The organism is Tsuneonella dongtanensis (genome assembly GCF_001698205.1).
Classification (GTDB): Bacteria; Pseudomonadota; Alphaproteobacteria; order Sphingomonadales; family Sphingomonadaceae; genus Tsuneonella; species Tsuneonella dongtanensis.
The window spans coordinates 1291246-1402152 of record NZ_CP016591.1 but is presented as its reverse complement, the minus strand read 5'-3'; the positions used below and the strand labels follow the sequence as shown (position 1 = coordinate 1402152).

Genomic DNA, 110907 nt, shown 5'->3' with positions numbered 1-110907 from the left:
CGCCCGTCATCGGCTTCATCCTCATCGGCATCCTTGTCGGGCCCTTCGGCCTCGGCCGGCTCGTGCCGCAGGCGCCGTGGCTCTACCATGTGACGATCACAGAGCCCGAAGCGCTCGTGCCCTTCGCCGAATTCGGAATCATCCTGCTGCTGTTCACCATCGGCCTCGAACTGTCGTTCAATCGCCTGTGGACCATGCGCAAACTGGTGTTCGGCCTTGGCGCGCTTGAACTGCTCATCATAGGTGCGCTGCTCGCAGGTGTTTTCACCGTGAGCGGACAGGGGACCACGGCCGCGCTGGCGCTCGGCTTTGCGCTCGCGCTCTCATCCACCGCGATCGTTCTGCCGATCTCCGGCACATCGAGTCCGGTCGGCCGTGCCGCGCTGTCGATGCTCTTGTTCGAAGACATCGCCATCGTGCCGATGATCTTCGTGCTCGGCGCACTCGCCCCCTATGCGCAGGCCGACGGCTGGGAAGGCCTTGTCGATACGCTGTGGCAGGGGCTGGTGGTCGTCATCGCGCTGCTCGTCATCGGGCGGCTGGCGCTCCCTCGCCTGTTCGCGCAGGCGGCGCGGACCAAGAGCCCCGAGCTGTTCCTCGCCGCCAGCCTGCTCGTCGTGATCGGCGCAAGTCTGGCGACCGCAGCGGTCGGCCTGTCGCCCATCGTCGGCGCGCTGATCGCCGGACTGCTGATCGCGGAGACCGAGTATCACGGCGAGGTCGAGGGGATCATCGAGCCGTTCAAGGGCATGGCGCTGGGCATCTTCCTGATCACCGTCGGGATGAGCATCGACGTGATGAAGGTCTGGGACGACATCGGCGCGATTGCGGTCGCGGTCGTCGGGGTGCTCGTGCTGAAGGCGCTGGTCACCAGCATCCTGCTGCGACTGATGGGCGCCCGCCGCAGCACCGCGGCCGAGACGGGCCTGCTCATGGCATCGCCCAGCGAGACCACCCTGATCGTGCTGTCGGCGGCAACCGCCGCGCTGCTGATCGACCGCGAGACCGCCCAGTTCTGGCAGATCGTCACCGCTATCGGGCTGACCGTCACGCCGCTGCTCGCTCGTCTCGGCCGCGCCGTCGCACGGCGGGTCGAGCCTGCGCCCGAGGTCTCTGAGCGCCAGGGTGGCGAAAGCCCCGCGATCATAGTGGGAGCGGGACGCGTGGGACGGTTGGTGGCCGACATGCTCCTCGTCCACGGCAAGCCCTACGTCGCCATCGACACGGACGCCGACATGGTCGAACGCGCCAGGCGCAAGGGCTACAATGCGACCTTCGGCGATGCTGCGCGAAGCAAGGCGCTGGACCGGCTGGGCATCGAGACAGCGCCGGCGGTGATCCTGACCATGGATGAGCCGGTACTAGCGCAGCGGCTGACCGCGAAGCTGCGCAAGGCGCACCCGCAATTGCCGATCATCGCCCGTGCCCGCGATCTCAACCACGCGACGGTCCTCTACCGGATGGGCGCAAGCCACGCGGTGCCCGAAACCCTCGAAAGCTCGCTTCAGTTGAGCGAGGCGGTGCTGGTCGACCTCGGGGTCGCGATGGGGCCGGTGATCGCCTCGATCCACGAGAAGCGCGACGAGTTCCGCGAGCAGATCAGGCGCGAGGCGAACCTCGGACACACGCCCAAGCTGCGGACCGGCTCTGCCGAGACCGGATAGAACCGCTGGCTCGTTCGTTGGGTAGTTGAAAGGAAATCCACATGAGCGATCTCAAGCAGCGGCCGGATGCCGCCCCCAAGGAACAATCGGGCGAGGAAAAGGGGCCGATCAAGGGCCCCCAGCGCACCGACGACGTCACGCAGGTCAAGGATACCGCTCGAGGCAGCGGCCCTGCCACTCGTGCTGCGAGCGGCCACCGCGGCTAATTGGCCGCAGAAGCGATCAGGTGGTTGCGGCGACGCCGGTAAGCGCGCGCCGGACTGCCTCGATCGCTTCGGCTCCCTTTGAACCGTCAGGGCCACCGCCCTGCGCCATGTCAGCGCGGCCGCCGCCGCCCTTGCCCCCGAGTGCCTCGACGCCTGCGCGGACGAGGTCGACCGCGCTGATGTGGTCGGTCAGGTCGTCGGTGACCGCCGCCGCGATCGCGCCCTTCCCGTCGTTGACCGCGACGATTGCCGCGACCCCAGAACCGAGCCGCGCCTTGGCTTCGTCGAGCAGGCCGCGCAGGGCCTTCGCCTCCAGGCCTTCGATGACCTGGCCGGAGAACTTCACCCCGCCCACGTCCTCGTCTGCCACCGCAGGCTTCCCCGCCCCGCCACCGCCCAGCGCCAGGGCTTTCTTCGCCTCGGCAAGCTCGCGCTCCAGCCGCTTGCGGTCATCGAGCAGTGCTGCAAGCCGTGCAGGCACGTCTTCGGGCGCGGCACGGATCGCGGACGCGGCCTCCTTCAGCGCATCCTCGCGCGCAACGAGCCATTGGCGCGCCGCTTCGCCGGTCAGCGCTTCGATCCGGCGCACTCCGCTGGACACTGCGCTCTCGGAAACGATGCGGAACACGCCGATGTCGCCGGTCGCACGCACGTGCGTGCCGCCGCACAATTCGACCGAGTAATGCCGGCCCTCGTCGCCCGCACGGCCCATGCTGAGGACACGGACCTCGTCGCCGTACTTTTCGCCGAACAGCGCCAATGCACCCGCCTGCACCGCATCGTCGGGAGTCATCAGACGCGTGGTCACCGTCTCGTTGGCGCGGATTTCGGCGTTCACCTCTGCCTCGACCGCGGCGATGTCCTCATCAGTAAGCGGCTTGGGATGCGAGAAGTCGAACCGGAAGCGGTCGTCGGCGACCAGCGATCCCTTCTGCGTCACGTGCTCGCCGAGCCGGTGGCGCAAGGCCGCGTGAACGAGGTGGGTCGCCGAATGGTTGGCGCGAATGCGATCACGCCGGTCGGCATCCACCCACAGGTGGACGACGTCGCCGACCTTGATCGTGCCCGCTTCGACCGTCCCGTGATGCGCATGGAGCCGGCCGAGCGGCTTGCCCGTGTCGGTCACCGCGATCTTCAAACCGTCCGAGGTCGTCATGGTGCCGGCATCACCCGACTGCCCGCCGCTCTCGCCATAGAACGGGGTCTGGTTGGTGAGCACGATCACGCTCTCGCCCGCGCCCGCCGACTGGACCTCCGCACCGTCGCGTACCAAGGCCACGACGCGCCCTTCCCCCTCGGTCGAGGTGTAACCGGTGAATTCGGTGCCGCCTTCGCGCTCGGCGATGTCGAACCACAGCTCGCCGTCGGCGGCTTGCCCGCTCCCCTTCCAAGCCGCGCGCGCAGCGGCCTTTTGCCGGGCCATCGCCGCATCGAAGCCGTCCCGTTCCACCGCGATTCCGCGGCTGCGGAGCGCGTCCTCGGTCAGGTCGTACGGAAAGCCGTACGTGTCGTAGAGCTTGAACGCGGTTTCGCCGTCGAGTTCTCCGCCTTCGCCCATCGAACCGGTCACTTCGTCGAGGAGCTTCAGGCCGTTCGCCAGCGTCCGACGGAACTGGGTTTCCTCACGCTCCAGCGTCTCTTCGATGAGCGGCTGCGCGCGGCCAAGCTCAGGATAGGCCTGCCCCATCTCCGCCACCAGCGCGGGCACCAGCCGGTGCATCAGAGGCTCCTTCGCGCCCAGCAGGTGGGCATGACGCATCGCGCGGCGCATGATGCGCCGCAGGACATAGCCGCGGCCCTCGTTCGACGGCAGCACGCCATCGGCCAGAAGGAAGCTGGTCGACCGCAAGTGATCGGCGATGACCCTGTGGCTCGCCTTCTGGTCGCCCTCGGCCCGGACACCGGTCAGGCCCTCGCTCGCGCCGATGAGCGCCTTGAACGTGTCGGTGTCGTAATTGTCCGGGATACCCTGCATCACGGCCGCGATACGCTCGAGGCCCATGCCGGTATCGATGCTCGGCTTGGGCAGGTCGGCCACGATCTCGTCGGCCGCCTGCTCGTACTGCATGAACACGAGGTTCCAGATCTCGACGAAGCGATCGCCGTCCTCATCCGGGCTTCCGGGCGGGCCGCCGAATATGTGGTCGCCGTGGTCGTAGAAGATTTCCGAGCATGGTCCGCACGGACCATCGCTGCCCATCGCCCAGAAGTTGTCCTTCGTCGGAATGCGGATGATCCGCGCTTCGGGCAGGCCGCTGATCTTGCGCCAGAGGTCGAACGCCTCGTCGTCGGTGTGATAGACGGTGGCGGTCAGGCGGTCGGGCGCGAGGCCCCATTCCCTGGTCAGCAGCGTCCACGCGTGCGTGATCGCCTGCTCCTTGAAGTAATCCCCGAAGCTGAAGTTACCGAGCATCTCGAAGAACGTGTGATGCCGTGCGGTGTAGCCGACATTGTCGAGGTCGTTGTGCTTTCCGCCTGCGCGGACGCATTTCTGGCTCGAGGCTGCAGTGGCGCTCGGCGGGGTCTCGAGCCCGGTGAAGACGTTCTTGAACGGCACCATGCCGGCGTTGACGAACATCAGCGTCGGGTCGTTGTACGGCACGAGCGGGGCGCTCGGCACGACGCGATGCCCCGCGCTCGCGAAGTAGTCGAGGAAACTGCGGCGGATGTCGTTGGTCGAGGTCATGGCCGACCGCAGGTAATTGCTGCGACCGCGAGCGACAAGCGAATTAAGGTCGAATCATGGCAGCTCTAGAGAGGAGCCATGGCGCTCACTATCCATGCGGCCGCTTCAAGAGCGACGATCGAACCATCGCGGCGGTCGGTCAGGAACCGCTCGAGGCGGTCGACGAAATGGCTTCGGGCATCGGGGTCCAGTTCGGCAGCCGCCGCAGCCGCGGGTCCGATGGCGAGGAAATAGGTCAGCGCGTCGGCGACCGGATCGCCCCCGGCACCCGCGACGTAGGCAAAATCGAGCCTTTCGAAGGCGATCTCCCGCCAGCCGGCCTGGGCCAGGATGGCCTCGACGTGAGCGGGATCGGCAAAGGCGAACGGCCCGGGCGCGCCGGGAGGAGGAACCGAGGCCACGCCTGGAGGCAAGAGGTCGGCGATACCGCTCGCCCACGGATTCTCCGCTCGGTCGCGGAAGCACGAGAACAGCAACCTCGCTGAGGGTGCCGCAATCGCGCGCAAGTGAGCGAACGCGGCCGCCGGATCGTCGAAGAACATGACGCCGTGACGGGAAATCAACAGGTCCGGCGCCGCCCCTTCGGGATTCCAGCTTGCGGCGTCGGCCAGCGTGAAGCGGACGTTCGTTAGGGTGTCGGCCCGCTCACGAGCCGCGACGACAAGCGGTTCGCTGACGTCCACCCCGTCGACGCGGGAACGCGGATGCTCGCGCGCGAGCGCGAGCGAGAGCTCGCCCGCTCCGCATCCGACATCGAGGATCTGGCGCAAGGGCGCCTGGCGGGCGCGATCGAGGAGCCGCTGGGTGACGCCCGCGAAGCTGCGGTCGGTGCGCCGCCATTCGTCGGCCCATTTACGGCCTGTACGGCCCTCCCAGTCGCTGCGACCCGTCATCCGTCCTCCTGCTGCCCAAGCGCCCAATCGTCGCGGACGATCTGACACACATGCCATTATTGCAGAAACGGAAAAGCCGGTGCGGGCCGCTAGGACACTCGCACCGGCTTTCCGGTTCGACGGGCGCTGGGAGGGGGGAGTGCGCCCGCGGTTGAGGATCAGGCGTCGTCGTCCGCGTCCGGACCCGTCATCATCTCCTCGGCGACGGCGTCGGTCCGGCCACGGATCGCGGCTTCCAACTTGTCGCAAACTTCGGGGTTCTCTTTGAGGTACGTCTTGGCGTTCTCGCGACCCTGGCCGATGCGGATGCTGTCGTAGCTGAACCACGAGCCCGACTTCTCGACGATGCCAGCCTTGACGCCGAGGTCGAGGATCTCGCCGATCTTCGAGATGCCCTCGCCGTACATGATGTCGAATTCGACCTGCTTGAACGGCGGAGCGACCTTGTTCTTGACGACCTTCACGCGGGTGGTGTTGCCGATGATGTCGTCGCGATCCTTGATCTGGCCGGTGCGGCGGATGTCGAGGCGGACCGAGGCGTAGAATTTGAGCGCGTTGCCGCCGGTCGTGGTCTCGGGATTGCCGTACATCACGCCGATCTTCATGCGCAGCTGGTTGATGAAGATCACCATGCACTTCGACCGGTTGATCGAGCCGGTGAGCTTGCGCAGCGACTGGCTCATCAGGCGAGCCTGGAGGCCGACGTGGCTGTCGCCCATCTCGCCTTCGATCTCGGCCCGGGGGACCAGCGCGGCGACGCTGTCCACCACCAGCACGTCGATCGCGTTCGAACGCACGAGCGTGTCGACAATCTCAAGCGCCTGTTCGCCGGTGTCGGGCTGCGAGACGATCAGTTCGTCGATATTGACGCCAAGCTTCTTGGCATAGACGGGATCGAGCGCGTGCTCGGCGTCCACGAAGGCGACCGTACCACCATTCTTCTGGCACTCGGCCAGAACGTGCAGCGCCAGTGTCGTCTTGCCCGAGCTCTCGGGTCCGTAGACCTCGATCACGCGGCCCTTGGGCAAGCCACCCACGCCAAGCGCGATGTCGAGCCCCAAGCTGCCGGTCGAGATCGTTTCGACCTGCATCGTTTCCTTCTGGCCCAGCTTCATCGCCGAGCCCTTGCCGAATGCGCGGTCGATCTGTGCGAGCGCGGCGTCGAGCGCCTTCTGACGGTCCGTATCCAAGTTCTTGTCTTCCACCAGCTTGAGATTCGAAGCCGCCATGACACACCCTTTCGCGCTTTGCCTAGAGCCGCCGGAGATTTGGCGGCCACCTGTCACCCGAAGGGATATGTATCTGCTTTGTTCCATGAGAACAAGAGTGGAACGAAAAAATTCCTACAGGCGCGTCAGCGGCTTACTCGTCGACGATCGTCCAGCGCAGTTCGCGGGTCCCGTTGGCCGGCACGGTGGTTTCGTAGATCCGCGCGCCATCCTTGATCCGCACGCCGCGAAGACCTCCGATTCGCGCCGCCGAGCCGCCGAGCGTTACCCGCAGTTTCGCGGCCGAGGGATTGGCGTTGGTGACCACCAGCTTCATCGGTACCTTGTCGCCCCGTTTGCGCTTCTCCGCGTCGGCCTCGGCCGAACAGGCAGCAAATACCTGGGCGCTCGTCCCCATTTCGATTTCGACGTCCTGGCCAGCGGCATAGTCGCGCAGACGCTCTTCACCGACCAGCAGTTCGCCGTCGGGCGTCGATTCGAACACGGTGATTCCCCCGGTCGGCAGGGCGAGCCCGAGGCCATGCTTCCGGTCGTTGACCGTCGTCAGCAGGAGGCGGGTCCCTTGCGGCTCGCTCTCAGCCCGCCACGGCGCGCAGTAGGTCGTGTGCCACAGCTTGCCCTCCACACTCTCGCGCTCGAGGAAGGCGACCTGCTTCTGGCTCTGAGCGGACACGGTGACCGGCTCGGGCACGCGGTAGAGCTTGAGATCGGCGAGGTCCTCCTCGCGCGCCACCATCGCCGCTTTCGACATCCGCGAGCCCGTGACCATGATCGCGGCGCTCTCTTCCATCATCGTCACTGCAGCCGGGGGCGGCGGCGGAGGTGGTGGCGGCGGATAGTGCCCGTCGCTGCGGTAGTAGGGCAGCGGCGACCCATCCGCAGTCCGACCCAAGGGATAACAGATCAGTTGCAGCGGCTTCCCGTCAGGCGGATCGGACAGTCCGCGAAAATCGCTCTCGACCTTGAGGCGCCCTGCGACCGCCATCAGTTGGGCGTCGGCGAAAGTCTGGTTGTTGTCGTTGACCAGCGTCAGCCAGCTCGTCAGGCGCATCCGGACATCGTCCGCCGACCCGCCTTCATCGAGCGTCGCGACATAGTGCGCCTGCCAGTCGAAGCCCCACGAAAGGTAGGTGAGCGTCACCGTGTAGGTGCCGCCCTGCGGGCTCGCCGTGTCGATCGAATAGACCGGCCGTGCGGACAGCCCGGCGGGGACGCGGTCGAAAGCGAGCTTCTCGGGCACGCCCGAACAGCCGACCGCCTCGAACCCCGCGCTCGTCTGGAGCACCAGCCCGCCATCGGCGCGGGTGCGCACGATCGCCGATTCGCGGGTTTCCTCTCCGGTGGCGGGATTGGTGCGGGTAACGGTCACGCGGTTGCCCAGCGTGCCGTCGACCAGCGCGCCGGGGCTCAGCAGGTCTGCGTTCCGGTTCTTCTCGATCGTGCCGCCCGGCAGCCCGGTGACGATCGCCGTCACCGCGACCAATCCCTCGGAGACGCCCTCGAACCTGATCGTCGATTCGCCCGGCGGGAGGGTGACCTGACGGGTCTCGCTGATCATGGCGAAGCCCTGCGGCCAGTCACGGCGCATAGCCTCGTCGGGACCGCGGTTGGGATCGCGATAGACCGTGACCGCGAGCTTCGTAGGCTCGGACGCGTCGACCGCCTCGCGCGCCACGAGCGGCGGCGCGGCGATGCCCGCGAGCAGCAGACCGATCAGGAGGCGGCGCACCGCGCGCCTCCTCAGTACCGTGTCTCGTAGGTGACGCGTACCTCGCGCTTGCCGTTCGCGGGAACGGTGACGAGGTACTTGCGCGTGTCGGCATTGATCTGCTCGCCTTTCACGTCCTCGCTGGTCACCCGGAAGTCGCGGCTCCACCAGCCGCGGTCGAGCCCGCCCTGGGTCAGTTCCACTTCGACAGGCGTCGGCTTCGCGTTGGTGAAGGTGTAACGCATCGTCGTGCGCCAGTATTCGACAGCGCGCTCCCTGGTCACCTCGCGGACGACCTCGCCGTCCTTGATCACGCGGTAGCGGTTCGAGGCTTCCCACTCGCCCGAAGTGATCTTCTCGCGGCTCACCACCTCGGCCTGAACGAAGACGTCGAACGCATCGCCGGTGGTCAGTGTCAGTGCGCTTCCCATCGGGGTGTGGCCGATGCTGCTTTCGCCGACGAACTGCGGGGTGCCGTTGCGGTCGCGCTGGTAGAACCGCACCGTACCTGCCGGGAGCGCATCGCCGAGGCCCTGCTCGCGAGAGGTCGAAAACCCGATCGCGCTCGAGACGTTGACCGGCTGGTCGTCGCTCGAGAGCCAGCCGACGCTGCGGGCGTAGACCTTCCTGGCGGGCACCGCCTGGACGTCGAGAAAGCTGACCTGCTTGGTCTGCGCGTTGGCAATCGTGGTACGGCCGGGCAGCGGGTAGAGGTAGTAATCGCCAAGGCGCTCACGGTCTGCGGTCTCGGTGCCGGGCACGAAATTGCCGGGGCGCGGTGGCGGTGGCGGCGGCATGGGACGGCCACGCACCATCCTGTTGCCCCCGCTCGCCTGCGGACTGCCCGCGACGAGGACGGTGTCGGCGTTGTTGAACGTCGTTCCGGTCTGGTTGGTCAGCGTGACCCAGCCCTGCATGTCGGTCGTGCCCTTGGCCTCGTCGTAGAGCGCGACGTAGTCGGCCGACCAGCCGAGGCCGCCGGTCAGGTAGCGGATCGAAGCGGGGCGGGTGCCGCCGCGGTCGCTTTCGACGGTCACCGACAGCGTCGGGCGCGCGCGGAGGTTCGGCGGGACGCGGTCGAAAATGACCCGCACCGGCAGGCCGTCGTCGCGCAGGACCTCGATACGGTCGCCGATGCGCACGACCACCCCGCCCGCGGTCGAAAGCACGGTGGCGCGCTCGCGCGTCTCGGCGCCGGTCGCGGGGTTCGTGCGGATCAGCGTGACGGTCTGGCCGATCGCCTTTTCCATCATCTTGGTGGGGGTCAGGATGTCGAAATCGAAGTTCTGCTCGACGATCCCTGCCCCGGCGGCGTTGAAGCTTAGGGTTTCGGGCCGGATCTGCGCCGATACGTCGGGAAACTCGATCCGGCTGCGCCCGTTCGCGATGTCGAGCTGGCGAACGTCCTGCACCAGGGCGATGCCGTTGTTGTAGATCGTGACGTCGAGATCGCCTTGAGCGGTCGGTCCGATTTCGGCAGGCGTTGCAGAGTTCTGGGCATATGCGGCGGTGGCGCAAACGGCGGCAGCCGCCAGGCTCAGGTGCTTCAAGCGCATCGACAGTTCCCCTCATGCAGCCGCACGGTCAGCGACCGATGTAACATTGTATCCTCAGTCTTGCGGGAAGCTGAACGGCTTTGCACTACCCCCGCGCGGCGCCCAGCACGGCACCGACCTTGTCGGAAATCTGCTGCACGCTGAAGGGTTTGGCAATGAAATGCATGTCGGCGATGTCGATATCGTTGCGCAGCTGCTCTTCGGCGTAGCCCGACATGAAGAGGATCGGCAGTGCCGGTTTGGCCTTGCGGATCGCGCGCGCCATCGCCGGGCCGTCCATCCCGGGCATGACCACATCGGAGACGACGATATCGAATTCGCCGCCATTGGCGACCGCCGCGAGGCCCTCTTCCCCGTCCGCGCACGCGGTCACCGAATAGCCTGCGCGCGTGAGCGCCCGCTCGGCGACCGCGCGGACCATGTCCTCGTCCTCGACCAGCAGGATCTTGCCCCCGCCCGACCACTCGCCGGTCGGCGCGGCTTCCGCTTTGGGCGCGCGAGCGGGCATCTCGCCGCTGTAGACCGGAAGGTAGACGCTGAACCGGGCCCCGGCGCGCGAGCCCGCGGTCGCCGGGATGTTGTCGGCAAAGATGAAGCCACCGGACTGTTTGACGATGCCATAGACGGTCGACAGGCCCAGCCCGGTCCCGCCCATCGTCATCGACTGGGCTCCGCCGCGGCCTTGCTGCTTGGTGGTGAAGAAGGGCTCGAAGATCTTGCCGAGGTGTTCCGGAGGGATGCCGCCGCCCGAATCCTGTACGACGAGCACGGTGTATTCGCCCTCGGGAATGATCTCGCTGCCCATCTTGCGCACGTCGCGGGCCGTCACCCTGCGGGTGGCTAGCGAAAGCTTGCCCGATCCATCTCCCTTCGCCTGCATCGCGTCGCGCGCGTTGACGGCGAGGTTGACGATGACCTGCTCCAGCTGCTGCGGGTCGGCCCGCACCGGGCCGAGCTCGCGGTCGTGGTGGACCTTCAATTCGATCTTCTCGCCGAGCAGGCGCTTGAGCAGCTGGCTGACCTCGCTGACCACATCGGGCACCTGGAGCACTTCGGGCCGCAACGTCTGCTGGCGACTGAAGGCGAGCAGCTGGCGGGTGAGCGCCGCCGCTCGGTTGGAATTGGCGCGGATCTGCTGGATGTCGTCGTAGTCGCTGTCGCCCGGGGTGTGGCGCAGCAGCATGAGGTCGCAGGTGCCGATCACGGCGGTCAGCACGTTGTTGAAATCGTGCGCGACACCCCCGGCGAGCTGCCCAACGGCCTGCATCTTGGTCGCTTGGGCGACCTGCCGCTTGAGCCGCGTCTCCTCGGTCGAATCGACGAGGCTCAGCAGGACTGCCGCGTCGCCCAGCCCGCGAACACCGGCAATGCCGAGCGATACGGGATCGTCGGGAGTCCCGCGCAGGCGTATCGCCATGTCGGTCGCACTCGCCGGTCCCTTGCCGAAACGGCGCACGGCGTCGACCACCGGGCCCTTGTCCTCGCGCACGACCAGATCCGAGGGGAACGGCGGCAGGGGCTTGTCGGCAATACCCGCCGCGCGGCGGAACGGAGTGTTCGCGAAAAGGAACCGCCCGTCGCGGTCGGTCATCGCGAGGCCCAGCGGAAGGGCGCCGAGCAGGGCCTCGAGCTGCGGGGTGGCAGCGGAACCGGCCGATTCACCTGCACCGCCCAGACCGACTCCCGCATCGACCAGCAGCATCAGGCTCGGTCCGGCATCGGCGTCGGGAGCACGCGTCGCTGCGACCTCCCCAAGGGGCACATGGATCAGCGTCTGCGGGCTTCCGCGCCGCCCTTCGCGGGCGAAGAATATCCGGTCGCGCTCATCCGATCGAAGAAGGTTGGCGAAATCCTGGCCCGCCATTGTCGCCGACGCATCGCCCGCGACGCGCACGGCAAAGCCGGGCGCGGTCGCGCGGACCAGCCCGTCCGACCCGACGAGTGCCGCCTCGATCCCGCTGCGCGACAGCAAGTGCCCCAGCGGCCCCGCCAGCGCGCGCCCCAGATCGGCGACGAAATCCTCTTCGGCTTGACCCTCGAACCGCCAGACAAGGTAGTCCTCGCCGCGACCTGCCCGTTCGGCACGCGCCGTCCATCGTCGGGTTCCGTCGGCGCTGTCGATTCCCGCCGCCTCGCCGCTGCCCTCGCGCCAGGCTTCACGCGCGGCGCGCGCCAGTGCCTCGAGCGCAGGCCGGTCGAGCTGAAGGTTCGGCGGCGCATTGCCGGCACCGAACCAGTCGGAGTAGGCGCGGTTGGCGCAGACGAGCCGGTTGGCCCGGTCGACGATGGCCACCGCCTCGCCCGGGCGTTCGATCGCCGCGACCGTTACCGACCAGTCGGGCGGCGCGAGCTCTTCCCCACGATCGGTCGGCTGTGCGCGCGCGATGGCGTTCGCGGCGACGATGAGGACTGCCACGCCGCCGAGGAACGAGGCTGCCGCCACCAGCTCGCCGCTCGCTAGCCAGACCACCGCCGCACTGACCAGCGCGGCAACGCCAAGCACCGCATAAAGCGGCGTAGTGCGCTGCGCCGTGACGGTCATTCGATGCCCGTCGGGGGAAATTCCGCTTCCTCGCTCCCGCGGCGTATGCGCCGTTCCATCAGGCGGCGCCTGCGCTTGGCAGCGACGATGTAGCGCCACGAGAAGCTCGTCGCGACATAGCTCGCCGCGGCGGCGACTGCCGCGACCACGACCAGTCCGAACGCCGTGACCAGCGTCGCGCCGGTCAACCACTGGAGCATGTCGCCGAACTCGGAATGCTCCATCGCCTTGTTGACCGGAGCTATCACCGTCGCGGCGTCCACCCGCAGCATCCACGATCCGACGTTGTACGACAGGATCCAGATCAGCGGGGTGGTGATAGGGTTGGTGACGAAAGTCGTCAGCGCCGCGACCGGAACGTTGGCGCGCACCGGGAGGCACAGCAGGGCCGAGAACAGGATCTGCGCAAAGGGAATAATGATGCCGACCAGCATACCGAGGGCTACCCCGCGCGGGACCGAGCGGCGCGTGAATCGCCACAGCTCGGATCGCATGATGCGGTTCGCGAACGGGCGCGTCCACCGGCTGCGCTGCATCTGCTCGCGCGTCGGCATGTTGCGTTGGATCCAGGCGGAAGTCTTGGCAAGCATCGTCTTGATACGTCTCTTAAAGGCTGCGGGGCGCGGCGGCTAGCCGCGGTCACGCATGAGACGCGCCTTGTCGCGTTTCCAGTCGCGATCCTTGATCGTCGCACGCTTGTCTTGCGCCTGCTTGCCCTTGGCGAGCGCCAGCTCGACTTTCGCGCGGCCTTTGCCGTTGAAATATATAGAGAGTGGCACGAGCGTCATGCCCTTGCGTTCGACCGCGCCGGTCATCTTGGCGATCTCGCGCGCATTGAGGAGCAGCTTGCGGGGGCGCCGGGGCTCGTGATTGTTGCGGTTGCCGTGGCTGAACTCGGGAATGTTGGAATTGACCAGCCAGACTTCGCCGCCGCGCACCTCGGCATAGCTTTCCGCGATCGTCGCCTCGCCCGCACGCAGGGCCTTGACCTCGGTCCCGGTGAGCATCAGCCCAGCCTCGAACTTGTCATCGATGAAATAGTCGAACCGCGCGCGCCGGTTTTCGGCGACGGTCTTCTGCTTGTCGAAGGTTTCGGGCTTGGGACGGGCCATCAGGCGGGGGCATGTAGGCCGCCTCGATGCAAAGCGAAACCCCGCTCAGCGCACGGTCAGGTCGCTCGGCAGCATCGGCATGCTCAGGAGCTGTTCCATCCGCCGCCAGCGCACGTCCTGTCCCGGTCCCGCCGCCTCGACATAGCCGCGCACCATGTCCAGTCCGAGGCCGTAGTTGATGATGTAACTGCGGTAACTCTTGATGAAACGCAGCGACTGCTTCGCCCGCTCCGGCGAAACGAGGTTGTACCGCTGGAGCAGCTCGCTCGCTGCCGCTTCGTCGATCTCGCCCGCGAGAAAGCGCGCCGCGATGGTATATTGCGCGCCGCGCAGCTTGCCCGTCAAATCTCCGAGTTCGAGGAACCGGTCGAGCCCCTCGCCCGATATACCGGCGATCGGCGCCAGGACATCACGGTTGTAGGCGAGCGCCTCCTTGCCGGGGAACGCCAGCTCGATGCCGTAGTTGGCCGACCCTTCGGCGATGAACGACTGCGGGGAATAGAGCGGATAGACGGCGAATTCCGGCCAGCCCCTTTCGTCGACGAGCTCGCGTTCCAGCAGCGCATTGTAGACGTGGTGCCCGGGGTAGCCTTCGTGGCAGCCCAGGTCGATCGCGCGGTCGAGCCGGATGGGCAGATCGGTGTTGATCTCGATCTTGGAGCGCGCCTTGCCCTGGTAGTAGTTGTAACCGCCCCACGGCTTGTCGGTGACGAGCGCGAGTTCGAAATTCTCGTGCGCGGGCATCGCTATGTAGGCACCGCTGCGCCGCTTGCACTCGGCAATCGCGGCAACCATCACCGGTTCGACCTTGTCCGCCGGCACGTTGAAGCGAGAACGGAAGCTCTCGAGCCGCTGCCAGATCGGACCTTCGCCCGGTACGAGCGCCTCTATCCGGTCGACCAGCGGATCGAACGATTCGAGAGGCGGCAACTCGGGTCGTACGCCGAATAGCCCTTCGGCCTCGTCGGCAAACGAAAGCGTCTCGCCCCGCATCATCCTGAGCCGGGTTCGCGCAGCGACGAGCTGCGCGGCGAGAAACCGGGCCCGGCGCTCCTCGAGGGTCAGCGCGGCTTTCCCGTCGTCGGTGAAAGGCGCGACGCGGGTTTCGAGCCAGGCAACACGCGCCGACAGACTATCGAGCGTCGCGGCGGGCGCGTCGGCCTTCGCCTGCGCCATCGCAGTCTCAGGGCCGTAATAGGCGTCGATGTAGCCCTCTTCCTTCTCGCCGATGGTGAGTTGGAGCAGCACGTAGTCGCGGCCGATCGCGTCCAGGCTGTCGCTGGCCGGCGGCACGGTGGCACAAGCGCCAAGAGTCATCGCCAGAAGGCCTCCAATTACCGTACGCATCAAACCAGCCCGGCGTGTTCGAGCGCGGCGTCGACCGCCGCTTTCGCTTCGTCGCTGCATTCGACGAGCGGCAGGCGGACGGCCGGGCTGATTTCCGGAAACAGCCGGCTGAGTGCGTACTTGACGGGTGCCGGGCTCGCATCCTCGAACATGGCGTAGTGCAGTGGATAAAGCCGGTCGTTGAGCTCGCGCGCGCGGGCCAGGTCGTTTGCAGCGCAGGCTGCCTGGAATTCCGCGCAGAGCGCCGGAGCGACGTTGGCGGTGACCGAGATGCACCCGACTGCTCCCGCCGCATTGGCAGGAAGCGCCAGCTCGTCGTCGCCCGAAAGCTGGCAGAAGTGTTTGCCGATTCCCATCCGGTGATCGGTCACGCGGGACAGGTCGCCGCTCGCATCCTTGATAGCCACGATCTGCTTCGGGTACTTCTTTGCGAGTTCGCAGACCGTCTCTGGCAGGATGTCGGTCACGGTGCGGCCGGGCACGTTGTAGAGTACGATCGGCAGGTCGTTATGTTCGGCCAGGTAGCTGAAGTGCGCGATCAGGCCCTTCTGCTTGGGCCGGTTGTAATAGGGCGCGACGCACAGCGCCGCCGCCGCTCCGGCCTTCTTCGAAAAGTTCATGTGCAGCAGCGCGTTCATCGTGTCGTTGCTGCCGCAACCGGCGATGATCGGGACCCGGCCCGCCGCCTGCTCTATGCAGACTTCGATCACCCGGTGGTGCTCGGCATTGGACAGCGTGGACGCCTCGCCGGTCGTGCCGCATGGCACGAGCGCCTTCGATCCCTGCTCGATCTGCCAGTCGACGAGCTTGCGAAAGGCGCGCTCGTCGAACGATCCGTCGCGAAAAGGAGTCACAAGAGCGGGAATCGAGCCCGAGAACATTGCCGCGTCGCCTTCGTTGGTCCCATAACGCGACGCAAGGGGGTGGCCGTGTCGCGCCCGGGGCAGATATATTCATCGCGTGATAAGGAGCCGATAGGCAGAATGTCCAGCATGCTCGGTAAAGGACTGAATTCGTTTCGCTACATCATCGCGGTCGCCCTGGCTTCGGCGCCCGGCCCGCTGATCGCCCAATCCCCGGCCGACGCGGGACGCGCGATGATGGTCGCCTCGCAGCCCACTCAGGCCGCCGCGGCCGTTTCGCGCTGGCAGCAGTTGACGACGAACGACCGGCTCGGTTTCACCGATTATGCGGGTTTCGCGCTCGCCTATCCGACCTATCCGCGGATGGAGCTGATCCGATCCTACGCCGAACGCGCACTCGACCGCGATGCACCCGGGCCCGAACAGATCGCCGCTTTCTTCGACCGTTTCCCGCCGCAGACCAATCCGGCCCGCGCGCGATATGCTTTAGCCCTGTCGACGCTGAACCGGCCGCAGGCGCGTGATGTGGCGCGCGAGGCGTGGCGCGGCGGCAAGATGAGCTCCCCCTCGGAAGCCTACCTCACCGGCCTGTTCGGCAGCGCGTTTACCTCGGCCGATCACGAAGAACGCATGCGTGCGCTACTCTGGCAGGGTGAAGGAGAGGCGGCGGCGCGTCACATGGAGCTCGTTCCGCTGGAAAGGCGCGAACGGTACATGGCGCATCTCTCGCTGCTCCAAGGCAACCTGCCGCAGATGGTCGGCCTTTCGGTTCCAGCCGACCTGATGAGCGATCCCGGCTACGTCTATCGCCTTGCCCGGCATTACCGGAAGACCGGCGAAGGGTATCGCGGGCAGCAGCTGCTCGCCACGCGGGGCAACTTCGCCCACCCGCCGCACGACGCGGAGGACATGGTCACCGAAATGCTCGTCCAGGCCCGCGGTGCCGGCGCGAGCGTAGCGGCCTCGATCGCGGGCAAGGTCGACGACCTGTTCGAGCCTGGCACAGACATCTCGGGCCTCAGCTACAAGCTGCGCGACGACTACACCTCGCTGATGTGGCTCGGTGGCAGCAAGGCGCTGTGGCAGATGGGCGACGGCAACCAGGCCGCTCCGCTGTTTTTCCGTTACGGCAACGCCGCGCGCACGCCGCAGACCCGCTCGAAGGGGTTCTACTGGGCCGGCAACGCCTCTGCGCGTGCGGGCAACCAGGCGGAAGCGAACCGCTATTTCGAGATGGCGGCGCGGTATCCCGAGTACTTCTACGGGCAACTCGCGCTCGAGCGGCTCGGGCGGCCGCTGCCCCAGTTCAAGCAGATCTCGCTGACCCAAGTGAGCCCGCAGCAGGCTGCAGCCTTCAACGCGAGCCCGCTGGCCGCCGCGATCCGCACGATTGCGCGCACCGGGATCGACTGGCGCACCGAACGCTACTTCTTCACCGCGCTCGCCGACGATGCGAAGGACGCGGCCGAATACCAGCTCGCGGCCAACCTGGCGCGCGAGCTCGGGCTCGAGGAACTGGCGGTCGTGATCGGTCGTACGGCGCCCGAAAAGGGTATCGAGGGCTTTACCCACGTCGGCTTTCCGGTGATCGCGACTCCTCCGGGCGCGGACTACACGATGGTTCACGCCATCGCGCGGCAGGAAAGCGAGTTCGACATCAACCGCATCAGCCACGCTGGTGCGCGCGGCGTCATGCAGCTGATGCCCGGCACTGCGCAGGAGCAGGCGGGCAAGATGGGCATGAGCTACATGAGCGCCAGCCTCATGACCGACCCGCAGTACAACATCCGCCTCGGCGACGGGTACTTCGCGCGGATGATGGACTATTACGGCGGAAGCTATCCGCTGGCCGTGGCAGCCTACAACGCCGGTCCCGGGAACGTGAACAAGTGGCTTCGCGCCAACGGTGATCCGCGCACCGGTGCAGTCGACTGGCTCCGCTGGATCGAGGAGATTCCGATCTTCGAGACCAAGAACTACGTCCAGCGCGTGATCGAGAACGCGGTCGTCTACGAAGCGCTGCATCCGGACCGCATTCGCTATGGCGCGGCGCCCAAGGGCGTCACGCAGTTCATCGGCAAGCGCTCCCCCGGCTGACCGGGTCGTGGGGGCGGACAATCCGATTTCTCCCGCAGGCCTTGCCGCGCTGAAGGCGCGCTACGACCACCTGCTCGGCACCGAGCGCCCGGCCATCGTCGAGATCGTGAGCTGGGCCGCGGGCAACGGGGACCGCAGCGAGAACGGCGATTACCTCTACGGCCGCAAGCGCATGCGCGAGATCGACCGCGAGCTTGCGCACCTTTCGCGGCGGATGAAGGCCGCACGCGTCGTCGATCCTGTAAATCAGCCGGACAGATCGCGCGCGTTCTTCGGCGCGACCCTCACGCTCGCCGACGAGGACGACGCGCGCCTGACGGTGACCCTGGTCGGCGATGACGAACAGGACGCGAGCGCCGGCCGGATCGGCTGGTCGAGCCCGCTCGCCCGCGCGCTCCGCGGTGCCGGCGTGGGTGACCTGCGGACCGTTCGCTTGCCCGGCGGACATAAGGAATGGGAGGTCGTGACGATCGACTATTCGCCGCTGAACGAGAAAATTTCACCCGACCTGTAAGACATCGCCCGGCCGCGCGACTACCCTATCGAACGACGGGGGACATTTGGTGCGCGCACAATTGCCATCGCAGGACGACGCCTATCATCAGGCCGCGCAGGAATTTTCCGGCGCGATCGCGCGACTGGCGCGCGGCTTTGAGGCGGACTCCTCGCTGGCTGACGATCTCGTGCAGGAGATCCATGCGGCGCTCTGGCGCAGCTTCGCCTATTTCGAGGGACAGTGTTCGGTGCGCAGCTGGGTTTACCGGATCGCGCACAATGTCGCCGTCAGCCATATCCTGGCGAGACGGAGGATCAGGGGCGGCGGCCTCATCAGCCTGGACGACATCGACATGCTGGCGGAACCAGCGGATGTCGAGACGGCAACCGATGACACGCGAACTCTGGCGCGGCTCATGGCGACCATCCATCGGCTCGCCCCGACCGATCGACAGGTCATGCTGCTCTATCTTGAAGATCTCACCGCCGCCGAAATCGGCGAGGTGACCGGCCTGAGCGCCGGTGCCGTCGCCACTCGTATCCACCGCTTGAAAGCCTTGCTCGCGCAAGCCTTCGAAACGCCGAAGGAGATTTACGCATGACCCCTGAAGAATTCGCTCGTGAGAGCTGGCAATCCGCGGACACGGCTGTTGCCCTGCCCCCCCTCGAAACGCTGCGCGCACGGTCGGACCGCTTCCGTCGCCGGATCGCGCGGCGCAACGTGCTCGAGTATGCGGCGGGCGTGTTCGTGGTTGCCGGGTTCGGCTTCACGCTGATCTCGGTACCGCTGGTGCCGATGCAGATCGCTTCGGCCATGATCATCGCCGCGACGATCTACGTTCTGTGGCAATTGCATCGCAGGGCGGGCAACCTGCCCGACGATTGTGAAGCCGGCGCCGTACCCGTCCTCGTGCACCAGCGGGCTGCGCTGGCTCGGCAGCGAGACGCGCTGAAGGGCGTGTTCGGCTGGTACATCGCGCCCTTCCTTCCCGGCATGGCACTGTTCTTTGCGTCGCCGATCGTGCTCGATCCGCCCGCGGTCGGGAGCGAAGCCTTCTTCCGGCTCCTGCTGTCGGGAGGCGTGCTGCTGGCGATCTCGGTCGGGGTATGGTGGATCAACCAGATGGCCGCGCGCGAACTGCAGCGGCAGATCGAAGAGATCGATGCGCTTATCGCGGGCTAGCGACAGGCCGGGTATCGTTGCTAGGACGGCGGCCATGCGAATGGTCGCCTTCCTCATTTCGATTACCGTGGCCGCAACATCGGCCACGGCCAAGGACGACCTAGGCGTGTTCGACGACTGGGGCGCGTTTCGCGATCCGGGGGCCGGTCGCTGCTATGCTATCGCCGTTCCGCAGTCGAACAGCACGGCGCGCGACTATCGCGCTTTCGCCAGTGTCGGCATCTGGACGAAGCAGAACGTGCGCGGGCAGGTCCACATCCGGCTATCACGCAAGATGGCTGCGTCTCCCGCGATCTCATTGGCGCTCGGCGGACAACGCTTTCGGCTGACGGGTGGCGGTGGAGACGCTTGGGCGGCGGACAAGGCGATGGATGCCGCCGTGGTCGCGGCCATGCGGTCGGCAGGTTCCATGTCGGTCTCCGCGACGGATGCGCGGGGCCGCCGCTTCACCGACAGGTATTCGCTGGCGGGTGCCGCCACGGCGATCGACGCAGCCACCGTCGGATGCGCCCGTCGCCGATAAGAAAAAGGGCGGCGCCGAAGCACCGCCCTTTCGTCTTTCACCGATGACCCTGCTTTAGAAGCGGATGCCGGCGGTGGCGACCACCTGGTGGCGATCGGTATCGAGGTTGAAGCGGCTGCTGTCCGGCGTGTTGCCTTCGAAGTCGATCTCGCCTTCCGAGTACATCGAATAGCGGTACTCGGCGCCGATGTACGCGTTGCGGCCGACAGCGAACTCCGCACCCGCGCCCACGCGCCAGCCGTCGGTGTCGAGCTTCTGGTCGAGAGCAACGGTACCGTCGGTGCCGGTCACCGAGTAGCGCTGGTTGGTGTAACCGCCCTTCACGTAGACCATCGTGCTCGGGCTCGTGACGAAGCCGACGCGGCCGCCGACATAGATGTCGCGATCCGCCTGCACGTTGCCGAGGTTGAAGACCGTCGGGTTGGCATTGTTGAAATCACGCTCGGCGGTGCTGCCGGCATAGCTGGCTTCGGCACCGATGCGCAGGTTTTCGCCCGCAGCGATGTCGTAACCGACCACCGCGCCATAGCTGACGCCGTCGATCGACTGCTTCAGGTCCCGGCTGGTGTCGACGTCTTCGGTGCTGCCCGAGCGGATGTGGTCGTAACCCACTTCACCGCCGACACGCACGCCACTGAAGGGAGCTTCGCTGGCCGACTGGGCCATGGCCGGGGTGGCCAGCGCCGCAAGCGAAGCGGCAACGAGCGATGCGATCCTGGTATTCATTTCAGTACTCCGTTTTCAAATCGGGCCCGGCATTCAGCCAGTGCCTTGGACCCGCTCAACGGAGCGCCGGTGCGGTGGTTTCATGAACCTCACACAACAAGAAACGTGTGGTTTTTCAGCAACATTCCGGTCGACGACAAGATCGCTTCGAACGACGAACGACGGGAACAAGGTCCGATTGCGCGTGTTCGCGCGTTGCGCGCGCACGTAATAATGTTTCGACTGAACCTCGGCAGCGCACGCTTGGCCGATGGTCTTTGCCACCCGGCGCGGCTCGCCCTATATGCGCCACGCCATGGCCCATACCGCCCTCATGCCCATCCCCGGTTCCATCGATCCGGTTCCCGTCGCCCGCGACGTCACTCCGCGCGCCGACGGGAAGATCGACCTGCTGGGCCTCTCCCGCGCGCGCATAACAGCGCTGTTCGAAGACGCCGGCCTCGATGCGAAGGCCGCGAAGCTCCGGGCGAAGCAGGTATTTCACTGGATCTATCACCGCGGCGTCGCCGATTTCGCGGCGATGACCGACATCGCCAAGACCATGCGGCCGTGGCTGGCGGACCGTTTCGTGATCGGCCGCCCCGAGGTGGTGGAGGCCCAGCATTCGACCGACGGCACCCGCAAGTGGCTGCTCCGCACCGCGGACGGGCATGACTTCGAGATGGTTTTCATCCCCGACGCGGACCGCGGCACGCTCTGCGTATCGAGCCAGGTCGGCTGCACGCTCAACTGCCGGTTCTGCCACACCGGCACGATGAAACTCGTACGCAACCTGACGCCCGGTGAGATTGTCGGCCAGGTCATGCTCGCGCGCGACGCTCTCGGCGAATGGCCCAAGGGCAGCATGGCGGGCCTCGACGATGCCGAGGACGAAGGGCACTATTCCTCCGACGGGCGCCTGCTGACCAACATCGTGATGATGGGCATGGGAGAGCCGCTCTACAATTTCGACAACGTCCGCGATGCGCTCAAGCTGGTGATGGATGGCGACGGGCTCGCGCTGAGCAAGCGCCGCATAACCCTCTCGACCAGCGGCGTGGTGCCGATGATGGACAAGTGCGGCGAGGAGATCGGGGTCAACCTCGCAGTCTCGCTGCACGCGGTGACCAAGGAAATCCGCGACGAGATCGTGCCGCTCAACAAGAAGTACGGCATCGACGAACTCCTGTCCGCGTGTGCCGCCTACCCCGGCGCATCGAACGCGAGGCGGATCACGTTCGAATACGTGATGCTGAAAGACAAGAACGACAGCGACGACGACGCGCGCGAACTGGTCCGCCTGATCAAGCAGTACAAGCTGCCCGCCAAGGTCAACCTGATCCCCTTCAACCCGTGGCCGGGCGCGCCCTACGAATGCTCGACGCCCGAGCGGGTGAAGCGGTTTTCGGAAATCGTGTTCGAGCACGGCATCAGCGCCCCGGTGCGCACCCCGCGCGGCCGCGATATCGACGCCGCATGCGGTCAGCTGAAGACCGCCGCCGAGAAAAAGAGCCGCGCCGAACGCGATCACGAAGCTGCGGCAGAGCCCCCTAGCTGAACAGGTCCAGCGAACCGTTGGAAGACACCGTCTCGCAGCGTCCTCCGATCCAGACCGAACCGTCGGCGTCCTGTTCGCATACGACCCGGCCGTCCGCACCTGTCATGCGCCCTTGTGCGGCGACATAGCGGCCGGAAGCGAGGCCGGACGAGAACAGGTGAAGCGCGACACCTGCGTTGAAACTGCCGGTCACCGGGTCCTCTCGCAGCTTGCCGTGCTGATCGGCGAAGAAGGCGCGCAGTTCCCAGTCCACACCCGACCCGGGCTTGCCCGGTGCGGCGAGGCCGACATCGGTTCCGATCGGGGCCTCGGACACCTGGGTGGCGGCCAGGACCTGCTCGGCGCTTTCGAGTCGCAGGAGTATCCATTGCGGTCCGTTGGCGACGTGGACCGCTTCGATGATCGAAGCCGGATCGATGCCTGCCAACCGCGCACACTCGGTGCGCTCCGCGGAATCGAGCGGCCCAGAGCGCGTGAACGGGGGCGCAGCGAGTGCCAATGTCGCGCCGTCTCCGCGTACGTCGACCAGCCCTATGCCGCATTCCTGAACGAAAGTGCCCGGGGTGCGGGGCTTTCCGCCCGCGCGGAGCCAGGCGTGACATGTGCCAAGCGTCGGATGTCCGGCAAACGGCAATTCCCCAGCGGGGTAAAAAATGCGCACCCGGTAGTCTGCGGCCGGAGTCGTCGGCGGCAGGAGGAAGGTCGTTTCCGAGAACCCGAGCCACTGCGTCAGCCGCAGCATGTCCGCATCGCCGAGGTCTTCCGCCCCATGCACGACCGCCAGCGGATTGCCGCTAAGCGGGCCCGAGCCGAAAACGTCCACCAGGTCCAACCGCATCGCCATTCTCCTTGTCGCCTCGACGGATAAATCCGCGAGAGGAGAAGGCCGACAAAGCATTACTACGGTCCGCCAACCGGAACTTGTCGCTGCGAAGGCTCGTGTCGTCGCTATCGAGGAATCGAGGAGCTACGTTCAGCGAGCGTTCGGGCGGACAAGCGAAAGGCGCGAAAACAGTTTTTGCCAACTCGGGTCTAGAAGGACAGGGACATGAAGAAGATCATCCTCGCAATCGCCGCCGTCGGCATGACCGCGACCGCCACTCCCGCGATGGCAGACCCGCCGCCGTGGGCGCCGGCGCATGGCAAGCGCGCGAAGCAGGCGTACCAACCCCGCTACTACACGAGCGGCAACGGCATCCGGTACTGGGAAGGCGAGGACGGCCGCTATTACTGCAAGCGCTCGAACGGAACGACCGGCCTCATCGTCGGCGCCGCGGCCGGCGCGCTCGCGGGCCGTGCGATCGATACCCGCGGCGATCGTGCGACGGGGACCATCCTCGGCGCTGCCGCCGGCGCGCTACTGGGTCGCGAACTGACCCGCGGGGAGGTTCGCTGCCGCTGACCTTCACTCTGGATTTGATTGAGCGCGCCGCCCCCCTCCGGGGCGGCGCGTTTTTTGTGGCCCCCATCGTTGCCGGCGTCTTGCCGACGAATCCGCTCACTTCATCGTAGAAACAGGCATACAACGGGGCGTTCATCTGACGTTGTGGACCCGCATCCGATCTCAAGCGTCGACAACCCGAACCAGTCGAAGAGGGAAAGGAAACCCCGATGAACAAGCTTCTCATGGCCGCCGCCGCCACCAGCCTTGCTATCCCCGCCGCTCCCGCCCTGGCGCACGATACCGGATACAGTCACCGCCACCGGGTCGAGAACGGCGTGCAGTACTGGGAGGGCCGTGACGGCCGCTATTACTGCAAGCGTTCCAACGGCACGGTGGGCCTTCTTGTTGGCGGCGCGGCAGGTGCGCTCGTCGGACGTGCCATCGACACCCGTGGCGAGCGCGCGACGGGAACGATCCTGGGTGCCGCCGCCGGCGCGCTGATCGGTCGCGAAATCCAGAAGCGCCGCAGCGAAGCGCGCTGCCGCTGATCTGATTTCGCTAAATAGCGAAGCTTAGGCGCGTCGTCCCACCGGGCGGCGCGCCTTTCGCTTTCCCATTCGTGCGTTCCTGTGCTTTGATGCACGCGATGCCGGCGCCCAACCTCCCCGCAGTCCTGATAACCGGTGGAGCGAAGCGCATAGGCGCGTCCATCGCACGCGCTTTCGGTGCGGCGGGATGGCACGTAGTGATTCACTACGGACACTCGGCCGGGGCTGCCGAGAAACTCGCCGCCGAACTGCCGAGCGCGATCGCGATCCACTGCAATCTGTCCGACGCCGACGCCGCCAAGGATATGGTGGACAGGCTAGCCGCGTACCTCCCCGACTGGCGGGTGCTGGTGAACAACGCGTCGATTTTCGTCCCCGACGACGATGGCGATATCGACATGGAGAAGTTTCGCCGCACGCTGCGGGTCAACGCGGGCAGTCCGGCGCGCATGGCGCAGGCGTTTCTCACACGCGCGAAATCGCAAGGCGGACGGCGGGTCATTCACCTGACCGACCAGAAGATCGCCAATCCGAACCCGGACTTCTTCACCTACACGATGAGCAAGCACGCCCTCGCGGCGACGGTCCCCATGCTCGCGATGGGCACGGCGGGGCCCGGCGACCGCGTCTACAATCTTGCGCCGGGCGCGATCCTGCCGAGCCACGATCAGTCGCCCGAGGAAACGGAAGTCAGCCACCGGCTCAACCTGCTCGAGCGGAGGACCGAAGTGCAGGAGATCGCCGACGCCTGCCTGTTCCTAGCGGAGGGATGGCTCGCGAACGGTGAAACGCTGTTCGTCGACAGCGGCCAGCACCTGCTCGCCCAGCCGCGCGATGTGATCTATCTGGCTCGCGAAGGGGCGGCATGAAGCGCCATGCGCTCTCGACCCGGCTGTGGCACTGGTTGAACCTGTTGTGCGTCGTCATCCTGTTCATGTCGGGCCTGAATATCTCGAATGCCCACCCCCGGCTCTACTGGGGCGGCTGGGGCTATTCCGCCGCCGACGCCTGGCTGATTCTCCCGCGATTCCCCGGCTGGATGACCATTCCCGGCCACTACAGTCTCGCCGGAGCGCGCGAGTGGCACGTCCTGATGGCCTGGCCCTTTGCACTCGGCCTTCTTTTCATGTGGGCGGCGATGCTGCTCAATCGCCACTTCCGGCGCGACCTTGTGACGACTCGGGACGAATGGCGCTGGTCGGCCGTCCGCGCGGATATCGTCAAGCACTTGAGGCTCGACTTCCATCATGAGGGGTCGAAGTTCAACTTCCTCCAGAAGCTGGCCTACGGCCTCGTCCTGGGCGTGCTGCTTCCGGGCATGGTAATCACCGGGATGGGCATCAGCCCGGGCATGGAGCCGCAGCTTTCCTGGTTGATCGATCTGCTCGGCGGGCGGCAATCGGTCCGCTCGCTCCACTTCCTCTTCGCGTGGGCGATCTTCACGTTCTTCGTGCTGCACGTGGCGCTCGTCTTGCTGTCCAACCCGCTCAAGCAACTGCGCGACATGATCACGGGAGGCCGCGATGCAGCGTAGGGGTTTCGTGGCCGGAGCCGCCGCGCTGTTCCTCGGCGCGTGCTCCAAGGTGGCCGACAGCAGCGCCGGACAGTCCTTGTTCCGCGCATCCGAGAAGTGGCACCGCGGTGCGCAGCGGCTGCTGGGGGGCGGTGGCCTCGTCAAGGAATACGACCGCAGCGAGATTTCACCTTTCTTCCGCGGCAACGGATCGCAGACCGTCGACACGCCGGAGTATGCCGCGGCCCAGGCAGCCGGGTTTGCCGACTGGAGGCTCGAGGTGACGGGGCTCGTCACTCATCCGCTCTCGCTCAGCCTCGACAACCTGAGGCGCCTCCCGCAGCGGACGCAGATCACTCGCCACGACTGCGTCGAAGGCTGGAGCGCGATCGGCGAGTGGACCGGACCGCAGCTCTCGTCGATCCTCGAAGGCGCGCAGCTTCTGCCCGAAGCGCGCTTCATCGTGTTTCGCTGCGCCGACACGCTCGGCGGCGCCCGCTACTACGAGAGCATCGATCTCGACGATGCCTTCCACCCGCAGACCATCATCGCCCATGCGCTCAACGGAGAGCCGCTGCCGGTCAGGAACGGCGCGCCGCTGCGCCTGCGCGTCGAGCGGCAACTGGGCTACAAGCATGCCAAGTACCTGACGGGCATCGAAGCAGTCGCCAGTCTCGAAGGGATCGAGGGCGGCAAGGGTGGCTATTGGGAAGATCGCGCCGGTTATCATTGGTACGCGGGAATCTAGGGGGCGCGAATTTCATGTGGTTGCTCGACAAGTTTCTGAAGCAGGGAATCCGCAACGGCCGGCTGACCGTTACCAGCCACGACGGCAAGCAATTCGAATACGGGACCGGCGATGCCGAGCCGATCCGCATCCGCCTGACCGACAAGCGCGCTGCGCATCACATCGCGCGCTATCCGCAGCTGGGCGCGGGAGAGGCGTTCATGTGGGGATGGCTGGTCGTCGAACCGCCGCACGACATCCGTGACCTCCTGCTGTTCGTGACGGCCAATACGAAGAGCCAAGGCGACGCAGCGATCCAGGCGCAGGGCACGTTGCGCAAGGTCGGTGACCGGCTGCTCGCCATGGCCGACAGCGTGAACCCGCGCGGCAAGGCCGCCAAGAACGCAGCGCACACCTACAACCTCACGCGCCGCCTCTACGAATTGTTCCTCGACGAGGACCGTCAGTACACGATGGCCTATTATCGGAGCGATCCCGAGACAACGAGCCTCGAGCAGGCGCAGCTCGACAAGAAGGCGCACCTCGCCGCCAAGATGCACATCGAGCCGGGCATGAAGGTGCTCGATATCGGCTGCGGTTGGGGCGGCTTCGCGCTTTACCTGCACCGGCATTATGGCTGCGAGGTGCTGGGCGTCGCACTCGCCGAGGACCAGATTGCCTTCTGCCGCGAGCGCGCCAAGGCCGAGGGCGTCGCCGACAAGGTGCGGTTCGAACTGATGGACTACCGCGACGTGACGGGAGAATTCGACCGGATCAGCTCGGTCGGCTTGCTCGAACACGTCGGTACGCCTCACTACCCCCAGTTCTACGCCCACACCGCGCGGCTTCTGAAGCCGGACGGGGTGATGATCAGCCACTGCTGCGGGCGGGCGGGCCCGCCCGGACGCACCGATGCCTTCACCCGCAAGTACATCTTCCCCGGCGGCTACATACCGGCCCTCAGCGAACTCGTGTCGGAAAGCGAAAAGGCAGGCTGGCAGGTGATGGACGTGGAGGCGATGCGCTTCCACTACAGCCACACGCTGGAGGAATGGTACAATCGCACGGTGATGCACCGGGACGAGATCGTCGGCCTGTACGACGAGCAGTTCTACCGCATGTGGCTGTTCTACCTCGCGGGCGCCGAGCAGGCCTTTCGCAACGGCAGCCTCGTCAACTGGCAGCTCATCTACGTGAAGGACCGCACCGCCATCCCCATGACGCGCGAGTGGATCGAGGAAGAGAGCGCTCGGCTCCGCGCCGGCGATGTCGCCCCTCAATGGCACCTCGACCCCGCGCTCCGCGAGGCAGCGGAGTAAAAGCGCGCGATGGCCGTCATCGACCGGGTACTCGGACGGCTGGTCACCCGCGGGGTGCTCGAAGTCGTTCATCCGGACGGACGGGTCGCGGTTCACGGCACAACGGAAACTGGCTTCCCTGAAGTGCGAGTCCGCTTCGCGGACGCAAAGGTCGCACGCAACATCCTGCTCGATCCGCGGCTGGGCGCAGCCGAAGCGTTCATGGATGGCCGCCTGATCATCGAGCGTGGCGAGGTCATGGATCTCGTTGCCCTGCTAAGGCTCAACAATCGCTGGGATCACGGCCGCCGGATCGACCGGCCAACCTTTGCACGGCGGCTACGCAATCGCTTCGCTGCAACGCTCGAAGCGATCAACCGCCAGGCCTCGGCGAAAGCGAACGTCGCGCATCACTACGACATCGGCAACGATCTCTATGAGCGGATGCTGGATTCCGAGCACATGCAGTATTCGTGTGCCTACTGGCCGCGCGACGGCATGTCGCTCGGCGAGGCGCAGGAGGCGAAGCTTGCGCACATAGCCGCAAAGCTTGCGCTGGCTCCCGGTCTCCGCGTGCTCGACATCGGCTGCGGGTGGGGCGGAATGGCCATCTACCTCGCGCGTCACGCGGACGTGAAGGTAACGGGCATAACGCTCAGCGAAGAGCAGGCCGCACTCGCCCGGGAGCGGGTCTCGGCTGCCGGAGTATCCGATCGGGTGACGATCGAATTGATCGACTACCGCGACCTCGCCTCGCGCGGCGACAGCTTCGACCGGATCGTTTCGGTGGGGATGTTCGAACACGTTGGCGTCCCGCAGTACGAGACCTTCTTCCGCGCCTGTGCGAACATGCTCGCGCCCGAAGGGGTCATGCTTCTCCACACGATCGGTCGCTTCGGGCCGCCCGGGAAGACCGACGCCTTTACCCGCAAGTACATTTTCCCCGGCGGCTACATCCCGGCGCTCAGCGAGACCTTGGCGGCGAGCGAGAAAGTCCGCCTGATGCAGACCGACATCGAGATCCTGCGCCTCCATTACGCCAGGACTCTGCGTGAATGGTACGCACGCTGCGCGGCGCATCGCGACTACATCGAGAAGGAATACGGCGCCCGCTTCTACCGGATGTGGACGTTCTACCTCGCCGGCGCGACGGCATCTTTCGAAAGCGGCGGGATGTGCAACTTCCAGATCCAGTACATCAGCCGGCGCGAAGCCCTCCCGATCACCCGGGACTACATTGCCGAAGCGGAAGAGCGCCTGCTCGCGGCCGAATTTCGCGAAAGCTAAAACAACCGCTCAGAGCAGGTGAGGCGGAAGCTCCGCCCATTCGCCCATCCCCGAGGTATTCTCCGGCAAGGCATCCAACCGCTCGCGCAGCTTCAAGGTGCGAAATACTTCCCGCGCATTGCGATAAGTCTTGCCCCACCACATGCGCTGGCGAAGTTCCTCCGGGGCGAGGTCGGCTTCGGTCGCGCCCTTTCCACCCATTTCCACCCGCATACCCAGTTCGTTGCGGTAGGCCCCGCCCTGCGCATAGACGCCGCCGAAAGCGAGGTAGTAGAGGAAGCATACGGTCGACATCATCGCAAACTCGTCGACGAAAGCATCGTAGGTGTAATCCGGGTACCGGCGGGTCCTGGCCATGAAAGTATCGTAGAACGCGCGCAGGATGCGGTGCAGGTTTTCTTGCGCATACACCTCGGGCAAAACCGATCCGCTCGTCATCAGATAGGCAAGGTCGGAGGGTATCGGCCCGCGGAAGAGAAGCTGGAAATCGATACACAGCCAGCCGTGGGGATATTCGGAGCGCCCGTCGCAAAAGAACAGGTTGTCGCCGCGCAGGTCACCGTGCGCCAGGGTGCAGGTTGCACCGTTGGCGGGGTGCGCCCCGGCAAAGAACGCATCCGTCTTTCGCGCGAGCGTTTCCGCAAACCGGGGGCCAAGGCACTTGTCCCATGTCGGGCTTCCGACAAGCACCGAATCCATCGTCAACAGGTGATCCATCAACTTGGCGGAGCCCGGGGTCAGAGCCTTCAGGTTGTCGAGATTGTCCCGTGAGGCCCACAGGCCGACATCGAGCGCCTCGAGTTCTTGTGCACGCTCGTCACTGTCCGCCCCCTCCCATGCGACCGCGACATCGACCAGACCCGGGATCATCCGCATGGTCTCGTCGAACGTCAGCTCGGATTCGTGAAGCTTCTGGTCTGCATAGGCACAGGCATCTTCCATGACGAGCGCCCACCGGTCGCGCTCCGCGTCGAAGGCCGCGAGGTGGGTGATCGGCCGCGGATAAAAGCGATCCGCAGGCATCTGGTAGCCCTTGATATCCTTGATGAACATCGCCCGGATATTTTCCTTCGGCGCGATCTCCAGTTCCGGCCAGGCTTTGACCACGAACGAACGCGGGGCCTCCGTCGGCTCCTTGTAGGTGCAATGGACGCGCTTGATGGCCGAGAAATAGCCGGCGGTCATGCCGACTCCCTCTTCGTCCATTCGGACCACTTCGTTGGTCGCCGCGATCGCTTCGTTGCGGCGGAGCACCTGCGTCATGAACGCAGCATCGATGTCTTCAAGACTTTTGGGCAACTCGATCGTTTGGGCGAAACTGGGCATACGGTCCTCCCCCCCGGAAGATGCGCGCCCTGTCTGCTTCCCGTTAACGCCGGCCTGTTCCCGACCAATCGAGCGGGCACTCTAGCACGGTCCCGATCCGCGACCTAGTTCCATCGCGATCTCGCGCTCGGCAAAGGGCGCGTCCATAGCGCCAAGTAATACCGCACGGTCCGCTTCGGACTTGGGTGCCGGGGAGATCGTTTGCGAAAACAGGCGCATGCTGTCGACGTCTCGCCAAACCGCAACGCCCGATGAACTGGCCCTTCGTTTTCGGTCCGATGGTTACGCCATCGTGCGCGGGCTGTTCTCGCCCGACGAGATCGCGGAATTATCTGCAGCGATCGACGAGGTGCACGCCGAAGGAATGTCGCTCGGCAGGAGCTTCCGGTACGGCAACCTCAATTACCGGGTCGACGGCGACGAGGTGCGGATGGTCCAGTGGCCCTCGTACCACAATGTCGTCCTCGACCGCTTCCGCACCGATTATCGCGTGGCCGGGGTGCTCGCGCCACTGATCGGAAGCGAGATCAAGCAGATCATCAACCAGCTCCATTGGAAGAAGCCCGGCGGAAAGGGGGACTTCGCGTTCCACCAGGATTCACGCTTTCGCCGGCCCGACAGCGCCTATCGCAATCTCGCCACGAGCTATGTCCAGACCGGCATCGCGATCGACCCGCATACCCGTCAAAGCGGTGCGATGCGGATACTGCCGGAAAGCCATCTCGGCGGGCCGCTCGAGCTGCCGACCGAAGGCGAGGTGATGAACAGCGTGGTCGAGACCGCCACGCTCGAAGCTGCCGGTCTCGACCCGTCGCACCTGATCGATCTCGAACTCGAGCCGGGCGATCTAGCGATGTGGAGTCCCTATCTCGTCCACGGATCGGGGACCAACAACGCCGACCATTTCCGACGCTTCTACATCAATGGCTACGTCCGCGCGGAGGACTGCGATCGCGGCGAATGGGCCTTTCGGCGGGGCCAGCCGCAGCCGCTCGGCCCGCGGCCCAATCTCGTCCATTTCGAGGAGCTCTACGAGCGACCGGGGCCGCACTTCACTTGAACGACTAGCGCGCGTAGGCTGCGCCGATGACCGAAGCCTATCGCACCCCCGATGATCGCTTCGCGGGACTACCGGATTTTCCGTTTGCTCCGCACTATCATGGCCTCGCCGACGGACTCCGCGTCCATTACCTCGACGAAGGTCCGCGCGATGGCCAGCCGGTGCTGATGATGCACGGCGAGCCGAGCTGGTGCTATCTCTACCGCAAGATGATCCCGCCGGTCGTCGAGGCCGGCTTCAGGGTGCTGGCTCCCGACCTCATCGGGTTCGGCAAGTCCGACAAGCTGACCGCCAAGAACGACTACAGCTATGCCCGCCACGTGGGCTGGATGCGCGAGTGGCTGGAAGCGCTCGACGTGCGCGACGTGATCCTCGCCTGCCAGGACTGGGGTTCGCTGGTCGGCCTGAGGCTGGTCGCGGCAATGCCCGATCGGTTCGCCGGGGTCGTCCTGTCGAACGGCGGCCTGCCAGAGGGGCAGGAGGCGCCGCCCGCGTTCGCGAAGTGGCGCCGGTTCGCTAAGTGGAGTCCTGTCTTTCCGATCGGCGGCATTCTCCAGCGTGCGACGAAGCGGGAACTCTCACCTGCCGAAGTAGCGGCCTATGATGCGCCCTTCCCGACCCGCGCGAGCAAGGCCGGAGCACGCATCTTCCCTTCGCTCGTGCCCCTGGGTCCAAACGAGGCCGTGCCGGACCAAAAGGCAGCGTGGGCCGTGCTCGAGACCTTCGACAAGCCTTTCACCTGCGCTTTTTCGGACGGCGATCCGATAACCCGCGGCGGCGACGCCAATTTTCGCTCTCGGATTCCGGGAGCGGCAAAGGGTGTCCACCGCACCCTCAAGGGCGGGCACTTCATCCAGGAAGACGATCCGGAAGGGTTCGCGGCCGCGATCCTCGATACCGCACGCGCCGCAGCTTAAGCAGGCCAGCGCGCGTTCATCGCCTGCCAGCTGAGCGTGACCAGTTCTTCCAGAACCCCGGCATCGACCTTCTCAAGGCGCTTGATGTAGAGGCACGACTTCCCCGTGGAGTGCGGGCCGAGCCGGTCGAACAGCGCATCGGCCTTCGCTCCGGCATCAATGTCGTCGAAGCTTCCCATCAGGTATACCGTCAGCGCCGCCTTGCGGGGACTGAACCCGCCCCTGCACCAAGTCCCGCTCTGGCCGCTTTCGTAAGTATAGTCGTACGATCCATAACCCACGATCGATGGCCCCCACATTCTAGGGGCCAGGCCGGTGACCCGCCGGTGCAGCGCTTCGATCTCATAGCCTTCGTCCCGTCGGCGGGGGTCGGGCACGGCATCGAGGAAAGCGGCGACATCCGCGCCGGTCGTCGTGGTCTTGAGATCGGTTCCTGCCATCGTGCACTCCCTTGCCGCAGGTGCGAGCATGCCATAGGGGGCGCGCCATACCAATCCGGAGCCTCAGATGTCCGAAATCAGACGCGTCGTCCTCGCCTATTCGGGCGGTCTCGACACCAGCGTGATCCTCAAGTGGCTGCAGGTCACCTACAACTGCGAGGTGGTCACCTTCACCGCCGACCTCGGCCAGGGCGAGGAACTGGAGCCCGCACGCGCCAAGGCCAAGCTGATGGGCGTGCCCGACAAGCACATCTACATTGATGACTTGCGCGAAGAGTTCGTGCGGGACTTCGTGTTTCCGATGATGCGCGCGAATGCCCGGTACGAGGGCGACTACCTGCTCGGCACAAGCATTGCCCGCCCGCTGATTTCCAAGCGCCTGATCGAGATCGCCCGCGAAACCGGCGCCGACGCGATCGCCCACGGTGCCACTGGCAAAGGCAACGACCAGGTCCGCTTCGAGCTGTCGGCCTATGCCCTCGCTCCGGACATCAAGGTCATCGCCCCGTGGCGCGAGTGGGACTTGACCTCCCGCACCGCGCTGATCGCCTGGGCCGAAGCGCACCAGATCCCGGTGCCGAAGGACAAGCGCGGCGAGAGCCCGTTCTCCACCGACGCGAACCTCCTCCACACCTCTTCCGAAGGCAAGGTGCTCGAGGATCCGTGGGAGGAGACGCCCGACTACGTCTACAGCCGGACCGACGATCCCGAAGACGCGCCGGATGCGCCCGAATACATCACGATCGATTTCGAGAAGGGCGACGGCGTAGCCCTCAACGGCGAGGCGATGAGCCCCGCCACCCTGCTCGCCGCGCTCAACGACCTCGGCCGCAAGCACGGCATCGGCCGGCTCGATCTCGTCGAGAACCGCTTCGTCGGCATGAAGAGCCGCGGGATGTACGAGACGCCCGGCGGCGAGATCTACGCCCGGGCGCATCGCGGGATCGAGCAGATCACGCTCGACCGCGGCGCGGCGCACCTCAAGGACGAGCTGATGCCCAAGTACGCTGAGCTCATCTACAACGGCTTCTGGTTCGCCCCCGAGCGCGAGATGCTGCAGGCGGCCATCGACCTCAGCCAGGAAAAGGTCAGCGGGACCGTGCGGCTCAAGCTCTACAAGGGCAGCGCCAGCGTAGTCGGCCGCAAGTCTCCCAACTCGCTCTACTCGGAACGGCACGTCACGTTCGAGGACGACGCCGGAGCATACGACCAGACGGATGCCCAGGGCTTCATCAAGCTCAACGCTCTGCGACTGCGGCTTCTGGCGCAGCGGGACCGCTAGCCGGGCCCGAGATTGCTTGGGCGGCGCTGTCGGCGAAATAATATTTCGCTGGCAGCCGTTGCGACGAACCGTTGAGTTATCCACTCGCGTCCACAGGCAAAACGCTTGTTCGTGGAAAAGTGGCCCTGGTTCACCCTTGCGCGACTCGGTCTGGAAGCGCAGCTTCAGGTCATCGGAAGGGAGCGGAAGCCACTGGACGGACAAGCCTAACGGCCTGAAAGTCCGAAGTTTTCCAAAGCCAACCGAGATGGCGGCGACAGTCCGCGCGGTCTTCGAGATCGCAGTGCAATGGGCTTCGGCCAGGCGCAAGGCGATCGTTCGAGAAGAACGCCAGACAAAGCCACCATCGGCCGGTCATCCGGTCTTCTTGCCGAGGAGGCATCGCAGAGGCTTCGGCCAAAGGGATGCAACCGTTCGAGGCGAAAGACCAATGGAAGTCCGGTCTCGGAACCGCCGGGTGGAACAGGAAAGGATCTTCGGATCCGGACCGACCGCCCGACGGAACCGGATGCCGGTGCGAGCGCCGGTGACAGAGCCTGCCGGAACCGGTCCTCGACCGGGGAAGAACGGCAACGACACTGGGCGCCAAGCGCTTTCTTCGGAAAGACCACGCGCTGGTGAGAGTGGGGTCGACCTTCGGGTCGGCCCCATTTGCATTGGGGCTTTCTGAACCGCGTTCGCCGAGCCTGGCAAGCGCCTCTTCCCAGCGATTTCAATGAGCCTGCCCCGGCATTCCGACTCGGGTCCAGCGGCCATGCCACCGGACGCACGCTGTAGGACAGGCATTTCGACAGCCCGCCCGCAAACATGGTTAACGTTCCCGCACCATACGATGAACGGTGGGGAGTCCGGGGTGAGGCGAGCCCAAGGGGGTGCCGGAGCGCGGTTTCGCCGCGTAAACGGCTCGCCATGGACGGGACCACGACCACATTCGGCCGCAAGGCGCTGCGCACCCTGGTGCTCGCCGCCGCGTTGGCCTTCCCCGTGTCGGCGAGCGCGCCGGCGCTGGCGGGCGACGAGGTTGATGCCTTCGCCGCCAGCTTTGCCGGGATGGATGCCCCCGCCGCGCACCGCAAGGCTGCCGACGCGGTCGACATCACGACGATCGATCCGGCTAACGAGCTGGGCACGCCGGGTCTCGGCGACCCGATCGGCGCGGGCGTCGCCAGCTACTATGCCGACAAGTTCAACGGTCGCCGGACGGCCAGCGGCGAGGCGTTCAGCAACAGCGCGTTGACCGCGGCGCACCGTTCGCTTCCCTTCGGCAGCAAGGTCCGCGTGACCAACCCGGCCAACGGCAAGTCGGTCGTGGTCCGCATCAACGATCGCGGGCCGTTCCACGGCGGCCGGGTGATCGACCTCAGCAAGTCCGCGGCGAGCCAGCTCGGCATCGTCCAGCGCGGCCACGGCCGGGTCGAGCTCGCCCTCGTCGACTGACGCGTCCGGCCACCGCGCCGGGCACCCCTCCTTCCCAATCCCGACCACCGCGCTAGGATAGCGCCGGGTCGCGCCCACGGTGGGAGCGGGCGATGTCGGGGTTCGAGTTCGCGTTCAGCCTGTTCGGGCTGGTGCTGGGTCTGGCGATGGCCGAGGTGCTGGCGGGGTTCGTGCGGGTCCTCAAGGCGCGGACCGAAAGTGCCAACAAGCGCCGCAAGATCCGCATCGGCTGGATGACCCCCACCCTCGGCGCGATCGTGATCGTCGACCTCGTCACCGCATGGAACCTCGCTTGGCGCACCCTGCAGGAGGTGGAGGTCAGCGTGCCGGTCCTCTTCGCCGGGATGATCGAGACCGGGCTCTACTTCATCGCCGCGAGCCTCGTGTGGCCCGACGACGCGAAGGACTGGGCGGACCTCGACAACTGGTTCGACCGGCACAAGGCGCAGATCGGCGCGTGCCTGTGCGGGGCGAGCCTGGGCTTCTGGCTGCTCTACAACGCCAGCGGCATCTACAGCGGCTTCCCGCCCGCGCTTGCGCCCTACGTCATCGCCTGCGCGGCGCTGGTCTTCACCCGCACCCGCCGCCAGAGCGCAGCGGCGCTCGCGGTGCTGGCCGGATGCCTGACCTGGGTCGTGGGCATCAGCACGCTGGAGCTGATGGACTGGCTGCCTGGGATCACCGGAGGGCTCGTGCCCGCATCGCAATAGCCGCGCAGCGGCCGGTCAGGCCGCGCCGGGATCGTCGTCGGCGCCAAACCTGCGCGCGATTCCCTCGCTCAGCGGCCAGGCGACCGCGAGGGTCGTGACGATGGCGATGGCGACGATGAGGGTTTCGGACACAGGAAGCTCCCGGAAGCGGACGGGAGCACATACGAGGCGTCTCTCTGTCGCGGCGTGGCCAATGGGTCAGGTGCCGCGATGGCCCCGCTATAGGGTCCGCCGATGAACGCAGCGTGACACCCTGCCCCGCGCCCGCCGGTCAGAAGTCATCGCTCCCCTCGTCGTGGTAGTGCCATTCGTCGGGGTCCCCGCCCTCGGGCGTGGGGACGACCAGCCACCAGCGCTCCACCCCGGCCTCGAAGGCGGACATCTGCTCGGCCTCGACGTCGTCGCGGGCGTGGCCGGGGAAGTCCCCCAGGCCCGGCGCGTCGTCCGGCCGCGCGGCCTCGAAGCGCTGGATGCGATTGCCGAGCCACTGGCAATCCTTCGCCGTCAGCACCGCGTCCTCGTCGAGACACGGCCCGCCGCAGTCGGGGCACGGCACGAACGCCGCCTCCTCCGCCCGCCGCGCGGCGCGTGCGGCGGCCGCTTTCGCCGTGGGGCTGTCACACCTGTCACACAGTCCAGGGGAGAAAGTCGGCGCCTCCCCTTCCCCGCCGTTCTCGGGAGCAGCATCGGCCGCGATCGGAAGCGCCTCGCCGCAGTCGGGGCAGACCGGCGCGGGATCGTCGATCCCCGCCTCGAACCGCTCGAGCGCGCCCTCGTAGTCGTCGGCGAAGGCGCGGGTGCGCGCGTCCTCGGTGAGGCGGTCGAGCCGCGCGAGGTGGGCGAGCAGCAGCCGGGAATCGTAGCGCACGCGGCGGCCGACCTCCTCGCCCCGGAACCAGACGACTTCCTCCACCCCGTCGATCGCGCGGGCGGCGAGCACGTCCTCGTGCAGCGCGCGGGCGGAGAGCAACGCGGCATCCCACGCCCGCCGGAACCCCGCATTCGCGCGCCGCTCGCGATAGACGGTGCGATAGGACACGCCGATCGACGCCGCCGACGGCCGCACCGCCCCGCTCGCCGCGAGCGCATGGAGAAAGGCCACCTGCCGCTCGCGGGTGAAGACCGAGCGCGGGTCCTCGGGCGCATCGGCCAACGCGGCGATGGAATGCGAGAGCCTATCCTCCCCGGCACGGGGAGGGGGACCATCCGCAGGATGGTGGAGGGGCACACCCCGCTGGTGAGACCCCTCTCCCCGCTCATCCTGAGCTTGTCGGAAACGTAGCTGATCCGCAGGATCAACGACCGGCTCCCACCCCCGCCCCGCGGGAGAGGAGAGCCCGCGCGCGCGCCAGTCATGGGAGGGGGTGCCGGGTTCGTGCCCACCCCCAGCCCCTCCCGCCTGCGGGAGGGGAGCGAGACTTTCCGAGCCGCAGGCGAGGTTAGTCGCAGCGGGGTGGGCCTCGACGAGATCGGGAAGATGCCCCGCCAAGGTGAACTTGTCTGGCGCAGAGGCCGCGGCGACCGACGGGCGTGACCCGGCGGCGGAGGGTGCGAGAGGATGCATGGGACGGTCCAATCATGGAGAGCTGGACCGCGCTATGTATCCGGGATGGGGGCCTGTAGGAAAATGGAAAAGGTGGTCTTGTGATTTGTGCCTCGTTCCCTCAGAGTCTCCGAGAAGAGACACAACGAGCTCGAGTAACTTTGATGAACCCTTCCCCTACAAGCTCTGCAATTGCATCAGCAAGCTCTGCGATTGGAGATACGATCGGCAAAAAGATCGGGGAAGCTATCATCCGAAGTGGTTCGAAAATTCTCGACAAAGCAAAGGTTTCTTTGGAGGTTGGATTTCGACCATATCTCGAGAAAAACTACGCAAGATGCCGATATTATAAGACTCTCCTAGATCCCTATGAACCCTGCGATCTTGAGGCAACCTATATCAATGTGAAGCTGCACCTCAAAGGTCGAACAGCGGCGGAGATTGTCGAAGATACGAAGCTGATTAATCGGTTTTTAGACGGCGAGAAATTCGTCGTCACCGGCTTGGCCGGGTGTGGAAAGAGCATGCTCATGAAGAGTGCGGTTCTTCGAACCTACGGCTCCTCAAACAGCTTACCACTTTTCTTCGAACTCAGAAAGCTAAATGGCTTAAAGAATGTCGATCTCGTTGAGCAAATTCACGAGGATTGCTCTCAGGACGGGAAGGAAGTTTCTTTCGGCCAGTTTAAGTTGGCTCTCAGGTCGGGTCTCTTTGCACTGATCCTCGACGGATTTGATGAAATCGAGTACGATCAACGCAAAGACATATCCGAGCAGATCATTGAGTTCACGACAAATTATCCCCAATGCCCGATTATCATTTCCAGTCGGCCGGATAATGATGTCTTCGGGAGTTGGTCTGAATTTAAGGTGTTCGAAGTAGAGAAATTTGACAAGCGCCAAACGCTGGCTCTTATTGACAAGGCGAAATATGATGAAGGAGTGCGAAAGCGCTTCAAGGAAGCTTTAGAAGATCGACTATTTAAAACGCATGGTAGTTTTCTTCAAAGCCCTCTTCTTACAATCATAATGATGTTCACATTTGAAGAATTCGCAGAAATTCCGACTAAAATGCACGCCTTCTACGCACGTGCTTTTGACACCCTTTTTCAGAAGCATGATGCCGACAAAGATCAGTTTGTTCGAAAAATACGCACCGGTCTCTCGCGCGAAGACTTTAAACTGACGTTGTCCTGCTTTTGTGCCATAAGCTATCTAGCCGAGAAATTCTCGTTCAACGCCGATGAACTTAATAAGTTTGTTGGAGAAGGAATTAACTACGCGAAAAACGTTTCGCCAAATGTCGAACCTTCCAGCGTCGATTTCATTCAAGACTTAAGAGACGCCGTCTGCCTTATCCAAGAAGATGGCCTTAATTTCGTTTTTGTACATCGGTCTTTTCAAGAGTACTTTACTGCAGTTTTTCTTGATAAAGTGCATGAGTCACGAATCAAAGCTCTCGGCGATAGACTGGCTACGCGATTCAACGATGACGTCCTCCCCATGTCGCTAGATATGAGCCGAGAGAAGATGGAGCAAAACTGGCTAATACCGAATTTGGATTTTTATATCGATTTTCTCGGTTCACGGACTGGCAGAAAAAATACCGCCACCGTTTTCAAAGGTCTTCTTGGACAGCCATATATTTTCCGAGAACGTATATATGAGAAAAAGGAAAGTAAGGATAGAATTCAATTTACGTTTACAGATTTGCCAAGTGAAACATTAGGACCTTTGGAAATAATTTGCGTTACAGAACCGAAGCTAGTTGGCGCGGCGTTCCTTATAAAATCTGTCCGCCAATTGACTGTGGAGAATGCACGAAGAGTCCTGCTTAAAGAACAGTATGCGAGACGAAAGTCCTACGCGACTTGGCGAAATCTGCTTCAGCCAATCGCTGACAACAGACAGCCACCGACGATCCGTTTCCCGATCACTGCTGCAGATGACTGGTGGCTAAACGAACTCGGTTTCGACGAGACTTTTGATGAGCTTGCGTCAATCCTGACCGTGATTAAACGAGATGTCGAACGACGCGTTGAGAACCGTAGAAAATTGCTCGATGACCTAATTGGCTGAGACGGCACTTGTTGGTGTCACTTTCGTTCCACTCACGCCGCTGTTATCAACATCATTCGCTCCGAATGCCCATCCGGAAAGCTCTGTCCATTCACCGCGACAGCCTCACCGCTGCTGCGCGTTGACTTCGCTCAGAAAGGCTTAAGTCCGATCGCCACCCCAACCTACGCCGGGGCAGTCTGCAATTGCCGCTCCAGCATCGGCGCGAGGTAGGAGCCGGTGAACGACCGCTTCACCTTGGCGACCTGCTCGGGTGTCCCTTCGGCGATCACCTCCCCGCCCCGCACGCCGCCCTCGGGGCCAAGGTCCACGATCCAGTCCGCCGTCTTGATCACATCGAGGTTGTGCTCGATCACCACGACTGAGTTGCCCTGGTCGACCAGCCGCTGGAGCACTTCGAGGAGCTTGCGGACGTCCTCGAAGTGGAGGCCGGTGGTCGGCTCGTCGAGGATGTAGAGCGTCTGCCCGGTGCTGCGGCGGCTGAGTTCCTTGGCGAGCTTCACCCGCTGCGCCTCGCCGCCCGACAGCGTGGTCGCCTGCTGTCCGACCTTGACGTAGCCGAGACCGACCTCGTTCAGCATGTGCATCTTGTCGCGGATCGGGGGGACGGCCTTGAAGAACTCCTCCGCGTCCTCGATCGTCATGTCGAGCACGTCGGCGATGGAGTGGCCCTTGAACTTCACCTCCAGCGTCTCGCGGTTGTAGCGCTTGCCGTGGCATTCCTCGCACGTGACGTAGACGTCGGGCAGGAAGTGCATCTCGATCTTGATCAGGCCATCGCCCTGGCACGCCTCGCACCGGCCGCCCTTGACGTTGAAGCTGAAGCGCCCCGCCTTGTACCCGCGCGCCTGGCTTTCGGGGAGGCCCGCGAACCAGTCGCGGATCTGGGTGAAGGCGCCGGTGTAGGTCGCCGGGTTGGAGCGCGGGGTGCGGCCGATCGGCGACTGGTCGATCTCGATCACCTTGTCGCACAGCTCCAGCCCAGTGACCTTGTCGTGCGGGCCGGCGATCACCCGCGCGCCGTTCAGCTGCCGCGCGGCGGCGGCGTAGAGCGTGTCGATGGTGAAGCTCGACTTGCCCGAGCCCGATACGCCGGTGATGCAGCAGAACGTGCCGAGCGGGATGCTGGCGGTGACGTTGTTGAGGTTGTTCGCCCGCGCGCCGTGGACGGTGATCGCGTGCCCGTTGCCCTTGCGGCGGGTCCTCGGCACCGCGATCTCGCGCCGGCCGGTGAGGTAGTCGGCGGTGAGGCTGTTCTTCGCCTTGAGCACCTGCTTCAGCGTGCCCTGCGCCACCACCTCGCCCCCGTGGACGCCCGCGCCCGGGCCAAGGTCGACCACGTGGTCGGCGGCGCGGATCGCGTCCTCGTCGTGCTCGACCACGATCACCGTGTTGCCGAGGTCGCGCAGGCGCTTCAAGGTTTCGAGCAGCCGGTCGTTGTCGCGCTGGTGGAGGCCGATGCTGGGCTCGTCGAGCACATAGAGTACGCCCGACAGGCCGCTGCCGATCTGGCTGGCGAGGCGGATGCGCTGGCTCTCCCCGCCCGACAGGGTGCCGCTGGTGCGATCGAGGTTGAGGTAGTCGAGCCCGACGTTGTCGAGGAAGCCCAGCCGCTCGTTGATCTCCTTCAGGATCGCGCGGGCGATCTGGTTCTGGGTGTCGGTGAGCTGGTCGGGGAGCGCGAGGAACCAGTCCTTCGCGGCCGTCACGCTCATCTGCGTGGGCGTGGCGATGTCGGTGCCGGCGATCTTTACGCTCAATGCCTTGTCGTTGAGGCGCTTGCCGCCGCAGGTCTCGCAGGCCTGCGCGGTCTGGTACTTGCCCAGCTCCTCGCGCATCCACGCGCTCTCGGTCTGCAGCATGCGGCGGTTGAGGTTGCCGATCACCCCCTCGAACGCCTTGCGCACGGTGTATTCCTTGCGCCCGTCCTTGAAGGTGAGCGGCACCGCCTTGCCCTTGGTACCGAACAGAATGACGTCCTGGTTCGCCTCGCCCAGGTCTTCCCACGGGGTGGTGAGATCGAACCCGTATTCCTTGGCGAGGGAACTCAGCACCTGCATGTAATAGGGCGACGGCGGGTTTGACTTCGCCCACGGCACCACTGCGCCCTGCTTGAGGGTCAGGTGCTCGTTCGGCACCACGAGCTGCGGGTCGAACAGCAGCTTCTCGCCGAGCCCGTCGCACGCCGGACACGCGCCCTGCGGGGCATTGAAGCTGAAGAGGCGCGGCTCAACCTCCTCGATGGTGAAGCCGCTGACCGGGCAGGCGAACTTCTCGGAGAAGACGATGCGGTTGGCGGGAAGCCCCGCGCCCTTCATCGCGCCCCCGGCGGCGTCCTCGTCTTCCCGCCCCGGCACGACGCCGTCGGCGAGGTCGAGATAGACCAGCCCTTCGGCGAGCTTCAGCGCCTGTTCGAAGCTGTCGGCGAGGCGGGTCTCGATTCCCTCCTTCACCGCTATGCGATCGACGACGACCTCGATGTCGTGCTTGTACTTCTTGTCGAGCGCGGGGGCTTCCTCAATCGGGTACATCTCGCCGTCGATGCGCACGCGGGTGAAGCCCGCCTTCTGCCACTCCGCGAGCTCCTTGCGGTACTCGCCCTTGCGCCCGCGCACGACGGGGGCGAGCAGGTAGGCGCGCGTGCCCTCGGGCAGAGTCATCACGCGGTCGACCATGTTGGACACGGTCTGCGCCTCGATCGGCAGGCCGGTCGCGGGCGAGTACGGCACCCCCACACGCGCCCACAGCAGGCGCATGTAGTCGTAGATCTCGGTGACGGTCGCCACGGTCGAGCGCGGATTGCGGCTGGTCGTCTTCTGCTCGATGGATATGGCAGGCGAGAGCCCGTCGATATGCTCGACATCGGGCTTCTGCATCATCTCGAGGAACTGCCGCGCATAGGCGCTTAGGCTCTCGACGTACCGTCGCTGCCCCTCCGCATAGATCGTGTCGAACGCCAGGCTCGACTTGCCCGAGCCGCTGAGGCCCGTGATCACGATCAGCGAGTCCCGGGGCAGGTCGATATCGACGCCCTTGAGGTTGTGCTCGCGGGCGCCGCGGACGGATATGGTCGTAAGAGACATGGAGGTGGCGTGTTCCGCTTTCGTTCGCGCGAGTCAAGGGGTGCGCCAACGGCATCCCCCGCGGCCCGACGCGATGTGGGGAGCGAAAATGCGAATGCAACGCAACCGAGCCGTTCAAACCTCGATCAACGGACGCCCGAGCGGGACAGGCGGCCCCTGCAGTTGCCCGGCCAGGTGCATGACCCACGCCGCGACGAGTTCGATTTCCTGGTCGATCATCGCGCCCGACACCGCCGCCTCTTCGCGCGCGGCTATCTCGGCAAAATCGCCGCCCTGCTTGGAGTGTGACTGGAAGATTGGCGCTTGGGCGAGCTCTACCGCGCGCTGATCGTCAATCGGCAGGCCGAAGAACTCGCCCAGCGCCGCGAAGGTGGCGGGGCGATGCGCATTGAATGCATCGCCATCAAGCGAGGCGACGCGGCAGGCGGTGTCGCGGTCGGCCACCCAGGCCAGTTGACGCTGCTGACCGAGCCAGGCGAGGCCCGCCGCCTGCATGTCGGTCAACTCGTACCGGGCCGTCCCATCCAGCGCGAGGCCGATGGGAGCGTAGCCATCCACCCGGGCGAACAGCCGTCGCGCCCAAAGCCGTCCACGAAGCCCTTTCTTTGCGACCGAGCGAAGGAATTCGGCCAAGCCCGACGTCATCAAAACCGCTTTTGCGTCGGGGCGATCGGCGAGCAGGTTCGGGAGCAGCGCATTGGCGGCATTCGACGGCTTGACGATGACCACCTCTCCGGCCCGCATGGGTCGGGCGAGCAGGTCGATGACAGGCCGCAGCATCGCCCGGCCGAAATCGCTGTCGCGCAAGTCTGCAAGGTCCTGAACCACCGCAGGCTCACTCAACCCTGTCGCGATTCCTTCGACGTCGAGCGACTGGACTAGCAAGGTCGATCGGCAGAATGCGGTGTGAAAGACGAAGTGGCATTGTCCGCCGGAGGGACCGGCGGCACGAACCGCGGCGCCTTCGATCCAGCAGGCATCGTCCGGCGACGCCGGCTCGGCATTGTACAGGAACGGCCGTCGGCGACGCACTTCACGCGGGATGCGCATGAACTGGACCCGGTCGCCCGCCGGATCGAGGCGGTGAGGCAGCCACGCGGGGTCTGCGACAATCTCAGCGAGGCGGCTCACCGCGCAGTCCTTAGCTGCCGAGCGCGGGATTGTGTAGAGCGAGCCGGCGTGCCAACGGGCGGCTCATGGCGATCGTCCTCAACCCCGGCCTCGACCCGTCGGCACTCCACTCGGCTTTCGCAAGCGAACGACGCGTACAGGTTCGCGATGTGATGGCGGTCGACGACGCGGAACGGATTGCTGCACGCCTCGAAGCGCTCCCCTGGCGAATGGCATTCAACATCGGAAGCCAGGTGCACGAAGTCCCGCCCCAGGGCATCACCGCCCTGACCGACGAGCAGCGACGGAACATCGAGGCGGAGGTTTACGATGGCGCAAGGCGCGGATTCCAGTTCCACTACCACTACTTTCCGATCGTCGAGCCCTATTTCGGCTCGTCGCCCGGAGCTTCCACCGACAAGGGACCGCTCGCAGACCTCTTCGAATGGATCAACAGTTCACCGGTCCTGGGCCTGGTCCGCGACATCACAGGCCACCGCGATATCGCATGGGCCGATTGCCACGCAGCAATGTACGCGCCCGGCCAGTTCCTCAACAATCACGACGATCACAAGCCGCATCTTCAGCGTCGCGCGGCCTATGTGCTGAACTTCACCCGTCGCTGGCGGAACGACTGGGGCGGATACCTGCAATTCTTCGAAGAGGGCGGAAACGTGACCGGAGCGTTCAAGCCCGGGTTCAACATGCTCAACATGTTCTCGGTGCCGCAGGAGCATTCGGTGCAGCTTGTATCCCCCTATGCCCAAGCGAACCGCTATTCGGTGACCGGATGGTTCCGCGCCGACGATCCTCCGGGTGAGATCGGAAAGAGCGTCGTGCCGAATTGATCCTGCGACCAGGTGCCGGTCCGATCAACCTGTGTTCATCCGCGCTTCGCCAAGAACCGTGCAGTCCTCTTGGGAGGGGATGATGAGGGAAGGGTTCGCAATGCATTTCTTGAGGTTCGCCGGTGCTCTGGCGCTGGCCGTCGTCGCCGTTACCGCTGCACCCGCACTGGCGGACGATCCGAACGATCCGACGATGCGCTCTGCCGCCGCGAAGGCGCGCGACCGGGCGATCATCAAGCGGTTGAACCAGGAGCAGCTGCGCTACGTCCAGCAACGCGACGCGCGCCTTGCCGCCGGCAACGCCGCTTCGCGCGAATGGGCTGCGAAGGAAAACGCGCGCCGCATGGCGACGTGGCGTCACGCGGTGCGGATGTGCGAAAGCGGTCGGCACAAGTACTGCGCGCGCTGATCGATCGGCGTCGCTGACCGTGTGACGTTCGTCGAGCGGGCATTCCGCTTCATCGAAGTGTCCTTAGCGCGGCAACCGCGAGAGGTTTCAGGAGTACCCGCTTTCGCGCGCGCGGCAGTCCGCCGGCGCACACATCACTTATCCGGGGACGCAATCATGACCGACTTCCGCTCCGCCGCGCGCCTGCTGGCCGCAGCTTCCGCCCTTGCCCTTGCCGCGACGGGCGCGCCCGCGCTCGCCAACACCACGCCCGCCGACGGGGTCGACACCGACCAGATCGTCGTCACCGGCCGCCCGGCGATCGGCGACTGGGGGGTCGACCTGTCGAACCGCGACCTGACGGTGAAGCCCGGCGACGACTTCGAACGCTATGCCAGCGGTGCATGGATGGCGCGGACCGAGATCCCGTCGGACAAGTCGCGTACCGGGTCCTTCGTCGAACTCGACGAGACGGTCCGCGAAAACGTGCGGGGCCTCGTCACCAGCCCGGCCAAGGCCTCGACGAAATACGGGATGCACTACGCCGCGTTCATGGACGAGCGGGCGATCGAGCGCGCTGGCCTCACCCCGCTGATGCAGGACATCGCCGTGGTCCGCGCGATCGACGACAAGAGCGAGTTCGCCCGCTTCATGGGCTCGACCTACGATAAGTTCGGGATCAACCTGTTCGGCAGCTTCGTTTATGCCGACACCGGCAATCCGAACATGAACGTCCTGTGGCTTAGCCAGGGCGGGCTCGGGATGCCCGATCGCGACTATTACCTGAAAGACGATTTCGCGAAGCAGCGCGCGGCGTACCAGGCTTTCGCCGAGCGCACGTTCAAGGCGATCGGCGTCGCCAATCCCGCGGTCGCCGCGCAGGAGGTGCTCGCGTTCGAGACCTACATCGCGCAGCTTTCATGGGATTCGGCAGAAAGCCGCGATATCGGCAAGACCAACAACCCGATGTCGACCGCCGAGCTGGCCCGATACGCCCCCGGCCTCGACTGGGCCGCTTTCTGGGACGGGTACAACGTTCCCGCGCAGGATCGCCTGATCGTGCAGGAGAACACCGCGATACAGGCGCTCGCGGCGCTATATGCAAGCACCGATCTCGACACGCTGAAGCTATGGCAGCAGTTCCATGTCGCCAATCAGGCGTCGCCCTACCTCAACAAGGCGATGGTCGACAGCAGCTTCGAATACGCCAAGTCGATCAGCGGGGTGACCCAGCAGCGGCCGCGGTGGAAGCGCGCGATCGACAACGTCAACGGTTCCCTGGGCGAACTGGTGGGCGAAAGCTACGTCGCCGAATACTTCCCGGCCGTCGCCAAGGCACGGATGGACGACCTCGTCCGCAACCTGAAGCTCGCGATGGCCGACCGCATCCGCGACAACGAGTGGATGGCCGCGGAGACCAAGACCGAGGCGCTCGCCAAGCTCGAAAGGATGGACGTGATGATCGGCCATCCCGAGGAATTCCGCAGCTACGACGCGCTCCCGATCGGCAACAGCCTCTATGCCAATGCCAAGGCGGCGGCGAAGTTCAATGCAGACTATTCGATGGCCGACCTTGGCAAGCCGGTCGACCGCAAGAAGTGGCTGATGGTCCCGCAGGTGGTCAACGCCTACAACGGGTTCACCGAGAACAAGATGGTGTTCCCGGCGGGCATCCTGCAGCCGCCGTTCTTCGATCCTTATGCGGACCCGGCGGTCAATTACGGCGCGATCGGCGTGGTGATCGGGCACGAGATCAGCCACGGCTTCGACGACCAGGGCCGCAAGATCGACCAGACCGGCGCGATCCGCGACTGGTGGACTGCACAGGACGCCGCCCGCTTCGATGCCGAGGCGAAGAAGTTCGGCGCACAATACGCGAAATACGAAGTGGCGCCCGGCGCGGCGGTCAACCCCGAGCTGACCATGGGCGAGAACATCGCCGACCTTGCCGGTGTGCTCGTCGCCTACGATGCCTACAAGAAGTCGCTCGGCGGCAAGGAAGCGCCGGTGATCGACGGCCTGACCGGCGACCAGCGCTTCTTCCTGGCCTACGCGCAGGTCTGGCGGTCGAAGGCGCGCGAGGATTCGCTGCGCAGCCAGGTGGCGACCGACCCGCACAGCCCCGAGCGCTTCCGCACGATCGGCCCGCTGCGCAATGTCGACGCGTGGTACGCGGCCTTCGATGTGAAGCCGGGCGATGCCAACTACATCGCCCCGGAAGACCGCGCGCGCATCTGGTAACCGGCGCAGGCGGCGGGTAGGCGACGGGCGATGCATCGCCTGTTCATCGCCCTGCACCCGCCGCCGCCGGTGCGCGCCGCGCTCCTTGCCGCGCAAGGCGGGGTCGAGCGCGCGCGGTGGCAGTCCGACGACCAGTTGCACCTGACCCTGCGCTTTGTCGGCGAGGTCGATCGGCACAGGGGCGAGGACCTGGCCGACGCCCTGTCGTCGGTGGTCGCGCAGCCCTTCGATCTGTCGGTCCACGGTGTGGGGCATTTCGAGAAGAAGGGGCGCCCGACCGCGCTGTGGGCGGCGCTCGCCCCTTCGCCCGGGCTCGACATCCTCGAACGCCGGGTGGAGCGCGCTTGCCGCGCCGCGGGCCTTGCTGCCGAGACGCGCAAGTTCGTGCCCCATGTCACGCTGGCACGCCTGGGTGGCGGCGCCATCGGCGCGGGGGACTGGCTTGCGCGGCACGGCGACCTGTCCGCGCCGGATTGGCCGGTCGGATCGTTCGTGCTCTACGAAAGCCGCCTCGGCAGCGGCGGATCGACCTACGAGCCGCTCGCCGAATACAATCTCTAGCGGGCCGTCAGGGCCCGGGCACCGGGCTCGCCGAGCCAGCGCGCGGAAACGCCCCACACGCGCTCGATGACCGGCGCCGAGAGCGCCTCTTCCGGCGATCCGTCGGCGGCGAGCGTGCCGCGGTCCAGCACCAGCACCCGGTCGGCGTGGTTCATCGCCAGCGCCAGGTCGTGCAGTACCAGCACCACCCCCGCGCCGCTCTCTGCAGCACGACGCAGGTGCGCCAGAAGCGCAAGCTGGTGCGCAAGGTCGAGCGCGGCGAGCGGCTCGTCGGCGAGGATCCAGCGTGGGCACCCCGCGAGCACCCGCGCCAGCAGCGCCCGTGCCCGCTCGCCGCCCGACAGCCGCGAGACGGGACGGTCGGCGAGATGGTCGAGGTCGAGCGCGGACAGGGCGGCGGCGACTTCCGCCTCGCCCCGGTCGCGGTGCGGCAGCCGTCCGAGCGCGACGAGCGAGCGCACCGCCACGTCCCACGCCACTTCGCCTTCCTGCGGCAGGTAGCCCAATGCCTTCGCCCGGTCGCGCGGGTGGAGCGCACCGAGGTGCCCCCCGTCGAGCATGACCGCTCCGCTGTCGGGCGAAAGCAGGCCGGCAAGGCACTGCAGCAGGCTCGATTTGCCCGCCCCGTTGGGCCCGCAGATCGCGGTGATGCGCCCGGGCTCGAGCGCGGCCGACACGTCGGTCACGCGCCCCGCGAGGGTCAGGCTCTGCGCGATCAGTGTCATGCCAGCCCCCGCCGCATCCGCAGCAGCAGCCACAGGAAGAACGGCGCGCCGATCAGGCTCAGCGCGATACCGAGCCGCAGCTCGGTCACCAGCGGCAGCACGCGGCACAAGCTGTCGGCGACGAGCACCAGCAGCGCGCCCGCGAGCGCGCTCGGCAGCAGGAGCTGCGAGGGCCGCCGGTCGGTGAAGGGGCGGACGAGATGCGGCACGATCAGCCCGACGAAGCCGACGATCCCGGCGACCGCGACCCCGCTGCCCACGGTCAGGCCCACCCCGGCGATCAGCCAGAACTGCAAGCGCCGCGGCTCCATGCCGAGGCTGCGCGCGGCTGCCTGCCCGAGAACCAGCGCGTCGAGCCCCCGCGCGGCCATCGCCAGGCAGACGATCCCCGCCAGCGTCAGCGGCGCGGCGAGCGCGACGTCGTTCCACGACCGGTCGGTCAGCGCGCCCATCAGCCAGGTCACTATTTCGCTCATCGCGAAGGCGTTGGGCGCAAGGCTGATGGCAAGGCTCGTCAGCGCGCCGGCAAGGCTCGCAATCATCATGCCCGCAAGCGTGAAAAGCGCGATGCCGCCGGTGCGTCCGGCGATCGCCGCGAGCAGGGCCATCGCGCCTGCCGCCCCGGCCAGCGCGAATAGCGGCAGCAGGAACGGCGAAGCGGCATAGCCGAACCACAGGCTCGCCACCGCGCCCAGCGCCGCGCCGGGGGCGATGCCGAACAGGCCCGGATCGGCGAGCGGGTTGCGCAGGTATCCCTGCATCGCCGCCCCGCTCGCCCCCAGGCCGGCACCGATGACGAGCGCCAGCACGGCACGCGGCAGGCGCAGCTCGGCCAAGATCACCGCGGCGTTGGGTGTGCTCGCCGGATCGAGCCAGACCCGCCCCGCGAGCAGCGACAGCGGCACCGCGAGCGCTATGAGCCCGAGGAGGAGCAGGACGGGCCGCGTCACGACACGCCCTCTCGTATCTCGGCCAGCCGCTCCACCGCACGAACGATGGTCGGCCCGCCGCAGTAGAGCAGCGCCGGATCGAGCGAGGCGCGGTCCATCTCCGGCAGCGCATCGAGCGCCGGGTGGCGCTGCCCGCGCTCGCTTCCCGCGACCAGCAGCACGCGCGGCGGATCGGCAAGCAGGCGTTCGAGCGAAAGGTAGTCCGCCTGTCCCATGCCGCGCGCCGCGCTCTGGCTGGCGAACCCGACATGGCGCATCAGCGCGGTCACCAGCGCATCCTCGCCCGGTACGATGCCGTCGGGCTGCCAGAGGATCGCGGGCACGGGTTCGCCCTCGGCCCGCGTCGCGGCGAGCGCGGCGTCGATCTTTCCCACGACGGCTTCGCCGCGCGCCGGATGGCCCGCCAGCGCGGCGAGCTGCCGCACTTGCGCCGCGCTGGCCTCGACCGTCGAGGCGATCCCCACGGTCTCGACCTGCACGCCCAGCCGCTCGAATGCCGCGCGGGTGGCGGGTGCCATGAAGCTCGACCCGACGACGACATCGGGATCGAGCGCGAGCACTTCCTCCACCGTCCCCCCGGTCGCACGAAACCGCCGCGCCTGGGCGAGCGGCATCGAGGTCGCGCGGGGATCGTGGCTGTAGTGGCTCACCGCCAGGATCTGCTCCGGATCGGCGACCTCGGCGAGGATCGCGTCGGTGCATGGATTGAGGCTGACGATGGTCGGACGACCGCCACCCGCGCGCTCGTGCGGGGATGCCGCGCATCCCGCGAGGAGCAGGCAGGCGGCGGCGAGTGCCTTCACATCCCCACCCTCACCCCGACATAGGCCGCGCGGCCCTGCGTCCCGTATCCCGCAACCTCGGTGTAGCGCGCGTCGAACAGGTTCTCGACCCGGCCGAACAGCTCCACGTCGTATTGCTGGCGCATGTCGAGCGCGAACAAGACCTTGCTCGCGCGCAGGTCGACCAGCGCATGCCCGTCGATACGCGTGAAGTTACCTGCATCGTCGAAGCTGTCGCCGACCAGCCGCAGGTCGGCACCGAGCTTAAGGCCCCGGTGGTGCAGCGGATCGGTGTCCCAGTCGCCCGTCAGGGTCAGCGCGTGGCGCGGACGGCGCGCGAGATCGGTCCCGGCGTCGCGATCGCGCGACTTCGCGTAGCTGTAGGCCGCGCCGAAGCCGAGCCCGCGGACCGGCTCCGCGCCCAGCTCGACCTCGAACCCCTCGGCCCGCGCGCGGCCGACGTTGTCGTAGGTGCCGAAAGGCCGGTTCGTGCAGATGCCTCCGGTCACGCCGAAGCACGAGACGAAGTCGATCAGGTCGCGGCTGTCGCGGCGGAAAAGCGACAGGGCGGCCGAAAAGGCATTGTCCGAATAGGTCAGTCCCACGTCGTAGCTCTTGCTGCGTTCGGGGCTCAGCGCGGGATTGCCGAAGTCCGACAGGAGCTGGAACAGCGTGGGCGCCTTGAACCCCTCGCCATAGCTGGCGCGCAGGTCGAGACCATCGGCCAGCTCCACCGCGCCGTTCGCGCCGAGGGTCCATTCGCCGCCGAAGCGGTTGTGGTCGTCGTAGCGCGCACCCACGCCCAGGATCACGCCGCCGTTTCGGTCGTACGTCAGCATCGCATGGCCGCTCGCGGTATGTGCGCTGCCGCGGTCGGCGGAAAACGCACCGTCTGCCGTGAACCGGCTCCATTCGCGGTCGGCGCCGAAATCGATGCGCACGTTCTCGAACCGGCCCGCCAGCCGGTAGCGACCGAACAGCTCGGCGCGGGTCAGGCGGCCGGTGGTCTCGTAATAGGGCGCGGGCCCTGTATCCTCGTCGACGAGGTCGCGGTCGTTCGCGCTGCGCACGACCCCCGCGCTCAGCATCAGCCGATCGCCCTTGTACTCGAGGCCTGCCCGGCCCGAGCGCTCGCGGGTGTCTTGCCGTTCGTTGGTGTCGTCGAACACGAAGAAGGTCGGCGGTGGGAAGCCGTCGAGGTCGAGCGAGCCATCGGCATATCGCCCGCTCGCCACGGCGGAGAGACCGTCGGCAAGGAAGGCGCGCGCCCGGCCCGAGACGTGCCATTGCTCGAACCCGTCGCGCTCGGTCCCGATCGCCGCGGACGAGATGCCGCGCGAACGGACCCAGCCGCCCGATACGCTCGCCTCGACCAGCCGTCCGTCGACGCCTGCGAGGGCCTGCGTGCTGACCTGGCGCGGGCCGCCGTACTCGGCGCTCGCGGCGACCCCGTTGGCGGTGCGGGTCGACAGGTTCATGACCCCGGCGATCGCGTCCGAACCCCAGACGACCGAGTGCGAACCGCGCAGCAGTTCGACCTTGCCGACTTCCTCCGCCATTAGGTTGCCGAAGTCGAAGCCGCCGCCGGGGCTCGATACGTCGTTCACCTTGACCCCGTCGATAAGGACGAGGAGCTGCTCCGCCCCCGCTCCGCGCACGCGGACTCCGGTGAACCCGCCGACGCTGCCGTTGCGCGTAATCGTGACGCCCGGCATCCGCCGTAGCGCCCGGGTCAGGTCCGGACCCTGCACGCTGCGCAGCTCGCGGTCTCCGATGACGTCGACCGGGTAGGGATCGTCGGCGTCGGACGCGGGCAGGCCGCTGGCGACGACGCGGATCTCGGTCTCGGCGATGGTGGCCACGGGGTAGAACTCGACCCCCAGCAAGGTCGTATCCCCGGTGTCCTCCTGCGCCAGCGCGGGCGCGGACAGGACAGCGGACATCAGCAATATCAATCGTATGGACATGGAACCTCCCAACATGAACGAACATGCCGTCCATGGCGGGAGGAACGCCGTTATCGGGCGCGCCTTCGCTGCATTCCGGTACACCCCGCCCGGCTGCGGAACGACCGTCCTGGGCAGGTCTCCTGGCTCCCGGATCGACGCTTTCCCGCCGCCTTCCCGGTCGGATCGACCAGTGGCATGTGGCGGGATCGCTCCCCGGTCACAGTTGCGGGGGCAGCGGAGGTATCGCACCTCCTTCCCTCTTCGGTCCGGTTTCCCGGACAACCCATGACGTGGGCGCGGCGATAGGCGCGCCGTGTCGATTTGCCAAGTTAACCGTTTCGAAGGCACCCGGTTTAACTTCGCCTTGCGGCCTGTTCCGCCAAGGGACACCGGCAGCCGTGCCGCTCGTGGCCACCTTCTGACGCTGCTACGGCCGAAGGCCGTGACAACGCAGGAACCCGAGTGAACCGCCAGCAAGCCACCCTCCAGCGCATTGCCGACCGCCGCGAGCGGCGCGACCGGCGGCGTTCGCTGACGCCGCGCGCGCTGTTCGAGGCGGTATTCCGCGGGCCGCACAGCGGACGCCGGCTGCTGGCGCTGGCCGCCGCGGTGGCAGTCCCCGCGATGGCCGCGCCCGGCGACTGGCGCGCGCTGGATTTCGACACGGCTGTCGAGGCCGAAGCCGCCGCGATGCCTTTCGAGACCCCGGGCGAGAGCTTTCCCGGCTCGGCGTTCTTCTACCTCGAGGACCTGCCGCAGCTCGCCCTCGATCACGACGCGGGTCCGCCTCCCCCGATCGAGACCGGCGCGCACTCGGATGCCGAGCCCGCCCGAACAGACACGCTGGCCGGACCGGCCGCGCGTGCCTTCCTCGGCAGCGGAACCGGGATCGACAAGGCGCGCGCGCTCCAGTGCATGACCTTGGCGCTCTATTATGAGTCCGCCAACGAACCGACCGAAGGCCAGCGCGCGGTGGCGCAGGTGATCCTCAACCGGGTCGCGCATCCCAGCTATCCCAACAGCGTGTGCGGCGTCGTCTTCCAGGGCTCCGAGCGCAAGACCGGGTGCCAGTTCAGCTTCACCTGCGACGGCAGCCTCAACCGCAAGCCCGCCAAGGCGAGCTGGGACCGGGCGCGCGGCGTCGCCGCGGCGTCGCTCGCCGGCTACGTCTACGCCCCGATCGGGCTCGCGACGCATTATCACGCGACTTACGTGCTGCCCTACTGGGCCTCGAGCCTGACGAACGTCGGCACAATCGGCCTCCACACCTTCTACAAATGGCGCGGAGTCGCCGGGCGTTCGGATGCCTTTGCCGCGCGCTATGCCGGGCGCGAACCCGTGGCCGCGCCGCACCCGCGCTCCTATACCGACCCGGCGGGCTCAGCGCCCGATCCGGTGGTGCTGGCGCAGGCCTACGAAGCGGCGCGGATGAAGGCCGTGGCCGCGAGCGCCGCCTATGCCCCGCCCCCGCCGCCGGTCTATGCCGCGCCGGTCCAGGCGCGCGGTGGAGACCGCCTCTACGCGGCCGAGAACCTGCCGCAGACGGGCACCGTGAAGGCAGAATACGCCAATTCCGGGCGATGGATCGCACAACCCGGCGCAACCCCGGCGGCAGACGTAAACGCCCGATAACCTTGGCAGTTACCGATCGCGTAACCCTGTCCTCGAACCGAGGCTTAGGCTCTGTCGGCTAACGATGGTTGTCCCGGTCGCAACAGGAAACCTGCACTTCATGCCGCTTCGCTTCGCCCCCGCCCGGTCGGTCACGCGTTCGCCTATTGCCCGCGCCTTCGCCCGCAAGGCGCTCTCGCGCGCAGCCAACGACAACGGCGACCCTGGCCCGGCGGACGACGCCGTGCTTGCCGCCGCCCTGCGTCATTTCGCAACCCACGGACTTGGCGCTGCGATCGCCGCGCTGCGCGAAGCCGAGCGGGCGCTGGAGGCGGGCGACGACCAGGGACACGCCTGGTGGCTGGAGATTTGCGGCACGCTCGACCGACGTCTGGCCGCCCGCCACCGCGAACGCGGCAAAACGTGTGCTTGATAGGACCTTAGACGGTAACGGCCGTCTTAACCTGCCGGTGACGGACGTGGTCTAAGGCACCGGCATATGAACGGAGAGGTCGCGCTCAGCCGGATATCTTGGCTCTGGGGATGGTTCGGGGAGACCGAACCGCCCAGCAGCGACGTACACCTGTCGCTCCTGCGCACGCTCTACAACAAGCCCGCCGGCCTCGTCCTTGCGACGGCGATCGGCTCGATCATCTCGGCAGTCGCGGCATTCTCGACCGGAGATTTCTTGCTTGAAGCCGGAGCTGCCGCGCTGACCGCCACCGGTCTGGCACGCATTGCCGCGATGACCTTCATGTCCCGGAAGGGCGGCGCCTACCCCGCCCGCTGGCTCGAGATCGTCTACACGAGCGGTGCCGCCGCCTACGCGCTTGCCCTGGGCCTGTTCGCCGCAGCGGCGATCTGGCGCGGGGTGGACGTCGCGGTCCAGGTAATGATCCTTCCGTTCGTGGTCGGCTATGCCATCGCCACCGCGGCCCGCGATGCCGGCCGACCGGTGATCGCGATGATGCAGTCGGCCCTGGTCGGACTGCCGCTCGCCTTGGCGCTCTTCGCCGAGGGATCGCTGGCCTACGTCACCCTGGCGGGGTGCATCACGCTGGCCCTTCCCGCTGTCGGGATGATCGTGCACACGATCGCGCTCTCGCTGCAGGACGCGACCAGAGCGGCCGCGACGAATGCCAGGCTCGCTGAAAGCATGAAGGCTCTGGCCCGCACCGACGTCGTCACGGGACTCGCCAACCGGGCCGGCCTCGATCACGCCCTGGGCGAAACCGTCGAGGGCCTCGGCCCGGACGACCTGCTTGCGCTGTTCTGGCTTGACCTCGACCGCTTCAAGGAAGTGAACGACCTCCTTGGTCACACCATCGGCGACCGCGTTCTCGCGGCAGTCGCCGAGCGCCTGCGCGAGGTTGCCCCCACCGGATCGACGATCTGCCGCTTCGGGGGCGACGAGTTCATCCTGCTCTGTCCGGTGACGAGCCGCCGGGCGACAGAGGCCCTCGCCACGCGGGTGCTCGCGAACGTCACCCGGCCGCTCCGGCTCGATGCCGAACGGCTGGAAGTCCCCGCGTCGATGGGGATCGCCCTGCTCCCCGAGGACGGCGCGGATGCCGATGCACTGATGCAGCGCGCGGACCTTGCGCTCTATCACGCAAAGATCGGCGGCAAGAACCGCAACCGGTTCTACGATCCGGCAATGAGCCGGAACCTCATGCGCCGCCGCGAGATCGAGGCGGAGCTCCGCGCCGCTATCCAGCGCGACGAGCTGGCGATCTTCTTCCAGCCCATCGTCGATCTCGACAGTGGCCGGATCCGCACCTTCGAGGCGCTCGTCCGCTGGTTCCACCCGGAAAAGGGCGAGCTCATGCCCGACGAGTTCATCCCTGTGGCCGAAGATACAGGTCTTATCGTCACGCTGGGCAACTGGATCACCGCGCAGGCCGCGCGCACCGCGGTTCACTGGCCCGACGACGTGACGCTCGCGGTCAATCTCTCGCCGCTCCAGATCAAGGCGCCGGGTGCCGCGCTCGGCATCCTTTCGGCGCTGCGCGATGCCGGGCTCCCGCCATCGCGGCTCGAGCTGGAAGTGACCGAGAGCCTGTTCCTCGACGACAACCACGCGACCGAAAACTTCATCAACGAGCTGGCTGCCGCCGGCGTCCATTTCGCGCTGGACGATTTCGGCACCGGCTACTCGTCGCTCGGCTACATCGATCGCTTTCCGTTCAGCAAGATCAAGGTCGACCGCAGCTTCGTTTCCGGGCCCAAGGTCGGTCGCAAGAGCGAGGCGATCATCCGCGCCGTGGCCGAACTCGGCGCGCAGCTCGGGATGGACATCGTGGCCGAGGGCCTTGAGACGATCGAACAGGTTGCCACGGTTCGCGCGGCGGGCTGCTCCATGGGCCAGGGATACTATTTCAGCCGCGCAGTCCCCGATTACATCGCTGCGACGCTGCTCGCGCATGAGCGCCAACCGCTGGCGGCCCGCCGCGCGGGATGAAACGCCCTGTGGGGGATTACCCGCCCGTCAACCTTCTGCCTTGACCGCGAATTAACGCTCGCCAGACAATTTCCCGTCCATGTTCTGGAAACTCGTCATGCTCGCCGGAGTTGTTACCATCGGAATGGCGGTCCTGGGCTATGGCCCGGCCGAACTCAAGCGTGCGGCCAACGACTTGTCGAGCACGAACGCCTCGGCCATCTCGCCTTCCGGAGGGGATGCGGGCGGCTGGGGCTGAGACGCTGAGCCAGCCTCTCTCGCTATTGCGAAGCGTTTGCAAAGATAGTTGATTTGCGGGGCCGATTGCGGTTGCAATCGCCCATTCGCCAGCCTAGGCGGACCCCTGCACCAGGGGCCGCCCTCGCCTGCGGGACGGAGTCGCGCCCAATCGAGGCCCAGTCCCGCGCGAGACGAAGGATAGCTTCCCCTATGGCCCGCAAGAAGATCGCGCTCGTCGGCGCAGGCATGATCGGCGGCACGCTCGCCCACCTCGCCGCGAAGAAGGAAATGGGCGACATCGTCCTGTTCGACATCGCCGAGGGCATCCCGCAGGGCAAGGCACTCGACCTCAGCCAGTGCGGCCCGATCGAGGGCTTCGACGCGCGGATCATGGGGACCAATTCCTATACCGACATCGCCGGAGCGGACGTCGTCATCGTCACCGCCGGCGTGCCCCGCAAACCCGGCATGAGCCGCGACGACCTGCTCGGCATCAACCTCAAGGTGATGAAGGCCGTCGGCGAAGGCATCCGCGACAACTGCCCCGACGCATTCGTGATCTGCATCACCAACCCGCTCGACGCGATGGTCTGGGCGCTGCGCGAATTCTCCGGTCTGCCGCACAACAAGGTCGTCGGCATGGCCGGCGTGCTCGACAGCGCGCGCTTCGCGACCTTCCTGGCATGGGAATTCGGCGTCTCGGTCAAGGACGTGAACGCCTTCGTGCTCGGCGGCCACGGCGACACGATGGTCCCGGTCACCAGCTACACCACCATCAGCGGCATCCCGGTCGACGACCTTGTCGCGATGGGCAAGTCGTCGAAGGCCAACCTCGACGAGATCGTCAAGCGCACCCGCGGTGGCGGCGGCGAGATTGTTGCCCTCCTCAAGACCGGCAGCGCCTATTACGCGCCCGCAACCAGCGCGATCGCGATGGCCGAAGCCTATCTCGGCGACCAGAAGCGCATCCTGCCCTGCGCCGCCTACGTGAAGGGCCAGTACGGCCTCGACGGGCTCTACGTCGGCGTTCCTGCCGTGATCGGCAAGGACGGCATCGAGGAGGTCATCGAGATCAAGCTCTCCGACGAGGAAAAGGCCAACCTCAAGGTTTCGACCGACGCGGTCGAGGAACTGCTCGAGGTCTGCAAGGGCCTGGACGGAGATCTCGCGTGAGCATCCTCGTCGACAAGAACACCAAAGTCATCACGCAGGGCATGACCGGCGAGACCGGCACCTTCCACACCCAGCAGGCGCTCGATTACGGGACGCAGATGGTCGCCGGCGTGACTCCCGGCAAGGGCGGCACCACGCACATCGGGCTGCCGGTGTATGACACCGTCGCCGAGGCGGTGAAGGCCACCGGCGCCACCGCCAGCTGCATCTACGTGCCGCCGCCGTTCGCCGCGGATTCGATCCTCGAGGCGATCGATGCCGAGGTGCCGCTGATCGTCACCATCACCGAGGGCATCCCGGTGCTCGACATGGTGCGGGTGAAGCGCGCGCTTTCGGGCAGCAAGAGCCGCCTGATCGGCCCCAACTGCCCCGGCGTGCTGACCCCGGGCGAATGCAAGATCGGCATCATGCCGGGCTCGATCTTCCAGAAGGGTTCGGTCGGCGTAGTCTCGCGCAGCGGCACGCTGACCTACGAGGCGGTCCACCAGACGACCATGGTCGGCCTGGGCCAGACCACCGCGGTCGGCATCGGCGGTGACCCGGTCAACGGCACGAACTTCATCGACGTGCTCGACCTCTTCCTCTCGGACGACGAGACCAAGTCGATCATCATGATCGGCGAGATCGGCGGTTCGGCGGAAGAAGAAGCCGCAGAATTCATCGCTCACGAGGCGAAGAAGGGCCGCCGCAAGCCGATGGTCGGCTTCATCGCCGGCCGCACCGCGCCTCCGGGCCGGCGCATGGGCCACGCGGGCGCGATCGTCTCGGGCGGCCAGGGCGGCGCAGAGGACAAGATCGCCGCGATGGAAGCGGCGGGCATCCGCGTCTCCCCTTCGCCCAGCGAACTCGGAACGACGCTCGACGCGCTGCTGAAGGAACTCGCCTGACCACAAGGGCGGCGCGCCTCCTCCCCGGGAGCGCCTCCATGGTTCGGGCATTACCTCATCAAAGGTAGGCCATCCGATGGGTAACGAAGCACACGATTTCCTCCCCGACGACCCGCAACCGGGCCCGTCGTGGGCCAACGCGCGCTGGCCGCTGGTCGGCGGCGAGGCGGAGGACGACCTTACCCAGGCGCTCGGCCCGACCGCGATGCAAGTCGCGGTCAAGGCCGCTGCCGCGAAAGCCGGCAAGGTCATGGACGACAAGGCGGTCGAGCAGGCGGCTGGCGATTCGATCCGCGCGATGATGCTCGTGCGGACCTACCGGGTGCGCGGTCACCTTGCCGCGAACCTCGACCCGCTCGGGCTTTCCACCCGCGATCTGCCCGCCGACATGACGCCGGAGTACCATGGCTTCACCGGTGCCGCGCTCGAACGACAGGTATATCTGGGCGGCACGCTCGGCCTCGAATGGGCGAGCGTCGGCGAGCTCGTGCGGATCCTCCGCAAGAACTACTGCGGCGACGTCGGCTTCGAATACATGCACATCGCCGATGTCGAGGAACGCCGCTTCATCCAGGAGCGGATCGAAGGTCCCGACAAGGTCATCACCTTCACTCCCGAAGGCAAGCGCGCGATCCTGGGCGCGGTGATCCGCGGCGAGCAGTACGAGAAGTACCTCGGCAAGAAGTACGTCGGCACCAAGCGCTTCGGCCTCGACGGCGGCGAGGCGATGATCCCGGCGCTCGAAAGCGTGATCAAGTACGGCGGCTCGCTCGGCGTGCGCGAGATCATCTACGGCATGGCCCACCGCGGCCGTCTGAACGTGCTCGCGAACGTCATGGCCAAGCCCTACCGGGTGATCTTCCACGAATTCTCGGGCGGCAGCGCGAACCCCGACGATGTCGGCGGCTCCGGCGACGTGAAGTATCACCTGGGTACATCGACCGACCGCGAGTTCGACGGGATCAAGGTGCACATGAGCCTGGTCCCCAACCCCTCGCACCTCGAGGCGGTGAACCCGGTCGTGCTTGGCAAGGCGCGCGCGCAGCAGGCGATCCGCGACGACCTCAAGAAGCACGAGCAGGTCCTGCCCGTGCTGATCCACGGCGACGCGGCGTTCGCGGGACAGGGGATCGTCTGGGAATGCCTCGGCTTCTCCGGCGTGCGCGGCTACAACACCGGCGGCTGCCTGCATTTCGTGATCAACAACCAGATCGGCTTCACCACCAGCCCGAAATTCGCCCGGTCTTCGCCCTATCCGTCCGACGTCGCCAAGGGCGTCCAGGCGCCGATCCTCCACGTCAACGGCGACAACCCCGAAGCGGTGACCTTCGCCTGCAAGCTCGCGATCGAGTATCGCCAACGTTTCGGCCGCGACATCGTGATCGACATGTGGTGCTATCGCCGCTTCGGCCACAACGAAGGCGACGAGCCCAAGTTCACCCAGCCGCTGATGTACGACGCAATCGGCAAGCACCCTAAGGTCAGCTCGATCTATTCCGCCCGGCTCGAGCAGGAGGGCGTCATCAAGCCCGGCGACGCCGACGCGATGTGCGACGAGTTCAACGCCCACCTCGACGAGGAGTTCGAGGGAGCCAAGAGCTACAAGCCCAACATTGCCGACTGGTTCGGCGGGCGCTGGGCCGGCCTCAACAAGCCCGCCGACCCCGAAGAAGCGCGCCGCAACGTCGATACCGCGATCTCCCGCAAGCTGCTCGACAGCCTCGGCCGCACGCTCACCACCGTTCCCGAGGACCTGGCGATCCACAAGACGCTCGAGCGCGTGCTCGAGGCGAAGCGCCAGATGTTCGCCAACGGCGAGGGCTTCGACTGGGCGACCGCCGAGGCTCTCGCTTACGGCAGCCTCGTCACCGAAGGCCACGGCGTGCGCCTGTCGGGGCAGGATTCTGGGCGCGGCACCTTCAGCCAGCGGCACGCGGTCTGGGTCGACCAGAAGACCGAGCGCAAGTACATCCCGCTCACCCAGCTGCCGCATGGCAAGTTCGAGGTCTACGACAGCCCGCTGTCCGAATACGGCGTGCTCGGCTTCGAATACGGCTTCGCCATGGCCGACCCGAAGAGCCTCGTGCTGTGGGAAGCCCAGTTCGGCGACTTCGCCAACGGCGCGCAGATCATCATCGACCAGTTCATCGCCGCGGGCGAGGCCAAGTGGCTGCGCGCCAACGGCCTCGTGATGCTGCTGCCGCACGGGTATGAAGGCCAGGGCCCGGAACACTCCTCGGCGCGGCTCGAGCGGTTCCTGCAGCTGTGCGCTAACGACAACATCCAGGTGTGCAACATCACGGTCCCGGCGAACTACTTCCACGTTCTGCGCCGGCAGATGCTCCGCCCGTTCCGCAAGCCGATGGTCATCATGACGCCCAAGAGCCTGCTGCGGCATCCGATGGCCAAGAGCGGCGTCGACGAGTTCACCGGCGACAGCCACTTCCGCCGCATCGTCTCGGACACGACCGAGATCGCCGACGAGAAGGTGCGCCGCCTCGTCCTGTGCAGCGGCAAGGTCGCCTACGACCTCATCGCCAAGCGCGACGAGGAAGGGCTCGACGACGTATCGATCGTGCGGATCGAGCAGCTCTACCCCTTCCCCGGAGAGCCGCTGGCCGTTCGCATCGGACGCATGCCCAACCTCGAGACGATCGTCTGGTGCCAGGAAGAACCGCGCAACAACGGCGCGTGGTTCTTCGTCGACCGGCTGATCGAGCAGGCCGCCTCCGCCGCGGGCAAGGACGGCATGCGCCCGGTCTACGCCGGCCGCGAGGTCGCCGCATCCCCGGCCACCGGTTACGCCAAGCGGCACGAGGAACAGCAGCGCGCGCTGGTCGGGCTTGCGCTCGGCATCAACGATGGCGGCGAGGCCCTGCGCGGCAACAAGGCGCGCCTCGCCAAGAAGAAACCCGCCTGAGGAAGCGATAGATGTCCAAGGAAGTCAAAGTCCCCACGCTGGGCGAGTCGGTCACCGAGGCCACCGTCGGCGAATGGCTCAAGCAGCCCGGCGACCCGGTCAAGGTCGACGAGCCCATCGCCAGCCTCGAGACCGACAAGGTCGCGGTCGAGGTGCCCTCGCCGGTCAACGGCGTGATGGGCGCGCACGCGGTCGAAGTCGGCGCGACGGTCGAGGTCGGCGCGCTGCTGGCGACGATCGAGGACGACGTCGCCGCGGGCGAGGCGACCCAGGTCGAACCGCGCGAAGCGCCGGCCCCGAAGGAAGATACCCCTCCACCGGCGAGCCCCGCTCCCGCCGCTGCCAAGGCTGCCGAACCGGCCGACGCGCAGACGCTGAGCCCCGCGGTGCGCCGCGCGGTGCTCGAGCACGGGGTCGATCCGTCGAGCATCAAGGGCACCGGCAAGGACGGCCGCCTGACGAAGGAGGACGTGCTTGCCGCTGCCTCGGCAAAGCGTCCTTCGACAAGCTCAGGACGAGCGGACGAAGAGGAGGCTCAAAAATCCGCTCAGCCTGAGCCTGTCGAAGGCCGGGCACCGCGTCGCGAGGAACGGGTCAAGATGACCCGCATGCGCCAGACGATCGCCAAGCGACTGAAGAGCGCGCAGGACACCGCAGCGCTGCTGACGACCTTCAACGACGTCGACATGACCGCCGTCATCGAGGCGCGCGAGAAGTTCAAGGATACCTTCGCAAAGAAGCACGACATCAAGCTCGGCTTCATGTCGTTCTTCGCCAAGGCCGCGTGCCTTGCGCTCAAGGACATCCCGGCGGTCAACGCGCAGATCGACGGCGATGAGATCGTCTACTTCGATTACGTCGACATCTCGGTCGCGGTCAGTGCGCCCAACGGCCTCGTCGTGCCGGTCGTGCGCGATGCCGACAGCAAGTCGTTCGCGCAGATCGAGAAGGATATCGCCGACTTCGGCAAACGCGCCAAGGACGGCACGCTGACGATGGAAGACATGAAGGGCGGCACCTTCACGATCTCAAACGGCGGCGTGTTCGGCGGGCTCATGTCCACCCCGATCATCAACCCGCCGCAGAGCGCCGTGCTCGGCCTCCACCGCATCGAGGACCGCCCGGTCGTCCGCGACGGCCAGATCGTGATCCGCCCGATGATGTACATCGCGCTGTCCTACGACCACCGCCTGATCGACGGACGCGAGGCGGTGACGGCCCTCAAGACGATCAAGGAAGCGATCGAGGATCCCATGCGGATGCTGATCGACCTCTGATGCCGGGGAGACTGAGCTTGGAACGCGAGGCATTCGTGGTTCTTTACGCGGGCCTCGCCCTTGCCGGTTGCGATGCCGCGACCCAGATCGCGGGCGATGCGGTGCAAGGGGAAATGCGCAACGCCGTCACCGCGCAGTGCCAGCAGGCTGCCGAAGGTGCCGGGATCGTTGCCGGTCGCGTTGCTGAAGTGTGCGAATGCGCGGTCCAGACGTTCGTAGCGGACAAGGACCTCAATCTCGACGACATCAGTCCGACGCGGATCGAGGGCATCGTGAACCAATGCGCCGCGCAAACGGGTGGCTCGACCACTGAAGCCGAACAGACAATGCCTGCGGAGGAAGCCGGTGGCTGACCAGACTTACGACTACGACGTCCTCATCATCGGTGCCGGCCCCGGAGGCTACGTTGCGGCGATCCGGGCCGCGCAGTTGGGGCTGAAGACCGCCTGCGTCGAGAGCCGCGAGACGCTTGGCGGCACCTGCCTCAACGTCGGGTGCATCCCTTCGAAGGCGATGCTCCACGCGAGCGAGTATTTCGACGCGGCGGCCAACGGCTCGATGGCCAAGATGGGCGTGCTAGTCGAGCCGAAGCTCGACCTTGAGGCGATGCACGCGCAGCGGCTCGACGCGGTCAAGCAGCTGACCGGCGGCATCGCGTTCCTGTTCAAGAAGAACAAGGTCGACTGGAAGAAGGGCCACGCCACCTTCGTCGACGCGCACACGGTCGATGTGGGCGGCGAAAAGATCACCACGAAGAACGTGATCATCGCGACCGGTTCCTCGGTGACCCCGCTGCCCGGCGTCGAGGTTGATAACGACAAGCAGGTCGTTGTCGACAGCACCGGCGCGCTTGAATTGAAGGCGGTGCCGAAGAAGATGGTCGTCATCGGCGGCGGCGTGATCGGGCTGGAACTCGGCTCGGTCTGGCGCCGCCTCGGCGCCGAGGTCGTCGTCGTCGAATTCCTCGACCAGCTGCTTCCCGGCATGGACATGGACATCCGCAAGGAAGCCGCCAAGATCTTCAAGAAGCAGGGCATGACCCTGATGCTGTCGACCAAGGTCACCGGCTGCACGGTAAAGGGCAAGACGGCGACGCTGACCATCGAACCCGCGGCAGGCGGCGAGGCTTCGACCATCGAGGCGGACTGCGTGCTCGTGTCGATCGGGCGGCGGCCGAACACCGAAGGTCTCGGGCTCGACAAGATCGGCCTCGAAACCAACAAGCGCGGCCAGATCGAGACCGACCACGACTTCCGTACCAAGGTGGACGGCGTGTGGGCGATCGGCGACGTGATCCCTGGCCCGATGCTCGCGCACAAGGCCGAGGACGAGGGCATCGCCTGCGCCGAGAACGTGGCCGGGCAGACCGGCATCGTGAACCACGCGGTCATCCCCGGCGTCGTCTATACCTGGCCCGAGTTTGCCGGTGTCGGCCTCACTGAAGACGAGGCTAAGGAGCGCGGCGCGGTAAAGGTCGGCAAGTTCCCGATGCTCGCCAACAGCCGCGCCAAGACCAACCACGAGCCCGACGGTTTCGTGAAGGTCATCGCCGACGCGGAAACCGACCGCGTGCTCGGCGTTTGGTGCATCGCCAGCGTCGCCGGCACGATGATCGCGCAGGCTGCGCAGGCGATGGAATTCGGCGCCACCAGCGAGGATATCGCCTACACCTGCCACGCCCACCCGACGCACTCCGAGGCGATCAAGGAAGCGGCGATGGCGGTGACCGGCAAGCCGATCCACATTTGACCTGAGGCAAGCGCTCGCGCATCTCCCTGACCGAGGGAGAGACGCATGATTCCTAAACTGACCGACGAACCGGGCGCGATCGAGGTCGCGGCGCAGATCGCCGGGGGCGAGCTTTCGCCGCTCGAGGCGGTGGATGCGTGCATCGCGCGGATCGAGGCGCTCGATGGACCGCTGAACGCTGTTGTGGTGCGCGATTTCGATCGCGCGCGCGATGCGGCCAGGGCGCTCGACGGAAAGGACCCCGAGGGCCGGCCGCTCTTCGGCGTGCCGATGACAGTCAAGGAAAGCTTCAACGTCGCCGGGCTGCCGACGACATTCGGGCACCTCGAATTCAAGGAATTCATCCCGCGGCGCGATTCGCGCGTGGTCGAGCGGCTGAAGGCGGCAGGCGCCATCATCGTCGGCAAGACCAACGTGCCTCCCGATCTCGCCGATCTGCAGTCGAACAATCCGGTCTACGGTCGCACCAACAACCCGTTCGATCATACGCGGGTCGCGGGCGGATCGTCGGGCGGCTCGGCGGTCGCGGTGGCAAGCGGGATGGTCCCGATCGAGTACGGCACCGACATCGGCAGCTCGGTGCGCAACCCGGCACACTTGAACGGAATTTTTGGCCACAAGACGACCTTCGGCCTCATCAGCCGGCGGGGGCACACCAGCCCGGTCGCACAGGGGCGCGATGTCCACGAGCCACCGCTGTCGGTGCCCGGACCGCTCGCGCGGTCGGCCGACGACCTCGCGCTGCTGCTCGACCTGACCGCCGAACGTCCGCTTGAGCACACCGCCAGGCGCTTGAACGAAATGCGCTTCCTCGCGGTGCTTGATCACCCGTCGAGCGAGATCGATGCCTCGGTGCGGGATCCGATAGAAGACGCGCTCTCCGCGATCGAGGCGGCTGGTGCCAAGGTTGACCGCTCGAGCGAGCGCCTGCCCGACCTTGCCCGCCAGCACGAGAACTACCTGCGCCTGCTCAACGTCGCGATGGCGCGCGGGCGTCCGGCGCCCGACGGCACCGCGATGAGCCTGTCCGACTATTTCATGCTGCTCGACGAACAGGCGCGCAACCGCTTCGCCTGGGCCGACCTGTTCGGAGCATACGACTTCGTGCTCGCCCCGCCGCTGCCCTTCGTTGCTTACCCGCACGACGACACGCCGATCCGTGACCGCCGCATTGCGATCAACGGCAAGGACAGCGCCTTTGCCGACGCGCTTGCCTGGGCGGGCCTAGCGACTTTCCCGAACCTGCCGAGCACGGTCGTGCCGGTCGGGGAGAGCGGCGGCCTGCCCTGCGGGATGCAGGTCATGGGACCGGAGTGGTCGGACCGCGACTGCATCGCCGCCGCTGGCGCGATCGGCGCATTGATGGGAGCCTGAGCCATGGCGCGCGGACGTTGGATGCAGCGCTATGCGCGCTGGCACATCTGGCTCGGCTGGCTCGTCGCCATCCCGATGGTGCTGTGGACCGTGAGCGGCCTGATCATGGTCGCCAAGCCGATCGAGGAGGTGCGCGGATCCGACCTGCGGATCGAGCCGGATGAGCGACCCGCGCTCAAGGGCAACCCGCGTCCGATACCCTTCCTGCTCGACGGATCGCCGCAGGTGGTTGAACTGCGCAGCTTCGTCCAGCGCGGGCGCGCGGTGACGCTGGCTACCGCGCCCGATGGCCGCGTGTCCCGCTACGACGCCGAGACCGGAGAGGCGATTCCCTCGCTCGACGAGCAGGAAGCGCGGGAGGCGATTGCCGCCTCGATCAAGGGCGGCGACAAGATCGCGGCCATGCGATCCTTCGAGCCGAACGAAGTGCCGTTCGATTTCCGCCGCCCCTCTCCCGTCTGGCAAGCGACGCTCAAGGATGGCACGCGCGTCTACATCAACCGCGACAGCGGGGAGATCGAGGCGGTACGCACCCGCTGGTGGCGCTTCTACGACTTCATGTGGGGTCTCCACATCATGGACACCGAGACGCGCGAGCAGCCGCACAATCCGCTGACGATCGGCTTCGGCAGCCTTGCACTGCTCGGGTCGCTCCTCGGCACGATCCTGCTTTTCCGGCGCCGCAAGGCACGCGTGAAGGCTTGACCGAGCGGCCACGCAGGACCAAGGCGCCGCGCGTGAGCATTCTCGCCATCCGTACCCCACACGCGCTTCGCCAACCGGCGGCCGTTCGGGTGCGCCTGGCAGGCACGCGCGGCTGACGCCGCCGCTCACGCTTCCACCGCACCCGGCCATTCGGCCGGACGTGCGATCGGTCGAACCGCCCTTCCAAGGACACGACCGATGATCACTTCAGACGACGAGATCGACCGCATTGCCCGCGGCCTGATCGATTGCACCCTGCCCAAGCCCGAATGGACCCACCGCGCCCACTTTGCCGCGGCGCTCTGGCTGCTCGCGCACCCCGAGGTGCTGGCGCGCGAAGGCGGGATGGCCCCGCTCATCCGGCGCTACAACGAAGCGACCGGCGTCGCGAACACGGCGACCGGCGGCTACCACGAGACGATCACTCTTGCCTCTTTGCGGGGCGCCGCGGCCGTACTGGCCGCGCATCCCGGCGCGCCGTTGGGGACGGTCCTCGATGCCTTGATGTCCGGCCCGCTCGGGGACAAGCGCTGGCCGCTCGTCTACTGGAGCGAGGCCCGGCTGATGAGCCCGGAAGCACGGCTCGCGTGGGTCGAACCCGATCTGGCGCCGCTACCCTGGCCGGAGTAAGCCGGTGCCATGAACCCGCCCGTCCTGCCGCCCCTGCTTGATCTCGCCGGAACTGCGGTGTTCGCGCTTACGGGCGCGCTGCTCGCCGCGCGGCTCAGGCAGACCTTCGTCACGATGGCGTTCTTCGCGTTGGTAACCGGGGTAGGCGGCGGATCCTTGCGCGACATGCTGCTCGGCGCGCCCGCGTTCTGGCTGCACGATCCGTGGGTCGCCCCGGTGATCTTCGGCACCGCGCTCGTCGCGTGGTTCACGCCGCGGACGTGGTGGGAGAACGAGTTGCTCGAATGGGCCGACGCTGCGGGGCTGGCTGCCTTCGCGGTACTGGGGACGGCGAAGGCGCTGGCCTATGGCGTCGCGCCCGTCCCCGCGGCAGTGCTCGGCGTAGTGACCGGCTGCGCAGGCGGAGTGGCGCGCGACGTTATCGCGGGGGTCCCCTCGATCATCATGCGGCCCGAGATCTACGTGACCGCAGCCGCCCTCGCGGCGGTGCTGACGGTGGCCGGTTCGCTGGGCGGAATGCCCGATGCCGCGACCTGGGCGCTCGCCTGGGTCGCGGGGTTCGGGGTCAGGGGCGCGGCGATCCGCTGGAAGCTCGCGCTCCCAGCCTATCGCGAAGCACAGGACTGATCAGCCCGCGAAGTCGGGAGCCTGCGCGGTTTGATAGCGTCCGTCGTCGCCCGTCGGCTCGGGATCGCCCGGCAGTGGCCCGCCGGGATAGGCAGGCGTGCCCTCCTGCGCGGCCCGCGCGGCGGTGTACCGGTCGTCGTCCCACTGGCGATCCTCGACCGCCGGCGCGCTACCGACCGCATCGCTGCCCCGATAGTTGCCACCGCGGCCGAAATCGACATTGTCGATCCGCCCGTCGTTTCCGATCGTGCAGCGGAAGGTGTCGCCGGTCCGCGTGCGTCCCGTCACATCCCAGCCGTTGCCAGTGCGGTTCGCGCCTTCGACCGTATCGATCCGCGCGCTGCGTTCGACTTCGCGCGCGCACATGTCGACCGCGCGGTCGAGACCGCGGCTGTCGTCCCAGCGCGAGTTCGACGGACGGCTGCGGTAGTCGCGATCGTATCCGTAATCCCGATCCCGGTAGCGATAATCGCGGTCGCGATAGTCGCGATCGCGCTGGCTGGCCTTGCTCGCCGCGCTGGCGACCGCGGCGATCGTTCCCAGCACGACAACCGCGCCGATCACGTCACCCGCGTCGACCCGGTTGCGGCGATACCAGTAACGATGGTTCTGCGCGTCGACCGCATCGGCGTCGAACACGCCCGGCGTCTCGACGGCAGACGGTGCGGCGACCTGCGGCAGCTCGGCCGCGGCGAGCGGCGCTGCGGCCATCGATGCACAAGCGGCAAGCGCCGCGGCGGAAGTGAAACGGAGATTGAGACCCATGACCCGCAAGACCCCTCAAGACGAGCAATGCGGCAGGATACCGCAAGATGACGCGAACGACTAGGCGGTCCAGGCTTGCAACAGCCTGAACCGCCCGTGTTTTCAGAAGGGTCGCGTCTTACCAGCCGTAGCCGTAGCGATTGCTGTAGCGGCTCTGGTTCTTGAGGCCGCTGTAATCGAGATCCGCGATCCGGCCGTAGCGGACTTCGCAGCTGAAGTTGGCCCGGTCGTAGTCCCGACCGCCATAGCGGTAGTTGTAGTCCCGGCCCCAGCCGCTGCCGCGCTCGTTGACGATCAGGGTGCCCTTCACGCGGTATCCGTCGCGCTTGCGGTCGATGTCACGAATGTCGGTCACCCGGACGCCGCGATAACCACGGCGCGAAAGATCGCGCTGGGCGGCGCTGACGCACTGCTCGACGGCCTGGCGCGAGTTGCCGTTCCGACGATAGTCGTAGCCGTAGCGATCGCCGTACCGGTCACCGTAACGGGTGTCCCCGTAGTAGGGCTCACCGTAAGTGCCGCGATAGCGGTCCTTGCCGATCGAGCTCGCGACGGCTGCGATGCCGCCGATCACCAGCGCACCGGCGATGATGTCGCCCGCGTCGATGCCGTCGTCGTTGCGATCGCGCGCCATTGCGGGAGTGGCGGATGCCAGAGCCATCGCGCCAGCCGCGACGGTGGCAACAGTGCCCTTGGCGAAGGCTGTGGAAACGGTCTTCATGGCTCACCTCAGTCTAGCCGCGGAAAAGGAACTATCCCGCTTCGTGCCACCATGTGTGCCCGATTCGGGTTGAGGCGAGCCTGAATTGCTGTGTTAGCTGGCGTTCAGGTTATTCCGCTGATTCCTTAACCGCGGTCGGTATCGATGGGTCGCCTTGGCTGGCCCCACCACCTACATCCAAGCCCGTCCATCGCGCCAGAAAGGCGAGAACGTCGGCCCCTTCGGCGATGGCCTTGTCGGTCGGTTTCCCCCCGCCGTGGCCGGCGCGCGTCTCGATCCGGATAAGGTGGGGCTTGTCCCCGGCCTCCGCAGCCTGGAGCGCGGCCGCATACTTGAAGCTGTGCCCCGGAACCACCCGGTCGTCGGTATCCGCCGTAGTGACAAGGACGGCCGGATAGTCGGCCCCGGCGCGAATGTTGTGGTACGGGGAATAGGATCGCAGGACCCTGAAGTCGGCCTCTTTCGAAGGATAGCCGTAATCGTCGACCCAATAGCGGCCCGCGGTCCACCGGTCGAAACGCAGCATGTCCATGACCCCCACCGCCGCGTGCGCCGCGTCGATGAGGTCCGGGCGCTGGTTGACCACAGCGCCCACCAGCAATCCGCCGTTCGAGCCGCCCTGGATCGCGAGCCCGCGCTCGCTGGTCACGCCGTTGGCCTTGAGCCATTCACCGGCGGCGGCGAAATCGTCGAACACGTTCTGCTTCTTGTGCAGCCGTCCGGCATCGTGCCACGCCTTGCCGTATTCGCCGCCGCCACGAATGTTCGCGAGTGCGAAGACCCCGCCGGCATCGACCCAGGCCATTCGCACGGAGGAGAACGTCGGCGTCAGCGCGTTGTCGAAACCACCGTATCCGTAAAGCAACGTCGGCGCCGGGCCGGTCACGTCCTTGCGCTTGACGAGGAACATCGGGATCCGCGTTCCGTCCTTCGAGGGATAGAAGACCTGGTCCACTGCGTAATCCGCCGGATCGAAGGCGATATCGGGCGTCGCGAAAGGTGTGCTTTTCCCGGTTTCCAGGTCGAGCCGGTATATGCCGCCCGGTTGGTTGAAGCTCGCGTAGTTGTAGAACGTCTCGGGGTCGCCGGGTTTGCCGCCGAAGCCCGTCGCGCTGCCCAGCCCGTTCAGCTCGATGATGCGACCCGGCTTTCCGTCCAGGGTGAAGACTTCGGCCCGGCTCGCAGCATCCTTGAGGAAGCTGACGATCAGGCGATCCCCGACGATGGACGCGCCATCGATGGGCTCGGATCGCGCCGGCACGACCGTTTCGAACTTCGGAGTCTTCGCTTCGAGGTCGACTTTCACGATCCGGTAGGTCGGGGCGTCCTTGTTGGTCTTGAGATAGAGAGTCGATCCGACGGTATCGATCACGCGCCAGTCGTGGTCGAACCCACTGACCAGCGGCCGCGAATGCCAGCCCGTTCTGGCGCGTAGTGACAGGTCGATCACCTGCAATTCGTTGCGCGCGTCAGTCCCGGTCGACGACGTGATGAAAGCCCAGCGCCCGTCGTCCGAAACGCTGGCATTATACCCGCGCTCGCGGAAATCCGGGGTCGAGAAGACCTGCTCATCCTCGCTTTGCGGCGTGCCGATCCGGTGGAAATAGACCGCGTGGTCGTAATTCAGCGCCTGGAAGTCCCTGTCCTTTTCAGGCTCGGGAAAGCGCGAATAGAGGAAGCCCTCCTCGCCCACCCACGACAGCGCGGTGAACTTGGCCCAGCGCACCTCGTCCGCAAGCGGCTCGCCGGTTGCGACTTCGAGGGCCCGGATGATGCGCCAGTCAGTTCCGCCATCCTGCACCATGTAGAGAAGCTTCGAGCCGTCGGGCGACGGTTGCCACTCGGAAAGCGCAGTCGCGGCGTCCCGTGACCAGGCGTTGGGGTCGAGCAACAGGCGGCGCTTGCCGTCGAGACCATCCTGCACATAGAGCGGGCTCTGGTTCTGGAGGCCCGTGTTGCGGGTGTAGAAATAGCGATTGCCGAACTTGCGCGGAATACCGAACCGCTCGTAATTCATGAGTTCGGCGATGCGCGCGCTGAACCAGTCGCGCCCCGGAAGACTCCCGAGATAGCCCCGCGAGACCGCATTCTGCGCCGCCACCCATTTGGCGACCCTGGGATCGGATCGCACGTCCGCTTCGAGCCAGCGGAAGGGATCGGCAATCCGCTCTCCGAAAAGGGTCTCCACGATATCGACCCGTTCGCTGACGGGGTACACTGGCCTGGGTTCCGGCAAGGCGTCATCCTTGGACATGGCTGGGCTTGCCGGTGCGGTCAGGGCCAGCAGGGAAGCGATTCCGAGCAGCACGGACGAGCGGGCAGTCATGCTCTCTCCACGAGTGAGAAACAGCCGCGAATGTATCCGACGGCGGTGCGCGTTCAACCCGGACTCGACGAAGGGCGTGCGCCAAGCAAAAAGGGCCGGAGGTTTCCCCCCGGCCCTTCGTTTGTCTCGTGTCGAGCGAAGCCTCAGGCTTCCTCGAACTCGTCCTCTTCGGCGTTCATCACCGGGCCCGAATCCTGGCCCTTGGCATCGACGTCACGGTCGACGAATTCGATGATCGCGATCGGCGCGGCGTCGCTCTGGCGGATGCCGGCCTTGATGATGCGGGTGTAGCCGCCCTCACGATCGGCGTAGCGCTCGGCGAGCACGTCGAACAGCTTCTTGACCTGCGTGTCGTCTCCAAGGCGGCTGACCGCGAGGCGACGGTTCGAAAGGCCGCCGCGCTTGGCGAGCGTGACCAGCTTCTCGACGTAAGGACGCAGTTCCTTCGCCTTGGGCGTGGTGGTGAGGATCTGCTCGTGCTTGACGAGCGCCGCCGCCAGGTTGCGCAGCAGCGCGGCGCGGTGGCCGCTCTTGCGCTGCAGCTTGCGGCCCTTGATGCCGTGCTTCATTGTTCAGTACTCCGTTCGATAAGGGTCCGTGTCAGGTAACCCAGAGCAGGCCGGAAAAAGGGGTCCGGCCCATGCCCCGTGCGGCTATCAGCCCAGCAGTTCCTGCTCGAGCTTCTTGGCCATTTCCTCGATGTTCTCCGGCGGCCAGCCGGGGATGTCCATGCCGAGGCGCAGGCCCATCGAGCTCAGGACTTCCTTGATCTCGTTGAGCGACTTGCGGCCGAAGTTCGGCGTGCGGAGCATCTCGGCCTCGGTCTTCTGGACCAAGTCGCCGATGTAGATGATGTTGTCGTTCTTGAGGCAGTTCGCCGAACGCACCGACAGCTCGAGCTCGTCGACCTTCTTGAGAAGGTAACGGTTGAGCTGGTTGGCGTCGCTCTCTTCCGTCGGGGCGGCCATGCCGATCATCGGGCTCGAGGCCACCGGCACGCCGTCTTCGAAGTGGACGAACAGCGCGAGCTGGTCCTGGAGGATGCGCGCGGCATAGGCCACGGCGTCTTCAGGGGTGACGGTGCCGTCGGTCTCGACGGTGAGCGAGAGCTTGTCGAAGTCGAGTTCCTGACCGACGCGGGCGTTCTCGACCTTGTAGCTGACCTGGCGCACCGGCGAGTACAGCGAGTCGACCGGGATCAGGCCGATCGGCGCATCGACCGGACGGTTGCCGACTGCGGGGACGTAGCCCTTGCCGGTGTCGGCGGTCAGTTCCATGTTGAGGTTCGCGCCCTCGTCGAGGTGGCAGATCACGAGGTCCTTGTTCATGACCTCGATGTCGCCCGACACGGCGATGTCGCCGGCCTTGACCTCGCCCGGACCGGTAGCGGCGAGCTGGAGGCGCTTGGGCCCCTCGCCTTCCATCTTCAGCGCGATCTGCTTCACGTTGAGGACGATGTCGGTCACGTCCTCGCGCACGCCGGCGAGCGAGGAGAATTCGTGCAGCACGTTCTCGATCTTGATCGAGGTGATGGCGGCACCCTGAAGGCTCGACAGCAGCACGCGGCGCAGCGCGTTGCCCAGCGTCAGGCCGTAGCCACGCTCGAGCGGCTCGGCGACGAAGGTGGCCTTGCGGCCCTTCGCGGCGTCCTTGACCTCGAGGGTGTTGGGCTTCTTGAGTTCCTGCCAGTTCTTGGTGTTGACGGCCATGGATATCCCCTGGGGTTCAAATGCGTTTGGGATCGGCGCCGTGGGGCGTCCGATCCCTGGAAGGTCGGCGGCGGGGCCGGGCCCTGCCGCCGGGCAGGCAATCAGACGCGGCGGCGCTTCGACGGCCGGACCCCGTTATGCGGGATCGGAGTGACGTCACGGATCGAAGTGATCGTGAAGCCGACCGCCTGGAGGGCGCGCAGCGCGCTCTCGCGGCCCGAGCCGGGGCCCTTGACCTCGACCTCGAGCGTACGGACGCCGTGCTCGGCGGCCTTCTTGCCGGCATCGTCGGCGGCGACCTGGGCGGCATAGGGAGTCGACTTGCGGCTGCCCTTGAAGCCCATCATGCCGGCGGACGACCACGAGATCGCGTTGCCCTGTGCGTCGGTGATGGTGATCATGGTGTTGTTGAAGCTGGCGTTGACGTGCGCCACGCCGCTGGTGATGTTCTTGCGTTCACGCCGGCGAATGCGCTGGGGTTCACGTGCCATGTGGGAATTCCTGTCCTAGATCCAAGAGAGAAAGCTGCTGCCTGACGGAAGGCGCGGCTTACTTCTTCTTGCCGGCGATCGGCTTGGCCTTGCCCTTGCGGGTGCGGGCGTTGGTGTGAGTGCGCTGGCCGCGGACCGGAAGGCCCTTGCGGTGGCGCAGGCCGCGATAGCTGGCGAGGTCCATCAGGCGCTTGATGTTGATCGCGGTCTCGCGGCGCAGGTCGCCCTCGACCTGGTGCTCGGCGTCGATCGTCTCGCGGATCTGCAGCACTTCGGCGTCGGTCAGGTCCTGCACGCGGCGGGTGTGATCGATGCCCAGCTTGTCGGCGATCTTGACGGCCGTGGTGCGGCCGATACCGTGGATGTAGGTGAGCGCGATGATAACGCGCTTGTTGGTGGGGAGGTTTACCCCGGCAATACGAGCCACTTAATTCTCCATGCTCCACAGGGACGATTGGCAGTTGCCGGTCCCTATCTCATCGCTTGCATCCGACGCGGGCGAAGGCCCTGACGGCAAAAAGCCCGGATGGCGCGCGCTGAGGCTGCCGCCTGCCGGACTCGTCCCGCTGTGTCGAATGTGGGCGCGCTTAAGACGATTCGCCCCGGGCGTCAATGCCCGAGCGCACGAAAAGGAGCGCGAGCGCCGCAGGGGCCCCGCCACTCGTTCGTCGCAGGGGTATTACACCCTAACAGCCAATGCGTCAAAGCCCACTCGCGCCGGTGGCGTCACTTGGGCTTGTCGGTCTTCCTGTCCATCGCATCGAGCGCCGCGCCGACATCTTCGTTGTCCGCGGGTGCGACTTTGCCGGATGGCTTTTCGGAAGGCTTGTCCGAAGGCGTGGCTTCCTGCTTCGCCGGAGGCTTGGGAGCGGCCTTCGGTGCCGGAGCATCGACCCGGCCGAGCTTCCCGGCAAGATGCCCCAGCTGCTGGCTCATCACCCCGTCGACTGCCTTGGAGATCGTCGCAACCGGAAATCGCATGTGGCCTGCAACGATGTATTCCCAGACGATCTTGGTACCCCCACTGGCCTTGTCGGGCTGCATCGTGATCGTCAGCACACCGTCCACCGGTTCGGATTGAAGCGGGCCGAGCCCACCGCGCATGCGCAGGACCTTCATCGGCTCCGCCATGACCACGCTCATGTGCTGCGCACTGCCCGCCAGCCCAACCGCGGCCGTGCTGTCCTTTTCCGGAATGCGCTCGCAGAAGCATCCGCCGCCCTGCGGGGTCAGCATCATGTTGGCGGCCTTGCCCGACCAGGTGTGCGCGTCGTCCCACCAGTCACCCGGCGAGATGAGCGCGAGCCAGGCCGCATTCGGTGCAGCCTTCACGACAGCCGTGTCGCGGGTGACGAAGTGATCGTCGGAAGTCTCGACGACCTCGGCTGCGGCAGGGGCCGCCAGGCTGAGCGCGAGCATCGCACTCAATGCGGTTTTCGACATCGAAGAATCTCCCATCGCCGCGCCCTATCCCACGCACGACGCGACGGGAAAAGGGGTTACGATGCGAGGATTGCCTCGATCGCGTCGGTCACCTCGCAGATATCGGCCATGCCCTCGACGCGGCGAACGATGCCTCGTGCTTCGTAGACCGGGAGGATCGGTGCGGTCTTGGCGCGGTATTCGGCCATGCGCGTGCGCACGGTGTCCTCGTTGTCGTCGGGTCGGCGCTTGAACTCGTGGGCACCGCACTTGTCGCAGGTCGCCTCGACAGCAGGCTGCTTGAATACGTCGTGGTAACCCTCACCGCAGTTGGCGCAGGTAAAGCGGCCGGTGATGCGCTCGACCAGCGCATCCTCGTTCACGTCAAGCTCGATGACGTAGTCGAGGGTGCGGCCGTGCTGAGCGAGAATCGCATCGAGCGAATGCGCCTGCGCCTCGGTCCGCGGATAGCCGTCGAAGATCGCGCCGACACCGTCGCCCATCGCGGTCAGTTCGGCGTCAATCAGCCTGGAGACGATCTCGTCGGACACCAGCTCGCCGCGTTCCATCACCGCCTTGGCCTCGAGCCCGACGGGGGTGCCCGCCTTGACCGCGGCGCGCAGCATGTCGCCGGTCGAGAGCTGGCGCATGCCGTGGTGCTCGACGAGGCGCTGCGCCTGGGTGCCCTTGCCCGCCCCCGGCGGTCCCAACAGGATAATGTTCACGGCTGAGTCCCCCGAGGTCTGGTCAGGTTAGCGCAGGCGGCCTTTCAGCTTCGCCTTCTTGATGAGATCGCCGTACTGGTGGGCCAGCAAGTGCGACTGGATCTGGCTAATCGTGTCGACCGTGACGTTGACGACGATGAGCAGGCTTGTGCCGCCCATTACCATCGCGACGCCGGTCTGGCTGAACATGTACTCCGGGATCACGCAGACCAGCGTCAGGTAGATCGCGCCGATCACCGTGATACGGGTGAGGACATAATCGAGATAGTCCTGCGTCCGCTTGCCGGGCCGGATGCCGGGAATGAACCCGCCGTTCTTCTTCAGGTTCTCCGCCGTCTCTTCCGGGTTGAACACGACCGCGGTGTAGAAGAAGCAGAAGAAGATGATGCCCGCGGCGTAGAGCGCCAGGTACAGCGGCTGCCCGTGCTGCAGGTAGAAGTTCATCGAGGTGATGATCCCGCCAGCGGTGCTCTCCGTGTCGATCGACTGTCCGGCGAACTGACTGATGGTCAGCGGCAGGAGGAGCAGCGAACTCGCGAAGATCGGCGGGATGACGCCGGCGGTGTTCAGCTTCAGCGGAAGGTGGCTGCGGTCGGCCTGCATCATGCCCTTGGCGCTCGCGCGCTTGGGGTACTGGATCAGCAGGCGGCGCTGCGCACGCTCCATGAAGCAGATGAACAGCACGAGGCCGACGATCATCACGATCAGGCCGACGATCACGAAGCCGCTGATCGAGCCCGAGCGCGCGCCTTCGAAGAGGTTCGCGCCAAAGCTCGGGAACTGGGCGACGATGCCCGCCATGATGATCAGCGACACACCGTTGCCAATCCCGCGACTGGTGATCTGCTCACCGAGCCAGAGGAGGAACATGGTACCGCCGACGAGGCTGATGACCGCGGTGATGCGAAACGTCAGGCCGGGGATCACCACCGCCTGCAGGCCGCTGGAAGCGCCGTAGGCTTCGAGGCCAGAGGCCAGGAACCAGCCCTGGATCGCGCAGAGGAACACCGTGCCGTAGCGGGTGTACTGATTGAGCTTCTGCCGCCCGGTCGCGCCTTCCTTCTTCAGCGCGGCGAGCGCCGGGTGGAGCGAAGCGGCGAGCTGGATGACGATCGAGGCGGTGATGTAGGGCATCACGCCGAGCGCGATGAGGCTCATGCGCTCCAGGCTGCCGCCCGAAAAGGTGTTGAACAGGTCGAGGATGCCGCCGCGGGTCTGCTCGTAGAGCGACTCCAGGATCAGCGGGTTGACGCCCGGCAGCGGCACGAAGCTCAGGAACCGGAAGACGATCAGCGCACCGATCGTGAACCAGATGCGGTTCTTGAGCTCGGTGGCCTTGGAGAAGTTCGCGAGGCTGAGTGAGCTCGCGATGTTGTCGGCGCGTGATGCCATTGGGAGTACCCGAATATCCTAGTCTGGCGCCAGAGGTCTTGGGGGCCCCTCCCGGCGATGGGAGGCTAGATAGGGAGCGCGAGGTCCGATGTCGAACCCCGCGCCCACACTTTTCGTTACTTCGCGGCCTTCTTCGCCTTGTTGGCGGCGGCGCGCTCGGCCTTCTTCTCGGCTTCCGGCTTGCCGGCCTCGATGATCTCGACCTTACCCCCGGCCTTTTCGACCGCTTCGATCGCGCCCTTCGACGCGCCGGCAACCTTGAAAGTGACCTTGGCGGTCAGCTCGCCCTTGCCGAGCAGACGGACGCCGTCCTTGCCGCCACGCGCAAGGCCCGCGGCCTTGAGCGCGTCGTGGTCGATCGTGCCCTTGGCGTCGAGCTTCTTGGCGTCGATGAACTTCTGGACCATGCCCAGGTTCACTTCGGCGAAGTCCTTGCCGTTCGGGTTGTTGAAGCCGCGCTTCGGCAGGCGCATGTGGAGCGGCATCTGGCCGCCCTCAAAGCCCTTGATGGCCACGCCGGAGCGTGCCTTCTGGCCCTTCTGGCCGCGGCCAGCGGTCTTGCCCTTGCCCGAACCGATGCCCCGGCCGACCCGCATCTTGCGGTGACGGGCACCTTCGTTGTCGCGGATGTCGTTCAGTTTCATGTCAGTGCACTCGCTTTCGCTTTTGTCGCGCTATGTCGGCCCGGCCATGCCGGGCGCGACGGTATGTCAGTCGACGATCTCGACCATGTGGGGCAGCTTGGCGATCGCGCCGCGAACTTCGGCCGAATCCTCGACCTCCACCACGCGGTGCATCTTGCCGAGGCCCAGGCCGACCAGAATCTTCTTCTGGCTTTCCGGGCGGCGGATCGGACTGCCGATCTGCTTGAGCTTGATCTTCGCCATAATGCTTACTCCGTGATCGCGGCGGCGTCGGCTTCGGCCTCCGCCTCGCTCGCGCCGCCCCGACCGAGAAGGTCGGCGACCTTCTTGCCGCGACGCTGGGCGACCGACTTCGGCGAAGTCTGGTCCTGCAGCGCGGCGAACGTGGCGCGGATCATGTTGTAGGGGTTCGACGTGCCGACTGACTTGGTCACGACGTCGGCCACACCCAGGCTCTCGAACACGGCACGCATCGGGCCGCCGGCGATGATGCCGGTACCCGCAGGCGCGCTGCGGACGTTGACCTTGCCCGCACCGAAACGGCCTTTGCCGTCGTGGTGGAGCGTGCGGCCTTCCTTGAGCGGGACGCGGATCATCTTTTTCTTGGCCGAAGCGGTCGCCTTGGTGATGGCTTCCGGCACTTCGCGCGCCTTGCCATGACCGAAGCCGACGCGGCCCGAACCGTCGCCCACGACGACCAGCGCCGCGAAGCCGAAGCGCTTGCCGCCCTTCACCGTCTTCGAGACGCGGTTGATGTGGACGAGCTTCTCGATGATGCCGTCGTCTTCTTCCTCGCGCCGGTTGTCCCGGCGGTCGCCGCGACCACGGCCACGGCCGCCTTCGCGATTGCCGCCACGGTTTCCGCCGCGATCACCGCCACGGGCACCACGGCCACGCGGCTGGGTCGGATCGCCGCTTTCGGCGCTCTGCGTCTCGGCGGCTTCCGACGGAGTGTCGGCAATCGCCGGCTGCTCGAGGGTGACCGCGTTCTCGGTCTCGGCAGTCGCTTCGTTCTTGTTTTCGTCAGCCATCATCAGAACTCCAGCCCGCCTTCGCGGGCGGCGTCGGCCAGCGCCTTGACGCGGCCGTGGAAAAGGAAGCCGCCGCGATCGAACACGACGGTGGAGACGCCGGCCTTCTTGGCGGCGGCGGCGATGTCCTTGCCCACCTGCGCGGCGGCATCGACATTGGCACCGCTGGACTTGCCGCCCAGCGTGCTTGCCGCGGCAACGGTCTTGCCGGCGGCATCGTCGATGATCTGCGCGTAGATGTGCTTGCCGGTGCGGTGCACCGACAGGCGGGGCCGGTTACCGGCACGCGACTTGATCGCGGTGCGCACGCGGCGGCGGCGGCGCTCGAAGAGGGAAAGCTTGGCCATCTTACTTCTTCTTCCCTTCCTTGCGGAAGATGTACTCGCCGCGATAGGCGATACCCTTGCCCTTGTACGGCTCGGGCTTGCGCCAGCGGCGGATTTCGGCGGCGAACTGGCCCACGGCCTGCTTGTCGATTCCCGAAACCTCGACGGTGGTCTGGTCCGGCGTCTTCACCTCGAGCCCCTCGGGAACGTCGAGATCGACGTCGTGCGAGTAGCCGAGCTGCAGCTTGAGCTTCTTGCCCTGCGCCTGCGCACGGTAGCCGACGCCCTTGATGTCGAGCGTCTTGGTGAAGCCGTCGGTGACGCCTTCGACCAGGTTCGACACGAGCGTGCGCTGCATGCCCCAGAAGGCACGCGCCTGCTTGGTGTCGTTGGCCGGGCGGACCAGGATGCGGTCGTCCTCGACCGTGTAGCTGATCTCGTCACGCATGTTCAGCGTGAGCGACCCCTTCGGTCCCTTGACCGTGAGAATGCCATCCGTGGTGTCCGCGGACACCCCGGCCGGCACGGCGACCGGAACTTTGCCGATGCGGCTCATCAGAACACCTCCGCCAGCACTTCGCCGCCGACGTTCTGCGAACGGGCTTCCGCGTCGGAAAGCACGCCCTTCGGCGTTGAGACGATGGTGATGCCGAGGCCGTTGCGCACCACCGGGAGTTCCTTGGAACCCGAGTAGACGCGGCGGCCCGGCTTGGAGACGCGAGCGACGTGCTTGATCGCAGGCTCGCCTTCGAAATACTTCAGTTCGATCCGCAGCGCGGGGTGCTTGCCCGTAGCGTCTTCGCTGTAGCCACGGATGTAGCCTTCGCGCTGGAGCACTTCGAGGACGTTCGCACGCAGCTTGCTCGCCGGCGTAAGGACGCTGTCCTTCTTCGCCTGCTGGCCGTTGCGGATGCGGGTGAGCATATCACCCAGGGGGTCGGTCATAGCCATCGGTCAGATCCTCACCAGCTCGACTTCGTGAGACCCGGGATCATGCCCTTGTTGCCAAGGTCCCGGAGCTCGACGCGGCAAAGGCCGAACTTGCGGTAGTAGCCGCGCGGGCGGCCGGTGGTGGAGCAGCGGTTGCGCACCCGGGTCGGGTTCGCATTGCGCGGAATTTCGGCCAGCTTCAGGCGCGCGATCAGGCGCTCGCCATCGTCCTTCGACTCGTCGTCGGCAATGGCCTTCAGCCGGGCGTACTTGCCCGCGTACTTCTTCACGAGCTTCTTGCGCCGCTCGTTCTTGTTGATGGAACTCAGTTTCGCCATGGACTTAAGCTCTCTTCCTCAAATCTGGGTCACGCCGCGGCCTGCTGCTCTTCAGCAGCATCTTCGCGCGGGAACGGGAAACCGAACAGGCGCAGCAGCTCGCGCGCTTCGTCGTCGGTCTTCGCGGTGGTGGTGACGATGATGTCCATACCCCGGACCTTCTCGATCTTATCGTACGAGATTTCCGGGAAGATGATCTGTTCCTTCAGGCCCATCGCATAGTTGCCGCGCCCGTCGAAGCTCTTCGGGTTCAGCCCGCGGAAGTCGCGGATGCGGGGCATGGCGATGGTCACCAGGCGGTCAAGGAACTCGTACATGCGCTCGCGGCGAAGGGTCACCTTCGCACCGATCGGCATGCCTTCACGCAGCTTGAACTGCGCGATCGACTTCTTCGCCTTGGTGATGACCGGCTTCTGGCCGGCGATCAGCGCCATTTCCTCGGCGGCGGTCTGGACTTTCTTCTTGTCCTGGCTCGCCTCGCCCACGCCCATGTTGAGCGTGATCTTCTCGATCTTGGGCACTTCCATCGCGTTCTTGTAGCCGAACTTCTCCGTCATCGCCTTGGCGATGTCGGATTCGTACTTGGCCTTGAGGCGCGGGGTGTAGCTCTTCTCAGCCATCGATGGTCTCCCCGGACTTGACGGCGACACGGACCTTGCGGCCGTCCTTGTTCGTTTCGAACCGGACGCGGGTCGGCTTGCCGTCCTTGGGATCGGCCAGCGCCACCTTCGAGATGTGCATCGGAGCCGGCTTGCGGTCGATGCCACCCTGCGGGTTCTGCTGGCTGGGCTTGCGGTGACGGACGATCACGTTGATCCCGTCGACGACGACCTTGGCGTCCTTCGGCATCACGGCCTGGACGGTGCCGGTGCGGCCCTTGTCCTTGCCCGAGAGCACGACGACGTTGTCGCCCTTCTTGATCTTAGCGGCGGCCATTACAGCACCTCCGGCGCGAGGCTGATGATCTTCATGAAGCCGCGGCCGCGCAGTTCGCGCACGACGGGGCCGAAGATACGGGTGCCGATCGGCTCCTCGTTCTTGTTCACGAGCACCGCGGCGTTGCTGTCGAAGCGGATCACGCTGCCATCGGGACGACGCACGTCCTTCTTGGTGCGCACGATCACCGCACGGTGGACGTCGCCCTTCTTCACCTTGGTGCGCGGCTGCGCCTCCTTGACGGAGACGACGATCACGTCGCCGACGCCCGCGGTCCGACGCTTCGAGCCGCCCAGCACCTTGATGCACTGGACGCGCTTCGCGCCGCTGTTGTCCGCGACGTCGAGATTGGATTGCATCTGGATCATCGATCCGGTTCCTTCTCGTTCGGCTTGCCGGAACCAGTCCGGCAGTTCCTCAGTCTAATCAGTTGCTTGCGGCTTCGACTTCAAGGTCGGCTTCCACCGCCTGGACGCCGCCAGCCTGCACCCGGTCCTTCACGGCCCAGGTCTTGGTCTTCGAAATCGGGCGGGTCTCTTCGATCCGCACGACGTCGCCGGGCTTGTACTCGTTGCCCTCGTCGTGGGCGTGGTACTTCTTCGAGCGACGGATGATCTTGCCGTAGAGCGGGTGCTTAACCTTGCGCTCGACCAGCACGGTCACGGTCTTGTCGGTCTTGTCGGAGACGACGGTTCCGATGAGGATACGCTTGGGCATATCGGTTTCCTTACTTCGCCGCCGAGCGCGAACGCTCGTTCTGCAGCGTCTTGATGCGCGCGATGTCGCGGCGCACCTCACGGATGCGCGCGGGGCGCTCCAGCTGGTTGGTCGCGGCCTGGAAACGCAGGTTGAACGCCTCGCGCTTCAGGTCGACGAGCTGATCGGACAGCTGGTCGTCGGTCTTGGTGCGCATGTCGGCAGCCTTCGGGTTGCCGGCGTCGGCCTTGGCGGCCTTCTTGGCGGGGGCTTTGGCCATTACTCGGCTCCCAGGTGCGAGGTGTCACCCAGGCGGGCGACGACCTTGGTCTTGATCGGCAGCTTCATCGCCGCGCGGCTGAACGCCTCGGCCGCGAGCGGGCCGGGAACGCCGTCGAGCTCGAACAGGATGCGGCCCGGCTTCACGCGAGCGGCCCAGTATTCGATCGAACCCTTGCCCTTGCCCTGACGGACCTCGGCAGGCTTCTTCGACACCGGCACGTCCGGGAACACGCGGATCCACAGGCGTCCCTGACGCTTGATGTGGCGCGTGATCGCGCGGCGCGCGGCCTCGATCTGGCGGGCGGTGACCCGCTCCGGCTCGAGCGCCTTGAGGCCGTACGAGCCGAAGTTCAGGTCGGTACCGCCCTTGGCGTCGCCCTTGATCCGGCCCTTGAAGGCCTTGCGGAACTTGGTCTTTTTCGGTTGCAGCATTGTTCTAGCTCACCCTTAGCGCCGGTCGCCGGCGGGGCGGACGCCCGAAGTCTGGGCCTCCATCATCAGCCGGTCCTGCGCGGTCGGATCGTGGCCGAGGATTTCGCCCTTGAAGATCCACACCTTGATGCCGATCACGCCGTAGGCGGTCAGCGCCTCGGCCTCGGCGTAGTCGACGTTGGCACGCAGCGTGTGCAGCGGAACGCGGCCTTCGCGGTACTGTTCGGCACGGGCGATCTCGGCGCCGCCGAGACGGCCGCCGCACATCACCTTGATGCCTTCGGCACCCAGACGCATGGCCGACTGCATCGCGCGCTTCATCGCCCGGCGGAACGCCACGCGGCGGACCAGCTGGTCGGCGATGCCCTGGGCGACGAGCTTGGCGTCGATTTCCGGCTTGCGGATCTCGACGATGTTCAGCTTCACTTCGCTTTCGGTCATCGTCGCGAGCTTCGAACGAAGCTTCTCGATGTCGGCGCCTTTCTTGCCGATGATGACGCCCGGACGGGCGGCATAGATCGACACGCGGCACAGCTTGGCCGGACGCTCGATGACAACCTTCGAGATCGCCGCCTGCGGCAGGTTCTCGATGATGTACTTGCGGATCTCGATGTCCTCGCTGAGCAGCTTGGCGTAGTCGCGCCCTTCGGCGTACCAGCGGCTGTCCCAGGTGCGGTTGATCTGCAGGCGCAGGCCGATCGGGTTGCTCTTGTGACCCATGACTTAGGCCTCCTCGCTTTCGCGCACCACGATCCGCAGCCGGCTGAACGGCTTGAGGATGCGGGTCGATTTGCCGCGACCACGGGTGTGGAAGCGCTTCATGGTGACCGACTTGCCGACCGACGCCTCGGCGACGACGAGGGCGTCGACATCGAGGTTGTGGTTGTTCTCGGCATTGGCGATCGCGCTCGCGAGCACCTTGGATGCGTCGCGCGCCATCGCCTTCTTCGAGAAGGCGAGGATGTTCATCGCCTCTTCGGCCTTCTTGCCGCGGATCAGGCCGGCAACGAGGTTGAGCTTCTGCGCCGAACCACGGATCGTGGTGCCGACGGCCAGCGCCTCGTTGTCGCCTACGCGGCGGGGAGCTTTCTGCTTGCCCATCAGCGCTTGCCCTTCTTGTCGGCGGCGTGGCCGGGGAAGTTGCGCGTGGGCGCGAACTCGCCGAGCTTGTGGCCGACCATGTCTTCGTTGACGGAGACCGGAATGAACTTCTGGCCGTTGTAGACGCTGAAGGTCAGGCCCACGAACTGCGGCAGGATCGTCGAACGACGCGACCAGGTCTTGATCGCACCGCGCGCGTTCTTCTCCTGCGCGTCCTCGGCCTTCTTCAGCAGGTGGAGGTCGACGAACGGACCTTTCCAGACGGAACGAGCCATCTCGATTACCTCTTCTTCTTGGCGTGACGCGAACGGATGATCATCTTGTCCGTCGCCTTGTTGTGACGCGTGCGGGCGCCCTTGGTCGGCTTGCCCCACGGGGTGACCGGGTGGCGGCCGCCCGAGGTGCGGCCTTCGCCGCCGCCGTGCGGGTGATCGACCGGGTTCTTCGCGACGCCCCGGGTCAGCGGACGCTTGCCCAGCCAGCGGTTGCGGCCGGCCTTGGCGAAGTTCTGGTTCTGGTTGTCGGGGTTCGACACCGCGCCCACCGTGCCCATGCAGTCGGCGCGCAGGTAGCGCTGCTCGCCGCTGTTGAGGCGCACGATCACCATGCCGCGGTCACGGCCGACGATCTGGACGTAGGTGCCGGCCGAACGGGCGATCTGGCCGCCCTTGCCCGGCTTCATTTCCACGTTGTGGCAGATCGTGCCGACCGGCATCTGGCCGAGCAGCATCGCGTTGCCCGGCTTGGTGTCGGTCTTCTCGCCCGCGACGACCTGGTCGCCCACGGCAAGACGCTGCGGCGCGAGGATGTAGGCGAGCTCGCCGTCCTCGTACTTGACCAGCGCGATGAACGCGGTGCGGTTGGGGTCGTATTCCATCCGCTCGACGGTGGCCGGCATGTCCCACTTGCGACGCTTGAAGTCGATGTAGCGGTACTTCTGCTTGTGGCCGCCCGCGATGCCGCGGCTGGTCACGTGGCCCTTGTTGTTGCGCCCACCGGTCTTGCGCTTGCCTTCGGTCAGCGCCTTCACCGGCTTGCCCTTGTGGAGGGCGGACTTGTCGACCAGGATCAGGCCGCGGCGGGCCGGGCTGGTCGGCTTGTAGTTCTTGAGTGCCATGGCCTCAGATCCCGCTCGTGACGTCGATCGAGTCCTGGCCCTCGGCCAGCGTCACGATCGCCTTCTTCATGTCGGTGCGCGTGTAGGGACGACCCTTCCAGCGCTTCGTCTTGCCCTTGACGACGATGGTGTTCACCTTCGCCACCTTGCGATCGTAGATGGCCTCGACGGCCTCCTTGATCTGGCTCTTGGTCGCATCGCCCGCGACCTTGAAAACGATCGCGTTGTGCTCCGAAGCCAGGGTCGACTTCTCGGTAATGTGCGGGGCGACGATCACGTCGTAGTGACGCGCGTCGACCGCCTTTGCAGACTTAGCCATTGAAGCGCGCCTCCAGCTTCTCGACCGCGGCCTTGGTCAGGACCAGCGTGTCGTGCTTCAGGATGTCGTAGACGTTGGCGCCCACGGCCGGCAGGACATTGACGCCCCGGAGGTTGCCCGCGGCCTTCGCGAACGAACCTTCGACCGCGTCGCCGTCGATCACCAGGACCTTGCCGTTCCAGCCGTTCTTGTCGAACGTGCCCTTGAGCGCCTTGGTCTTGGCATCCTTGAGCTCGAGGCTGTCGACGATCACGAGACCGTCCTTGGCCTTGCTCGAAAGCGCCATGCGAAGACCCAGCGAACGGATCTTCTTGTTCAGCGAGATGTTGAAATCGCGCTTCTTGGCACCGTGGGCCTTGCCGCCGCCGATGAACACCGGGGCCGCACGATCGCCGTGACGGGCGGTGCCGCCACCCTTCTGGCGACCGAACTTCTTGCCGGTACGGGCGACGTCGCTGCGCTCGCGGGTCGGACGCGCGGTCGCGCGGCGATTCCACAGCTGCCAGGTGACGACGCGGTGCAGGATGTCCTGCCGCGGCTCTACGCCGAAGACGTCATCGCTGAGTTCGATGTCGCCCGAGGCCTTGCCGTCGAGTTTCTGGACCTTCACCTTCACGGATCAGCCCTCCTTGTTTTCATCGCTGGCGGGCGCATCGCCCTCAGCGGTGTTGTCGGCAGCAGCCTGGGCGTCGGTGTCGGCACCGGCCTGCTGCTCCTCGGCGAGTTGCTCCTGCATCTCGGGGGTCACCTGCTCGACCACTTCGTGCTCGGCGGCAGCTTCGACCATGCCCGCGGGGGCTTCCTCGTGCTCGGGAGCGGTGCTCTTCTTCTCGAGGATCGCACCGGGGAAAGGCAGACCCTCGGGCGCGGCAAGCTTGACCGCGTCGCGGACCAGCAGCCAGCCGTTCTTCGAGCCAGGGACCGAGCCCTTGACGAAGATCAGGCCGCGGTCGGCGTCGGTGCGCACGACTTCGAGGTTCTGCTGGGTGCGCTGACGGTCGCCCATGTGGCCGGCCATCTTCTTGTTCTTGAACACGCGGCCCGGATCCTGGCGGTTACCGGTCGAACCGTGCGCACGGTGGCTGATCGAGACGCCGTGCGTCGCGCGCATGCCGCCGAAGCCCCAGCGCTTCATCGCGCCGGCAAAGCCCTTGCCCTGCGTGTGGCCGGTGATGTCGACCTTCTGCCCGGCAACGAAGTGCTCAGCCGAGATGGTCGAGCCGACGGGGATCAGCCCGTCCTCGCCCTCGACGCGGAATTCAGCGACGCGCATCTTCAGGCCGACTTCCGCCTTGGCGAACTGCTCGCGCTGCGGCTTGTTGACGTTCTTCTGCTTGGCCTCGCCCGCGCCGAGCTGGACGGCATAGTAGCCATCGCGGTCGGAGGTGCGGTGCGAAACGACCTGGCAGTCTTCCAGCGACAGGACGGTCACGGGAACGTGACGTCCGTCCTCCTGGAACAGGCGGGTCATCCCGACTTTCTTTGCGATCACGCCGGAGCGCATGATCCGTTCTCCTTACAGAGGCCTTTCGGGACCATCCCGAGAGGCTTGCTTGGCCCAGATTGTCATGCGTCGCCCCGTCCGGGCCAAAGTGCCTCCCGAAAGGGAGGCGAGACGGGGGACGCTGCCCGGCTACATGCCGGAGGTATCCCTTGTCCGCGGAGCCTTGCGGCTCCGCATCGAAATCAAGCGAGCTTGATCTCGACGTTTACGCCCGCGGCGAGGTCGAGCTTCATCAGCGCGTCCACGGTCTGGGCGTTGGGCTGCACGATGTCGAGCAGCCGCTTGTAGGTGCGCACCTCGAACTGCTCGCGCGACTTCTTGTCGATGTGCGGGCCGCGGTTCACGGTGAACTTCTCGATGCGCGTCGGAAGAGGAATGGGACCCCGGATCAGCGCGCCCGTACGACGGGCGGTGTCTGCGATCTCGCCAGTGGCCTGGTCGAGCACGCGGTGGTCAAACGCCTTGAGGCGAATGCGGATGTTCTGGGCTTCCATGTCCTACTACCGATGCGAAAGAGCCGAGCGAGCCGTTGGCGTTTCCGTTACCGACCCGCAAAAAAGAAAGGCCCGCCCCGCTTGCTCCGGTTTCCCGGAAACGGGCGGCCTCCCTGTGAATCTTGATGAACGGCGACGAATCTCCGTCCGGTGGCGCGCCTATACGGATGAGGCCGGTTCCGCGCAACCCCCCGAATCGGGGAAATCGCGAAGGTCGGCGCCGATCCGATCAAGCGCACTCATAAATAGGGAAGGGCCCGCCGCTCCAGAGAGCGGCGGGCCCTGAAACCCTGTCAGATCACCAGTATTACTTGGTGATCTTCGAGACGACGCCCGAGCCGACGGTGCGGCCGCCTTCGCGGATCGCGAAGCGCAGGCCTTCGTCCATGGCGATCGGGGCGATCAGCTTGACGCCGATCGTCACGTTGTCGCCCGGCATGACCATCTCGGTGCCCTCGGGGAGGACGACTTCGCCGGTCACGTCGGTGGTGCGGAAGTAGAACTGCGGACGGTAGTTGGCGAAGAACGGCGTGTGACGGCCGCCTTCGTCCTTCGACAGAACGTAGACTTCGGCTTCGAAATCGGTGTGCGGGTTGACCGAGCCGGGCTTGGCCAGAACCTGGCCGCGCTCGACATCTTCACGGCCGATGCCGCGGATCAGCGCACCGATGTTGTCGCCCGCCTCGCCGCGGTCGAGCAGCTTGCGGAACATCTCGACGCCGGTGACGGTGGTCTTCTGGGTCGGACGGATGCCGACGATCTCGACTTCGTCACCCACGTTGACGACACCCGATTCCACACGGCCGGTCACGACGGTGCCGCGACCCGAGATCGAGAACACGTCTTCGATCGGCATGAGGAACGGCTTGTCGACCGGACGCTCCGGCTGCGGGATGTGGTCGTCGACGGCCTTCATCAGCTCGAGGATCGACTTCTCGCCGATCTCTTCGTCGCGACCTTCGAGGGCGGCCAGCGCCGAGCCCTTGACGATCGGAATGTTGTCGCCGTCGAAGTCGTACGAGCTAAGCAGCTCGCGCACTTCCAGCTCGACGAGCTCGAGGATTTCCTCGTCATCGACCTGGTCGACCTTGTTCATGTAGACGACCAGCGCCGGCACACCGACCTGACGGGCGAGCAGGATGTGCTCACGGGTCTGCGGCATGGGACCGTCGGCGGCGTTCACGACCAGGATCGCGCCGTCCATCTGGGCGGCACCGGTGATCATGTTCTTCACGTAGTCGGCGTGACCCGGGCAGTCGACGTGCGCGTAGTGGCGGGCGTCGGTCTCGTACTCGACGTGCGCGGTCGAGATGGTGATCCCGCGCTCACGCTCTTCGGGCGCCTTGTCGATGTTGGCGAAGTCGACCGGCGCGCCGAGAACCTTGGTGATCGCGGCGGTCAGCGTGGTCTTGCCGTGGTCGACGTGACCGATGGTGCCGATGTTGCAGTGCGGCTTGTTCCGCTGGAATTTTTCCTTAGCCATTTTGACTCTAACCTCTGTCTGGATTGAATTTCACCAAGTCGGGTTGCGGCACCCGGTGAATCGGGTGCCGCCCCTAGACGCTCACCCCTGCTTAGGCAAGCTTCTCCTTGACCTCTGCGGCAACGTTCGCCGGCACTTCGTCGTAGTGCGAGAACTGCATGGAGTAGTTCGCGCGACCCTGCGTGAACGAGCGCAGTTCGTTCACGTAGCCGAACATGTTGGCGAGCGGGACCATGGCGTCGACGACCTGCGCGTTGCCGCGGGTGTCGGTGCCCTGGATCTGGCCACGCCGGCTGTTGAGATCGCCGATGACGTCGCCGACCTTTTCCTCCGGCGTCACGACCTCGACCTTCATGATCGGCTCGAGCAGCTTGATGCCCGACTTCTGGGCCACTTCGCGCATGGCGCTGCGGCCCGCGATTTCGAACGCGATCGCGCTCGAGTCGACGTCGTGGTAGGCACCGTCATAGAGCGTCACGGTGAAGTCAATGATCGGGAACCCGACGAGGTAGCCGCTCTCGGCCTGCTCGCGGAAACCCTTCTCGATTGCCGGGATGTACTCCTTCGGGATGTTGCCGCCCTTGACCTCGTCCTGGAAGACGAAGCCCTGGCCGCGCTCGCCCGGCTCGACCTTGACCTTCACGCGGCCGAACTGACCCGAACCACCCGACTGCTTCTTGTGGGTGTAGTCAACGTCCACCGGCTTCGCGAGGTATTCGCGGTACGCCACCTGCGGCGCACCGACGTTGGCCTCGACCTTGAACTCGCGCTTCATGCGGTCGACGATGATGTCGAGGTGGAGTTCGCCCATCCCCTTGATGATCGTCTGGCCGCTCTCGTGGTCGGTCGACACACGGAAGCTCGGGTCTTCCTGCGCCAGGCGGTTGAGGGCGATGCCCATCTTTTCCTGGTCGGCCTTGGTCTTGGGTTCCACCGACAGCTCGATGACCGGCTCGGGAAACTCCATACGCTCGAGGATGATCGGCTTGGCCGGATCGCACAGTGTATCACCGGTGGTGGTGTCCTTCATGCCCGCCAGCGCGACGATGTCGCCCGCGTATGCCTCTTCGATGTCCTCGCGATTGTTCGAGTGCATCAGCAGCATGCGGCCGATCTTTTCCTTCTTGTCCTTCACCGAGTTCAGGACCTGGCCCTTGGCGAGCTTGCCCGAGTAGATGCGGGTGAAGGTCAGCGAGCCGACGAACGGGTCGTTCATGATCTTGAATGCCAGCGCGGCGAACGGCGCGTCGTCGCTCGAGGGGCGCTCGGCTTCCTCGTCGCTGTCGGGCAGGACGCCCTTGATTGCCGGCACGTCGAGCGGGCTCGGCATGTAGTCGACGACCGCGTCGAGAAGCGGCTGGACGCCCTTGTTCTTGAACGCCGAACCGCAGACGACCGGCACGAACGCGCGCGCCATGGTGCCCTTGCGGATCAGCCGCTTGAGCGTCGCGACATCGGGCTCGTCGCCTTCGAGGTACGCTTCCATGACGTCGTCGTCTTGCTCGACGGCGGTCTCGATCAGCTTCTCGCGGTATTCCGCCGCCTTGTCGGCAAGGTCGGCCGGGATGTCGACATACTCGAACTCGGCGCCAAGGCTCTCGTCCTTCCAGACGATGCCGCGGTTGTTGACGAGGTCGACGACGCCCTTGAGCCCGCCCTCGATGCCGATCGGCAGGTACAACACCAGCGGCACCGCGCCGAGGCGGTCGATGATCGACTGGACGCAATAGTAGAAGTCGGCGCCAGTGCGATCCAGCTTGTTGATGAAGCACATCCTGGGCACGCCGTACTTGTCGGCCTGACGCCACACCGTCTCGGACTGGGGCTCGACGCCGGCGACGCCGTCGAACACCGCGACCGCGCCGTCGAGGACGCGAAGGCTACGCTCGACTTCGATGGTGAAGTCGACGTGTCCGGGGGTGTCGATGATGTTGATGCGATGCTTGGGGCCCTGGCCGTCCTCGGCCTGCCAGAACGTGGTCGTGGCGGCCGACGTGATGGTGATGCCGCGCTCCTGCTCCTGCTCCATCCAGTCCATCGTGGCGGCGCCGTCGTGGACTTCGCCGATCTTGTAGGACTTGCCGGTGTAGTAGAGGATACGCTCGGTCGTGGTGGTCTTGCCGGCATCGATGTGCGCCATGATGCCGATATTGCGGTAGCGCTCCAGCGGATATTCGCGGGCCATTTGGATTTCCTCGGGTCTGGGGGACGCCCGCCACGGGCGACGCGTCCCCTATATAGGTGTTACCAGCGATAGTGCGAGAAGGCGCGGTTCGCGTCCGCCATGCGGTGCGTGTCCTCGCGCTTCTTGACCGCGTTGCCGCGGTTGTTGGCGGCGTCCATCAGCTCGCCCGAGAGACGGGCGGCCATCGTGGTCTCCGCACGGCCGCGGGCGGCGGTGATGAGCCAGCGGATGGCGAGCGCCTGGGCACGCTCGGGGCGAACCTCGACCGGCACCTGGTACGTCGCACCGCCGACGCGGCGCGAACGCACCTCGATCTGCGGCTTGATGTTCTCGAGCGCGGTGTGGAACACCTCGATCGGGTTGGCCTTCGCACGGCTCTCGACCGTGTCGAGCGCGCCGTAGACGATGCTTTCGGCGACGGACTTCTTGCCGTCGAGCATCAGGTTGTTCATGAACTTCGACAGCACCTGATCTCCGAACTTCGGATCAGGCAGGATTTCCCGCTTCTCGGGACGACGACGACGAGACATTCTCGTTATTCCTTATGCTGGGCCGCACCGCCCGGAAGCGCGCGGCCAGAAACCTCGAAAAAGCGGGCTGCTTACTTCGGACGCTTGGCGCCGTACTTCGAGCGGCTCTGCTTGCGGTCCTTGACGCCCTGGGTGTCGAGCACGCCGCGCAGCACGTGGTAGCGCACGCCCGGAAGGTCGCGCACGCGGCCGCCGCGGATGAGGACCACCGAGTGCTCCTGCAGGTTGTGCCCTTCGCCCGGGATGTAGCTGATGACCTCGCGCTGGTTGGTCAGGCGAACCTTGGCCACCTTGCGCAGCGCCGAGTTCGGCTTCTTCGGGGTCGTCGTGTAAACGCGGGTGCATACGCCGCGCTTCTGCGGGTTCTGCTCCATTGCAGGGACCTTGGACTTGGCCTTCTGCGGAACGCGGCCCTTGCGGACCAGCTGGTTGATCGTCGGCATTAAAGGAGTTCTCTCTCTTCACCGTATGGAGGCGTCACTGGCGCGATGTGAAGGAGAAAGGGTCGTGCAACACATGGCCGACGCGCTGGGGCGCCGGTTGCATAAACGCACGAGCCTGAATCACTCCACCCGTGTCACGGACCCCGGGTTACTTTGACGGCTGCCCGGTTGACCGGACGACACCGCCAACGTTCAGCTCTTGCCGGACTCGATGATCCGGACGGGCGGGCCGTTAGGCGAAAGGGCGGGCTGGGTCAAGCCGATCAACGCCGATAGATCTGTGACGTCGTCCGCTCGAATCGGTAGAACGTATCGCCGGCCTTTAGATAGGCATCGACCGTACCACCTTTTTCCGCCGGCTCGAATTCGAGGGTCATCTGGCTATCTCCAGCGACGCTTGCCAGTTTCCAAAACGCGTTCATGACCTCGTCGGGATCGAACGCGACTTCAGCCCCGAACTTTCTTCCCTCGGCATCGCTCCAGCCGATCTCGGCGGACTTCGGCGCAGCAAAACTGTATCCCTCTGCCGATGTCGCCTGCGGTCGTCGACCGGTCAGATCGAACCAGTCGCGCTCTGCGTCGAGAAACGAGAGCCACAGATAATCGAAAGGGACCGGTCCGGTCACGACCGCATTATATGAATAGCGCTGCGCATATCTCTTATAGAGAGCCGACGGATCAGGGCGGGCACGAATTTCCGCGACACGATCCTTCAGCGAAAGCGACAGCATTGAATCAGCGAATTGATCGAGGTTGAGCGATGGGTCGTTCGCCATGCGATCGACGGAAATTTCGCTCTGGGGCACGGAAAACGTGCCAGCGAGATGAGAAACCCCCCTCGCCTGGAGCCAGACTGCAAGGTACCCCCCCGGCGCAAAACCGACCACAATGAAGTCTACCGGGACGTTTTTCGGCTTGTCGAGTGCGGGCAGCCCTCGTGAAAGAGCCGCGTCGATCCTGTTCGAGGGAAGTTCGATCGTACCCTTGTAACCCATTCCGGCCACCAGATCGAACCACTCTGCGGTCAGCTTACGCGGCGCCGGCTTCTCACCGGCTTCTCCCATAAGCTGTGTCGAGCCGGGCTTGCCCCAGCCGCCGTATGCGATCCGGTCGTCGGGGATACCCTCGATCGCCCCGCTCGGCATAGTGAAGAACGCCGTCACTATGTATACGGGATAGTCGCGTGGCGCGCTTTCGGCGGCGGACCAATCGGAACGGCTTGCCATTACTTCCCCCAATTCGACGGGTTTGCATGCCGCGAACGCGAATGCAGCAAATCCAATGAGCAATCCCCATCTTGCCGTCATTGCGGATACCGGGCGCCTTTCAAAGATAGCTGCGCGTTCGCCGCTCGCCGGAAAAGTCCGGTGCCATCGCGCCGACAAAGTCGAGAGCGTTGTTCGCGACATCCCTCTCGGCCTCAAGATCGCTGTAGTAAGCAGAAAAGTGAAGATAATTCCGCCTCAACCAAACTAAGAGAGGATCAAGCTTGTGAAAGAAATCATCGGCACTTGATGCGCCGCTGGTCCCACTGGCGCATTTGCCGGCATAACCCCGCAGATAGGCATCGACTGGAGATAGCGCGGGCGGCACAGGAGATACATTGCCAAACAGCAACCCCTCCTCCTTTGCGTAGCCAACCATCATGTTGAGGGGGATGAAGCAATACTGATTGCCAACCGTAGATTTCGTACCGCGAATTTCAAAATGCGTGTGTATGGTGCCGTCTTCCTTGTGCACCCAGATCGGGTTCGCCTTGTCGCCGAACCAGCCCTGTTCGGAAAGCCAGTTCCATTCTCTCTGGAACCTGTCGACCGTCGAGGATTGAGACCCGATCCGCATGGCCTTGTCGCGCCAGAGAACGCGTGTCTCTGACACCCCGCTCTTGTAACCGCCACCGATATCGGAGTGCACTCCAGGCAGAAAGAGTTCGAAGCTCTTGGTGTCGTTGCCCACCCGGGTAAGCCGGAAGTTCTTGCGATGCTCTTCGGCCGCGGCGAGCTGCACGATCCTGTCGGCGGCGCTGACCGCACCTAGGTTCAGCTCGATCTTGTCGTTCCAATGCGCAAGACCGAATGATGCCACGGTATCGTAAAGCCCGGCGAACCGGAACTTGAATTCGTCTATCGTTTCACCGTCGCGGACCAGCTCGGAGCGAACACTTGGCCAATAAATTCCTTCGCCCACCGACCAGCCACTGAGAATCTGCGCGACAGCGTTGCGTGCCGCGGCACCGCCCCGACTGAAGCCAAATACGTCGAGATGGATAAACTCGAACGGTTTTCCGCTCATGGTTCTTAGATAGGCCAGCGACGCGTCAACACCGCGCCTGACCTTGCCGATGATACCTGTGGGACCTTCGCCGAATCCTCCCCCGCGAAGGGCATCGTCCCCCTTTTGCAAGGACGCCGATTCCCCCGTGCTTGCGGTGCCGATACCCTCGATATAGATGGGAAAGTAATTATCATACACTCGCCCATTCGTGTACGCATCCGTCCCACTGGAGGAATCGAACATCCGTGCCACGTTCGACAAATCATTCTTGTAACTCGCGGGCGGCTGGCCTTTTTTGTCTTTTAGGTCCGCATTGATATTGTCTTCAGCAGCAGCTTTAACGTTGTGTTTATTGTTGTTGGTGCCATCGAAGAATAGGACCACCCGCACCGTTTGCTTTGGCGTTGGAGAGGAAACTTCCGGCGATCCATGGCCTGAGCCATTGCCAGATTGTGACGTGGCAATGGTGGGAGTGCTATTCCCACAGGTTGCACAAGGTTGTGAGAATGCCATTGCCTATCTCGTCAAATCGTCCGGACCGACCATGACGGTCGGGGAACCGCGCTCGACATCGTCAAGAAACCGACCGACCCGGCTTTCTTCGAAGAAGCCGGGTCGGTCCAGAGCGAACTTCTGGAAAGGCGTGAGGTTGTGCAGCTTCTCCGGCCACCGCATCGCAACGTCCAGAAGCGCCCAGAAGCTGGATTCCTGAGTCAGTTCGTATTTCTGCGACAAGATGTTGAGATGCATACAGACGGACCGAACACCCTCTTGCGTTCTCTCGGCTGCCCAGCTGCCGAAGCGAGCGGAGACGGCCCTGACCATCTGGTCGAGCCAACGGTCCTCTGCGATTCTGGAAAAAACCGCGTCCGTTCTCTCTGAGACCCTAAGCAGTCCGCCCTCCTTGGCTGTGATCGCGGAAAATGTAGCGCGGCAGGGGTCGAGTCAATGCTGTTCGGTTCGCCCGGCAACGCTATTTCCCTCGGCAATTTTCCTACACGCCTCCAACCTGCCACCACCGTCCGAATGACCCGCCCCACCCGCGCAACCCCGCGTCAGGCCACCTCGATGCTTGCGTTCGAGCCCGTCCCCCCGCCGCCTGCGGATGACCCGCTCCTCGCCTTCGCGCCCTATATGCACAGGCAGCCGCGGCGGAACTCGATCACGCCCGATCTGCAGCGGCGGTTCGTCGCCACGCTTGCCGCCACGGGCATCGTCAATCAGGCCGCCCGGTCGATCGGCAAGTCGATGGAGGCGCTCTACAAACTGCGCGCACGGCCGGGGGCGGAAGGGTTTGCGGCGGCGTGGGACGAGGCTCTCACGTGGGGCGCGGACCGGCTGGAGGATTGCGCGCTCGAGCGGGCGATGCGCGAGGACTGGGACTTCGACGGCTGGACCGGCCGCAGGGACGCGCTGCTCATCTACCTCATCCGCCTGCGCAGCGCGTTCCGCATCGACGAGCGCGATCTCGTCCCCGGCCATCCGGTCTACGAACGCATCCGGGGTGAAGTGCTGGCGGAGGAAGCGGCGTCGTCCGCTTGAGCGCGGGCCGCGCTCTGCTAGTGTCGGCGGCGCAGGGTCGCGCCTTGCCTGCCGGAACGCCGATGTCCCCGCCCGCCCCCGCCGAACGCACGATCCACACCCGGCTCGAGGACGGCCTCAGGGTATGCATCCGCACGATCAGGCCCGACGACGAGGCGCGGATGCGCGAGGGGATCGCGCGGATGAGCGAGCGGTCGCGCTACCTGCGGTTCTTCTCGGGCATGCGCGAGCCGCCGCCGCAGGTCATCGAGCGGCTGCTGGCCGCCGACGGGCACGACCACATCGCCTGGGGCGCGATTGCCAGCGACCTGCCGGGTGAGCCGGCGATCGGCGCGGTCCACGCGGTCGCCGAGGCGGACGCGCCGTCGCGGGCCGAATTCTCGGTCGCGATCCTCGACGAGTTCCACGATCGCGGGCTCGGCCGTCTGCTGACCGCCACGGTGCTCCTCGACGCGGCGGAAGAGGGATACGAGGAATTCCACGCCTGGACGCTGGCCGAAAACGCGGGCGCGATCGGCTTCGTCAGGGCGCTCGGCGCGGAGTTGATAGGGCGCGAGGACGGCGCGCTCGAATATCGAATGCCGATCGGCACAGCGATCGAACGCCTGCGGTCCGAATGCGACCCGCCGGGTCTGGCAGAGGTCTTCCGGGCGTTCAGGTAGGAAGGCAACGGTCGGCGGAGCCAGCCGACCGGGAGGGCGGCCGCCCGCCCGCAGGTGCCTCGTAGCATTGCGGAGAGAACGGCACCGAGGATGCACCCGCGGAGGCGGGTGCGCAAAACTATGCAGTGAGGAAGGCCACCAGCGACTTCACCTTCTTCTGGCGCCACTGCGGCAGCGGGGCGACGAGCCAGTAGGCACGGCGGCCTTCGTCCGGACCTTCGAGCACTTCGAGGCGGCCCGCCTCGATCGCTTCCTCGACCAGCAGGTACGGCATGACGGCCTTGCCGAGTCCGGCGATCGCGCTCGACAGCGCCTGCCCGGGATTGGCGACCTGGACCATGCCTTCGGCACCGTCGGGCAGCGGCGCACCGGGCCACTGGATCCACTGGTCGGCTGCGCCCGGGGCGGCGACGACGACGCGGCGCGCCGGGGCGAGCTCGACCCCTTCGAGGTCGCCCGGACCGTCGACCAGCCGGATCGCCACGTCGAGGTTGGTCTCGGTGAAGTCGGCGTTCTCGTCGGCGATGAGCTGGAAACGCACGCCGGGGTTGCCCTCGACGAACTTCGCCAGCCGGTGGCTGAGCCATTGCGCGTAGAATTCGCGCGGGGCGGCGATCGTGTAGCGGTCGCTCGCCTGCCCGGCCTGCATGGCCTGGACCGACTCCTCGAACTTCAGGAAGCCTTCGCGCAGCGCGTCGAGCCCGGCGAGCGCCTCGTCGGTGAGCTCCAGCCCCTTGCTCGTGCGGCGGAACAGCACGGTGCCGAGGTGATCCTCGAGCGCGCGGATCTGCTGGCCCACGGCGGCCGGGGTCACCGCCAGCTCGTCCGCCGCGCGGGTGAAGCTGAGGTGCCGCGCCGCGGCATCGAACACGCGCAAGGCGTTGAGTGGCAGGTGGGTGCGCTTCATCTCGATTGCCCCCTAGCCGGGGGCGCTCTATTGCTCAACCGGGATACGATTGCGGGGGACGGCGGGATGAAGTGGGCTTTCTACGTTTTCGTGGCGCTCTATGCGATCGCGCTGGTCTTGCTCGCGATCGGCACGTTCGGCTGGTTCGGACAGGAGCGCGACCCCTTGTCGGCGGTGTTCCTGCTGCCGCTCGGGCTGCCGTGGAACATCCTCGCCGACAAGGCCGGACTGGACGGACCGCTGGCCGCGATCCTCTCGCCCGCGATCAACGCGGCGATCCTTTACTGGCTCTGGAAGCGCTGACGGCCTCAGGCAGTCGAGCGCCGATCAACCGCCTTCGACGAGCGCGTCCACGACGACGTAGGTTTCCGGACCGAACTTGATGGTCACTTCGTCGCCGCTCCGGGTGAAGGCGAAGTCCCACCCGGCGCTGCCGTCGGACTGGGCGCTGTCGGCGCCGGTAGGCTTCGTGCCGTCGAAGAACAGCGCGCGCTTGCGGCCGTCGGGCTTGGTCACCTCGACCAGATTGCTGCCGTCGTCGCCCCAGTTGCGCTTGACCCCGGCGGCGCACGTCTGCGTCGGCGAAGCGTTCTTGAAGCCGCACCGGATCTGCGCGGTGGCGTTGTAGTCGGTCCCGGCAACCTTGGCGTCCACGCTGTCGACCGGCGGCGGCGGGCCGTTCATTTCCATGCCCGCGTTGGCGTCGCCCATCGGGACGGAGACGAGGCGAACCCCGTCCACATTCCCGACGACCTTGCCACCGAGCGCTTCGGCCGAAGCCTCGTCCGGGCAGCCGACCAGCATAGCGCTGTCGTCGAGGTAGTTCGAGGTCGCGGCGCTCTCGCCCAGCGTGCGGCACGGATCGCCGGACTTGGGATAGCCGTCGCCGAACGGTGCAAGGCTTTCGGGAATCGATACCGCCACGCTCTCGGCTGCGGCGGTATCCGCCGGATCGTCGGCCTGCCCGCATGCCGCCAGCGCGAGCACGAGAGCGATCGGGGCGGCGGTGCGGGTCAGGCGCATGGCTTCAGCTCCTCAGCGGCACTTGGGATGGGTGCCGATGTCCCGCACGTCTTCCAGCCTGCCGTCGGCGACGGTGGCCTGGACGCACTGGCGCGAGGCGGCGCGGTACTGGATCGAATAGCGCGCGTTGCCGCTGGTGAAGTTGTCGACCTGGGTGAAGCCCCGGCGCGTCAGTTCCTCCATTCCCCCGGCGGCACGCGCGCCGTTGAGATCGTCGACCTTCACGAACGCGCTGTAGCCGCCGCGCCCGCTGTGATGCGACAGGTTGGCATTCCGTTCGTCGACACCGGCCTGGTAGCCCGAGGAGTACGCGTCGGTGCGTTCGTAGTTGTGATAGGCAGCGTTGTGCAGCCCGTCGGTGTAGCCGCGCTCGTACTGCTGTTCGGCGGCGACGTCGGCGGCGTGCTGGTCGTTGTCGTGGTGGTGCGACTTGTGGCTGAGCAAGGCGCCCAGGATCGCAGCGCCCGCGACGACGCCGGCCGCAGCCGCCGCGCTGCCCCCGCCGTGTCCGCAATCGCTCGCCGAAGCGTCGGAGACCGTTTCCACGCGGCCGTTGTACACCTCTACCGAGACGCAGGACTTGTCGGCCGACTTCCACCAGTAGCTGTAGACGTAGCCCATGTCGTTCTTGTGGGTCGAAACGTGCGTGAAGCCGCGCGATTGCAGCATCGATTCGGCATCGCGGCCCAGCGATCCGTTGATCGAGGTGAGCTGGCTCGCCTTTTCCGCCAACGCCGGTGCGGCCACCAATGAAACGAGCGCCGCAGTCCCGAGCGCGCGACCAAAAGAACCAGCCATCTAAAATTCTCCCCGAAGAAATCAGTTGCCAGCTAACGCGCAACTATCGCGAATCAGCTTGGCAATGAAACGTAACACTATTGCGCCCGGTCTCAACGGTTTCTCGCCCTGCGGCATCGACTGTCCGGGGGCGTTGCCACCACGATCTCAGGCGCCTCGACGAATGCAATCGATGGATGAAGGGACCCCCGCGAGGGTCTGAAGCTCAGGACTGGGATGAACCGCTGCGTCTGTAGCGTCATGCATCAGATCCACGCCGCGCCGATCACACACAGGGCGCAATGGGCGCGAAGCAGAGCCGGTTACGCTTCGGCCGGAGCCGCCAGAGGAAAGAACGGGATACGCACTTCGAGCGGCTCTCCCCGGCCGCGGTGGAAGGTGTAGAAGCCTTCCATCGTGCCGTGCGGAGTCGCCAGCGGACAGCCCGAGACATAGTCGTGGCTCTGCCCCGGCTCGAGCACCGGCTTTTCGCCGACCACGCCCTCACCATCGATGATGCTGACCATCCCGCGACCGTCGGTGATCCGCCAGTGACGGCTGACGAGCTGGACCCGCTCGTGCGAGCCGTTCTCGATGCGGATGTGATAGACCCAGAACCACTTCCCGTCCTGCGGGCGCGACTGCTCGGGCAGGAAGTTGACCGCCACCCGCACGGTGATGCCGTCGGTAATCGCGGCGTGCTGGAAAAGCTGTTTCATCAATGGGGAACGTAGCAAGCGCGCGCCGGGGCGCAAGGGTCAGGCGGTGAGTCTTGCACGGTCGGCAAGATTGCTCTCGGGGATCGAGAGTTCCCAAGATACGCCCTTCGGATCGTAATGATGGACGACCGTGCCGCCGAGCGCACGGCCGGGAATGTCCTCGATCAGCTGGCTGCCGAATCCCCGGTGCTTGGGCTTTTTCACGCGTGGGCCGCCGCGCTCGCGCCAGGCGATCGTGAACCCCTCGGGAGAGCACGACCAGTCGATCGCAACATGCCCCTCGTCTACCGAGAGCGCGCCGTACTTGAGCGAATTGGTCGCCAGTTCGTGCAGCGCCATGCCGACGATCTCGGCGGCGCGCGGTATCAGTGCGCAGTCGGGCCCCGAACGCGCGACGCGCTTGCCCTCGCCATCGATGAAGCGAAGCTGCAACCGGACCAGCTCGTCCACGGGCACCTCGCGCCAGTCACGCCGAACCAAGATGTCCTGGTTCACCGCAAGGCTTCCCACCCGTTGTTCGAAGCGCCTCACCAGTTGCTCGTCGGCGCCGATGCTGCTGCGGGCGAGCGCCTGGACCTTGGCGAGCATGTTCTTGCTGCGGTGATTCACCTCGCGCAGCAGGAGGTTGATCTGCTCGGTCTGTTCGCGCTGTTCAGTAATGTCGGTGTTGGTGCCGAACCAGTGGGTCACCCGGCCATCCTCGTCGCGGATCGGCTTGGCGCGGCTGAGGAACCAGCCCCATTGCCCGTCGGCCGACCGCAGCGGGAAGATGTCCTCCCACTCCTCCTCGGCCTCGAGTTGCTGGCGGAACAGCGTCTCGACGCGGTCGAGGTGGTCGGGATGGTGGACCGCACGCCAGCCCCATCCCTTCATCTCGTCGAGCGTCGTTCCCGTGTAATCGTACCAGCGCTGGTTGTACCAGAAGATGTCGCCGTCGGCCTCGGCAATCCACGCGAGTTGCGCGATGTTCTCGGCGAGCAAGCGAAAACGGTTCTCGCTTTCGCGCAGCTGCCGTTCGGTCGCAATGTGGCCGCTCGCGTCACGCGCAATCTTGCTCGCCCCGATGATCCTGCCAGCCGGATCGCGCACCGGAGAAATCGTCACCGACACCGGAATTCGATGGCCGTCCTTGTGCAGCCGGTCGGTCAGCAACAGCCCGACCTTCTCCCCTTCCCGGATACGGGCGAGGATCAGGTCCTCCTCGTCCTGCCTGTCGTCGGGAAGAAGGCACCTGATCGAATGGCCGACCATTTCCTTGTACGTCCAGCCGAACAGCGCCTCTGCAGCCGGGTTCCAGCTCAGGACGATACCTTCCAGGTCCTTGGCAATGATCGCGTCGTCCGAAGACTGGATGAGCGCGGCATAATGGTCCTGCGGATTCATCGCTGGCCTTTCGGTGCCGGGCGGCAGGACGCGGACCGACCGAGCGAACATAACATATGTTGCCGGTTTCGGCGAACGAATTGCAGGAAGAACTCGCCGGCTTGCCCGGTCAGCCGGCCAGTTCATCCTCGATCTGGCCAAGACGCTCCTTGCCGAAGAACATCTCGGAGCCGACGAACCAGGTGGGGATGCCGAAGGCGCCGCGCTCCACGGCAGCGGCGGTGTTGTCGGCCAGGCGCTGCTTGATCGCGGGATCCTGCGCCGCTTCGGCGAGCGCGGCGGCATCGAAACCGCCAGCGGCGAGATCGGCGCCGAGCGCGGCCGGATCGGTCACATCGAGCCCGCGCTCGAAGATCGCCACGAGCAGGTGTTCGGCGAGCGCGATCCGCTCCGCACCCTCGACGGCAAGGAGCATCCGCTGGAGCGTCATGGTGGGAAACGGGAACGGCTGCGGCAGCGCGAAGCGGTCGAGGCCATGTTTCGCGACGAACCTGCGCATCTCGAGAAAGCCGTACTCGACCTTGCCCTTGACGTCGGCGTCGCGGATCATCGGCGGGGCGTTGCCTGTCAGCTTGTGCATCCCGCCGAGCAGGACCGGAGTGATCTCGAGCGTCGCGCCGGTACGAGCCAGCATGTCCTTCATCGGCCACCATGCGAGGTAGGCATTGGGGCTGACCAGATCGAAGATGAACTCGAGCGTCTTGGCGGGCATCAGAACGTCTCCTTCCACGGGCGCAGGTCCAGCTCGTGCGTCCAGGCATCGCGCGGTTGCTGCCACAGGCGCACGTATTCGGCGGCGATGTGGTCGGGGGTGAGCAAAGCCTCCTCGGCAAGCCGCTCCTCCCAGTCGGGCCGCAGGCCGCGGATGAACGCGCCGTCGACCGCGCCGTCGATCACAACGTGCGCGACGTGGATGCCCTGCGGCCCCAGCTCGCGCGCCATCGACTGGGCCAGCGCCCGCAACGCGAACTTGGCGCCCGCGAAGGCCGCGAACCCCGCGCTCCCGCGCATCGACGCGGTCGCTCCGGTGAAGATCACCGTCCCCCGCTCGCGCGGCACCATGACCCGCGCCGCCTCGCGCCCGGCAAGGAAGCCTGCGAAGGCGGCCATCTCCCACACCTTCCGATAGACCTGCGCGGTGGTCTCGCGCACGCCGAAGCGGACGTTGGCGCCGATGTTGAAGACCATGACCTCGAGCGGGCCGACCTCGGCCTCGATCGTATCGACCAGCCGGGCGGTCTCGTCCTCGTCACGCGCGTCGGAGGGAAAGGCCCGCGCAGCCCCGCCCGCGTCTCCGATCTCCGCCACCAGCGCATCGAGCTGGTCGGCGTGCCGCGCGCGGCGGGTGAGGCAGGCGGTCAGCCCCTGTGCGGCGAATGCATGGGCGCAGCTCCGCCCGATCCCGTCCCCCGCGCCGACGATGAGGGCCGCGCCCTTGCTGGCTTGTACCATGGAAGACAGGATGCACCGCGCAATCGCGAATGGACAGTGGAAACAAGCGCGGGCCCTGACGGTTCAAGCGCTATGAGGCCGCTGATCCCCGTTTTCGCCCTGCCGCTGCTCGCCGCCTGTGCCGACCGCGCGGAGACCCCGGCACCCTCAGCAAGCGCTGGCACGGCGACCGCCGCCAGTGTTGCCGATACGGCGCCGTCGGCGGAACCCTATCCACCGGATCTCGCATGGATGCTCGCCCGCGCCAAGTTCGCCGAAGAGCCTGGCGTGCCCTGCCTGTATCGCGAGATGCGCGCGCCGTGGGTGAACGATCCGGCGGAGCGCACGCGCGTGCGGGAGGTCCGCTCCGACAGTTACTGGCTTGGCCGCTGGGCGCGGGAGAACCTGGGCGACCGGCTCGCTTATGCCGAGGTCACCTACGACATGGGCGACGAACCGATCACCGCTTTCCCCGACACGCCGCCTCGCCTGATCTACGAGATCGCGGTGACCGGCAGCGAACCGGTGAAGGCGCCGCCGCTGGGCGGCCGAGCGAAGAACGTGCCGGTGGTGGTCCGCTACGACCGTCCGGTCTCGTTCGACGAGTTCATGGAGCGACGCGAGGAAGGCCACGCCGCGCGCGGGAGGTTCCTCGACAGCATCGGCGAAGGCGGGTCTCCCGGTGGCTCGTGGGCGGTCACGATCGACGTGTTCCACGAAGGCGGCACGCCCGATCCCGAAGCGCTGGCGCAGTGCGACGCGCTGCGCCGCGCCTACCGCCTTCCCGTGCTGATGCGGTTCGTGAACGCACGGATCACGAACGACATGGGGCAGCCCTAGAGCCCGGCCGCCGTCAGGGCGCGATCGAGGTCTTCCTTGAGGTCGTCGATGTCCTCGAGGCCCACGTTGATGCGGAGAAGTCCTTCGGTCACGCCCATCTCCGCCCGCGCGTCCTCGCCCATGTTGGCGTGGGTGGTGCTCGCCGGGTGGCACATCAGGCTGCGGCAGTCGCCGATGTTGTTCGAGATGTCGACCAGCTGGAGCGCGTCGAGCAGCGCGAATGCCTGCTTGCGCCCGCCGGGAACCTCGAAGGCGAATATCGGGCCCGTGCCGTGCGGCATTTGGGCCGTGGCCAGGTCGTGGCGGGGATGGCTCGGCAGGCCCGGGTGCAGCATCCGCGCGACGCGCGGCTCGATCACGCGGCCGAGTTCGACCGCGGCGCGGCTCTGTGCCTTCGCCCGCAGGTCGAGCGTCTCGAGACCCTTGAGCACGACCCAGGCGTTGAACGGCGACAGGTTCGGCCCGGTGTTGCGCTGGAAAGGCAGGAGGACCTCGTCGATAAACTGCTTCGATCCGCACACGGCCCCAGCGAGCACGCGGCCCTGCCCGTCCATCAGCTTGGTCGCGCTGTAGGCGATGACGTCGGCCCCGAATTCGAGCGGACGCTGGAGCGCGCTGGTGGCGAAGGCGTTGTCCACCACGGTCACGATGCCGCGCGACCGGGCAAGATCGCAGACATGCCTGAGGTCGACCACGTCGAGGGTCGGATTGGCCGGAGTCTCGAAGAAGAACACCTTCGTGTTGGGCCTGATCGCGGCTTCCCACGCGGCATTGTCGGTGCTGTCGATGACGCTCACCTCGATCCCGAATCGCGGGCACAGGTGATCGAGCAGCCAGCGGCACGAACCGAACGCCGCGCGCGCGCCCACCACGTGGTCGCCGGCGGACAGCTGGCACAGCAGCGCGGCGGTCATCGCCGCCATCCCGCTTGCCTGGGCGCGGCACGCCTCCGCGCCTTCCATAAGCGCGATCCGTTCCTCGAGCATGGCGACGGTGGGGTTCTGCAGGCGCGAGTATGTCATCCCCTCGGCCTCGCCCGCGAAACGGTCGGCGACCGTCTGCGCATCGTCGTAGGTATAGCCCGAGGAGACGAACAGGGCCTCGCTCGTTTCGCCGTGCTCGGAACGCCAGGTGCCCCCGCGCACCGCGCGAGTGGCTGGGCGCCAATGCGCCGTCGCGGCGCGGTCCATTCCGGTGGTCTTCTTCATGCCGGCCAGCGTCTAGGGTCGGCGGACACCTTCAGGCAAACAAAAAGGCCTGTGGGGCGTGATAGGAGCACAAACGAAAAGCGGGGCCACGCCGGGCCCCGCTTCGCATCTCAAAATTGGTCCGGTGCTTACGGGCTGACCGGATCGTCGTCGTCGAGCAGGAGGATCGCACCGACCACCGCAGCGATCGCGAGGATGATCCAGAGAAAGCTGCCGCCCAGAAGTTCATTCTCTTCCGTGGTCGGGGCCGACGTACGAGCAGCAGGAGCCGCCTGGGCCGCTACCGGAGCCGCCAGCAGCGACAGCGCCACCAGCGACGAAGCAATTGCGCGAGACCTCATTGAAATTCCCCTATGTTCTTGAATGCAATGACTGCGACCAGTCTTGGTTGTTCGATTCGCCTACGAAGATTACGCGGTGAATACAACTCGGGTATTGTACGGGGGCGACAAGTCGTGCCTTTCGCACGGCGAGACTTTCGCTGGCGCGCTGGCACGGCTAGGCAAGCCTGCGAATGAGCCTTGCACCGCACCATCCTCGCGATCCGGCCGGCTGGTGCGCCGTGCTGGTCGCGGCCTTCTTCGCACTGTGCCTCGTACGCCTCGGCGTCCCGTCGAAGCCCTATTTCGACGAGGTCCACTACCTGCCCGCCGCCCGCGCCCTGCTGGATGGGAGCGACTGGCTCAATCGCGAGCACCCCATGCTCGGCAAGCAGGTGATCGCAGCTGGCATCGCCCTTCTGGGCGATACCCCCTTCGCATGGCGCCTGCCCAGCGCTCTGGCCGGCGCGCTCGCGCTGTGGGCAGCGATGCGCGCGCTGTGGTTCGCTTCACTCCGCGCCTACGCGACGATAGCTTACGGGCTGCTGCTGGCCAGCGGGTTCCTGCTGTTCGTCCACGCGCGCATCGCGATGCTCGACGCGTTCATGGTCGCCTTCCTGGCGGTGGCGTTCTGGCAATGCGCCGCCGCGGTCCGCGAGCCGGAGCATGGTCGGCGCAGCCTTGCGCTCGCCGGTATCGCGCTGGGCCTCGCGCTGGCGGCGAAGTGGAATGCGGCGGCGCTCGCCCCTTTGCCCGGACTTGCGTTCCTCGGCGCCCGGCTTCACGCCTGTGGCTGGAAAGGCTTGTGGGGTCATCGCGGCGCACCGGTTCCGGGCGTGCGGCTGCCCGAGGCGGCCCTGTGGCTCGGCGCGGTGCCGATCGCGGTCTATGCCGCCAGCTTCTGGCCCGCCTGGTGGATCGAGCCCGCGGAAATGGCGGATCGGGGCTTCATCGGCCTTCACCAGATGATGCTCCAGATGCAGGAAAGCGTGGTCAAGCCGCACCCCTACCAGAGCATGTGGTTCGACTGGGTGATCGACCGGCGGGCGATCTGGTATCTCTACGAACCGGTCGACGGCGCGCAGCGCGGGGTGCTGCTGATCGGAAACCCGCTGTCCATGCTGGCCGGCCTCGTCGCGGTCGGCTGGGCGGCCTGGGCGGGCGTCAAGGGCAGGCGGATGGATGCGCTCGCAGTCGCCGCCGTCTACGCGGTCAGCCTGGGATTCTGGCTGTTCGCCGCGAAGCCCGTGCAGTTCTACTACCACTACTTCGTGCCGAGCATGGCGCTCCTGGCCGCCCTGGCCCTCGCGCTCGACGAGTTGCGCACGCGGGGATGGGGATGGCTGTCGTGGACTATCCTCACCGGTTCGCTCGCGCTGTTCGTGTGGTTCTACCCGATCCTCAGCGCGGGCCCGCTGCCCGATGCGCGCGGGTTCGAAAAATGGATGTGGATCGATAGCTGGCGATAGCCGGTCAGTACCGCCCCCACACGAAGCAGCTCGACAGCGCGTAGTTCCACACCGATCCGATGACGATCCCGGCCAAAGCGGCGAGGACCCAGAACACGCCCCGAGCCTCGAGCAGCGTCGCGGTCGCGACGTTGGCGAGCGCGCCAACCGAGCAGGTGGCGCAGAAACCGGCCCAGCCCTTCAACCACGCAAGGCCGCCCACCAGCCGCGCATCGCGGTAGGTCAGCCGGTTGTTGAGCCAGAAATTGAACGTCATCGCGGCGAATGTTGCGAAGACCGTAGCAAGCGCGAAGCCTTCGCCAGCCAGCCGGAAGAGCAGCCACAGCACCGCCATGTGCACCGCGACGCCCACCGCGCCCACCGTCCCGAACAGCGCGAAGCGACTGGGAATCACCCGCCCGAAGCTGCGATCGTAAAGGCCGACGAGGAATTCGAAAGCGACCGCGGTGTCGAGCTTGCTCTCACCGCTCGCACGCGCGGCGAATTCCAGCGGGAACTCCTTCACGCGCATCGGCGGGTCGGCGGTCGCCAGAAGGTCCAGCAGGATCTTGAAGCCGATGCCCGAAAGCCGGGGCGCGGCCGCGCGCAGCCGGTCAGCGCGGAGCAGGAAATACCCGCTCATCGGGTCGGTCAGCTCGACCCCGGTCACCTTGCGCGCGAGGCGGTTGGCGAGGCGACTGCCTTTCTCGCGCGTCTCGCTGGCGAGGCCTGCGGCGCTGCCCCCGGTGACGAAACGGCTGGCGACCGCGACGTCGCATTCGCCCGCCTCCACGGCCGCCAGCATTGCCGGGAGGAGCGCAGGATCGTGCTGGTGGTCCGCGTCCATGACCGCGACGAATGGCGCGGCGGTCGCGCACATCCCCTCGATCGCCGCACTCGCGAGGCCCCGCCTGCCGAATCGCTGGATCACGCGCACACGCGGATCGGAGCGGGCGAGATCGCGGGCCACGTCGGCGGTTCCGTCCGGACTGTCGTCGTCGACCACGACGATTTCCCAGCCTTCGCGCCCGAGCGCCTCTTCGACCCTGGTCACGAGCGAGGGCAGGTTGTCGCGCTCGTTGCGCGTCGGCAGAACGATGCCGAGGTCGAGGCTCACAACCGTGCGAGCACCGCGTCGCCGATCGCGCCGGTCCCGGCATCGCCGCCAAGGTCGCTCCCGCGAATGCCGTCGGCCAACGCCGCTGCGACCGCCGCCTCGATCCGCGCCGCCTCGGCCTCGCGGCCGAACGAGTGGCGCAGCATCATCGCGGCCGAGAGGATCGTCGCCATCGGATTGGCCTTCCCCTGCCCGGCAATGTCCGGTGCGCTGCCGTGGATCGGTTCGTAGAGGCCGAACGTGCCGAACTCGGTCTGCTGTTCGCCAAGCGCGGCACTGGCCAGCAGGCCGATCGAGCCGACGCACATGCTCGCCTGGTCGGACAGGATGTCGCCGAAAAGGTTGCCGGTCACGACGACATCGAACCGGCCCGGATCGCGCACGAGCTGCATCGCCGCATTGTCGACGTACATGTGTTCCAGCGCCACGTCGGGGTATTCGCTCGCGACCTCGATCACCACGTCGCGCCACAGCTGGCTGGTTTCGAGCACGTTGGCCTTGTCGACCGAACACAGGCGCCGCTTGCGCCCCTGCGCTGCGCGGAAGGCGACGTGGGCGATACGCCGCACCTCGTCCTCGGCATAGCTCATCATGTCCCACCCGCGGCGACGGCCGTCGGGGAGCGTCTCGATCGCCTTGTCGCCGAAATAGACGTCGCCGTTGAGTTCGCGCACGATGAGGAGGTCGATGCTGCGGGCGATTTCGGGCCTCAGCGCGCTCATGCCCTCGAGCCCGGGAAACGTCGTCGCAGGGCGCAGGTTGGCGAAGAGCCCGAGCGCCGCGCGCAATCCCAGGATCGCCTGTTCGGGCCTGAGCGCCCGCTCGAGCCCGTCGCATTCCGGATCGCCCACCGCACCGAACAATACGGCATCGGCGGCGCGGGCCATCGCGAGCGTTTCGGGCGGGAGCGGGTGGCCATGGCGCTTGTAGGCGATTCCGCCGACATCGCCCTCGAACAGCGTCAGGGCCGGCAGGTCCAGCGCCTCGAGCACGCGGATCGCCTCACGGGTGACCTCGGGACCGATCCCGTCGCCGGGAAACACCGCGACCTTCATGCCCTCAATTTCTCCAGACGCTCGCCCAGCATGGCGCGGGTGGCCATACCATCGCCCTTCCGGTCGGCAAGCAAGTAGCGGGTCAGCGGCGCGGCGGTCCGGGCAAACAATTCGAGGAGCGCGTCAAGGTCAGCTTCGGCAGGCGGCGCTGCGCCGCCATAGCCGAGCTCGCGCAGCACCAGCACCTCGTACCCCACGAGCGCCCGCAGCCAGCCGCGCGCCGACGGGGCGTGGCAGATCGCGTCGAGCGTCGCGCCGAGCCCCCGGTAAAGCGAGGGATAGGGATTGCGCTCCGGCAGGACGAGCGCGGTCAGCGTCGTAACCCAGGCGATCGCGCTCGCGGCGAGCGGCTCGCCGAGCCACGGCCCGCGGCTCTCGATGAGTTCCAGCTTGAGGAACGGCAGCTGGCTGTCGCTTCGCGCCGAGAGTTCCGCCGCGACCCGGTTGCCGGGGATCATCACCGGGCGCAGCTGCCGCCCTCGCCCGCCTGCGACGTAGCCCGCGACGAGGCCGTGGTCCTGCGACAAGACCCGCGCGATCACCGCCGTCTCGCCATGCTGGCGCGCGGCGACGACGATCGCGGGGAAAGTCAGGTGCACTCAGGTCTTGTCCGGCAAGGCCCCAGCGACCTTTTCGGCCGTCGCGTCGACCAGCGCGGCCACCCCCTTGTCGGTCGGATGGATGCGGTCGGCCTGGAGCATCGCGGGATCTGCAAAGACCTCCTCGGTCACGAAAGGCACCAGCGTCGCGCCGTATTGCTTCGCGAGGTCCGGGAAGATCGCATCGTATTTCGCCTGCCACTCGGCGCCGTAGTTAGGCGGGGCCTGCAGGCCGTAGAGGATCACGGGAATGCCGCGCGTCTTCAGCTCATCCAGCATCGCCGACAGGTTCTCGCGTGTCTGTTCGGGCGGGAGGCCGCGCAGGAGGTCGTTGCCGCCGAGTTCCAGGATCACGAAGTCGGGCTGCTCCGGCTGGCTGTCGAGCGTGAAGGCAAGTCGCTGGCGGCCCGCCGCCGTCGTGTCGCCCGATACCCCGGCGTTGGCGATGCGCACGTTGCGGCCGGCACCTCGCAGTGCCGCCTCCAGCCGCGCCGGATAGCTCTGCGTGGCCGGATCGGCGAGGCCGTAGCCCGCGAACAGCGAATCGCCGAAAGCGAGGCCGCGAATCTCGGGGCCCGACACCTCTGCAGTAGCCGCCGCGACCGGCGTGCCCGATGCCTCGGGGGCAGGAGCGGGAGCCTCTCCGCTGCACCCCGCAAGGGCCGCCAGTGCCAGAACCATCGACAATCCGCCTATCCGCATCGACAAAACCCTTCGCAAACTCGCCTTCGCACCCCAGCTATGCCATCGCATGCCCGTGACAAGCCCCGAAGCGGCGATTTCCGCCCGCAACCTCACCCTGACCCTCGGAACCCCCTCGGCCCCGGTCGAGATCCTGAAGGGCATCGATCTCGACGTCATGCCGGGAGAAGTCGTCGCGCTGCTCGGCCCGTCGGGCTCGGGCAAGTCGAGCCTGATGGCCGTGCTGACCGGCCTTGAGCGCGCTAGCGGGGGCTCGCTTGAAGTAGCAGGTGCCGACTTCTCGGACATGGACGAGGACGGGCTGGCGATGGCGCGGCGCGGCCGTATCGGCATCGTGCTCCAGGCCTTCCACCTGCTGCCGACGATGACCG

At 66.1% G+C, this 110907-nt stretch carries 117 protein-coding genes and 1 riboswitch (2 of these 118 cut by a window edge); of the genes, 45 read left to right on the top strand and 72 right to left on the bottom strand.

Annotated features, from left to right (window positions below):
* Positions 1-1664, top strand: partial view of a cation:proton antiporter domain-containing protein gene (locus tag A6F68_RS06735; protein WP_067677669.1) — the 3' portion only. The gene continues 100 nt to the left of window position 1, outside the view; the window shows 1664 of its 1764 coding nt (coding positions 101-1764); its start codon lies beyond the left edge, outside the window; its stop codon occupies positions 1662-1664.
* Positions 1665-1705: 41 nt separating this feature from the next.
* A complete protein-coding gene (locus A6F68_RS15005) occupies positions 1706-1870 on the top strand; it encodes a hypothetical protein (protein WP_157096678.1) in 165 nt (54 codons plus the stop codon).
* Positions 1871-1886: 16 nt separating this feature from the next.
* On the opposite strand, the gene alaS is transcribed toward A6F68_RS15005, so the two are convergent.
* The 10 genes from alaS to dapA all read right to left on the bottom strand — a co-directional run bounded on the left by alaS (position 1887) and on the right by dapA (position 15824).
* On the bottom strand, positions 1887-4556 hold the full coding sequence (alaS, locus tag A6F68_RS06730) for an alanine--tRNA ligase (RefSeq protein ID WP_067677665.1): 2670 nt from the start codon (positions 4554-4556) through the stop codon (positions 1887-1889).
* Between the two features lie 65 nt (positions 4557-4621).
* Positions 4622-5449, bottom strand: coding sequence for a class I SAM-dependent methyltransferase (locus A6F68_RS06725; protein WP_067677662.1), 828 nt, complete (start codon positions 5447-5449; stop codon positions 4622-4624).
* A 158-nt stretch (positions 5450-5607) separates the two neighbouring features.
* Complete coding sequence (gene recA / locus A6F68_RS06720; protein ID WP_067677659.1) at positions 5608-6678, bottom strand: recombinase RecA; 1071 nt, start codon at positions 6676-6678, stop codon at positions 5608-5610.
* A 133-nt stretch (positions 6679-6811) separates the two neighbouring features.
* Complete coding sequence (locus A6F68_RS06715) at positions 6812-8407, bottom strand: DUF4139 domain-containing protein (RefSeq protein ID WP_067677656.1); 1596 nt, start codon at positions 8405-8407, stop codon at positions 6812-6814.
* A gap of 11 nt (positions 8408-8418) precedes the next feature.
* On the bottom strand, positions 8419-9942 hold the full coding sequence (locus A6F68_RS06710) for a DUF4139 domain-containing protein (RefSeq protein ID WP_067677653.1): 1524 nt from the start codon (positions 9940-9942) through the stop codon (positions 8419-8421).
* 85 nt (positions 9943-10027) lie between these two features.
* Positions 10028-12484 (bottom strand): hybrid sensor histidine kinase/response regulator, encoded by a 2457-nt coding sequence (locus tag A6F68_RS06705; RefSeq protein WP_067677650.1) that lies wholly within the window; start codon positions 12482-12484, stop codon positions 10028-10030.
* Entirely contained in the window at positions 12481-13074 is a 594-nt protein-coding gene (locus A6F68_RS06700) for a DUF2062 domain-containing protein (RefSeq protein ID WP_067677647.1), read from the bottom strand. The genes A6F68_RS06705 and A6F68_RS06700 overlap by 4 nt, the downstream gene beginning before the upstream one ends.
* Positions 13075-13113: 39 nt before the next feature.
* Positions 13114-13596, bottom strand: a complete 483-nt coding sequence (gene smpB, locus A6F68_RS06695) for an SsrA-binding protein SmpB (RefSeq protein ID WP_067677643.1) — start codon at positions 13594-13596, stop codon at positions 13114-13116.
* A gap of 45 nt (positions 13597-13641) precedes the next feature.
* The gene (locus A6F68_RS06690) at positions 13642-14913 is read right to left on the bottom strand and encodes a hypothetical protein (RefSeq protein WP_198152699.1); all 1272 of its coding nucleotides are present in this window, start codon (positions 14911-14913) and stop codon (positions 13642-13644) included.
* 29 nt (positions 14914-14942) lie between these two features.
* Positions 14943-15824: a 4-hydroxy-tetrahydrodipicolinate synthase gene (gene dapA / locus A6F68_RS06685; RefSeq protein ID WP_067677637.1), complete on the bottom strand. Its 882-nt coding sequence runs from the start codon at positions 15822-15824 to the stop codon at positions 14943-14945.
* 102 nt (positions 15825-15926) lie between these two features.
* On the opposite strand from dapA, the gene A6F68_RS06680 reads away from it, so the two are divergent.
* The 5 genes from A6F68_RS06680 to A6F68_RS06660 are packed head-to-tail and all read left to right on the top strand — an operon-like array spanning position 15927 to position 20104.
* The gene (locus A6F68_RS06680) at positions 15927-17903 is read left to right on the top strand and encodes a lytic transglycosylase domain-containing protein (RefSeq protein ID WP_067677633.1); all 1977 of its coding nucleotides are present in this window, start codon (positions 15927-15929) and stop codon (positions 17901-17903) included.
* A 7-nt stretch (positions 17904-17910) separates the two neighbouring features.
* Entirely contained in the window at positions 17911-18417 is a 507-nt protein-coding gene (locus A6F68_RS06675; RefSeq protein WP_067677629.1) for a GreA/GreB family elongation factor, read from the top strand.
* A gap of 49 nt (positions 18418-18466) precedes the next feature.
* Complete coding sequence (locus A6F68_RS06670; RefSeq protein ID WP_067677627.1) at positions 18467-19000, top strand: RNA polymerase sigma factor; 534 nt, start codon at positions 18467-18469, stop codon at positions 18998-19000.
* Positions 18997-19581 carry a hypothetical protein gene (locus A6F68_RS06665; RefSeq protein ID WP_067677624.1) on the top strand — a complete coding sequence of 195 codons (585 nt, stop codon included), beginning with the start codon at positions 18997-18999 and terminating at the stop codon, positions 19579-19581. The genes A6F68_RS06670 and A6F68_RS06665 overlap by 4 nt, the downstream gene beginning before the upstream one ends.
* 34 nt (positions 19582-19615) lie before the next feature.
* The gene (locus tag A6F68_RS06660; protein WP_067677621.1) at positions 19616-20104 is read left to right on the top strand and encodes an invasion associated locus B family protein; all 489 of its coding nucleotides are present in this window, start codon (positions 19616-19618) and stop codon (positions 20102-20104) included.
* Positions 20105-20158: 54 nt separating this feature from the next.
* On the opposite strand, the gene A6F68_RS06655 is transcribed toward A6F68_RS06660, so the two are convergent.
* A complete protein-coding gene (locus A6F68_RS06655; RefSeq protein ID WP_067677618.1) occupies positions 20159-20830 on the bottom strand; it encodes an outer membrane protein in 672 nt (223 codons plus the stop codon).
* A gap of 295 nt (positions 20831-21125) precedes the next feature.
* Here A6F68_RS06655 and rlmN point away from each other — a divergent pair, with 295 nt between their 5' ends.
* Positions 21126-22367, top strand: a complete 1242-nt coding sequence (gene rlmN / locus A6F68_RS06650) for a dual-specificity RNA methyltransferase RlmN (RefSeq protein WP_067682213.1) — start codon at positions 21126-21128, stop codon at positions 22365-22367.
* Here rlmN and A6F68_RS06645 read toward each other — a convergent pair.
* Positions 22360-23205 carry a PhzF family phenazine biosynthesis protein gene (locus tag A6F68_RS06645; RefSeq protein ID WP_084001901.1) on the bottom strand — a complete coding sequence of 282 codons (846 nt, stop codon included), beginning with the start codon at positions 23203-23205 and terminating at the stop codon, positions 22360-22362. The genes rlmN and A6F68_RS06645 overlap by 8 nt on opposite strands.
* Before the next feature lie 210 nt (positions 23206-23415).
* Here A6F68_RS06645 and A6F68_RS06640 point away from each other — a divergent pair, with 210 nt between their 5' ends.
* The 7 genes from A6F68_RS06640 (at position 23416) to A6F68_RS06610 (ending at position 29124) form a co-directional block, all read left to right on the top strand.
* Entirely contained in the window at positions 23416-23769 is a 354-nt protein-coding gene (locus A6F68_RS06640; RefSeq protein WP_067677614.1) for a glycine zipper 2TM domain-containing protein, read from the top strand.
* 209 nt (positions 23770-23978) lie between these two features.
* The gene (locus A6F68_RS06635) at positions 23979-24299 is read left to right on the top strand and encodes a glycine zipper 2TM domain-containing protein (RefSeq protein ID WP_198152698.1); all 321 of its coding nucleotides are present in this window, start codon (positions 23979-23981) and stop codon (positions 24297-24299) included.
* A 98-nt stretch (positions 24300-24397) separates the two neighbouring features.
* Complete coding sequence (locus tag A6F68_RS06630; protein ID WP_157096774.1) at positions 24398-25168, top strand: SDR family oxidoreductase; 771 nt, start codon at positions 24398-24400, stop codon at positions 25166-25168.
* Positions 25165-25833, top strand: a complete 669-nt coding sequence (locus A6F68_RS06625; protein ID WP_067677611.1) for a cytochrome b/b6 domain-containing protein — start codon at positions 25165-25167, stop codon at positions 25831-25833. Before A6F68_RS06630 ends, A6F68_RS06625 begins: the two co-directional genes overlap by 4 nt.
* Entirely contained in the window at positions 25823-26560 is a 738-nt protein-coding gene (locus A6F68_RS06620) for a molybdopterin-dependent oxidoreductase (protein WP_067677609.1), read from the top strand. Before A6F68_RS06625 ends, A6F68_RS06620 begins: the two co-directional genes overlap by 11 nt.
* A gap of 14 nt (positions 26561-26574) precedes the next feature.
* Complete coding sequence (locus tag A6F68_RS06615; protein ID WP_067677606.1) at positions 26575-27858, top strand: SAM-dependent methyltransferase; 1284 nt, start codon at positions 26575-26577, stop codon at positions 27856-27858.
* A 9-nt stretch (positions 27859-27867) separates the two neighbouring features.
* Positions 27868-29124: an SAM-dependent methyltransferase gene (locus A6F68_RS06610; RefSeq protein ID WP_067677604.1), complete on the top strand. Its 1257-nt coding sequence runs from the start codon at positions 27868-27870 to the stop codon at positions 29122-29124.
* Positions 29125-29133: 9 nt separating this feature from the next.
* Here the strand turns inward: A6F68_RS06610 and A6F68_RS06605 are convergent, their stop codons facing one another.
* Positions 29134-30450, bottom strand: a complete 1317-nt coding sequence (locus tag A6F68_RS06605) for an oxidoreductase family protein (protein ID WP_067677602.1) — start codon at positions 30448-30450, stop codon at positions 29134-29136.
* Positions 30451-30667: 217 nt separating this feature from the next.
* On the opposite strand from A6F68_RS06605, the gene A6F68_RS06600 reads away from it, so the two are divergent.
* Positions 30668-31510 (top strand): phytanoyl-CoA dioxygenase family protein, encoded by an 843-nt coding sequence (locus A6F68_RS06600; RefSeq protein ID WP_067677599.1) that lies wholly within the window; start codon positions 30668-30670, stop codon positions 31508-31510.
* A 26-nt stretch (positions 31511-31536) separates the two neighbouring features.
* The gene (locus A6F68_RS06595; protein WP_067677596.1) at positions 31537-32427 is read left to right on the top strand and encodes a haloalkane dehalogenase; all 891 of its coding nucleotides are present in this window, start codon (positions 31537-31539) and stop codon (positions 32425-32427) included.
* Here A6F68_RS06595 and A6F68_RS06590 read toward each other — a convergent pair.
* Positions 32424-32867: a DUF1801 domain-containing protein gene (locus A6F68_RS06590; protein ID WP_067677593.1), complete on the bottom strand. Its 444-nt coding sequence runs from the start codon at positions 32865-32867 to the stop codon at positions 32424-32426. The genes A6F68_RS06595 and A6F68_RS06590 overlap by 4 nt on opposite strands.
* A 67-nt stretch (positions 32868-32934) precedes the next feature.
* On the opposite strand from A6F68_RS06590, the gene A6F68_RS06585 reads away from it, so the two are divergent.
* The 3 genes from A6F68_RS06585 (at position 32935) to A6F68_RS06575 (ending at position 36296) form a co-directional block, all read left to right on the top strand.
* Complete coding sequence (locus A6F68_RS06585) at positions 32935-34149, top strand: argininosuccinate synthase (RefSeq protein ID WP_067677586.1); 1215 nt, start codon at positions 32935-32937, stop codon at positions 34147-34149.
* Positions 34150-35058: 909 nt separating this feature from the next.
* Positions 35059-35586: a septal ring lytic transglycosylase RlpA family protein gene (locus tag A6F68_RS06580; protein WP_067677583.1), complete on the top strand. Its 528-nt coding sequence runs from the start codon at positions 35059-35061 to the stop codon at positions 35584-35586.
* 92 nt (positions 35587-35678) lie between these two features.
* A complete protein-coding gene (locus A6F68_RS06575) occupies positions 35679-36296 on the top strand; it encodes a hypothetical protein (RefSeq protein ID WP_067677581.1) in 618 nt (205 codons plus the stop codon).
* 271 nt (positions 36297-36567) lie between these two features.
* On the opposite strand, the gene A6F68_RS06570 is transcribed toward A6F68_RS06575, so the two are convergent.
* Entirely contained in the window at positions 36568-37524 is a 957-nt protein-coding gene (locus tag A6F68_RS06570; protein ID WP_157096677.1) for a hypothetical protein, read from the bottom strand.
* Between the two features lie 479 nt (positions 37525-38003).
* On the opposite strand from A6F68_RS06570, the gene A6F68_RS06565 reads away from it, so the two are divergent.
* Positions 38004-39917, top strand: coding sequence for an NACHT domain-containing protein (locus tag A6F68_RS06565; protein ID WP_084001736.1), 1914 nt, complete (start codon positions 38004-38006; stop codon positions 39915-39917).
* Positions 39918-40081: 164 nt separating this feature from the next.
* On the opposite strand, the gene uvrA is transcribed toward A6F68_RS06565, so the two are convergent.
* Positions 40082-43000: an excinuclease ABC subunit UvrA gene (gene uvrA / locus A6F68_RS06560; protein WP_067677562.1), complete on the bottom strand. Its 2919-nt coding sequence runs from the start codon at positions 42998-43000 to the stop codon at positions 40082-40084.
* A gap of 114 nt (positions 43001-43114) precedes the next feature.
* A complete protein-coding gene (locus tag A6F68_RS06555; protein WP_067677559.1) occupies positions 43115-44131 on the bottom strand; it encodes a hypothetical protein in 1017 nt (338 codons plus the stop codon).
* 65 nt (positions 44132-44196) lie between these two features.
* Between A6F68_RS06555 and A6F68_RS06550 the strand changes: the two genes are divergently transcribed.
* From A6F68_RS06550 to thpR, 4 genes are all read left to right on the top strand, one after another.
* Positions 44197-44958, top strand: coding sequence for a 2OG-Fe(II) oxygenase (locus tag A6F68_RS06550; protein WP_067677556.1), 762 nt, complete (start codon positions 44197-44199; stop codon positions 44956-44958).
* Between the two features lie 100 nt (positions 44959-45058).
* Positions 45059-45367, top strand: coding sequence for a hypothetical protein (locus A6F68_RS06545; RefSeq protein ID WP_232308212.1), 309 nt, complete (start codon positions 45059-45061; stop codon positions 45365-45367).
* 156 nt (positions 45368-45523) lie between these two features.
* Positions 45524-47587 (top strand): M13 family metallopeptidase, encoded by a 2064-nt coding sequence (locus A6F68_RS06540; RefSeq protein WP_067677553.1) that lies wholly within the window; start codon positions 45524-45526, stop codon positions 47585-47587.
* Between the two features lie 30 nt (positions 47588-47617).
* Complete coding sequence (gene thpR, locus A6F68_RS06535; protein WP_067677550.1) at positions 47618-48148, top strand: RNA 2',3'-cyclic phosphodiesterase; 531 nt, start codon at positions 47618-47620, stop codon at positions 48146-48148.
* On the opposite strand, the gene A6F68_RS06530 is transcribed toward thpR, so the two are convergent.
* Genes A6F68_RS06530 through A6F68_RS06515 form a run of 4 tightly spaced genes read right to left on the bottom strand, consistent with a single transcriptional unit; the run spans position 48145 to position 52548 of the window.
* Entirely contained in the window at positions 48145-48873 is a 729-nt protein-coding gene (locus tag A6F68_RS06530; RefSeq protein ID WP_067682200.1) for an ABC transporter ATP-binding protein, read from the bottom strand. The two genes, thpR and A6F68_RS06530, sit on opposite strands and share 4 nt — an antisense overlap.
* Positions 48870-49823 carry a FecCD family ABC transporter permease gene (locus A6F68_RS06525; RefSeq protein WP_067677547.1) on the bottom strand — a complete coding sequence of 318 codons (954 nt, stop codon included), beginning with the start codon at positions 49821-49823 and terminating at the stop codon, positions 48870-48872. Before A6F68_RS06525 ends, A6F68_RS06530 begins: the two co-directional genes overlap by 4 nt.
* The gene (locus tag A6F68_RS06520; protein ID WP_084001734.1) at positions 49820-50626 is read right to left on the bottom strand and encodes an ABC transporter substrate-binding protein; all 807 of its coding nucleotides are present in this window, start codon (positions 50624-50626) and stop codon (positions 49820-49822) included. The genes A6F68_RS06525 and A6F68_RS06520 overlap by 4 nt, the downstream gene beginning before the upstream one ends.
* On the bottom strand, positions 50623-52548 hold the full coding sequence (locus A6F68_RS06515) for a TonB-dependent receptor plug domain-containing protein (protein ID WP_198152697.1): 1926 nt from the start codon (positions 52546-52548) through the stop codon (positions 50623-50625). The genes A6F68_RS06520 and A6F68_RS06515 overlap by 4 nt, the downstream gene beginning before the upstream one ends.
* Positions 52549-52667: 119 nt before the next feature.
* Positions 52668-52856: riboswitch (cobalamin riboswitch) on the bottom strand.
* 160 nt (positions 52857-53016) lie between these two features.
* Here A6F68_RS06515 and A6F68_RS06510 point away from each other — a divergent pair.
* From A6F68_RS06510 to A6F68_RS06450, 14 genes are all read left to right on the top strand, one after another.
* The gene (locus tag A6F68_RS06510; RefSeq protein ID WP_232308211.1) at positions 53017-54186 is read left to right on the top strand and encodes a cell wall hydrolase; all 1170 of its coding nucleotides are present in this window, start codon (positions 53017-53019) and stop codon (positions 54184-54186) included.
* A 100-nt stretch (positions 54187-54286) separates the two neighbouring features.
* On the top strand, positions 54287-54598 hold the full coding sequence (locus tag A6F68_RS06505) for a hypothetical protein (RefSeq protein WP_067682191.1): 312 nt from the start codon (positions 54287-54289) through the stop codon (positions 54596-54598).
* 66 nt (positions 54599-54664) lie between these two features.
* Entirely contained in the window at positions 54665-56626 is a 1962-nt protein-coding gene (locus tag A6F68_RS06500) for a putative bifunctional diguanylate cyclase/phosphodiesterase (protein WP_084001732.1), read from the top strand.
* Positions 56627-56705: 79 nt separating this feature from the next.
* Positions 56706-56864 carry a hypothetical protein gene (locus tag A6F68_RS15000; RefSeq protein WP_157096675.1) on the top strand — a complete coding sequence of 53 codons (159 nt, stop codon included), beginning with the start codon at positions 56706-56708 and terminating at the stop codon, positions 56862-56864.
* A gap of 191 nt (positions 56865-57055) precedes the next feature.
* Positions 57056-58018, top strand: a complete 963-nt coding sequence (gene mdh / locus A6F68_RS06495; RefSeq protein ID WP_067677543.1) for a malate dehydrogenase — start codon at positions 57056-57058, stop codon at positions 58016-58018.
* Entirely contained in the window at positions 58015-58905 is an 891-nt protein-coding gene (sucD, locus tag A6F68_RS06490) for a succinate--CoA ligase subunit alpha (RefSeq protein ID WP_067677542.1), read from the top strand. The genes mdh and sucD overlap by 4 nt, the downstream gene beginning before the upstream one ends.
* A gap of 76 nt (positions 58906-58981) precedes the next feature.
* On the top strand, positions 58982-61825 hold the full coding sequence (locus tag A6F68_RS06485) for a 2-oxoglutarate dehydrogenase E1 component (RefSeq protein WP_067677540.1): 2844 nt from the start codon (positions 58982-58984) through the stop codon (positions 61823-61825).
* Positions 61826-61836: 11 nt separating this feature from the next.
* Positions 61837-63102 (top strand): 2-oxoglutarate dehydrogenase complex dihydrolipoyllysine-residue succinyltransferase, encoded by a 1266-nt coding sequence (gene odhB, locus A6F68_RS06480; protein WP_067677538.1) that lies wholly within the window; start codon positions 61837-61839, stop codon positions 63100-63102.
* Positions 63103-63119: 17 nt separating this feature from the next.
* On the top strand, positions 63120-63455 hold the full coding sequence (locus tag A6F68_RS06475; protein WP_067677536.1) for a hypothetical protein: 336 nt from the start codon (positions 63120-63122) through the stop codon (positions 63453-63455).
* Complete coding sequence (lpdA, locus tag A6F68_RS06470) at positions 63448-64851, top strand: dihydrolipoyl dehydrogenase (RefSeq protein WP_067677534.1); 1404 nt, start codon at positions 63448-63450, stop codon at positions 64849-64851. Before A6F68_RS06475 ends, lpdA begins: the two co-directional genes overlap by 8 nt.
* 45 nt (positions 64852-64896) lie before the next feature.
* A complete protein-coding gene (locus A6F68_RS06465; RefSeq protein WP_067677532.1) occupies positions 64897-66225 on the top strand; it encodes an amidase family protein in 1329 nt (442 codons plus the stop codon).
* Between the two features lie 3 nt (positions 66226-66228).
* Positions 66229-66930 carry a PepSY domain-containing protein gene (locus A6F68_RS06460; RefSeq protein WP_067677530.1) on the top strand — a complete coding sequence of 234 codons (702 nt, stop codon included), beginning with the start codon at positions 66229-66231 and terminating at the stop codon, positions 66928-66930.
* 198 nt (positions 66931-67128) lie between these two features.
* Complete coding sequence (locus tag A6F68_RS06455) at positions 67129-67560, top strand: hypothetical protein (RefSeq protein ID WP_067677528.1); 432 nt, start codon at positions 67129-67131, stop codon at positions 67558-67560.
* Between the two features lie 9 nt (positions 67561-67569).
* Positions 67570-68187, top strand: a complete 618-nt coding sequence (locus tag A6F68_RS06450; protein WP_067677526.1) for a trimeric intracellular cation channel family protein — start codon at positions 67570-67572, stop codon at positions 68185-68187.
* Here the strand turns inward: A6F68_RS06450 and A6F68_RS06445 are convergent, their stop codons facing one another.
* The 38 genes from A6F68_RS06445 to A6F68_RS06260 form a co-directional block, all read right to left on the bottom strand.
* Positions 68188-68952 (bottom strand): hypothetical protein, encoded by a 765-nt coding sequence (locus tag A6F68_RS06445; protein WP_067677524.1) that lies wholly within the window; start codon positions 68950-68952, stop codon positions 68188-68190.
* 118 nt (positions 68953-69070) lie between these two features.
* Positions 69071-69673, bottom strand: coding sequence for a hypothetical protein (locus tag A6F68_RS06440; RefSeq protein WP_067677522.1), 603 nt, complete (start codon positions 69671-69673; stop codon positions 69071-69073).
* Between the two features lie 109 nt (positions 69674-69782).
* Complete coding sequence (locus A6F68_RS06435) at positions 69783-71999, bottom strand: prolyl oligopeptidase family serine peptidase (RefSeq protein ID WP_067677520.1); 2217 nt, start codon at positions 71997-71999, stop codon at positions 69783-69785.
* Between the two features lie 143 nt (positions 72000-72142).
* The gene (rplQ, locus tag A6F68_RS06430; RefSeq protein ID WP_067677519.1) at positions 72143-72568 is read right to left on the bottom strand and encodes a 50S ribosomal protein L17; all 426 of its coding nucleotides are present in this window, start codon (positions 72566-72568) and stop codon (positions 72143-72145) included.
* A gap of 87 nt (positions 72569-72655) precedes the next feature.
* Positions 72656-73708 (bottom strand): DNA-directed RNA polymerase subunit alpha, encoded by a 1053-nt coding sequence (locus tag A6F68_RS06425; RefSeq protein WP_067677517.1) that lies wholly within the window; start codon positions 73706-73708, stop codon positions 72656-72658.
* Positions 73709-73809: 101 nt separating this feature from the next.
* On the bottom strand, positions 73810-74199 hold the full coding sequence (gene rpsK / locus A6F68_RS06420) for a 30S ribosomal protein S11 (RefSeq protein WP_021689122.1): 390 nt from the start codon (positions 74197-74199) through the stop codon (positions 73810-73812).
* A gap of 58 nt (positions 74200-74257) precedes the next feature.
* Complete coding sequence (gene rpsM, locus A6F68_RS06415; protein WP_067677515.1) at positions 74258-74626, bottom strand: 30S ribosomal protein S13; 369 nt, start codon at positions 74624-74626, stop codon at positions 74258-74260.
* A 299-nt stretch (positions 74627-74925) separates the two neighbouring features.
* Complete coding sequence (locus A6F68_RS06410) at positions 74926-75642, bottom strand: hypothetical protein (RefSeq protein ID WP_067682182.1); 717 nt, start codon at positions 75640-75642, stop codon at positions 74926-74928.
* A 56-nt stretch (positions 75643-75698) separates the two neighbouring features.
* Positions 75699-76346 carry an adenylate kinase gene (locus tag A6F68_RS06405; protein WP_067677514.1) on the bottom strand — a complete coding sequence of 216 codons (648 nt, stop codon included), beginning with the start codon at positions 76344-76346 and terminating at the stop codon, positions 75699-75701.
* Positions 76347-76373: 27 nt separating this feature from the next.
* Positions 76374-77738: a preprotein translocase subunit SecY gene (gene secY / locus A6F68_RS06400; RefSeq protein ID WP_067677512.1), complete on the bottom strand. Its 1365-nt coding sequence runs from the start codon at positions 77736-77738 to the stop codon at positions 76374-76376.
* 116 nt (positions 77739-77854) lie between these two features.
* On the bottom strand, positions 77855-78382 hold the full coding sequence (gene rplO, locus A6F68_RS06395; protein WP_067677510.1) for a 50S ribosomal protein L15: 528 nt from the start codon (positions 78380-78382) through the stop codon (positions 77855-77857).
* A gap of 66 nt (positions 78383-78448) precedes the next feature.
* A complete protein-coding gene (gene rpmD, locus A6F68_RS06390; protein ID WP_067677508.1) occupies positions 78449-78625 on the bottom strand; it encodes a 50S ribosomal protein L30 in 177 nt (58 codons plus the stop codon).
* A 5-nt stretch (positions 78626-78630) separates the two neighbouring features.
* Positions 78631-79413, bottom strand: coding sequence for a 30S ribosomal protein S5 (gene rpsE / locus A6F68_RS06385; RefSeq protein WP_418369000.1), 783 nt, complete (start codon positions 79411-79413; stop codon positions 78631-78633).
* Positions 79414-79415: 2 nt separating this feature from the next.
* Positions 79416-79760 (bottom strand): 50S ribosomal protein L18, encoded by a 345-nt coding sequence (gene rplR / locus A6F68_RS06380; protein ID WP_067677506.1) that lies wholly within the window; start codon positions 79758-79760, stop codon positions 79416-79418.
* Between the two features lies 1 nt (position 79761).
* Positions 79762-80295, bottom strand: a complete 534-nt coding sequence (gene rplF, locus A6F68_RS06375) for a 50S ribosomal protein L6 (RefSeq protein ID WP_067677505.1) — start codon at positions 80293-80295, stop codon at positions 79762-79764.
* A complete protein-coding gene (rpsH, locus tag A6F68_RS06370; protein ID WP_067677503.1) occupies positions 80295-80690 on the bottom strand; it encodes a 30S ribosomal protein S8 in 396 nt (131 codons plus the stop codon). The genes rplF and rpsH overlap by 1 nt, the downstream gene beginning before the upstream one ends.
* A gap of 11 nt (positions 80691-80701) precedes the next feature.
* Entirely contained in the window at positions 80702-81007 is a 306-nt protein-coding gene (rpsN, locus tag A6F68_RS06365) for a 30S ribosomal protein S14 (RefSeq protein ID WP_067677501.1), read from the bottom strand.
* Positions 81008-81036: 29 nt separating this feature from the next.
* Entirely contained in the window at positions 81037-81627 is a 591-nt protein-coding gene (rplE, locus tag A6F68_RS06360) for a 50S ribosomal protein L5 (RefSeq protein ID WP_067677499.1), read from the bottom strand.
* Positions 81620-81943: a 50S ribosomal protein L24 gene (rplX, locus tag A6F68_RS06355; RefSeq protein WP_067677497.1), complete on the bottom strand. Its 324-nt coding sequence runs from the start codon at positions 81941-81943 to the stop codon at positions 81620-81622. Before rplX ends, rplE begins: the two co-directional genes overlap by 8 nt.
* Complete coding sequence (gene rplN / locus A6F68_RS06350; RefSeq protein WP_067677495.1) at positions 81943-82311, bottom strand: 50S ribosomal protein L14; 369 nt, start codon at positions 82309-82311, stop codon at positions 81943-81945. Before rplN ends, rplX begins: the two co-directional genes overlap by 1 nt.
* Positions 82312-82369: 58 nt before the next feature.
* Positions 82370-82660 (bottom strand): 30S ribosomal protein S17, encoded by a 291-nt coding sequence (rpsQ, locus tag A6F68_RS06345; RefSeq protein ID WP_067677494.1) that lies wholly within the window; start codon positions 82658-82660, stop codon positions 82370-82372.
* A gap of 10 nt (positions 82661-82670) precedes the next feature.
* Positions 82671-82919 (bottom strand): 50S ribosomal protein L29, encoded by a 249-nt coding sequence (gene rpmC / locus A6F68_RS06340; RefSeq protein WP_067677493.1) that lies wholly within the window; start codon positions 82917-82919, stop codon positions 82671-82673.
* Complete coding sequence (rplP, locus tag A6F68_RS06335; RefSeq protein WP_067677492.1) at positions 82919-83353, bottom strand: 50S ribosomal protein L16; 435 nt, start codon at positions 83351-83353, stop codon at positions 82919-82921. Before rplP ends, rpmC begins: the two co-directional genes overlap by 1 nt.
* 15 nt (positions 83354-83368) lie before the next feature.
* A complete protein-coding gene (rpsC, locus tag A6F68_RS06330) occupies positions 83369-84073 on the bottom strand; it encodes a 30S ribosomal protein S3 (RefSeq protein ID WP_067677490.1) in 705 nt (234 codons plus the stop codon).
* Positions 84074-84076: 3 nt separating this feature from the next.
* Positions 84077-84454, bottom strand: a complete 378-nt coding sequence (rplV, locus tag A6F68_RS06325) for a 50S ribosomal protein L22 (protein ID WP_067677488.1) — start codon at positions 84452-84454, stop codon at positions 84077-84079.
* A complete protein-coding gene (gene rpsS, locus A6F68_RS06320; protein WP_067677486.1) occupies positions 84454-84729 on the bottom strand; it encodes a 30S ribosomal protein S19 in 276 nt (91 codons plus the stop codon). Before rpsS ends, rplV begins: the two co-directional genes overlap by 1 nt.
* 5 nt (positions 84730-84734) lie before the next feature.
* The gene (rplB, locus tag A6F68_RS06315) at positions 84735-85571 is read right to left on the bottom strand and encodes a 50S ribosomal protein L2 (protein WP_067677484.1); all 837 of its coding nucleotides are present in this window, start codon (positions 85569-85571) and stop codon (positions 84735-84737) included.
* A gap of 4 nt (positions 85572-85575) precedes the next feature.
* Positions 85576-85890, bottom strand: coding sequence for a 50S ribosomal protein L23 (locus A6F68_RS06310; RefSeq protein ID WP_067677482.1), 315 nt, complete (start codon positions 85888-85890; stop codon positions 85576-85578).
* Positions 85883-86506 carry a 50S ribosomal protein L4 gene (gene rplD / locus A6F68_RS06305; RefSeq protein ID WP_067677480.1) on the bottom strand — a complete coding sequence of 208 codons (624 nt, stop codon included), beginning with the start codon at positions 86504-86506 and terminating at the stop codon, positions 85883-85885. The genes A6F68_RS06310 and rplD overlap by 8 nt, the downstream gene beginning before the upstream one ends.
* Before the next feature lie 3 nt (positions 86507-86509).
* On the bottom strand, positions 86510-87394 hold the full coding sequence (gene rplC / locus A6F68_RS06300) for a 50S ribosomal protein L3 (RefSeq protein WP_067677478.1): 885 nt from the start codon (positions 87392-87394) through the stop codon (positions 86510-86512).
* A gap of 182 nt (positions 87395-87576) precedes the next feature.
* Positions 87577-87888 carry a 30S ribosomal protein S10 gene (gene rpsJ, locus A6F68_RS06295; RefSeq protein WP_034905023.1) on the bottom strand — a complete coding sequence of 104 codons (312 nt, stop codon included), beginning with the start codon at positions 87886-87888 and terminating at the stop codon, positions 87577-87579.
* Positions 87889-88195: 307 nt separating this feature from the next.
* A complete protein-coding gene (gene tuf, locus A6F68_RS06290; protein ID WP_067677476.1) occupies positions 88196-89371 on the bottom strand; it encodes an elongation factor Tu in 1176 nt (391 codons plus the stop codon).
* Positions 89372-89462: 91 nt separating this feature from the next.
* Complete coding sequence (gene fusA, locus A6F68_RS06285; RefSeq protein WP_067677474.1) at positions 89463-91556, bottom strand: elongation factor G; 2094 nt, start codon at positions 91554-91556, stop codon at positions 89463-89465.
* 59 nt (positions 91557-91615) lie between these two features.
* Positions 91616-92086, bottom strand: coding sequence for a 30S ribosomal protein S7 (gene rpsG / locus A6F68_RS06280; protein WP_067677472.1), 471 nt, complete (start codon positions 92084-92086; stop codon positions 91616-91618).
* A 71-nt stretch (positions 92087-92157) separates the two neighbouring features.
* Complete coding sequence (gene rpsL, locus A6F68_RS06275) at positions 92158-92529, bottom strand: 30S ribosomal protein S12 (protein ID WP_006831873.1); 372 nt, start codon at positions 92527-92529, stop codon at positions 92158-92160.
* 263 nt (positions 92530-92792) lie between these two features.
* Positions 92793-93755, bottom strand: coding sequence for a DUF2931 family protein (locus A6F68_RS06270; protein ID WP_067677469.1), 963 nt, complete (start codon positions 93753-93755; stop codon positions 92793-92795).
* 100 nt (positions 93756-93855) lie between these two features.
* Complete coding sequence (locus tag A6F68_RS06265; RefSeq protein WP_198152696.1) at positions 93856-95187, bottom strand: phospholipase effector Tle1 domain-containing protein; 1332 nt, start codon at positions 95185-95187, stop codon at positions 93856-93858.
* 132 nt (positions 95188-95319) lie between these two features.
* Positions 95320-95553: a hypothetical protein gene (locus A6F68_RS06260; protein WP_198152695.1), complete on the bottom strand. Its 234-nt coding sequence runs from the start codon at positions 95551-95553 to the stop codon at positions 95320-95322.
* Between the two features lie 276 nt (positions 95554-95829).
* Here A6F68_RS06260 and A6F68_RS15200 point away from each other — a divergent pair, with 276 nt between their 5' ends.
* Both A6F68_RS15200 and A6F68_RS06250 read left to right on the top strand, forming a co-directional pair.
* Positions 95830-96345: a hypothetical protein gene (locus A6F68_RS15200; RefSeq protein ID WP_067677463.1), complete on the top strand. Its 516-nt coding sequence runs from the start codon at positions 95830-95832 to the stop codon at positions 96343-96345.
* Positions 96346-96407: 62 nt separating this feature from the next.
* Positions 96408-97007: a GNAT family N-acetyltransferase gene (locus tag A6F68_RS06250; RefSeq protein WP_067677461.1), complete on the top strand. Its 600-nt coding sequence runs from the start codon at positions 96408-96410 to the stop codon at positions 97005-97007.
* A gap of 118 nt (positions 97008-97125) precedes the next feature.
* On the opposite strand, the gene A6F68_RS06245 is transcribed toward A6F68_RS06250, so the two are convergent.
* Positions 97126-97914 carry a LysR family transcriptional regulator gene (locus tag A6F68_RS06245; RefSeq protein ID WP_067677459.1) on the bottom strand — a complete coding sequence of 263 codons (789 nt, stop codon included), beginning with the start codon at positions 97912-97914 and terminating at the stop codon, positions 97126-97128.
* Between the two features lie 66 nt (positions 97915-97980).
* On the opposite strand from A6F68_RS06245, the gene A6F68_RS06240 reads away from it, so the two are divergent.
* Positions 97981-98217 carry a hypothetical protein gene (locus tag A6F68_RS06240; RefSeq protein ID WP_067677457.1) on the top strand — a complete coding sequence of 79 codons (237 nt, stop codon included), beginning with the start codon at positions 97981-97983 and terminating at the stop codon, positions 98215-98217.
* Between the two features lie 24 nt (positions 98218-98241).
* Here the strand turns inward: A6F68_RS06240 and A6F68_RS06235 are convergent, their stop codons facing one another.
* The 6 genes from A6F68_RS06235 to A6F68_RS06210 all read right to left on the bottom strand — a co-directional run bounded on the left by A6F68_RS06235 (position 98242) and on the right by A6F68_RS06210 (position 103268).
* Positions 98242-98937, bottom strand: a complete 696-nt coding sequence (locus tag A6F68_RS06235) for a hypothetical protein (RefSeq protein WP_067677455.1) — start codon at positions 98935-98937, stop codon at positions 98242-98244.
* Between the two features lie 12 nt (positions 98938-98949).
* Positions 98950-99735, bottom strand: a complete 786-nt coding sequence (locus tag A6F68_RS06230; protein ID WP_067677453.1) for a hypothetical protein — start codon at positions 99733-99735, stop codon at positions 98950-98952.
* A gap of 302 nt (positions 99736-100037) precedes the next feature.
* Complete coding sequence (gene apaG / locus A6F68_RS06225; protein WP_067677451.1) at positions 100038-100433, bottom strand: Co2+/Mg2+ efflux protein ApaG; 396 nt, start codon at positions 100431-100433, stop codon at positions 100038-100040.
* 39 nt (positions 100434-100472) lie between these two features.
* Positions 100473-101816 (bottom strand): PAS domain S-box protein, encoded by a 1344-nt coding sequence (locus tag A6F68_RS06220; protein WP_067682177.1) that lies wholly within the window; start codon positions 101814-101816, stop codon positions 100473-100475.
* A gap of 109 nt (positions 101817-101925) precedes the next feature.
* Positions 101926-102528 carry a 2-hydroxychromene-2-carboxylate isomerase gene (locus A6F68_RS06215; RefSeq protein ID WP_067677449.1) on the bottom strand — a complete coding sequence of 201 codons (603 nt, stop codon included), beginning with the start codon at positions 102526-102528 and terminating at the stop codon, positions 101926-101928.
* Positions 102528-103268, bottom strand: a complete 741-nt coding sequence (locus A6F68_RS06210) for an SDR family NAD(P)-dependent oxidoreductase (RefSeq protein ID WP_067677446.1) — start codon at positions 103266-103268, stop codon at positions 102528-102530. The genes A6F68_RS06215 and A6F68_RS06210 overlap by 1 nt, the downstream gene beginning before the upstream one ends.
* Positions 103269-103340: 72 nt before the next feature.
* Here A6F68_RS06210 and A6F68_RS06205 point away from each other — a divergent pair, with 72 nt between their 5' ends.
* Positions 103341-104087, top strand: coding sequence for a hypothetical protein (locus A6F68_RS06205; RefSeq protein ID WP_067677444.1), 747 nt, complete (start codon positions 103341-103343; stop codon positions 104085-104087).
* On the opposite strand, the gene A6F68_RS06200 is transcribed toward A6F68_RS06205, so the two are convergent.
* The gene (locus A6F68_RS06200) at positions 104084-105295 is read right to left on the bottom strand and encodes a trans-sulfuration enzyme family protein (RefSeq protein WP_067677442.1); all 1212 of its coding nucleotides are present in this window, start codon (positions 105293-105295) and stop codon (positions 104084-104086) included. The genes A6F68_RS06205 and A6F68_RS06200 overlap by 4 nt on opposite strands.
* Positions 105296-105423: 128 nt before the next feature.
* A complete protein-coding gene (locus A6F68_RS06195; RefSeq protein WP_157096673.1) occupies positions 105424-105636 on the bottom strand; it encodes a hypothetical protein in 213 nt (70 codons plus the stop codon).
* A gap of 173 nt (positions 105637-105809) precedes the next feature.
* On the opposite strand from A6F68_RS06195, the gene A6F68_RS06190 reads away from it, so the two are divergent.
* Entirely contained in the window at positions 105810-107084 is a 1275-nt protein-coding gene (locus A6F68_RS06190) for a phospholipid carrier-dependent glycosyltransferase (RefSeq protein WP_067677438.1), read from the top strand.
* Positions 107085-107088: 4 nt separating this feature from the next.
* Here A6F68_RS06190 and A6F68_RS06185 read toward each other — a convergent pair whose 3' ends face one another.
* Genes A6F68_RS06185 through A6F68_RS06170 form a run of 4 tightly spaced genes read right to left on the bottom strand, consistent with a single transcriptional unit; the run spans position 107089 to position 110515 of the window.
* Complete coding sequence (locus A6F68_RS06185; RefSeq protein ID WP_067677436.1) at positions 107089-108180, bottom strand: glycosyltransferase; 1092 nt, start codon at positions 108178-108180, stop codon at positions 107089-107091.
* Positions 108177-109235, bottom strand: a complete 1059-nt coding sequence (leuB, locus tag A6F68_RS06180; RefSeq protein ID WP_067677434.1) for a 3-isopropylmalate dehydrogenase — start codon at positions 109233-109235, stop codon at positions 108177-108179. The genes A6F68_RS06185 and leuB overlap by 4 nt, the downstream gene beginning before the upstream one ends.
* A complete protein-coding gene (recO, locus tag A6F68_RS06175; RefSeq protein WP_067677432.1) occupies positions 109232-109834 on the bottom strand; it encodes a DNA repair protein RecO in 603 nt (200 codons plus the stop codon). The genes leuB and recO overlap by 4 nt, the downstream gene beginning before the upstream one ends.
* Complete coding sequence (locus A6F68_RS06170; protein WP_232308209.1) at positions 109835-110515, bottom strand: arylesterase; 681 nt, start codon at positions 110513-110515, stop codon at positions 109835-109837.
* Between the two features lie 76 nt (positions 110516-110591).
* Here A6F68_RS06170 and A6F68_RS06165 point away from each other — a divergent pair, with 76 nt between their 5' ends.
* Positions 110592-110907, top strand: the beginning of a protein-coding gene (locus A6F68_RS06165) for an ABC transporter ATP-binding protein (RefSeq protein ID WP_232308208.1). The gene runs 374 nt beyond the window's last position; 316 of the gene's 690 nt are visible here — the first part of the coding sequence; it begins with the start codon at positions 110592-110594; its stop codon lies beyond the right edge, outside the window.

Bases quoted from the DNA above. Each gene is read 5' to 3' on its own strand.
- rpsG (WP_067677472.1), bottom strand. From the start codon at position 92,086: ATGTCTCGTCGTCGTCGTCCCGAGAAGCGGGAAATCCTGCCTGATCCG.
- rpmD (WP_067677508.1), bottom strand. From the start codon at position 78,625: ATGGCGAAGATCAAGCTCAAGCAGATCGGCAGTCCGATCCGCCGCCCG.
- A6F68_RS06440 (WP_067677522.1), bottom strand. From the start codon at position 69,673: ATGAAGACCGTTTCCACAGCCTTCGCCAAGGGCACTGTTGCCACCGTC.
- A6F68_RS06575 (WP_067677581.1), top strand. From the start codon at position 35,679: ATGTCGGGGTTCGAGTTCGCGTTCAGCCTGTTCGGGCTGGTGCTGGGT.
- secY (WP_067677512.1), bottom strand. From the start codon at position 77,738: ATGGCATCACGCGCCGACAACATCGCGAGCTCACTCAGCCTCGCGAAC.
- A6F68_RS06190 (WP_067677438.1), top strand. From the start codon at position 105,810: ATGAGCCTTGCACCGCACCATCCTCGCGATCCGGCCGGCTGGTGCGCC.
- rplF (WP_067677505.1), bottom strand. From the start codon at position 80,295: ATGAGCCGCATCGGCAAAGTTCCGGTCGCCGTGCCGGCCGGGGTGTCC.
- rpsH (WP_067677503.1), bottom strand. From the start codon at position 80,690: ATGGCTATGACCGACCCCCTGGGTGATATGCTCACCCGCATCCGCAAC.
- A6F68_RS06690 (WP_198152699.1), bottom strand. From the start codon at position 14,913: ATGACTCTTGGCGCTTGTGCCACCGTGCCGCCGGCCAGCGACAGCCTG.
- rplV (WP_067677488.1), bottom strand. From the start codon at position 84,454: ATGGGCAAGCAGAAAGCTCCCCGCCGCGTAGGCGACAACGAGGCGCTG.
- A6F68_RS06680 (WP_067677633.1), top strand. From the start codon at position 15,927: ATGTCCAGCATGCTCGGTAAAGGACTGAATTCGTTTCGCTACATCATC.
- A6F68_RS06310 (WP_067677482.1), bottom strand. From the start codon at position 85,890: ATGGCTAAGTCTGCAAAGGCGGTCGACGCGCGTCACTACGACGTGATC.
- A6F68_RS06170 (WP_232308209.1), bottom strand. From the start codon at position 110,515: ATGGTTCTGGCACTGGCGGCCCTTGCGGGGTGCAGCGGAGAGGCTCCC.
- A6F68_RS06630 (WP_157096774.1), top strand. From the start codon at position 24,398: ATGCCGGCGCCCAACCTCCCCGCAGTCCTGATAACCGGTGGAGCGAAG.
- rplC (WP_067677478.1), bottom strand. From the start codon at position 87,394: ATGCGCTCCGGCGTGATCGCAAAGAAAGTCGGGATGACCCGCCTGTTC.
- rplP (WP_067677492.1), bottom strand. From the start codon at position 83,353: ATGCTGCAACCGAAAAAGACCAAGTTCCGCAAGGCCTTCAAGGGCCGG.
- rpmC (WP_067677493.1), bottom strand. From the start codon at position 82,919: ATGGCCAAAGCCCCCGCCAAGAAGGCCGCCAAGGCCGACGCCGGCAAC.
- A6F68_RS06200 (WP_067677442.1), bottom strand. From the start codon at position 105,295: ATGAAGAAGACCACCGGAATGGACCGCGCCGCGACGGCGCATTGGCGC.
- A6F68_RS06705 (WP_067677650.1), bottom strand. From the start codon at position 12,484: ATGACCGTCACGGCGCAGCGCACTACGCCGCTTTATGCGGTGCTTGGC.
- dapA (WP_067677637.1), bottom strand. From the start codon at position 15,824: ATGTTCTCGGGCTCGATTCCCGCTCTTGTGACTCCTTTTCGCGACGGA.
- A6F68_RS06545 (WP_232308212.1), top strand. From the start codon at position 45,059: ATGCATTTCTTGAGGTTCGCCGGTGCTCTGGCGCTGGCCGTCGTCGCC.
- A6F68_RS06240 (WP_067677457.1), top strand. From the start codon at position 97,981: ATGAAGTGGGCTTTCTACGTTTTCGTGGCGCTCTATGCGATCGCGCTG.
- A6F68_RS06615 (WP_067677606.1), top strand. From the start codon at position 26,575: ATGTGGTTGCTCGACAAGTTTCTGAAGCAGGGAATCCGCAACGGCCGG.
- A6F68_RS06410 (WP_067682182.1), bottom strand. From the start codon at position 75,642: ATGTCGAAAACCGCATTGAGTGCGATGCTCGCGCTCAGCCTGGCGGCC.
- A6F68_RS15000 (WP_157096675.1), top strand. From the start codon at position 56,706: ATGTTCTGGAAACTCGTCATGCTCGCCGGAGTTGTTACCATCGGAATG.
- rpsL (WP_006831873.1), bottom strand. From the start codon at position 92,529: ATGCCGACGATCAACCAGCTGGTCCGCAAGGGCCGCGTTCCGCAGAAG.
- A6F68_RS06580 (WP_067677583.1), top strand. From the start codon at position 35,059: ATGGACGGGACCACGACCACATTCGGCCGCAAGGCGCTGCGCACCCTG.
- A6F68_RS06425 (WP_067677517.1), bottom strand. From the start codon at position 73,708: ATGGCCGTCAACACCAAGAACTGGCAGGAACTCAAGAAGCCCAACACC.
- A6F68_RS06610 (WP_067677604.1), top strand. From the start codon at position 27,868: ATGGCCGTCATCGACCGGGTACTCGGACGGCTGGTCACCCGCGGGGTG.
- fusA (WP_067677474.1), bottom strand. From the start codon at position 91,556: ATGGCCCGCGAATATCCGCTGGAGCGCTACCGCAATATCGGCATCATG.
- A6F68_RS06710 (WP_067677653.1), bottom strand. From the start codon at position 9,942: ATGCGCTTGAAGCACCTGAGCCTGGCGGCTGCCGCCGTTTGCGCCACC.
- A6F68_RS06245 (WP_067677459.1), bottom strand. From the start codon at position 97,914: ATGAAGCGCACCCACCTGCCACTCAACGCCTTGCGCGTGTTCGATGCC.
- rpsJ (WP_034905023.1), bottom strand. From the start codon at position 87,888: ATGGAAGCCCAGAACATCCGCATTCGCCTCAAGGCGTTTGACCACCGC.
- A6F68_RS06465 (WP_067677532.1), top strand. From the start codon at position 64,897: ATGATTCCTAAACTGACCGACGAACCGGGCGCGATCGAGGTCGCGGCG.
- rpsN (WP_067677501.1), bottom strand. From the start codon at position 81,007: ATGGCGAAACTGAGTTCCATCAACAAGAACGAGCGGCGCAAGAAGCTC.
- A6F68_RS06530 (WP_067682200.1), bottom strand. From the start codon at position 48,873: ATGACACTGATCGCGCAGAGCCTGACCCTCGCGGGGCGCGTGACCGAC.
- A6F68_RS06600 (WP_067677599.1), top strand. From the start codon at position 30,668: ATGCTGTCGACGTCTCGCCAAACCGCAACGCCCGATGAACTGGCCCTT.
- A6F68_RS06210 (WP_067677446.1), bottom strand. From the start codon at position 103,268: ATGGTACAAGCCAGCAAGGGCGCGGCCCTCATCGTCGGCGCGGGGGAC.
- recA (WP_067677659.1), bottom strand. From the start codon at position 6,678: ATGGCGGCTTCGAATCTCAAGCTGGTGGAAGACAAGAACTTGGATACG.
- tuf (WP_067677476.1), bottom strand. From the start codon at position 89,371: ATGGCTAAGGAAAAATTCCAGCGGAACAAGCCGCACTGCAACATCGGC.
- uvrA (WP_067677562.1), bottom strand. From the start codon at position 43,000: ATGTCTCTTACGACCATATCCGTCCGCGGCGCCCGCGAGCACAACCTC.
- A6F68_RS06660 (WP_067677621.1), top strand. From the start codon at position 19,616: ATGCGAATGGTCGCCTTCCTCATTTCGATTACCGTGGCCGCAACATCG.
- rpsE (WP_418369000.1), bottom strand. From the start codon at position 79,413: ATGGCTGACGAAAACAAGAACGAAGCGACTGCCGAGACCGAGAACGCG.
- A6F68_RS06485 (WP_067677540.1), top strand. From the start codon at position 58,982: ATGGGTAACGAAGCACACGATTTCCTCCCCGACGACCCGCAACCGGGC.
- A6F68_RS06655 (WP_067677618.1), bottom strand. From the start codon at position 20,830: ATGAATACCAGGATCGCATCGCTCGTTGCCGCTTCGCTTGCGGCGCTG.
- rpsC (WP_067677490.1), bottom strand. From the start codon at position 84,073: ATGGGTCACAAGAGCAACCCGATCGGCCTGCGCCTGCAGATCAACCGC.
- A6F68_RS06605 (WP_067677602.1), bottom strand. From the start codon at position 30,450: ATGCCCAGTTTCGCCCAAACGATCGAGTTGCCCAAAAGTCTTGAAGAC.
- rplQ (WP_067677519.1), bottom strand. From the start codon at position 72,568: ATGAAGCACGGCATCAAGGGCCGCAAGCTGCAGCGCAAGAGCGGCCAC.
- A6F68_RS06635 (WP_198152698.1), top strand. From the start codon at position 23,979: ATGAACAAGCTTCTCATGGCCGCCGCCGCCACCAGCCTTGCTATCCCC.
- smpB (WP_067677643.1), bottom strand. From the start codon at position 13,596: ATGGCCCGTCCCAAGCCCGAAACCTTCGACAAGCAGAAGACCGTCGCC.
- mdh (WP_067677543.1), top strand. From the start codon at position 57,056: ATGGCCCGCAAGAAGATCGCGCTCGTCGGCGCAGGCATGATCGGCGGC.
- A6F68_RS06230 (WP_067677453.1), bottom strand. From the start codon at position 99,735: ATGGCTGGTTCTTTTGGTCGCGCGCTCGGGACTGCGGCGCTCGTTTCA.
- A6F68_RS15200 (WP_067677463.1), top strand. From the start codon at position 95,830: ATGACCCGCCCCACCCGCGCAACCCCGCGTCAGGCCACCTCGATGCTT.
- A6F68_RS06515 (WP_198152697.1), bottom strand. From the start codon at position 52,548: ATGTCCGCTGTCCTGTCCGCGCCCGCGCTGGCGCAGGAGGACACCGGG.
- A6F68_RS06220 (WP_067682177.1), bottom strand. From the start codon at position 101,816: ATGAATCCGCAGGACCATTATGCCGCGCTCATCCAGTCTTCGGACGAC.
- A6F68_RS06550 (WP_067677556.1), top strand. From the start codon at position 44,197: ATGGCGATCGTCCTCAACCCCGGCCTCGACCCGTCGGCACTCCACTCG.
- A6F68_RS06700 (WP_067677647.1), bottom strand. From the start codon at position 13,074: ATGCTTGCCAAGACTTCCGCCTGGATCCAACGCAACATGCCGACGCGC.
- A6F68_RS06620 (WP_067677609.1), top strand. From the start codon at position 25,823: ATGCAGCGTAGGGGTTTCGTGGCCGGAGCCGCCGCGCTGTTCCTCGGC.
- A6F68_RS06625 (WP_067677611.1), top strand. From the start codon at position 25,165: ATGAAGCGCCATGCGCTCTCGACCCGGCTGTGGCACTGGTTGAACCTG.
- A6F68_RS06235 (WP_067677455.1), bottom strand. From the start codon at position 98,937: ATGCGCCTGACCCGCACCGCCGCCCCGATCGCTCTCGTGCTCGCGCTG.
- A6F68_RS06540 (WP_067677553.1), top strand. From the start codon at position 45,524: ATGACCGACTTCCGCTCCGCCGCGCGCCTGCTGGCCGCAGCTTCCGCC.
- A6F68_RS06585 (WP_067677586.1), top strand. From the start codon at position 32,935: ATGTCCGAAATCAGACGCGTCGTCCTCGCCTATTCGGGCGGTCTCGAC.
- leuB (WP_067677434.1), bottom strand. From the start codon at position 109,235: ATGAAGGTCGCGGTGTTTCCCGGCGACGGGATCGGTCCCGAGGTCACC.
- apaG (WP_067677451.1), bottom strand. From the start codon at position 100,433: ATGAAACAGCTTTTCCAGCACGCCGCGATTACCGACGGCATCACCGTG.
- rplN (WP_067677495.1), bottom strand. From the start codon at position 82,311: ATGATCCAGATGCAATCCAATCTCGACGTCGCGGACAACAGCGGCGCG.
- A6F68_RS06595 (WP_067677596.1), top strand. From the start codon at position 31,537: ATGACCGAAGCCTATCGCACCCCCGATGATCGCTTCGCGGGACTACCG.
- A6F68_RS06450 (WP_067677526.1), top strand. From the start codon at position 67,570: ATGAACCCGCCCGTCCTGCCGCCCCTGCTTGATCTCGCCGGAACTGCG.
- A6F68_RS06505 (WP_067682191.1), top strand. From the start codon at position 54,287: ATGCCGCTTCGCTTCGCCCCCGCCCGGTCGGTCACGCGTTCGCCTATT.
- A6F68_RS06435 (WP_067677520.1), bottom strand. From the start codon at position 71,999: ATGACTGCCCGCTCGTCCGTGCTGCTCGGAATCGCTTCCCTGCTGGCC.
- thpR (WP_067677550.1), top strand. From the start codon at position 47,618: ATGCATCGCCTGTTCATCGCCCTGCACCCGCCGCCGCCGGTGCGCGCC.
- rlmN (WP_067682213.1), top strand. From the start codon at position 21,126: ATGGCCCATACCGCCCTCATGCCCATCCCCGGTTCCATCGATCCGGTT.
- rplB (WP_067677484.1), bottom strand. From the start codon at position 85,571: ATGGCACTCAAGAACTACAAGCCGACCAGCCCGGCCCGCCGCGGCCTG.
- A6F68_RS06645 (WP_084001901.1), bottom strand. From the start codon at position 23,205: ATGCGGTTGGACCTGGTGGACGTTTTCGGCTCGGGCCCGCTTAGCGGC.
- A6F68_RS06205 (WP_067677444.1), top strand. From the start codon at position 103,341: ATGAGGCCGCTGATCCCCGTTTTCGCCCTGCCGCTGCTCGCCGCCTGT.
- A6F68_RS06195 (WP_157096673.1), bottom strand. From the start codon at position 105,636: ATGAGGTCTCGCGCAATTGCTTCGTCGCTGGTGGCGCTGTCGCTGCTG.
- rpsS (WP_067677486.1), bottom strand. From the start codon at position 84,729: ATGGCTCGTTCCGTCTGGAAAGGTCCGTTCGTCGACCTCCACCTGCTG.
- A6F68_RS06215 (WP_067677449.1), bottom strand. From the start codon at position 102,528: ATGCCCGCCAAGACGCTCGAGTTCATCTTCGATCTGGTCAGCCCCAAT.
- A6F68_RS06270 (WP_067677469.1), bottom strand. From the start codon at position 93,755: ATGGCAAGCCGTTCCGATTGGTCCGCCGCCGAAAGCGCGCCACGCGAC.
- A6F68_RS06500 (WP_084001732.1), top strand. From the start codon at position 54,665: ATGAACGGAGAGGTCGCGCTCAGCCGGATATCTTGGCTCTGGGGATGG.
- alaS (WP_067677665.1), bottom strand. From the start codon at position 4,556: ATGACCTCGACCAACGACATCCGCCGCAGTTTCCTCGACTACTTCGCG.
- A6F68_RS06260 (WP_198152695.1), bottom strand. From the start codon at position 95,553: ATGCATCTCAACATCTTGTCGCAGAAATACGAACTGACTCAGGAATCC.
- A6F68_RS06590 (WP_067677593.1), bottom strand. From the start codon at position 32,867: ATGGCAGGAACCGATCTCAAGACCACGACGACCGGCGCGGATGTCGCC.
- A6F68_RS15005 (WP_157096678.1), top strand. From the start codon at position 1,706: ATGAGCGATCTCAAGCAGCGGCCGGATGCCGCCCCCAAGGAACAATCG.
- A6F68_RS06665 (WP_067677624.1), top strand. From the start codon at position 18,997: ATGACCCCTGAAGAATTCGCTCGTGAGAGCTGGCAATCCGCGGACACG.
- A6F68_RS06250 (WP_067677461.1), top strand. From the start codon at position 96,408: ATGTCCCCGCCCGCCCCCGCCGAACGCACGATCCACACCCGGCTCGAG.
- rplE (WP_067677499.1), bottom strand. From the start codon at position 81,627: ATGGCTGAGAAGAGCTACACCCCGCGCCTCAAGGCCAAGTACGAATCC.
- A6F68_RS06725 (WP_067677662.1), bottom strand. From the start codon at position 5,449: ATGACGGGTCGCAGCGACTGGGAGGGCCGTACAGGCCGTAAATGGGCC.
- A6F68_RS06640 (WP_067677614.1), top strand. From the start codon at position 23,416: ATGAAGAAGATCATCCTCGCAATCGCCGCCGTCGGCATGACCGCGACC.
- rpsK (WP_021689122.1), bottom strand. From the start codon at position 74,199: ATGGCACGTGAACCCCAGCGCATTCGCCGGCGTGAACGCAAGAACATC.
- odhB (WP_067677538.1), top strand. From the start codon at position 61,837: ATGTCCAAGGAAGTCAAAGTCCCCACGCTGGGCGAGTCGGTCACCGAG.
- rplX (WP_067677497.1), bottom strand. From the start codon at position 81,943: ATGGCCGCCGCTAAGATCAAGAAGGGCGACAACGTCGTCGTGCTCTCG.
- rpsQ (WP_067677494.1), bottom strand. From the start codon at position 82,660: ATGCCCAAGCGTATCCTCATCGGAACCGTCGTCTCCGACAAGACCGAC.
- rplR (WP_067677506.1), bottom strand. From the start codon at position 79,760: ATGGCCAAGCTTTCCCTCTTCGAGCGCCGCCGCCGCCGCGTGCGCACC.
- A6F68_RS06565 (WP_084001736.1), top strand. From the start codon at position 38,004: ATGAACCCTTCCCCTACAAGCTCTGCAATTGCATCAGCAAGCTCTGCG.
- A6F68_RS06460 (WP_067677530.1), top strand. From the start codon at position 66,229: ATGGCGCGCGGACGTTGGATGCAGCGCTATGCGCGCTGGCACATCTGG.
- rplO (WP_067677510.1), bottom strand. From the start codon at position 78,382: ATGAAACTGAACGACATCCGCGACAACGAAGGTGCCCGTCACCGCAAG.
- A6F68_RS06445 (WP_067677524.1), bottom strand. From the start codon at position 68,952: ATGGGTCTCAATCTCCGTTTCACTTCCGCCGCGGCGCTTGCCGCTTGT.
- A6F68_RS06455 (WP_067677528.1), top strand. From the start codon at position 67,129: ATGATCACTTCAGACGACGAGATCGACCGCATTGCCCGCGGCCTGATC.